We start from the raw sequence: 114227 nt of genomic DNA on the forward strand, positions 1-114227 counted from the left end.
GCGTCGCGGCGTTCCCGCTGTGTCGTCACCGAGGCTAGGGAGCGCCCCGGCCGGCAGCCGTCCTGCAATCGGTCGATGCGGGGGAGGCGGCCGTACCGACGGAGGCCGTACGGACCCGAGCGCACGGCGCGTGCGGTGGGGGTCGTCCTGCCGGAGGTCCGATCGCAGGACAGCTCCGGCCCCGCCGGGTTCCTAACGTGGTGGCTGTCGCTGGACGGCGCACCACCCCCGCGCCGGGCTCCGACTCCGCACGGAAGCCGCCGAAGGCGGCCCGCCGTGCCCACCGAGCAGGAAGAGCCGCAGCGTCCCGGAATCCGGACCTGCCTCACACGATCGGGAGTTTCCATGAACACCACCGTCACGACCACCACCCGCACGGTCCGCTCGTTCGGATTCGAGCAGCTGCCTGCGGCGGTCGAGGGCCCCGCAGCCGCGTGCCAGCAGTCGTGTGTCGACTGTCTGCAGGTCACCCAGGACAGCGGCGCGCCGACCCGGCGCACCGAGCACCCGGTCCGGTCCCACGGCTGACCTCGGTCCTCCGGAACACCACACCACCCACGACAGGAGCACCACGATGTCCCTCATGTCCCCCGCGCCCGCCCCGGCGCCCGCCTCCGGACCCGCCGCCGAACTGGGCTTCTCCGCGGTGCCCTGGGCCACCCGCCGGCACGCCGACCCGATGATGCGCTGCATCTCCTGCGCCGGTCCGCCGCCGCCCCCTCCGTCCTGCAGCAGCCTGGTCCGGCGCTGAAGGGCTGACGGTACGCGGGAGGCCGGGCCCCACCGGGCCCCGGCCTCCCGTTCTCCGCGCCCGCCTCCGGCCCGCACGCGACCGAACGTCCCGAGGAGCCCACCGTGACCACAGCCCCCTCGCCCCCTCGCCCGGCGCCGAGCAGCGTCTCGTCGGCACGGCCGGCGCCGCCGGGTCCAGCGGATCCGTCCCCTCCGTACGCCGTCGAGGCTCGCGGCCTGCGCAAGACCTACGGCGACGTCGAGGCCGTGCGCGGCGTGGACCTGAGCGTTCGGCCCGGGGAGATCTACGGATTCCTCGGCCCGAACGGGGCCGGGAAGTCGACGACCATCGGGATGCTGTGCACCCTCGTGGAACCGACCGGCGGGACCGCGACCGTGGCCGGGCGGGACGTGGTGCGCGAACGGGACGCCACCCGGCGCCAGATCGGCCTGGTCTTCCAGGAATCCACCCTGGACACGCAGCTGAGCGTGGAACGCAACCTTCGGTTCCACGCCCGGATGTACGGGATGCCGCGCTCCGCCGTCCCCCCTCGCGTCGACCACGTGCTGGACCTGGTGGGTCTGACGGAGCGGCGGCGCAGCAAGGTGAAGGAACTGTCGGGCGGCATGCGGCGGCGCGTGGAGATCGCGCGCGGCCTGCTGCACGCGCCCCGGGTGCTGTTCCTCGACGAACCCACCGTCGGACTCGACCCGCAGACGCGCCGTCATCTGTGGGACTGCATCCGCGAACTGCGTCGGACCGAGGGAGTCACCGTCTTCATGACCACGCACTACCTCGACGAGGCGGAGGTCTGCGACCGGATCGCCATCATGGACCAGGGGGTCGTCGTGGCCCTGGGCACTCCGGCCGAGCTGAAGGCCCGTACCGGAGCCGACGTGGTCCGGTTCACCACCCCGGACCCGGTCACCGCGGTGACGGCCCTGCACACCCGCTTCGGGCTGTCCGGGCACGCCGAGGGCCCCGCCGCCCGCGGCACGGTCCTGGTCCGAGTGCCGGACGGGGCGGCGTTCCTCCCGCGGCTGGCCCGCGAACTCGGCGTGCCGGTCCGGTCCATGGAGGTGTCCCGGCCGACGCTGGACGACGTGTTCCTCTCCTGGACCTCCCGTCCCGGTGGAGCCGTGGCCGACGAGGACGGACCCGGCCTCGGCGAACGGGCCGCGTGGGCGCGCAGGAGGGGAGCGCGGTGAGCACCGCCGGCCTGCGCGCGCTGCCGGCGGCGGGTTCCCCGGCCGCGTTCGGCCGCGCTCCGGTCACGGGAGCGCGGGCACAGCTGCGGGCCGTGTGCGTGGTGTGGCAGCGGGACCTGCTGCGGCTGATGGCCGAACCGGTCCGGGTGGCCACCGCCCTGCTCCAGCCGCTGCTGTTCCTGTTCGCGCTGGGCGGCGGCCTGGGCTCGCTGACCCGTTCCGCGTACGGGGTTCCGTACCAGACCTTCGTGTACGCGGGCGCGCTCGCCATGCCGGTGGTCTTCGCCTCCATCGGGTCCGCCTCGTCGATCGTGTGGGACCGGGAGTTCGGCTTCCTGCGGGAGATGCTGGTCGCGCCGGTGAGCCGGACGGCCGTGGTGGCGGGCAAATGCCTGGGCGGGATGACCACGGGCCTGTTCCAGGGCACGCTCGTGCTCGCTCTCGCGGGCGCGGTGGGCGTCCCGTACAGCCTCCCCCTGATGCTCACCCTGTTCGCGTACATGAGCCTGCTGGCGTTCGCCTTCTCCTGCTTCGGGGTGCTGGTGGCGGCCAGGATGCGTTCGGTGCAGTCCTTCATGGCACTGACCCAGATGGTCGTGCAACCGCTGTTCTTCCTCTCCGGGGCCCTGTTCCCGCTGTCCCGGCTTCCGGGCTGGCTGGCCGTCGCCACCCGCTTCGATCCGCTCACCTACGCGGTGGACCCGATCCGGCGCGCGGTCCTCGGCGCGGTCGGTGCGACGGCCGCCGCCCCCGGGGTGACGTGGGGCGGCTACCTGGTGCCGGTCTGGATGGAACTCCTGCTGGTCCTCACGGCCGGCACCTGCATGCTGTGGGCCGCCTCCCGGGCGTTCCGCCGCGGCTGACGGAACGCCCCGCGTCCTCCCGCGACAGCGCCCCGGCCTCCCCGGCCGGGGCGTTGTCGCGCGGGCGGAACTCTTCGGTGCGGTGCGGTGCGGTGCGGTGCGAATCGGATCGGATCGGCCGGACGGTCGGCTGCCCCGGCCCGGTCGCAGGCGTCCGTTCATCCGGCCCGCCCGCCGATCGGATGACCGGCCGGGCGGCGGCCCGTCCCTAGCGTGGAGGTACGGCGGCGAACCGCGCCGCCCTACGGAAGGACGTCCCATGCCCACCTCACATGTGGAACCGCCCCGTCTGCTCATGCCCGCTCACTCCGCCCCCGAAGTGAGCGCCGACCTCGCGGAGGAGCGCGACTGGATCCCGCCGCTCGTGGCCCCGGCAGCCGTAGCCCGGTGAAACGCCCGGGGCGGGCCGTCCGGCCCGCCCCGCGGCACTTCTGCCCCCCTCCGCCCCCGCCCTGCGAGGTGAATCGCATGCAGCGCACCTACACCGAGATCGACCGGATCCTCGGCACCGACCCCCGGTTCGGCTCCGCCGATGCCATCGCGGACCGCAACACCGCCCGGTTCCGCGTCGGTCTTCGGCTCCTCGGCCGCCACCACCCTTCCCACGCGGCCGGGTTCCGCCGCGTCGAGCGGCTCCCTGACGAGGCCCTGCGCCGCGTGCTCTTCGACCCGGTCCTCCGCAACGCCTTCGAACGCGACCTCAACCTGCTCTCCGTACGACCGGAGGATCCCAGCACACTGGCTCTGATGATGCGTCAGTCTGCTCTGAAAGAAGACAGCTTGGGGCCGTGCGAGGCGCTCATGGATCCGCACCACCAGCCCTGGGCCGACCTCGGGCCGGCCTGGACGTGGACCTCCACCCTCCCCGAAGAGGCCCATCCCCTGCTGACGGCCCTCGGGCGGCGCCGCGACGACGTGTTCGCCGAGATGGGCGCGGACCGCAGGGTGGTGCCCACCGAGGAGACCCTGACGGCACTGGCGCGGGGCGCCCGGCTGCTGGCCGAGCTGCTCCCGCACAGCGGAGCCGGGGCGCTGCGCCACGTCTCGCTCGTCGGCTTCGCCGAGGGCGAGGACGAGGACGGCAGCGTGCACTCGTTCGCCTGCGGCGACCGGCTGCCGTCCGCGCTGTTCCTCTCCCCGCAGGCGCTGAACGATCCGTGGAAGGTGGCCGAGCTGCTCTTCCACGAATCGCTGCACCTCAAGATGTTCGACATCATGCGCACCGGTGCACTGGTCGGTGACATCGGCCGGATGACCGGCATCCCGCCCTGGCGGGTCGTCGACTGGAACCTCCGCCGTGTGTACAGCTCGCTGCACGTCTACGGTCACATGGTGCTTTTCTTCGCGGCCGCCGCCGACGCCCCGGCCGACCTGCGCCGCCGCTACGGCGAGCCGCCCGCGCCGGATTCCGTCGGCATGGTGACGCCCGGCAGCGCGGCCGCCGCCGACGGCACGTACACCTCCAGCGAGGAACGCACCCGCTACCTGGCGCACCAGGCGCTGGAGGCCCACGCCGACGCGCTGACCCCCGACGGACGCGCCCTGGCCACCTGGATGCTGGACGCGCTGGAGCCGCTCCTCCCGGGTGCTTCGCGGTACCGGGCCCCCGACCCGGCGGAAGCGACGCCGTCGGCCGCGCGGGAGTCCACCCCCGACGCCGCCGGATACCGGCAGTGCCGGCCGGTGACGGCGCTCCCGCTCGCCGAGCAGGGCATGCTGCTGGCGGCCGCGCCGGGCACGAACCGAATGCACTGGCTCAACTCCCGTGCCTGGCTGGTCTACTCTCTCTGCGACGGCCGGGACCTGGCCGGGCTGGAGCGGGAGTACCACCAGGCCCTCCCCGGCGACCCGGACGGTCCTGCCGCGGCTCTCGCCGTCCTCCAGCAGGTCGGTCTGGTTGACGCCGTCCACGGCCGAACTGCCGAGGACGGGGAAGCGATCCCTGAAGGGGCACTGCGATGAACTGCCTGACCTGTCGTACCGAAGCCGGCCACGCCCACCCCGCCGAGGGCGTGTGCCGCTCGTGCGGGGCCGCCGTGTGCGGGGACCACCTGCGGGTCGTCCGGCAGGAGCGGACCGTTCCCATGGGGCTCGGCACGAGCCGCGTCCGTACGGTGACGGCCGTCCACTGCACCGGCTGCCCCCGCTGAACGATTCGCGGTTCCCGCAGCGACGTTCCTGCGGCAACGCGAAGGGCCCCGCGGTCTCTGTGGACCGCGGGGCCCTTCGCGTTGCCGCGGGAATCAGGGGCACGGGGAGCGCGGGCCGCCGGCCGTGGGGACGCGGGGCGTGCCCAGGCGGCGGACCTCCGCGGTCACCACGTCCACGATCCGTTCCGCCTGCCCGTCCGTGAGCACCAGCGGCGGGGTCAGCCGGACCAGGCCGAACACCGCCGGGATGAGGACGCCCGCTTCGGCGGCCCGGGCGGGGATCGTACGGGCGCGTTCGGCGACCGCCGGGCCGCCCGACAGTTCCACGGCGATCATCAGGCCGCGGCCCCGTACGGTCCGTACCCAGGGCAGTTCCTCCAGCGGGCGCAGCGCGGCCAGCATCCGGGCTCCGGTGTCGGCGGCGCGGCGGGCGAGCCCTTCCCGCTCGATGATGTCGAGATTGGCCAGGGCGACGGCGGCGGCCGTGGCGTGCCCGCTCGCGGTGAAGCCGTGCCGCAGCGGGAGGCCGTCGAGCATCTCCAGGACGCGGCGGCCGACGAGGACGGCGCCCATGGGGATGTAGCCGCTCGTCAGGGCCTTGGCCGTGATCACGATGTCCGGTTCGAGGCCGAGTCCGGGCGAGGCGAACCAGTCGCCGGTCCGCCCGTATCCGGTGGCCACCTCGTCGGCGATGAGCAGGATGCCGTGGGCGTCGAGGACCTGGCGCACGGCGGGCCAGTAGCCCGGCGGCGGCACCACGTTGCCCGCCACACCCATGACGGGTTCGCCGATGAACGCACCGATGCGGGAGGCTCCGACGCGGTGGATCGCGTCCTCCAGTTCGGTCATCAGGGACGGGACGGGGTCCGGGCCGAGCGCGGCCGGGTCGGGCCGGGTGAGCCTGACGGTGTACCGGGACGACGCGGCGCCCAGGCCCCGGTGGACCTCGTCGCGGGCGGTGACCGCGAGGGCGCCGGCGGTCGCGCCGTGGTAGGAGCCTTCGAGGGCGAGCACGTACGGCCGGTGCTGTCCACGGTGGTGGAAGTGCGCGAGCCGGGCCAGTTTGAGGGCCGTCTCGGTGCCCTCGCTGCCGGAGGAGGTGTAGCTGACCCGGCTGCCGGGGGCCGGTGAGAGGGCGGCGAGTCTGCGGGCCAGCAGGAGTGCGGGCTCGTTGACCGGTCCCGCGTGCAGGGGGTAGGCCATCAGCTCGCGCATCTGGGCCGCCGCGGCGTCGGCGAGTTCCTCGCGGCCGTAGCCGACCGCGCACTGTCCGAGCCCTGCGAGGGTGTCGACGAGCGCCCGGCCGGCGCTGTCCCACACCACCGCTCCGCGGCCCCGTACGAGGCACAGCCGGTCGGCCGGGGCCCGGCCGACCGGGGCGTTGGGGAGCAGGACGGGGTAGCCGGTGTCCCGGTGCTCCGCGGTGGCGGTCACGGCCGGTCCCCGTCGGTGGGGCCGGTCCGCGGGACCAGGCCGTGGCGCGGGGCCGGCGTGCGCTGCGGGACCGCGGCCGGGCAGTGCCGCGGCCGGGTGTACGGGGCGGAGTCCGCGGCCGGGTGGGAGCCGGCCGGCAGGGGGGTCTTCGGCAGCATGTGCGCCTCCTCGCGTCACGGGGTGCGGGACGCGTTCACGGTAGGCGCGGGACCCGGAGGGCCCCGTCATGCGTTCGAGCGAACACCAGGACGACGGGTGGCCCGTCCCCGTCATTCGAGCATGTGGGTCCGCATGGCCTTCGCGACGACCGCGCCCCGGTCGGAGACGCCGAGCTTCTCGTACAGCCGACGCAGGTGCGTCTTGACCGTGGTCGGCGCGAGGAAGAGTTCCCTGGCCATGTCGGGCACCGACAGACCTTGGGCGATCATCTCGAGGACCTGCCGTTCGCGGGCGCTGAGCAGCGGTTCCTCCGACCGGGCGCGCAGGCGCACCTCGGAGGCCAGCCCGGTGACCAGTTCGGGCGGCAGGACGCTCTCGCCCTTGGCGCAGGCGATGACGGCCGCGACGATGTCGTCCCGGTCCGAGCCCTTAGAGAGGTATCCGGCGGCGCCCTCCTGCACGGCCCGGTAGACGACGTCGCTCTCGGTCGTGGCGGACAGCAGCAGGACGCGGGTCGGCAGTTCGTCCCGGGCGACGGCGTGCGCGACTTCCAGGCCGTCGAACTCCGGCATGCGGTAGTCGAGCAGGGCCACCGCGGGCGCGTGCTCGCGGATCGCCTCCAGCGCGGCGCGTCCGTCTCCGACGGCGGCCACGACCTCGATGCGGCCGCTGCCGGTCAGCGCGGAGACGATGCCCTCGCGGTACACGGGGTGGTCGTCGCCGACGACCACGCGCACACGTTCCTTCTGTCCGTACGTCATGTCGCCCCTTCGCCGAGGTCGCCGTCGCGGTCCGGATCCTGGCCCTGGCCCTGGTCGCGGGTGCGGTCCACGGGCACGGTGACCCGGATCCACGTGCCCCGCTCGACGGGGAGCAGTTCCATGCGTCCTCCCAGGGCTTCGATGCGGGCGCGTTGCGAGGCCATTCCTATGTGGCCCTCGGCCAGCCGGTCGGCGATCACGTCCGCGTCCATGCCGACGCCGTCGTCCTGCACTTCCAGGATCACCGCACTTCCGGTGTCCCGCAGCCCCACCCGCACGTGGGTGGCCCGGGCGTGCCGCACCACGTTGCCCAGCAGCTCGCGGGCCGCCCCGAAGAGCATGAGGTCGGCCGGTGTCCGCGGCGGCCGCTCCAGCTCGCAGTCGAGCGTGACACCGGCCCGCTCCGCGGCCGTCTCCGCCAGGGTGCGCACCGCCGCGGCCAGGCCCGCCTCCTCCAGCACGGAGGGGTGCAGGGTGACGCTGACCTGGCGCAGTTCCCGTTCGACGTCGACGAGGAGGTCGAACGCCCGGTCCACGAAGGCGGGGCCGCCGTCGGCCGCCTTGCGTGCCTGGCCGAGGTCCTGGCGCACCGCGAGGACCGTCTGCAGGGGGCCGTCGTGCACGGACTCGGCGACGGCGCGGCGTTCCCGGCTCTCCGCCGACACCACGTCCTCCAGCAGCACGGAGCGGCTGACGGTCAGCGCGGCCACGCTCGCGAGGCGGCGTTCCTGGACGCGCGAGACGGCGATGGCGACGATGCACAGAAGGACCAGCATGGCGAGGATCGCGGCGCCCTGGCCCGTGCCGAGCTCCCTGCGGAAGGTGGGGTCCGACAGGACGGAACCGCCGCCCGCGATGGCCGCGAGTGACAGCAGGAGGGCCTTGCGGCCGGGGTGGGTGGCGGTGAAGAACGGCAGGAAGGCCAGCAGCCCGAGCGACAGGTAGCTGCCGATGGACAGGAACTGCAGGACGCACACGGCGGCGACGTCCACGATGGCCATCGGGGCGACGTCCCGTATGCGCCGGGCCCGGCCGGGACGGTGCCGCCACATCCACCAGGTGCCCGCCGCCAGCAGGCCGTAGGCCCCGACCAGTGCGAACTGGGCCAGCCACTGGTCGGACGGGGTGCCCGCCCACGCCACCAGGGCCATGACGGCCACCAGACCGAGCCGCAGGATGCTGCGCAGGCGCTGCGCCTGCTCGTCGAAGGCGAGGTGGATGGCGGCGACCGCGTCGGCGCCCGCCACCGCACCGGGCTGCGCCGGCGGCCGGCGCGGGACCGAGCGCCGTCCGGCCGCTTCGCCGCCGTCCTGGTGCACCGTCCCAGTCTAGGTCGCCCGGTACGGACGGCGCCGTCCGTACCGGCCCGGGGCGGGTCGGGGCGGGGCGGGGCGGGCAAGGCTCCTCCGAACGGTTGCGGGGCGGAGGAAGCGGCCCGGGCCGGGGGTCGGCCCGGCCGGGCGGTCCGCCGACCGGGGCCGGCTTCCTACGCTGGCGCCCCGCGAGAGAGCGGTCCCGAAAGGAGGGCGCCATGCGCGCCACACTGATCCAGCTCCGCGTGGACGACACCGAGGACGCGGCGGCCCGCCGCCGCCGGGCGGCGGAGCTCGTGCGCGCCCGGGCCGGGGACGATCTGGTCGTCCTGCCCGAAGGATGGGCGGCCGGCGCGTGGAACCACGCCACCTGGCCCCGCGACGCCGAGCCACTGGACGGGCCGACCGCCCGGGCCATGTCCGGGGCGGCCCGCGACGCGGGCGTCTGGCTGCACGCCGGAACCATCGTGGAACGGGACCCGGACGGCACCCTGTACAACACCGCCCTGCTGTTCGGCCCGGACGGAGTGCTCCGGGGCCACTACCGCAAGATCCACCGGTACGGCTTCGACACCGGGGAGGCGGCCCTGATGGGCGCCGGCCGGGAGATCGTGACCGTGCCGACCGGCTTCGGCACGGTCGGTCTCGCCACCTGCTACGACCTGCGGTTCCCGGAGCTGTTCCGCGCGCTCCTGGACGCCGGGGCGCGGTTCCTGCCGGTCCCGGCGGCCTGGCCCGCCGCGCGCCTCTCCCACCTGCGGCTGTTCGTCCGTACGCGGGCCGTCGAGGAGCAGTGCTTCGTACTGGCCTGCGTCGCCGCCGGCGAACACGGCGGGGTCCGGCAGGCCGGGCACAGCATGGTCGTCGACCCGTGGGGCGAGGTCCTCGCCGAGGCGGGCGGGGACGAGGAGGTCCTGACCGCCGTCATCGATCCGGCGGCCGTGGACCGTGTCCGGACCGAGCTGCCCGTCCTGCGCGACCGGGTCCTGGGCATCGCCGCCCCTGGTCCGGCCGCCGCGCCGTAGTGCGTTCGGAGGACGGTGCGGGTGACGGCGCACCGCTCTGCGGCCCGACCCGACGGACGACGCGGCGCAGCGTACCGCTCGCGCACAGTCGGAGGGCGGGAGCGGTACGCGGCGCTCCACCCACACCACCCGCTCTACCCACACCACCCGCACCACCCCACCCGCTCCACTACCTTCCGGGAGTCGCATCATGAACGACCGTGCCATCGCCGCCGAGTTCACCGGCACCGCCCTGCTCGTCTTCTTCGGTGTGGCGGCCGCCGCCATCGGAGGCCCGACGATCGGGGCGGTGGGCATCGCCCTCGTCTTCGGCCTGGTGCTGCTCGCCCTCGCCTACGCGCTGGGCCCGGTCTCGGGGGCGCACCTCAATCCCGCGGTGACCTTCGGCCTGCTGCTGGCCGGGCGGATCGGGCCGCGGACCGCCGTCCGGTACGCCGTGGCGCAGTGCGCGGGCGGTGTCGTCGGTGCGGGCGTGCTCTACGCGATCGTCAGTGCCATCCCCGGTTTCACCGTGCACGGCGCCTTCGGGTCCAACGGCTGGGGAGCCCGCTCCGCGGTCGGCGTCAACGGGGCCGGCGCCTTCCTCACCGAGGCCGTACTGACCATGCTCCTGGTCCTCGTGGTCCTCGGCGTCACCCGCCGCACCCCCGCTCCGGGCGCGGGCGGCGCGGCGATCGGCCTCACGCTCTGCGCGCTGGTGCTGGTCGGCCTGCCGCTGACGGGCACCGGGGTGAACCCGGCCCGCAGCCTGGGTCCGGCCGTGTTCGCCGGCGGTCCGGCCCTGTCCCAGCTGTGGCTGTTCATCGTCGCCCCGCTGGTCGGCGGCGCGCTGGCGGCCGGCATCGACCGGCTCGTCCACCCCGTGCCGCGCGCCGTCGCCGCGGTGCCCGGCCGGGACGCCGCGGTGGTGCGGGCCGCCTGAGGTACGGCCGCACACCTGAAGCCGCCGGCGGGCGGGGTCCCTTCCTCGGGATCCCGCCCGCCGGCTCACGTGCACCCTGCCCGCGGGCCCTCACGCAGGGCCGCGGGTGAGCCAGAGCCGCATGACCGCGGTCAGCGCCTGCGGCTGTTCGATCGGGGTGCAGTGGCCGGCGTCCTCGATCAGCGCGAGGGAGCCGCGGCGCAGGGACGATGCCAGCAGCGGGGCCTCGTCCGGGTGGACGACCCGGTCGTGGCGGCCCCGGACCACCAGGGTGTCCGCCTCGATGCGCGGGAGCAGGTCCACGGTCGCGTAGTCACGGGCGAGCGCGCCGAGCTGCCGTACGTAGCCGGCCACCGGCATCCGTCGTTGCCAGGAGCGCAGTCGGCGGCAGAACTCCCGGTCGGCGTACCGGCCGGGGGCCAGCAGCAGGCCGAAGTGCGCGTCCAGGGCGCCATCGCGGTCCCGCTCGAGGTGTCTGCGGTAGTCCTCGATTCGGGCGGCCGTGCCGGGGGTCGAGCGGGTCCAGGTGTCGCACAGGAACAGCTTTTCCACCCGGTCCGGTGCCATGGCAGCCACCTCCTGCGCGACCCATCCGCCCAGCGCATGGCCCGCGAGCGAGAACGTGCCGGTGACCCGGTCGAGCAGGTACTCGGCCATCTCGGCGCGGGTGTTCTGTGCGTCGAGGACGACCACTTCGGTGCGCACCAGGTCGGAGAGGTGGTTCAGCTGGTGGTGCCACAGCCAGGGGCCGCCGCCGGCACCGGGAACGAGGACGAGACGTCCGGTCATGGGATGCCGCCTTTCGTGGAAAGGGGTGTGGGGACTGGGGAGTTGCGTGTGGACTCCCACGGCAGCACGCGCCCCCGGGCTCGGGCGTACTCCGATCAGCCGATGGCGGTGGGGAATCCGGTGGCCGTTGTCGTCCCGGGACGGACCGTCCGGAGGACAGGGGCGGGCGTCGCCCGCTCCACCATCGAGGAAGGCGTCCGACCGGACCGCCCCTTCCCCTTACAGAGGAGCCCCTCATGTCTCCCGTCACCCCGACCGCGACCACCCCCGGCCCTCAGGTTGCGCTCTCCTGGGCACCCCTTGCCGGCAGCCGCCGCTCCACGGGCAGCAAGTGGTGCTGTTACACCCCCACCTGTGGCCAGGAGGTGGCGAACCGGGCCCCGGCACCGCGTCGCGCCGCCGCCTGAGTCGCCACGTCGTACGGCGCCGCCCCTGCCCTGGCACGGGCGGCGCCGTACGGCTTTCCCCCCTGCCCGTCCCCCGCGTGCTGACGAGAAGGAGACACCACCATGAGCCAGGAGCAGAGCCTGCTGCACCGCATCCTCGACCACGCCAGCCGGCCCGACCCGTACCCGCTGTACGCCGAACTGCGCCGGACTCCGGTCTGGCACGAGGGCGACGGTCCTTATGTCATCAGCGGGTTCACCGACATCCAGGGGCTGCTGCACGACCCCCGGATGAGTTCCGACGCCCGCAACCTGGCGACGAGCACCGGTGATCCGCTGGCAGAGGCGGTCGGGGACGGCGGGAACGGCGGCTCGGGCGCGGACGGCGGTTCGGGCGGCGACGGCTCCGGCATCCTCCCGCCCGGCTTCCTGCGCCTGGATCCGCCCGAGCACGACCGCCTGCGCCGGATGACCAACCGGCCCTTCGGCCCTCCGCACACCCCGCACAAGATCCACGACATGCGCGGCGAGCTCACCGCCGCCGTCGACGGCCTCATCGACCGGATCGCAGAAGGGGCGGACCCCGACGAGATCGACCTCGTCGGCTCCTTCGCCTACCCGTTCCCGGTCACCGTGATCTGCCGGCTGCTGGGCGTGCCACGTGAGGACGAACCGCGTTTCCACGTCTGGGCCGAAGCCGTCGCGGCCAGCCTGGACCCCGACCCGGACGCGCCGGACCCGACCGCGCGCCTGCGCGCCTCCCATGACGCGAGGCTCGCGCTGGGCGGGTACCTCGACCAGCTCATCGAGGAGCGCAGGCGCCACCCCGGCGACGACATGATCTCCCGGCTCGTGTCGGGCGACGGCCCGGACGGTCCGATGAGCACGATGGAGCTGCTCACCACGTCCGCGCTGCTCCTGGTCGCCGGGCACGAGACCACGGTCAATCTGATCGCGAACGGGATGCTCACCCTGCTGCGGCACCCCGAGGCCCTCGAACGGCTGCGCCGCGACCCCGACTTCGCCGTTCCGTTGGTGGAAGAGCTCCTGCGGTACGAACCGCCCGTCCAGCTGCTGCCGCAGCGCACGCCGCTCGCCCCCGTCGAGGTGCGCGGCACCGTCATCCCGCCGGGCGCCTCGGTGTGGCTGGTGCTCGCCGCCGGCAACCGGGACCCGGAGCGGTTCACGGACCCGGAGCGGTTCGACCCCGACCGGCGCGACCTCCAGCACCTGGGTCTGGGCAGCGGCATCCACAGCTGCTTCGGGGCGCCGCTGGCCCGGCTGGAGGCGCAGATCGCCCTGAGCCGGTTCGCGACCCGCCTGGAGCGGCCCCGGCTGCTGGCGGACCCGCCGCCCTACCGGCGCAACGCGGTGCTGCGCGGTCCCCGCAGCCTGCCCGTCGCCTGCGACGGCGTACGACGCCCCTGAGCGGTCGCCTTCGTACTCCGAAGGCCGTGCGGGCCCCTGAGCCCGCACGGCCTTCGGAGTACGACGGCGACCGGTGCCACGGCCGCGCGTGCCGTGTCACGCCCGCGCTTTCATGCGCTGCGGGCGGGCTCCGGTGCTTCCGGGGCGGGGGCCGCGGGCGCCTCCAGGGCCTCCCGTACGGCATGCTCCGCCGCGGCCCCGCTGCCCGGCTGCGCCGTCCACCTCCGGGCGATGTGCCCGTCGGGCCTGACCAGCACGGCTCCGTCGGCGCCGATGCCGTAGCGGGCCGGGAAGGCGCCGACCGGGTCGCGCAGCGAGCTGTGCGGCCCTCCGATCCGGTGCACGGCGAGGGGCACGCCCAGCGCGGCGGCCGCCCGCCCCCCGGCGGGCGGCCAGCCGCTCCCGTACGGGCCCGCGAGCAGGGTGAACCGGGGCCCGAACAGGTCTAGCACCGACAGCCTCCGGCCGTCGGCGTGGCACACCCACAGGTGCGGTGCGCGGGCACCCGGGCGGCCGGTGGGGTGGTACGGGTCCTCGCAGGGGCCGGGGTCCGGTCCCCCCGCGGGGTCGGGGTAGAGGTAGCCGAGCTGGAGGGTTTCCGGGTGCAGGGCCTGCGGCAGCCCGCGGGCGGTCGCGAGGACGTGCCACAGGGTGTGGGCCGCCACCCGGCTCCGCTCGGCGTGGTAGGTGTCGAGGAGCTGCCCGCCGGAGCTGCCGCGCAGTACGGCCGCGAGCTTCCACGCGAGGTTGTGGGCGTCCTGGATCCCGGTGTTTCCTCCCAACCCGCCGATCACGGGCATGGTGTGGGCGGCGTCGCCCAGCAGCAGGACCCGGCCCTCGCGGAACCGCCGGGCGATCACCGCGGAGGCCCCCCAGCGCAGCACGCTGCGCACGTCGGGCTCGAGTCCGGGCAGCCCGGTGACCTCGCGGATCCGGTCGCGGGCGAAGTGGCGGAGCACCTCTTCCCGGGCACCGGAGACGAAGGGGCTGTCGGGGATGCCGTACTCCCACAGGGGCGCGTCCGCGGTGCCGCGGGCGAACAGCACCTGTCTGCCGGGGAACACGACGGCGGTGGGGCGGCGGCCGTGCAGCACGGTGTCGAGGTCGGCTGCGAAGACGGTGCTGAGGAAGCGCGGTGCGCCGCGGTGGCCGTCCAGCTCGATGCCGAGGCTTTCCCGTACGGGGCTGCGGGTGCCGTCGGCGGCGAGGAGGTAGGCGCAGCGGACGGTGCGGGTGCGGCCGGTGGCACGGTCGAGGATCAGGGCGGTGACACCGTCCGGGTCCTGGTCGAAGGCGGTCAGTTCGTGGCCGTACAGGACCCGCGCGCCCCGGGCCCGGGCTTCGGCCAGCAGGATCGGTTCGACGAGGTTCTGGTCGCAGAGCCTGCTGCCGGAGGGGCTGATCGGCCGGGTCGGGTCCCCCGCGGGGCCGAGCCTGGTCCAGGCGGCGTCCGCGAGGGTGTCGGCCTGGAACCAGCCGCTCGGGCGGCGGCTCACGGCGTCGACTGCGGGCTCCAGGCCCACGGAGCGGAGCACTTCGCCGGAGCGTGCCGTGAGGACGCGTGACCGGGGATGGGTGCCGATGCCGGAACGGCGTTCGACGACCAGGCAGTGCACTCCGTGGTGGGCGAGCAGCACCGCGGCGCAGAGGCCGCTGAGGCTGCCGCCGGCGACGAGGACCGGCACGTGTTCGGGGCCGCCGGGAGGCGTGGCAGCGGCGGCGTGCGCGGCGGGGCGGGATTGCGTCGCGATGTTCATGCGACCGTCGGCGCAGCGGCCGGGGGGCGCCACCGGGAGGGCCCGCGCCGTGTGCTGTGCGGAGACCCGGTGGGCCAACCTGCCGGGGATCCGGGGCGCGTGCGGGACGTGACAGACGCAGGGGCACGGCCGGCCGTCGGCGCGCGGCCCAGTGCCGCTCGGGAGCCCGTCGGTGTCAGCCGGTCGCGGTCGGTCCCGGCGGGACCGGTCCCGGTGGTGCCACGGCCGTGCTGCGGGGTGCTCGCGTTCATGACGTGTGCGTTCCTCTCCTGTGGCCGGCGCTCACCGGCACGGGCCCGGACGGGGCATGCAGGGCGTCCGGGGCACCGGGCCGGGTGGCGCGGGGGGCCGCGCCGCCCCTCCAGTGCAGCCCGCGGGCCGGCGCGGCGTTGTCGTCCGACCGGGCGAAGCACGGGACGAGCGCCGCGAGGGACGGGACGGCACTCGGCTCGGGCGCTCCCCCGGGTCGTCCGGCCGATGGACCGACCGGAGGACGGGACCGGCGCACCTGCGTCCCTACGGTGACGTCAGGAGGCCGCACGCACATCGGCCCGCACCGTGAGAGGACCCCCCATGACCACCGCACCTTCGGGCTCCGCCCCGGTCGCCACCCCTGCTCCCGCCACCGCGGTACCGGTGACCGGCCTGCCGTACCTCGGCTCGGGGATCGGATACCGCACCGAGATCAAGGACGCGATCGGTTCCCCGGCGAGCCGCGTCGACTGGCTCGAAGTGATCACCGAGCACTACCTGTTCGCGCCGCCGGACGTCCGCGAGGTCCTGCACCGGCTGCGCCGCCGGTTCCGCATCGTGCCGCACGGGCTGGAACTGTCGATCGGTGCGCCCCGCGAGCCCTCGCCCCGCTATCTGGACGCGCTGGCGCAGCTCGTCGACGAGATCGACGCGCCCTGGTTCAGCGACCACCTGTGCTTCACCCGGGCCGCGGGCGTGGCCCTGGGCACCCTCACCCCGCTGCCCCGGACCCGGGACATCGCCCGTGAGGTCGGCCGTCGCGCGCAGCGCGTCCAGGCCGCCGTCGGCAGGCCCCTGATCCTGGAGAACGTCACCTACTACATCAACCTGGACTCGCCGCTGTCCGAGGCCCAGTTCATCGCCGAGGTGATGGAGAACTGCGAGTGCGGGCTGCTGCTCGACCTGACCAACCTCGACATCAACGCGCGCAACCACGGTTACTCGGCGGCGGAGTTCCTGGACACGATCCCGGTGGAGCGCGTCGTTCAGGTGCACTTGGCGGGCGGGACCCCCGGAGAGGACGAACGGATGGACCTGGACACGCACAGCGATCCGGTGCCGCCCGCGGTCTGGGACCTGCTCTCCGAACTGGTGGACCGGGCGCCGGTGCGCGCCACGCTCCTGGAGCGCGACCAGAACTTCCCCGACGACTTCGGGCAGCTCCAGGCGGAGCTCGACCATGCCCGCCGCATCCTCGACGGTGCCCGCGCTACCCGGCCGACGGAGGTGTGGTGATGGGCCTGCGCGAGGCCTTCGCCTCGGTCATCGCCTCCCCGGACAGGCTGGTGCCGGTGCTCCGCGACGATCCCGGCCAGGTCCAGGCGCGGTTCGGGCTGTCCGACACGGAGCTGGCCGTACTGGCCGGCGTCGACGCCGACAGCTATGCGTTCATGGCCGAGGAGAGCGGTGCCAAACGCAGGATCCACCTTGCGGTCGGCGTTCCCCGGACGGTGGAGGAGCTGACCGAACACCATCCCCAGGTCCTCGACGCGTTCCTGACGACGACCGTCCTCGCCGAGGATCCCGACGACCCGATGGGGGTCGTACGGGCCTGCGAGCAGCTGCTGGCCTTCGACGGAATGCCGCCCGCCACGGCCGCCTTCGGCCGCTTCGAGCTCGACCAGTACCTGCTGCTGAACGACCCGGTGGCCGCCGAGACCTGTCGCCCCGGCCCCTTCACCCGGCTCCCGGACACCACGGGGATCCCGCTGGCCCTGTCCCCGGCGGCCCGCGTGGCGACGTACGGGCACGACGTGACCGATCCCGGGGCGCCCGTCTCGCTCCCCCGCGAGGAGGTGACCGTCCTGCTCCAGCGCATCTGGGACGCACCGCTGCAGGCGTACCGGATCGGTGCCGGGACGGGGCTCCTGCTGGCCCGCTGCGACGGCACCCGGACGGGTCCGGAGGCGGCCCGTGCGGCCGGTCTGCCGGAGTCCCAGGCCCTGGAGCTGCTGGACCAGCTGGTGGGCGCCGGCATCGTGCTCCCCGTGGCCCCGATCGCCCACCAGGTGCGTCCGGCCGCATGACGTCCCCTCCAGGCGCCGCCCGGTGTCCTGGAAGGCGACCCGTCCCACCCGATTCGACGAGGAAGGACATCCTCATGAACAGCACCTCACCGTCCGAACGGACCGAACCGCGCGTCGGCGCCCCCGGCCCGGCCCTCTCCCTCACGCCGCTGGCCGATGTCGTGGCCACCCGCCGGTCGGGGCCGGGGGACTTCAACTGCATGTGCGTCTTCTGCACCCGGTCGGCCGACCCGTCCAGGACCGGCGCGCCGCGCACCGCGGACCGCCGGTCCCGCTGACCCGCCCGCGCACCCCCGCCCTCGGCCCCCGTCGCCCCGGACACCTCCGGAGCGGCGGGGGCCGAATTGCGCCGGAGCCGTGAAGGGCTTCCCTGGAGGGAGGGGATGCGACGCGTCCGGAACCGGAAGGAGCGGAGCCATGGAGACGATGCTGGCCGCACGGCTGTCCGTCGAGGGTGGCGGCCTGGCCGTCGAGGAGGTGCCCGTGCCCGCCCCCGGTCCGGGGCAGGTGCTGGTGGAGGTGCGGGCGGCCGGCGTGTGCCTGTCGGACGTCCACCTCATCCAGGGCATGCTCAAGGCCCGGCCCCTCGTGGGCGACAAGGTGACGCTGGGGCACGAGACCGCGGGGGTGGTCCGCGCCCTCGGCGAGGCCGTGACCGGGCTCGGGGTCGGCGACCACGTCGTCCTCCAGGCCGGCGAGCTGCGCGACGGGGTCCGCTGCACCCGCGGGGTGAACTGCGACGGGGGCTGGGCCCAGTACGCCCTCGCCGCCGCGGACGCGGTCGTGCCCCTCCCGCCGGAGATCCCCTTCGAGCAGGCCTGCGTCATCCCCGACGCGGTCTCCACCCCATGGGCGGCGATCACCGCTCGGGCCGCCGTACGGGCCGCGGAGGCGGTGGGCGTATGGGGCGTCGGGGGCCTCGGGGCCCATGCGGTCCAACTGCTGCGGCTGGTCGGGGCCTGTCCGATCATCGCGGTGGACCCGCTCGCCGAGGCACGTGACCGCGCCCTGCGACTCGGAGCGGACGCCGCGCTCGACCCGACCGACCCGGAGTTCGGCGCCGCCCTGCGGGCCGTCACCGGCCCGCAGGGCATCACCGCGGCCTTCGACTTCGCAGGCGTCCCGGCGGCCCGGGACCAGGCCCTGGGCAGTCTCGCGGACCAGGGAAGGCTCGTGCTGGTGGGGCTCACCGACCAGCCGCTCACGGTCAACGACAGCACCTGGTTCTGCCGCTTCGGACAGCAGGTGATCGGCCACTACGGGTCACGGCCCGAGGACCTCTCCGAACTCGTCGGCCTCGTGAGCAGGGGGCGCCTGGATCTCTCCGCCTCGGTCAGCGGCGTCTTCCCCCTGGCCGAGGCGGCGCGGGCCGTCGAGGCGCTGGTGAGCAAGGAGGGGAGCCCGATCCGGCTGGTCCTCAAGCCCTGACCGGCGGGGCGTTCACCCCGGGTGTCGACCGATGGGACGACCTGCGGACGGCGGGCCCGTCCCTAGCGTGGTGGCAACGGCGCACGGCTCCACCGGAACCCGGAGCCGTGCCCCGTGGCCCGTATCCCCGCATCCCCGTCAACCGGAATGAGGAGTCATGACCCGGAACACGCGAACCACCGACCTCTCCGACCTCGCCTTCCGCCCCGTCCCCGTGGCCGCCACGCAGCGGCCCGCGCTGCTGTGCCAACCCTGTTCGCGGGTCTCCTCCGTCCGCCGGGCCCCCGGCACGACGGAGGCGAAGGCGAGCGGCCGGTCCTGACCGCGCCCGGCTCGGCGCGCGGCGCCTTGCGACGTGATGGGTGGGGCGGCCGGCCGGCCGCCCCACCCATCAGGTCACTTGGCGTGGCCGGAATGGCCGCCGTGGCCCCTCTGGCCGGAGTGACCGCCATGACCGGAGTGGCCGCCGGAACCGAGGGGCAGGCCCGCCGGGACGCCCTTGGGGAGGATGTCCAGTACGGCCATCATCCCCGCGTTCTCGTGGTTCAGGATGTGGCAGTGCAGGACCGTCCGGCCGGTGTAGTCGAGGAACCTGGTGCGGACCACGACCTTGCCCCTGACGGGCACGGTCACCGTGTCGTACCAGCTGTGGGACGGGTCGGCCGGGACGCCGTTGGTGCTCATCAGCTGGAACTGGTTGGTGTGGACGTGGAAGGAGTGCTGCTCGTCGGTGTTGTTCTCCACGGTCCATTCCTCGACCGTGTTCAGGTGCGAGGCGAAGTCGATCCGGTCCGGGTCGTAGGTCTTGCCGTTGATGTAGAAGACGGTGCCGTCCGTGTTCTCGGTGTAGGTGATCGTCTTCCGGTCGGAGAGCTTCGCGCGGGACAGGTCCTCGTACGGTCCGAACGTGGTCGGGATCTCGGCGCGCTCCATGCGCTTGCCCTCGGTCACCACGGTGGCGAGGTCTGCCTGCGGGAACTGGTTGCCGGCCGAGCCGGTGTTGTACGGGAGGGTCTCCAGCTGGGCCGTTCCCGGGCGTCCCGGGGCCTGTACGAGGACGTCGTAGCGGGCGCCGGCGGCCAGGACGAGGCTGTCCGCCGCGTAGACCTTGTGCACGGGGTGGCCGTCCTGGGCGATGACGTGGAACTTGTATCCCGCCAGGTGGAGCTTGTAGTAGATGTTGGCGCCGATGTTGGCCAGGCGCCACAGCTGGGTCTCGCCCGGGCGGATCGCGATCACCGGGTTCTGCTGGCCGTTGACGGTCCGGTTGGTCGGCGCCCCCATGCTCAGCGGCGACGTCTTGATCGCGTCACCGTCGACCTGGTCGTCCTTCAGGGCGATGGTGTGCTCGGTGATGTGCCGCAGGTCCGGGGGCAGGTACTCCTTCAGGCCGTCGACGACGAGGATTCCGGATTCCCCTCCCGCGACCTGCGCGGCCGAGAAGCCGTGGGCGTGGGAGTGGTACCAGTACGTGCCCGGCGCCAGGCTCTTGGGCAGCGCGTACGTGTAGTCGTACGTCTCGCCGTACGCGATGGCGATGAAGATGTCGTCGGCCGGGGGCCTGGGCGACACGTGGATCCCGTGGAGGTGGAGGTTGGTCTCCTGGTCCACCTTGTTCGTCATCTTGAGCTGGACGACGTCACCGGGCCGTACCCGCAGCGTGGGCGGCATGTACCGGCCGTTGTAGGTGAGTGCGTACAGCATCTGATTGCCGACCCTCACCTTCTTCCGCTCGACCGTGATGGACGCGCGGAGCACGCCGTCGCGGCTCACGTACTCGGGAGGATCCTCCAGGCGCGGGCCGAGGGGTGAGGCGGGATTCGAGGCCGCCTGGAATCCGGCGCTGACGAGCGATGCGTCGGCAGGGTGTGCCTGCGTCGCGGCGAAGGCGGCGGCAAGGGCGACCGTCCCCCAGAGCACTTTCAGTCGAGGCCGCATGATGGTGACTCCTCAGCAGGTCGGTTCCATGGTGCAGACCTACCTCTGGTATCACCCCGCAAGGGGACGGCTGCGGGACACGGACCGCGGCTGCCGGCAATTCGCCCGCACAGCCCCCCGACGCGCCGACGGCACACGGCAGTGCACCGGCGCCCCGGAGATCCGGGGCGCCGGTGCGCGGTCGATGCGGGGCTCGCCCCGCCGCCGCTACGGGTGGAAGCGGTCCCGGTCGCTCTGCGCGAAGGCCAGGGACCGTTCCTGGCCGGCCGCTGCGGGCTTCTTCGGCCCGGTCTGAGCGGCCGCCGACCGGATCTCGGGCCCGCCAGGCCCGGCACTGGCCGACCGGATCTCGGGCCCGCCAGGCCCGGCACTGGCCGACCGGATCTCGGGCCCGCCGGACCCGGCACTGGCCGACCGGATCTCGGGCCCGCCGGACCCGGCACTGCTCGGCGACTGGGTGGACGCGGTGGTCACGCCGGAGGGGGTGTGGGGGGCCGCCGAGGCGATCGTGGCGCCGCCGGCGATGCCGAGGGCTGCGAGCGTGAGGCCGGCGGTGGTGAGCGTACGGGTGAGGCGCATGGATCAGGTCCTCCAAGACGAGGGGGTGGGGGGTCTTCGTCCGTGCTGCACTGACACCTCCAGAAGACCCCGGGGCGTGTCCCGACCGCGTCGTCCGATCGGTCCCCCTGCCGGAGGAACACGGCAGGATCCACGCGCGGCACCGGTCGCCCGCGGGGTGGGACGGCGCTCGGCTCGCAGGTGCGTCCGCGCCGACCGACCGGTCTCGGACACCCCCGCCTCCACCTCCACCTCGACGAGGCCGAGGATCAACTTGACTTTCCAGCAAGTGAGTTGGCGACAGGTTCAGTGGGCGAACCGGTCGCTGCAGCCCCCTTGCCGCCCCACCGCGACTCGCCAATGATGCTGCGGGCGCGCACCGGCAGACCCCGTCGGTGCTCGCCTCCCCCGCGCCCCCACGACCCCTCAGGAGCCCTCGTATGCGGACGAGTCATCGCATCCGGCAATCGGCTGCCGTCGTCGCAGCCGCTCTCGCCTTGGTCGTCGCCGTCCCGCAGGCCGCCTTCGCGGCTCCGCCCCCGGGCCTGCCCGGCAACGCCTCCGCCCTGGAATCGACGTTCCAGCCGGCCTACGACTACGACACGGACGGCTGCTACCCGACGCCCGCCATCGGCTCGAGCGGCGAGCTGAACGGCGGACTGAAGCCGACCGGCGCGCTCGACGGGAACTGCCGTGACGCCTCGGACCTGGCCAACACCAACGGCTATTCCCGTGCCAAGTGCAACAACGGCTGGTGCGCGGTCGTGTACGCGCTCTACTTCGAGAAGGACCAGGCCCTCCCGGGCATCAGCCTCGGCGGCCACCGCCACGACTGGGAGCACGTCGTGGTCTGGAGCCAGGGCGGCGAGGCACGGTACGTGTCGACTTCGGCGCACGGCGATTTCGTCGTCCACGCACGTGACCAGATCCGCTGGGACGGCACCCACCCGAAGATCGTCTATCACAAGGACGGCATCGGCACCCACTGCTTCCGGGCGGCGAACACGAACGACGAACCCCCGGAGAACCACCGCCGGGCCTGGCAGTTCCCCACGCTCGTCGGCTGGGACGGCTATCCCGCGGGCCTCCGGGACAAGCTCAGTGGGGCCGACTTCGGCAGCGCGCACTTCGGCCTGCGCGACGACTCCTTCGCTTCCCACCTGGCGGAGGCCAAGCCGGCCGGGATCCCCTTCGACCCGAACGCCTGACGGATTTCCACCCCCGCTTCGGCTACTGCGCCCGCCCTGCTTCGTTGCGCAGGACGGTGTAGGCCACCATGGCCGAGTCCAGGTAGGCCCGCACCTCCACGATGGTGTCGCCGTCGAAGCGGCACACCCAGCAGTAGCGGTTGGCGAACGGGGCGCCCTCGTTCGTGGTCGACGTCGAGTACAGCTCGGCGACCGTGATGTCGCCGTCGACGTGTACGTGCTCGACCGCCAGCTCGGCCCCGCCCTTCAGGACTCCGGCCAGGCGCCGGAACGTCGCGTCGAGGAACTGCTGCTTGCCGCGGTAGCGCCCAGCCAGGGGGTGGGTGCCCTGGACCGTCCAGTCCACGTCGTCGGAGACCCGCTCCCAGAACTTCGGCTGGGTGCCGGAGTCCTGAAGGAAGCCGAAGAGCCGGACTCGGTCGGCGCGTACGTCTGTCATCGGATCTCTCCCTGGGTGACCGGCCTTCGCGGCTTCCGGCGCCACGGAGGCAGGACCGTGGCGGACGGCCCATTCTGCTCCCGCCTCGGGCGATCGGGCGGAGGCCCGCCGGAGAGGTCGCGGTGTGCAGCACCCGACCGATGCAAAGGGAAGGAGCAGGGGGTGCCGGGTCGAGTCCGCCGGTAGCGTGGCGGCAGCCGTGACGAGGAGGAAGCATGACCCGACGCAAGAGTGCGGCCGAGGTGTTCGACGCTCTGGGTGAGCGGTACGAGGACCTGTTCGGTTCCGTGCCCGAGCAGGTGGAGGCCCTGGAGTGGCTCGTGGGTCGGCTGCCCGCCGGAGCCCGGGTACTGGACGTGGGCAGCGGCACCGGCAGGCCCACGGCGGAGGCCCTCGTCCGGGCCGGGCACGCCGTGACCGGGATCGACGTTTCGGCGGCCATGGTCGAGACGGCCCGGTCCCGTGTTCCGGGGGCGCGTTTCGAGCAGGCCGACGTCCGCACGTACGTGCCGTCGACGGCCGGCTTCGACGCCGTGTGCTCCTTCTTTCCGCTCCTGGTCATGGACCAGCCGGACGTCGCGGCGGCCCTCGACAGGATGGCGTCCTGGGTAGCCCCGGGCGGGTACCTCGTGCTGGCCACGGTCCCGGGGGACATCCGGGCGCTGGACATCGAGTGGATGGGCCATCCGGTGACGGTCAGCAGCCTGTCCGCGGACGAGCACCTGCGGCGGTTGACGGCAGCCGGACTGGAGGTGCTCCACCACCACACCTCATCCTTCGTACCCGCGGACTCCCTCGCGGGGCCCGAGGAGCACTTCTTCTGCTACGCGACGCGGCCCGCTCCGGCGACGTGACGACGCCGCGAGGGAACCCCGGTCATTCGGTCCAGGTTTCCCAGCGGCGGTCCGGAGGGTCGCACTGGCCCGCGTCGATGGCCCGCTGATGGGCGCGTTCCGGTGACTCGTCAGGTGGTCCGAAAGCGAAGAACACGCAGTCGGGGTAGACCGGCTGCATCGCGTACCAGCCGGTCGATATCAGCACGGTGAGTGCCAGGGAGGCGAACAGGTGCCTCCGCTTCGGAGGGCCTGAGACGGGGCTGATCACGCCGGAGAACATCCGGCGAGCATAAGGCCGGCCGGGCACGGTGGTGGGGGCCGGGGTCTCACGTCGGCATCAGGCCGGTCTGGTAGGAGATGGCCACCGCTTGTGCCCGGTCACGGGCGTCGAGCTTGGCCAGGATCCGCTTGACGTGGGTCTTGACGGTGGACTCGGCGAGGGAGAGCAGCTCGGCGATCTCCGTGTTGGACAGGCCGTGCGCGACCTGCCGCAGCACCTCGCGCTCCCGGGCGGTGAGTTTCTCCAGGCGGGCGTCGGACGGCGGTTGGGTCCCGGGGGCGGGCTGGGCGGCGAGGCGGGTGAACACGTCGCGGGTGACGGCCGGGTCCAGCACGGCCTGGCCTGCCGCGACGGTCCGTACGGCGTCGATGAGGCGTTCGGGCGAGGCGCGTTTGAGGAGGAAGCCGCTCGCCCCGGCCCGGATCGCGCTCCCCACGTATGCGTCGTGGTGGAACGTGGTCAGGACCAGCACCCGGGTCGGCAGGCCGGCGGCCACGATCCGCCGCGTTGCCTCGACCCCGTCGATGCCGGGCATGCGTACGTCCATCAGGACCACGTCGGGCGCGAGTTCGTGACAGAGGCGGACGGCGTGAAGGCCGTCCGTCGCCTGCCCGACGACCTCCAGGTCGTCGTCGGTCCCGAGGATCAGGGCGAGGCCCGCCTGCAGCAGGGTGTCGTCGTCGGCGATGACGATCGTGATCCGGCGCCGGCGGGAGGCCCGGGCCGGGTCCGGGGATGCCGCCGGTCCGACGGCTGGCCCCGTCATCGGACCGGGAGCCGGACGCGCAGGCGGAACCCGCCGTGCTCGCCCTGCCCGTGTTCGAGCCGGCCGCCGAGGATCGAGACCCGTTCGGCGATGCCGAGCAGCCCGCGTCCGGGCGCATAGCCGTTCCCGGCGCCGTGGCCGTCGTCGCTGACCTCGATGTCGAGGAGGTCGCCGACGCGACGGACCGTCACATCGGCGGACTCGGCGCGGGCGTGCTTGACGGTGTTGGTGAGCGCCTCCTGCACGATCCGGTACGCGGACACGTCGATGCTGCCGGGAAGCTCGGCCACGCCCGGCTCCACCCGCGCCGCCACGGTGATCCCGGCCCGTTCCATGCGTGACGTGAGCCGGCCCAGGTCGTCGAGGCCGGGCTGCACGGACGGGGAGGCGGAGGTGTGGCGCAGCAGGCCGAGGACCCGGTCGAGTTCCTCCAGTGCCTCGCGGCCGGAGTCCTCCAGCTGTGCGAGCACCTCGCGGGCCCGCTCCGGGTCACGGCCGAGCAGCCGCCTGGTGGCACCGGCCTGCACCAGCATCACGTTGACGGTGTGACCGATGAGGTCGTGCAACTCCCGCGCCATGCGCGCACGTTCGCCCGCGATCACCTCCGACCGCAGTCGCAGCTGGGTGGCGTCGCGCTCCTCCAGCCGCCGGGCGGAGCCGAAGCCGATCGCCCACACGAGCAGCCACAGGAAGAGCACCCCGGCAGGCACCGCGGACCACACGTGGCGCTGCTCCTGCCCGGCGAAGTAGGCGATCATGCCCAGGAATGCCGCGAACGGACCGCACCAGGCGCGGTTCCGGCTCGCGTGCAGGCCGAGGGAGTACAGCCCGATCAGGTTCGCGTACGGGGAGACCGCGTTCTCCAGACCCCACAGGGCCTCGGCCGACAGGGCTGCGGTGCCCACCAGGTAGGAGGCCAGCGGAGCCGTCCTGCGGGAGGCCAGCGGTCCGGCGACCGCAGCGCAGATCAGGACCGCCCGCGTGGTCGTCCCGCTGTCCGGACGTCCGTCCGGACCCAGCTGTTCGACGAGCATGACGGCGAAGAAGACCGAGGCGAGGACGGCGTCCGTGACCGCGGCGCGCCTGAACGGGGGCCGGTCCGCCCGCAGCGGCCGGGCGCGGGACGGCCACCAGGTGGCCGGGTGGGGCACGTGTCGGAGCATCGGAGCCGAGGTCCTTCCAGCAGGGGGCGGGCGGGCACGGGACGCCGACGGCCCCGTCGCCGCACGCTAGCCGGGGACCGCGGGGTGCGCATCGTCCCAGTGGGGTACTTCGCCCCGGTCGGGCACCCCTCCGGGGGTCCCGCGGATGCCTCCGGCAGGGGACGCAGCCGAGGTGCCGCCCTTCCTAGCCTGGCGGCCACCAGCCAGCGTCTGCCCTCGGAGGACCTGTGAACCACGCACCGGCACGACCACACACCTGGCATCGCCCACTGATGCTCAACTCCGCCCTGATGTTCGCCCTTGCGCTGGCCGCCGCCGTCGGAGTCCTCGTGGACGACCGCCAACTCATGGGCGAGTCGGTCTGGTTCAAGCCGATGAAGTTCGGATTCGCCTTCTGCGTGTACGGAGTCACGCTGGCCTGGCTGTTGAGCCGACTGACCAAGGGCAGGCGGCTGGGCTGGTGGACCGGCAGCGTCATCGCGGCGGCAGGGGTGATCGACGTCTGCGCGGTCGCCTACGCCGCGGCCCACGGCACGTACAGCCACTTCAACGAGAACACGGACGCCGTGGCCCGCACCGTCTCCACCGCGTTCTCCTTCGGCGTGATGCCGCTCCTCGCGGCCACCCTCGTCATCGCGGCACTGGTCCTGTTCCAGCCGGCCGAGGACCGCGCACTGCGCATCGCCCTCGGCGCGGGACTCGCACTGGCCGCGGCCGGCATGGCCGTGGCGGCCTGGCTCAACACCTTTGCCAGTGAGCCGCGCACGGTTGCGGACGCGGCCGGGAACCCGGTCGTCCTGAGCGGCGGCCACGGCATCGGCGATCCCGACGGGCACGGCATGCCGCTCACCGGCTGGAGCACGACCGGCGGCGACCTCCGCGTACCGCACCTCGTCGGCATGCACGCCATCCACGTCCTGCTGCTGCTCGTCGTCCTGATGCACCTGTCCGGCACCCGCCTCGGCCGACCGGTCGGCCACCGCGTCCGGACGCGGCTCGTCGGCGGCTTCGCCCTCTGGTACACGGGGCTGTTCGCGGTACTCACCTGGCAGGCGCGGCGCGGCCAGTCCGTGGTCCACCCGGACCGGCACACCCTGGCCGCCCTCGCGGCGGTGACCCTGGGCGCCCTTGTCCTCACCTCGCTCGGCCTCGCCGCCGCCCGGCGTCCGAAACGGCCCCGAGCCGCCGGCTGACGGGCTCCCCCGGCGACCCGGCCCTCACCGTTCCCGGTGCCAGGCAGCCTCGCACAGCGAGGTCTCGGCCGCCTCGGTGTACCGGGCCGCGGCCAGCCAGGTGCGGGCGAAATCGGTCGGGTCGGCGGGGAGCAGGCGGCCGAAGGGGTCGCGGGCGCGCCGGGTGGCGGTGCGCTGCAGTTCGGCCAGGAGATCGGCGGCGGTGCGCAGGGCCGAGCGGCGCAGCTCCGCGGCGTCGGCCGGCAGGGTTCCCGGGACGGCCAGGAAGGGGCGTCCGGCGGCAACGGCCTGTTCCAGGCGGCGGCGCAGGAGGTGGAGGGGCGCCTGGTCCGCCTCCCGGTCGGCGGGAACCTGCACGACGGGCGGCTGAGGGGCCGGGGGGAGGTCGGCCCGTTGCAGCCGGTCCAGGCCCAGGTCGACGCGGCGTACGGGATCCGCCGGGTGGGCGGCCGCCAGGAGCTGGACGCTGGGCCGGGAGTCCGGGAGGAGACGGCCGACGACGCGCAGGCGCGTACCGGGCAGGGCTGCGAGCATCCTGAGGTTGTCGCGGTAGGCCAGCGCGGGATGGTCGTGGGCCGCGGTGAGGCGGAGTGCCAGGTCCCCGCACGTGGCGAGGAGGCAGTCCCCGCCGGCCTCGCGGGCGGGGCCCAGGATCGTCACGTCGAGGAAGAGCAGGTCGGCGCCCGGTGCCTGGGAGTGCAGGGCGCGCGCGACCTGTTCGGCGGCGGGCGGTGCCCACAGGGCGGCGAGCGGTTCGTCGGTCCAGGCCGCGCCCGCCGCCTGGACCGCCCTGACCCCGGCGCCCGCGCCGAGGCGGCCGGTGGGCGAGACGGTGGCCCCCGACAGGGCGAGCCCCGCGTGGGACAACTGGCGGTGGGTGAGCGCGGTGTCGCCCAGCCGTACGGTGCGCCCGGCGGCCGCCGTGGCCCGGCCGGGGCCGCCCGGGGCGACGTCCGAGACGGTGTAGAGGCGGCCGTCGGCGGCGGCGGTCCAGGTGATGGCGCCCGCGTAGCCGCCCGCGGTGATCAGGGGCTCGGTGAACAGGCCGTACAGGCGCAGGGATCCGTCCGGTACGTAGGTCTGCCGGGCGGTGCCGCGCAGGGCGGCCAGTTCGGGCCCGTCGGCGTCGGGCAGCCGGTGGGCGGTGCCGAGCAGTTCCAGGACGGCTGCCGTGAGGTCGGCGAGCCGGTAGGCGGGGTCTGCGGACCGGGCGGAGCGCAGTGTGGTGACGACGGAGACGGCGGCCGCGGCCGGGCGGGGCAGGCCGGCGAGCTTGGCGGTGTGGGCCGCCCGCAGCAGTTCGGCCTGCAGGACGGCTCCGGCGCCTTCGATGCCCGTGTCGAGCAGGGCGGCGCCCGCTGTCCACAGGTGGCCGGCCGCGGCCCGCTGCTCGGGGGTGGGCGCGCTCTCTTCGGGCTTCGGTGGCTGAGGGGGGCTGGGGGCGTCGCCGGGGGACGGTTGGGCCGTGTCCGGATCGGACGGGGTGGACGGGTCGGACGGGTCGGACTGGTTCGACGGGCCGGACGTGTCCGATGTGTCCGACGGGTCGGCCAAGGGGTCGGCCACCGGTGCGGCGGACGCGATCGCTGCCCGGTGCAGGCAGCCCGGGGCGAGCAGGCAGCCGCAGCGGATGGCGTCCGCCGTGTTCACCACCCCGGCGGGGGCGTGGAGTTCCAGGGCGGTCTCGTCGTCGACCGTGATCCGCACGGTGTCGCCGTCGCGGACGACGGGCCGGTCGGCGATCTTGGTGATGGCGCCGTCGAGCCGCTTGCGCAGCCTGGGCGAGAGCGCGCCGACGATCTCGGCGGTCACGGCGGGCGCGACAGCGGGCAGGTGCTGGCTGTCCTGGCTCATGCGATCTTCTCCCCTACCCAGCGGGCGAGTTCGAGCGGGCTGAGGGCGGCGACGGGCATCCCGGCGGCGACGGGCATCCCGGCGACGCCGGTCGAGTACCGGGGGCGGCCGGTGTCGTCCAGGCTCGCGCAGCCGAGTACGTGGCAGCCGGCTCCGACGAGGGTGCGTACCTCGGAGAGGAGCCCGCCGACCGGATGGCCTTCCTCGAAGTCGCTGATCACGACGATCAGGGTGCGGGACGGCACGGTCACCAGGGTGCGGGCGTGGCGCAGCCCGGCGGCGATGTGGGTGCCGCCGCCGACCCGTACCTCCAGCAGGAGGGAGAGCGGGTCGTGCACGTGGTCGGTGAGGTCGAGGACCTCGGTGGAGAAGGCGAGGAAGTGCGTGGAGATGGTGGGCACCCCCGCCAGGACGGCTGCGGTGAGGGCCGACCAGATGGTGGAGGCCTCCATGGATCCGGAGACGTCGGTGACCAGGATCAGCCGCCAGTCGGCGGCGCGGCGGGCGCGGGAGCGGAACACCGGATGCTCGGGAACGACCTGGACGCTGCCGTCGGGGGCCCGGCGTGCGGTGGCGAGGTTGGCGTGCAGGGTGCGGGCCAGGTCGAGCCGGCCGCCGGGGCGCCGGCTCGGGCGGGGCAGTGCCAGGCCGGTCAGGGCGGGGCGCAGCCGGGTGGCGAGCTGCCGGGTGAGTTCGTCGACGAGCCGGCGGACCAGGGGGCGGAGTGCGCCGAGCCGGGCCTCGGGGAGGCCGCCCGCGTGCTGGAGGACCGTACGCAGCAGGTCGACGGAGGGGCGGACGCTGTCGGGGTCGAGTTCGCCCAGGACGTCGCGGCGGCCGGACGCGGCGGCCGCCGCGAGGACCTCCTCGCGGATGCCCGGGCCGAACAGGGCGGACAGTTGCTCGGACCATTCGCGGACGCCGGGGTAGGGCGCCTCGCGGCCGCCGCGGTTGCCCGCGCCGAGATCGCCGCGGGAGCCCTCGCCGCGGCCGGTGCCGTACAGCTCGTCCAGCGCGGTGGCCAGCGGCGCTGCCGAGGGGGGCAGTTGGTCGGTGCGGCGTCCGAGGACCAGCCGCCAGCGGTCCGCCGGGGCCAGGACCCGGTCCGGCACGGGCGCGGCCTCCCCGGCCGCTCCCCCGGATGCGGCGGGCGCTGGCGATTTCCCGGTGCGGTCATCGGGGTCATCGCGGTCGTCCGGGGACGCGGCGGGCGGCAGGTGGGGGTCGGGAGTCGTCTGGGGGGCGGGGGGCAGCAGGCCCAGTCGGGCCAGGGTCGCGCGGGCGGCGAGGTCGGCGCGGGTCCACCTGGCCAGCGCGGACGGGTCGATGCCGTCCGTGTCGCCGACCCGGCCCGCGGCGTCGCCGAGCCGGTCCTCCACCGCCGTGAGCAGACGGTCGCGGGAGGCGGGGCTGAGGGTGTCGAAGCCTCCGCGCAGTGCGGGCAGGCGGTCCAGGAAGGCGGCGTCGCCGAGGTCGGTGACGCGCTCCAGTACCGGGTCGAGGACGGGCGCCATGGTTTCCAGGAGTGGGCCGGCCGCGGTGAGCAGGCCGGTGAGGCGGGCGGTCAGCGCGGTCCGGGTGGCGGTGTCCGTCGCCGCGTCCACCCAGGACGCGGTGCGGGTCCCGAAGGCGTGGGCGTCCTCGTGGCCGAGCAGGACGCGGACGGCTCCGGCCGCGGCGGACATCAGCGGCGAGCCGTCGGCGGCCAGTCGGGTGAGGGCGTCGGTGAGCCGGATTCCGCCGAAGACGTCCGCGCGGTGGGCGAGTTCGACCAGTGCTCGGGCGTCGTCGGGGTCGTCGGAGCCGGTGAGGCCGTCGACCTGGCGGACGGCGGTCGAGGTGAGCAGTTCACCGACGGCCGCCGATCGCGCGGCACGGTCCGGGTCCGGGCCGAGTCCGGCGATGTGGCCACCCCGGATGCGGTCCAGCAGGGCGAGGGCGGAGAGGAGTTGGGGCAGCGTGCCGGTGGCCGGGACGGTGTCGCCCAGTTCCGCGAGGCGTTCGTCGGCCAGGGCGGGCAGTCCGCAGGCGGCGGCCTGGGCGAGGCCGTCGATGCTCTGGGCGGCGGTGGGACCGCCGTCGTCCTGTTCGGCGCGGCGCCGTTCGCGCAGCAGGCCCTCGGCGGCCTGGGCCGGGGTGACGCCGCGTACTCCAGCGGCGGTGAGCACGGCGGCGGTGGCCGGTGTCCACCGCACTTCCCACCGGGTGGTCACGGCCTCGCCGGCGCCCGCACCCGTCACGGGTGTCGACGTGGCATAGGGGACGCCGCAGACCGTCAGGCGGCGCAGCAGGAGTTCGCGGCGGCGGTCGAGGTCCGAGCGCAGGGGGTCGAGCCGCAGGTCGCGGGCGGCGGGGCCGGTGTCGGTGGGGCCGGGCAGGCCGAGGGACGCGACCTCCTCCTCCACGGCCGGTGCCAGCCCGCTGCGCGGCGCGGCGGGTGCGGGCCGGCCGGACCGGGTGCCGACCAGGACCCGTTCCAGCGAGCGGGCGACGGCGCGCCCGCGGCCGAGCGGTTCGCCCTGGGCCAGTACGGTCTGGACGGCCTCGATCAGTTCGCCGCGGCCGGGCGCGGGCAGGCTGCGCAGCCGGGCGAGGTCGCCCGCCAGCCGGACGATCTCTCGGGCGTCGGCGGGACCGGAGGGGTGGTCCTGCGCGCGCAGTTCGCCACAGATCCGCACGGCCGTGGTGAGCAGTGCCTCGTTGATGGCGGCCGGACGGCCGGCCGCTTCCAGGATCAGGTGCTGCCATTCGGGGTCGCGGATACCGGCCGGGTAGCCGGACCGCTCGTCCAGCAGCGGATAGGTGTACGGGATGAGGGAAACGGTCCAGGCAGGCCCGCCGGGGAGCGGGTCCGCGGGCGGCACCGGGGCGGTCCCGGGGCCCAGCAGCGCCGGGGTGTGGAACGCGCCCACCACCACGGCCGCCCGGCGCCCGGCGGCCGTGGCCTCGTGGATCCGGGCGCGCATCCAGCGCTCGCGGGCCAGGTCCGACGAGGCCACCGCCCCGGCCCGTTCGGCGTCGTGCCGCAGCGCCCAGCCCGTGAGCAGGGCGGCGCGGCGCAGCGCCTCGGGCGGGGAGCCGGGGGCGGCGGTCTCCACGAGGCGGTCCCACAGGTCCTCGCCGGGACGGCCGGTGAGTCGGGCGGTGAGCGCCTCGCGCAGTCCCGGGCCGTCGTGGCCCGCCGCGGCCGGGTGCCGGGGTTCGTGCGGATGCGCGTCCCGGGGCTCGAGCCGGGCCTGGTCGGACAGCGGCAGGTCGCAGGCGATCACGGGGATGCCGTGGCGGGCGGCCCAGCGCAGGGCGACGAGTTCGGGGGAGAAATCGGCGAACGGGTAGAAGGCCGGCCCGCGCCCGTCCCCGCCGGCGCCGGCGGGGACGGCGGCCAGGGCGACGGGGGCCCGGGTGTCGGCGTGGGCGAGCCAGGGCAGCCACTCCTGCAGATCCGCGGGCAGCTCCACGAGCAGCACCTCCGGCTCGGCCGCCTCCAGGAGTTCGGGCATGACGGCGGCGAGCGACGGCGCGTGGTGGCGGACGCCGATGAGGTACGGGGCGGTGGGGTCGGTCAGGGCCTCCACCGCCTCGTCCGGGGTCATGGCCGGGGTGGTGGACTCGGGCGGGACGGTGGAGGGTTCCGCCGTGGTGGCGGGGGCCGGAGGTGCAGCGGTCATGGTGTCAGCCCTCCAGGGCCGGGCGCAGGTCCCACAGGGTGCGCCAGGTGGCCGAACCCTGCTCGGCCCGGCGGCGCACCGCGCCGTCCCAGTAGCCCAGCAGCCTCGCGGCGTCGGCCGGGTCGTCCTTGCGGACCACGCCCAGCAGGTGGCCGGGGAGCAGGGACAGCACGTCCCGGTCCCCGGGGAAGTAGGCGGCGGCCAGGGCCAGGGAACCGGCTACGGACACCGCCTCGGCGGTGCTCATCACCGTCGACGGGCGCTCGACCTCCCAGCCTTCGGCCGACCGCCCGTCGCGCAGGTCGCGGAAGGCCGTCACGAGGGCTTCGAGGATCGCGTCGTCCACCTGGAAGGGGGCACCGGCCCGGGTGACGGCCGCGTGGGCCTGGCGGCGTACCAGGGCGGTCTCGGCGTCCAGGTCACCGATGGGGCCGACGGTCTCGAAGTTGAAGCGGCGCTTGAGGGCCGCGGACATCTCGGAGACGCCCTTGTCGCGGAGGTTGGCGGTCGCGATGAGGGTGAAGCCGGGGGCGGCATGGGCGAGGGCGTCGGCGCTGCCGGCCAGCTCCGGGACGGCGATGCGCCGTTCGGACAGGAGGGAGACCAGGGCGTCCTGCACCTCGGGCAGGCAGCGGGTGATCTCCTCGACCCGGGCCACCGCGCCGCGGGTCATGGCGGTGAGGACCGGGGAGGGCACCAGGGCCTGCCGGGTGGGGCCCTGGGCCAGGAGCAGTGCGTAGTTCCATCCGTACTTGAGCTGGTCCTCGGTGGTGCCCGCGGTGCCCTGTACCACCAGGCCGCTGGTGCCGCACACGGCGGCGGACAGCAGTTCGGAGAGCATCGACTTGGCGGTGCCGGGCTCGCCGACGAGCAGCAGTCCGCGTTCCCCGGCGAGGGTGACGACGCAGCGTTCCACCAGGGCGCGGTCGCCGACGAACTTCTGCTCGACGACCAGCTTGCGCGGGACGCCGTCGGGTGCCGCGGCGCCCTCGGGCAGGCGCAGGACCTCGCCCGCGCTGCCCATCACGAAGGTGACGACGGCGCGCGGGGTCAGCAGCCAGGCGGGCGGGCGGGGGCCGTCGTCGTAGGCGGCCAGGAAGGCCAGTTCGGTGGCGTGCCGGTCCTCCGGCGGGGTGACCTGCCGGGCGGCCGGAGCTTCGGATGGGGGTGCGGAAACAGTGGTGTCGGTGGTCATCGGCGGCGGCCCTTCCGGGTGGCACGGGTGGTGAGTTCTTCGAAGGCGGGGGCGTCGCCGTCCTTGACGCGGCCCCATGTGCGGGCGAACAGGGCGGGCACCGGCTGGTGCGGCACGGCCCGGGTGCGGTCGCGGAGCGGGTAGAGGGGCTCCTTCCAGGTCTCCACCGGCAGGGCGGGGGCCTTGAACTCGTGCCAGCCGCAGGGCAGGAACAGGGTCCGGCCCGCGCGGGACCGCTTGGCTTCCAGGACCAGGCCGCTGGCGGCCAGTTCGGTCCTGGCCTTCTTCGATCGGCCCGGCGTCCACCCGGTCCAGCGGGTCCGGTCGCGGTCGGTCGGGTCGGGCAGTGCGAGCAGTTGCAGGTAGAGCACGGCCGCGTCCTCGCCCAGGCCGTGGGTCTCGGCGACCTCGGCCACCAGCTCCGGGACGGAGCGGGCGGGGTCCTGGGCGTAGCCGGTGAAGCCGCCGGGAGCCGAACCGGCCAGGACGGCCTGTTCGAGGTCGTCGCCGAGCAGGGTCCGCACCGCCGCGAGACTGTGCGCGCGGCCCGTACCGACCAGCCCTTCGAGCAGCCCGAAGACGGGGTCGTCCGCGCCGGTGAGCCCGGCCGTACGCACCAGCGTCATCTCTGTGTCGCCGTACCAGGGGCGCAGCACGAGGGCGTCCCCGAGGCGGGTGAGGCCGTCGGCTCCCGCCCCTCCGGTCGCGGGCACGCCGTACGCGGTGCGCAGCGGGAGCGCGGTCGCGGTGCCCTTCTCCGTCCACTCCACGTCCAGGTCGAGGATGAGGCCGGGGTCGGCCAGGCGCCGGCGCAGCGCGGCCAGTCCGGCCGGCAGGTGGGCGCGCAGCGGATGGCCGTACGGCAGCCCGTACGCGAGCCCGCTCAGCGCGGCCACCGCGCCCGCGAGGTGGTGGCGGCCGGGGACGGCGGCCGGGTCCTCCGCGACGAGGTCGCCGTCCTTGTCGAGCCGCATGGGGGTGGTGCGGCTGAGCCACGGGGTGCGGTCGGGGTTGAGGACGGCTTCCGCCGACGCGACGGTGACGCCGGCCAGGACGTCTCCCAGGTCCTCCGGGAGCCGGACCAGCGATCCCAGGCGCTGCGCCCAGGTCTTGGCGGCCGCCGCGGTGTCGGGGCCGGTCTCCCACAGGTCGGCGGGGTCGGCGGGCAGGAGCGCGTCCAGCAGTGCCAGCCGGTGGGTGGCGCCGAGCCCGCTGAGCCGTTCGTGGGCCCGTTCCGCCTGCCGGGCCTTGAGGCCCGTCAGGGCCAGTGCGGCCACGTGGGGTTCTCCGGTGCCCGCCGCGACCAGCAGGGTCGCCTGTGCGGGCCCGATGCCCGTGGCGGCGTCGAGGGTGGCGGGCGCCTCGGGCCGCCACGGTGCGGCGCCGCGCTCGCGGACGAGGCGGATCAGCCCGAGCAGGCGCTCGTGCGGGAGGGCGGGGGCGTACCCCTGGTCCTCGTGGTGGGTGAAGTCGGCGATCTGGCCGAACACCCCTTCCGGGTCGTGGTCGAGGGCGAGCCAGTGGACGCGGCCGTCGCGGCGGGAGTACTCCCGGCTGAGTATCACCACCGTGCGGTCGCCGCGGCGCAGCACCTGGCCGATCCGCTGCTTCTTGTTCTTGTCGGCCCGGTCCTCGCCCTCCTCCTCGCACAGCCGGACCTGGCGCAGGGCGCCGACGGGGTGGGCGAGCGGGCCGGTGGCGACCGCTTCCAGGAGGAGGAGCAGCGCCTCCCGGTGCTCGTCGGTGGTGGTGGGGGCAGCGGCCCGGTAGGCGAGGGGGCCGAGGGCGTCCAGGAACGGCAGCCAGGCCAGGTCCATGCCGGGGACGGTGCGGGGCTCGCTCGTCCAGCCGTCGCCGAGGGCCGGCAGCGCGGTCGGGTCGGGCAGCGGCGTGCCGTCGGCGGGCTTGCCGGACAGGACCTGGTTGACGGAGAGGATCTGCTGGAGGCCGCTCCACTTCTCGTCCCGTCCCCAGTAGCGGTATCCGCCCGATGCGGCGATCCCGGCGACGGCTGCGGTGAGGGTGCCGTCGTCGCCGTGGACGGGCCGGTGGTCGGCGTACATCCCGTCTCCGTACGGCTTCCCGCTGCTCTGCGCGTCCTGCGGGGGTGTGGCGTACGCGGCGGTGGCGGCGCGGTGGTGGACGGCCGTCCGGACCAGGGCGCTCACGCCGGTGAGCAGCCGGGCGTCGGTCAGTGCGGGGAGCGCCGCGGCGACGGCGGCCTCGGTCAGCTCGCCCGCGGTGGGGCCGTCGTGGGCCGGGTCGGCCGCGACCGCGGCCTTCCGCGCGGCCAGTGCGGTGGCGACGGCGTCGAGGAGGGCCGCGATCTGTGCGTCGGTGACCGTGCGCAGGGCGACGGAGCCCTGCTCGTCGCGCGGGCGCAGGGCGTGCCAGAAAGCGGTCGGCGGGACGTACCGGGTGCCGGCGGCGTACTCGCCGCCGCGGTCGCCGAGGGGGACCGATCCCAGCGCGTCGGTGGTGACGGCGCCCTCCGGGTACAGCACGACGCTGCCGCCGACGAGGGCGGCGAGGGGCGCGGCTCCGCCCGGCAGCCGCAGGGCGCCCAGCGGTACGGGGTCCCGGCGGACCGGCTCGGCGGGCAGGGTGACGGTCCTGCCGTCGGGGGTACCGGAGGTGATGCGGCGGTCGGGGCCCTGTCCCTCGGTGCGCACCCAGCGGCCCAGGACGGTGCCGTCGGTGCCGAACGGCGTACTCTCCAGGCCCGGGAGGAGCGGCAGGACCTCGCACTCCTCGGTCACGAGGCGGGCGCCGTCGCGGATTCCCGACTGCAGGAACGCGGGCAGCGAAGCACGGCCGTGGGTGCCGCCCGCCGGGTCGTACTCGACCCAGCAGTGGTCGCGGCCCTGCTTGCCCTGGCGCCAGTGTCCGGTGCCGTCGCCGAGGACGGGCCGGGTGGACGGCAGGGTGGTGTCGCCCGCGTGCAGGGTGCGGCCGCCGGTGGCGCGGCCGCCGGCGGGCAGGGGCAGCGACGGGAAGTCGACGTCCTGCCCGTTCCACCACTGCGGCAGTTGTTCGCCGCCGAGGACGAAGGGGTCGGCGGGGCGGGTCGACCAGTAGGCGCGCTGCTTGCCGTCCTGCGTCCAGATGACGAGGAGTTCCCCGTCGGTGTAGCGGAAGCGGGGGCGCTGCCAGTGGTCCAGGTCGGCCGGCAGGCGCAGTTCGTGTTCGAGGAGCACCCCTTCGGGGCCGACCACGACGGCCGTGTGGCGGTTGGCGATGACCAGGGCGGGCCAGGCCTCGCAGACCACCATCCAGTGGTCCTTGTCGGCCTGGTCGCTGTCGAGGCGCCGGTAGGTCTCCTCCAGGGCAGGCCAGCCCAGTTCGTCCAGGACGCCGGCGCGCAGGGTGGCGCCGAGGACCGGCGCCAGGTCGTACGCGGCGATGTCGGCGACGGCCTGCGGGTTGACCTGGCCGGCGACCGCGCGGAAGGACGACAGGCGCCGCAGCGCGGCGCGCGAGCCGGGCAGTCCTGCCGCACCGGTGAGTTCCGCGGTGCGATCGCGCAGCCAGTCGTGGAGCACGGCGCCGAGCACCGGGTGGGCGGCGATCGCGGTGAGTACGGAGTCCCCCGTGCGATGGCCGTTCAGGCCGTTCAGCGCGTCGTACAGCAGTCCGCGGAAGCGGGGGCGGCCGACGACGGCCGTCAGGTCGCGGCGGCCCGGGGTGTCGTCGCCGATCCAGCGCTCCAGCGGGAGGTGGACGTTGGCGCCCGGCGCCGGTTCGGTGACCGGAACGCCCCAGGCGACGCAGGCGTCGAGCAGGTCCAGGTCGGCGCCCGCGTGCCAGCGTCCCTGGAAGAGGTCGGCGGGACGGCCGTCGGAGCGCAGCCGGGGGGCCATGCGCTCGACGAGGGCCAGGGTGCGTGCGCACCGCTGCGAGCTGGACGAGCCGTGCTTGCGGTGCAGGGCCCAGCGGCTGAGCCAGTCCGCCGGGTCGACGCCGTCCGTGCTGCGCTCGTCGGTGAGCAGGGCGTCCGCGCCCGTCTCGGCGAGCAGCGACAGCCAGGCCTCGTCGGCCTTCCGGTCGCCGCCGAGGCCGGCCGGCATGATCTCCAGCAGCCGGATGCGGATCTCCGGACGTGCGGCGGCGAGCGCCACCAGGGTCGGCCGGTAGGCGGTCCAGAAGGACGCGGGGGCCCGCACGATGCTCGGCGAGGCGATCAGGTCGCCGACGAAGGCGCTCTCGGCCGTCTCCCGGTCCAGGCCCGCGGCCTTGATGAGCGCGCGGGCGTCCTGCGGCAGGGTGGCGTACGGTGCCATGCCCGCACCGCAGCGTTCGACGGCGAGCTGCCGGAACTGCGCCCAGGCCTCGGCCGGGGCGAGCCGGCGGGAGAGGTCCTGCGCGTGGTCCTTGAGCGCCTTGACGGTCAGGGCTCCGGCGAAGGCGAACTCCAGGAAGACCGCCCGCTGCCGCTCCTCGTCGACCGGCAGGCCGTGGACGCGCTCGGCGGCGCGCGCCTTGCCGAAGAGCGTCGCGGCGTAGGTGCTGTTGTCGTGCTGGAGGAAGACGCGCGCGGCCTGCTCGTAGAACGTCGGCAGGAAGTGCGGTACGGCGCGGCCGAGTCGGGTGGCGAGTGCCTCGAAGCCGTCCTTGGCGGCGCCGGCCCGGGACTTGGCCTGGCGGGTCAGCCGTTCCATGTCCTTGACCAGGGCCAGCGCGTGGTGGCCGTTGGCCGGGTCGTTGACCAGGGCCCAGGCGGGGAAGCCCAGTGTCTCCCGGCGCACCTGCCCCACCTCGGGGGCTTCGGGCTCGCGGGCGAGTCCGAGGAAGTCCAGGGCCAGGTCCTCGGCCTCGCCCAGGGTGCCCGCCACCAGGCGCACCACGCGCCGGTCGTCCAGGGCCGGGTGGGTGTAGGTCCGGGCGGTGAGGGTGTCGGCGTCGTCGCGGGCGACGGAACCGGCGCGCAGGATCGCCCCGGCGTCCAGCAGGGCGGCGGCCCGGGTGACGTCGTCGGGGTGCGCGCCGGTGTTCGTGTCGACGTTCGTCTCAGTGCTCACGCCGGTGTTCGTGTCGGTGCTCGTGTCGGTGTTCATGCCGCCTGCTCCTCGTCCTCGATGTCGCGTCCCGCGTACAGGGCGGCCGCCATGCGCATGCCTTCCGACCAGGCGACCGGGCCGACCTGTCCTGCGGTCAGGGCCCGGCCGGCAACATCGGTCCAGGTCAGTGAGCCGGTCTCGGTCCGCTCGTAGCTGTCGTAGTCGCCGATCCAGATGCGCGCCTCGACCGCCCGGCCGTCCTCGACGACCGGGCAGACCGCCTGGCCGCCGCGGGCCCGGTAGCCGAGCTGGGTGGTCCGCCCGTGCAGGAACCGCAGTTCCTTGAAGGCGCCGCCCGCGTAGTCGTCGACCGAGGCGGTCTCGGGGTCCAGGTCGGCCGGGCGGTGCCAGACCTCGCGGAAGAGCTGCTGCACCTGCTGGTCCACGGTGAGCTCGACCGCGAACTCGCGGAGTTCCTCCAGGTCCGCCAGCAGCACCGGGTGCGGGATGCGGACCAGTTCGGGGCTGATGCGCACCGTGTCGCCGTCGAGGTCGACCAGGCCGAGGCCCCGTACGGGGTCGGCGTCGCGCAGGAATCCGGCGACCTCGCCGTCCTCACCCGTGACGACGAGGTCGCGCAGTGCGGAGCGCCAGGCCGTGTCCTGCCACACCTGGGCAATGACCGCGACGGGCACGGGCAGCGAGCGCACCATCCAGCGCTCGACGTCGGCGACGCACTGGCGTTCGTGCCGGTCCAGCCACTCCACCAGCTGGCGCAGTCCGATCACGGCCGGGTCGTCCACGAGTTTTGCCGGGACCGTCTTCAGCCGGCGCCCCGCCGCGTTGCGGCAGACCACTTTCCCGTCGTCGAGGGCGACTTCGTAGTCGCCGGCCGGAACCCACCCCATGTGCTGTCTCCTCGGTAAGACGGCCTGGTCCGGGGCATGGCACGGCACGGCACACCCCCGGTCGCAGCGCCGCCGCGATCACGTTGGGGTGACTCTAGGGGCAGGCTCGGACAATGCCTCCGGCAGCACCGCCGGGAGGGCGGATCGCGCGTGGGCGGTCCGCGGTGTCCGAAACTGAACTGCTCTCCCTCCTGGGTGAGTTCGGGCATTCCGAGCGACTGCAGCGGCCGCTTCACCACGACCCCACACACGAGCTGCCGCCGTCCCGGTGTGGCACGGCGGCAGCTCGTGGTGCTGGGGCACGGCGGGGTGCGCCACAGGTTTTGCGGGTCAGTCGACCATGCGCCCGCGCAGCTTGATCAGGGTGGGGATGTCGAGGCCGAGGCCGTTGGTCAGGAAGGTGCCGAAGCTGCCGTAGTCGGCGACGGCCTGGTCGCGGAACGCGGCGAGGTACGGGCTGCGGACCTCCTGGAGCGGGATGAGCAGGTCGGGGTTCTGCATGTACCCGCCGGCCTTCACCTGGTCCCGAAGTGCCTTGTCGGAGGCGGCGCGCAGCTGGTTGGAGAGCAGGTAGTCCTGTTCGGAGACGGTGGCCGGGACGCCGACCGCGCGCAGGATCGTGTCTGCGAGGACGCCGGTGCGGTCCTTGCCCGCGGAGCAGTGGAACGCGATCGGCTTGGTGGAGTTCGCGACCGCACGGATCGCGGCGCCGAGCGCGGAACGGTTCGCCGGGTTGGTGACGAAGCCCCTGTACAGCGCGGTCATCCGGGCTTCCGCCGCGCCGTTGCCGAGTTGGGCCTGCTGGTAGGCGGGGTCCTTGCTGCGGACGATCTGCCCGATGAACGCGAACAGGTTGGTGTCGTCCACGGGCTTGGGGTTGGAGGTGACGCCGGCCGGGAGGCGGTCGAGGCCGTCGGCCTGGACCTCGGGGCCGGTGCGCAGGTCGATGACGCTGCCGAGCCCGAGCCGGCCGAGCTCGGTGACGCCCTCCGGCGGGAGCTTCGACAGGGTTTCCGAGCGGTACAGCACCCCCCACCGGGTTCTCTCGCCGTCGTACGTGATGTACCCGCCGGTGTCACGGAAGTTGACCGTGCCCGGTACGGCGAGGACACGGCTGGGGGTGCTGGAGCCGTGGACGGCTCGTACGGCGGCCCGGGGCGCGGCGTGCGCGGCCACGGGGGCCAGCGGGGCGGCGAGGACCAGGGCGACGGTGGACGCACCGAGGGCGCGGAAGAGTGATCGCACGACGAGGGTTCCTTCCTTACGGAGGGACGGAACGTAACGCTCTGGTCGTGGGATCTGAAGCCTTCGTCCAGACCGCCTGGGCATCGACCCATGCCGCGAACCACTCGGGATTTCGTTCGGCCCTCGGCGTTACCGCTGCCGACACCGTGTAATAACGTTGCCCCGTCGCCTTCTGAGTGAATTCCTGGTCCGGGGTGGGGGAAATCGGTGAGTGCACGCATTCTGGTCGCCGAGGACGACGAAAAGCAGTCACGGCTCGTCCGGATCTATCTGGAGCGGGAGGGAAACGCGGTCCAGGTCGTGGCCGACGGACGGAGTGCGCTGGAATACGCGCGGGCCAACCGGCCGGATCTCATCGTTCTGGACGTGATGCTGCCGTACGTCGACGGGCTCGACGTGTGCCGCATCCTGCGGGCCGAGGGCTCCGAGGTCCCCATCCTGCTGCTCACCGCCCGGAGCACCGAGGAGGACCTGCTCCTCGGCCTCGATCTCGGCGCCGACGACTACCTGACCAAGCCCTACAGCCCGCGTGAGCTCACCGCCCGGGTCCGGGCGCTGCTCCGCCGGTCCCACACCGGCGGCGCGGGCGCCGCCAGGCCGGGCCCGTTGCGGGTCGGCGCCCTCGAACTGGACCCCGCACGCTTCGAGGTGCACGTGGCCGGGCGGCCGGTGGTGCTCACCGCCAAGGAGTTCGCCCTCCTGGAGGTCCTCGCCCGCGAACCGGGGCGGGTCTTCACCCGGGCCCAGCTCATCGACCACGTCTTCAGCCTGGACCGGGGCGTCCTGGAACGGACGGTCGACGCCCATGTGATGAACCTGCGGCGGAAGCTGGAGACGGATCCCGGGCGGCCGCGGCTGCTCGAGACGGTGTACGGGCGGGGGTACCGGCTCGCCGACGGCGCGGGGGCGGGCGCGTGAGCTTCCGGGTCCGGGTGTTCGCGCTCTTCCTCCTCGTCGTGGTCGCCGCCACGGCGGCGACCGCGTGGCTGACGCTCGCGCAGGTCACCCGGCAGGTGCGGGAGTCGGCCGCAGCCGATCGGCAGGTCGTCGCGGGGATCACCGAGGCGCTGAGGCAGTACGCGCTGGAGCACGGGACCTGGGACGGTGTCGGCGGGACCGTACGGGAACTCGCGCGGGACACCGGGCAGCGGATCCGGATCACCGACGCGACCGGCACCCAGCTCGCCGACTCCGACGTGCTGCTCGGCCGCGAGCCGAGGGGCCGCGGCACCGCAGCCCCGCTGTTCGTCGATCCGCGCCCCCAACCGGTCTTCCCCGGCGGCGGATTCGTCCCCTCACAGCCCAAGATGACGGCTTCGGCCATCGACCAGTACGCGCGGAGCGTCACGTACGCGGGCTGTCTGACCCGGGCCGGCCGGGCCGTCACCATGACTGTCGGCGCCCTCGGCGTACCCGAGTACGCGGACGCGGGCACGGGCCCGGCCGAGACCAGCGGGACCTGCGCCCCGCCGGCTGCCGTCGGCGACCCCGCCGAGCTGCGCGAGAGCGGCGCCGCCATCGATGCCGCCTGCGGCCGCCAGGAGGGGGCCGCGCGCACGGACTGCCTGCGGCGGCTGTTCGCCGAGCGGACCGCGAAGGTCGCCCCACAGCCGCTCACCGTCAGGCTCGGCGCACTCGACGGCACCGGGCGCTCGCTGGCCGTCGGCCCCACTGTCGCCGTAGCCGTAGCCGTAGCCGCCGCGGCCGCCTTGGGGGCGCTGCTGCTGAGCCGGACCGTGCTCCGCCCGGTCCGGGCGCTGACCGCCGCCTCCCGCGGCCTCGGCGAGGGGGACCTGGCCCGCCGGGTACCGGAGGCCGGAAAGGACGAGATCGCCGAGCTCGGGCGCTCCTTCAATCGCATGGCTCACTCGCTCCAGGCCAGCGAGGAGCGGCAGCGGCGCATGGTCGGGGACATCGCGCACGAACTCCGCACGCCGCTGGCCAATCTCCGCGGCTATCTGGAGGCGCTGCGCGACGAGGTCCTGACGGCCGACCCCGAACTGCTCGACTCGCTCCACGAGGAGGTGCTGCTCCAGCAGCGGATCGTGGACGACCTGCAGGACTTGGCACTCGCGGAGGCCGGCGTCCTCACGTACCACCGTGCGAGCCTCGACGCGCGGGTGCTGGCCGAGGCGTGCCGTACGGCGCACGGCGCACTCGCCGCGGCGGCCGGGGTCGAGCTCTCGACGGCCGTCCCCATGGTGCCGGTACGGCTGTACGGGGATCCGGGACGGTTGCGGCAGGCGCTCAGCAACCTGGTGGGCAACGCGGTGCGGCATACGGCTCCGGGAGGCAGCGTACGGATCGAGGTGACCGAACGGGACGGGCTGGCGCACCTCGCGGTACGGGACACCGGCAGCGGAATCCCGGCGACCGATCTGCCCCGGCTCTTCGACCGGTTCTGGCGGGCGGACGCGGCGCGCGGCCGGACGACCGGGGGCAGCGGGCTCGGGCTCTCGATCGCCCGTCAGATCGTGGCGGACCACCAGGGCGGGATCGAGGTCGAGAGCGAGGTGGGGGTGGGAACGGTCTTCACGGTCGCGCTGCCCGTGCGGGGCGGCGCTGCCCCGTGACCCGATCGGGCCCCCGGTCGCCCGGACGCCCGATCCCCCGGTCACGTGACGGACCACGTGGCCAGGAGACCGGGTCACGTGGTCCGTGGACCGGTCAGCGGTGGTCCGGAGACCCGGTTCAGCAGTGGACGCTGGCCCCGTTGCCGGTCAGCAGGCTGTCCTTGATCCAGCCCTGGTACCCGGTCGCGTAGTCGTAGATGTGCGACCAGGTGCCGTTCTCACCGCTCACGTAGCAGTCGTAGCGCAGGGCGTGGCCGATCTGGGCCTGGCCGAGGGCGGTACAGCCGGTGGACGAACCGGAGCGGATGTTCACCGCGTTGGAGGTGGTGTTGCCGGTCTTCCCGTCCTTGACGCTCCAGCCGGGGGAGCTGCACGCGGCCGCGCCGGAGGGCGCGGCGACGGCCGTGGCGGGCAGGACCAGGCCGCCGGTGGCCGCGAAGACACCGATGGCCGCCGCGGCGACCTTCGTCCGAAGATTCATTTGGTCTCCCTGAACTCGTGGATTTCCCGCCGAGCTGTTGCGCCGGGCGGGTCAGTTCGTTCGGGTACAGGGAGAAGCCTTGCCGTGGGGCGCGCTTTGTTCAATGCCGTACGCCGGGCCCGGTCGCTTTTCAGAAATTGCCGGTTTATCTCATTCCGGAGTCTTTCGCATGAGTCCGGCCAGGGTGGCCAATTCCCTGCCGAATTCCGGTTGGAACGATTCCCGGCACCCCGCGCGGAGACCGGAACGATCCGCTTCACGGGACCCGTCCGTTCCGGGCGGCCGGGGGACGAATCGGGACGGCAGGCGGTTCCCGGGGCAGGTTGGCCGCATCCGGACCGAGGTGGGGCGGGTTCCGCACGCGGGCCGGGTCGGTCCCGTGGGCCGGGCGGGCGGCCCGGGGCAGGGGCAGCGGTCAGGTGCCGGACAGCGCCTCGGTCGGGGCGAGCCGGCTGGCCCGTACCGCCGGATAGAGCCCCGCGATCATCCCGATCACCAGCGTCGCGGCGACGCCCGTGGCCGTCGCCCACACCGGCACCACCGTGGGCCAGCCCCGCGAGAGCGCGTACGCGGCCGTGATCAGCGTGCCGAGGACGGTGCCGCCGAGGCCGCCGAGGAGCGAGAGCAGCAGTGACTCGGTCACGAACTGGACCCGGATCTGACCCTTGGTCGCGCCGAGCGCCCGCCGCAGGCCGATCTCGGGACGGCGCTCCAGGACGGAGATGACCATGGTGTTGCCGACCCCGACCCCGCCGACGAGGAGCGCCACCCCGCCGAGGCCGAGCAGCAGTCCGGTCAGCGCGGACTCGGTGGCCTCGCGGGCCGCGAGCGCGTCGGAGGGGCGGGAGACCTGTACCTCGCCCGGGGCCGCGGGGTTGGCGGTGGCCGCGAGCACCGACCGTACGGCCGCGACCTGCCGGTCCTCGGCCCGTACGTACACGGTGGACGGGTGGCCGTCGAAGCGCAGGTACGTACGGGCGGCCGGCCAGCCGACGAGTGCGGCCCCGTCGAGCTCGGGGGCCAGCGGGACCGGGTCGAGGACGCCGACCAGCGAGAACCAGTGGCCGCCCAGCCACACCCGGGTACCCGGGGTGTGCACGTCGAGGCGCTGGGCGGCGGTCGCGCCGAGGACCACGGCCGGGTACTGCTCGGTCGTGGCATCCAGCCAGCGGCCCCGGCCGAGCCGCCCGCCGACCACGGGGAGCAGCTCGCGTCCGGCGGCGAGCACGGTGAGCGAGCCGGTCCGCCCGACGGCGATCCGCTCGTTGCGGTAGACGTGGGCATCGGTCGCGCCGGTGGCGGCGACACTCTGCACCGGCGGGATCCGCCCCGTCATGGCGGTCGCCTCCTGCGGCAGCCGCGTCGTGCCGCCGCCGAGCCGGCTTCCCGGGGTGACCCGCAGGAGATTGGTCCCGAGCGCGTCGAGCCGCCGGTCCACCTCGGCCTGCCCGGACCCCGAGATCCCGACGACGGCGATCATGGCGGCGACCCCGATCGCGATTCCGAGCGCGGACAGGAACACCCGCAGCGGGCGGGTCCGCAGCCCGGTGCTGCCGAGCCGCACGACGTCGGCGGGGTGGAGGCGGGCGGCCCGCAGCTGCGCGCCGCCGCGCCGGGCCGGAGGGCGGAGGAGCGTCATGGGGTCGCCTCGGGGCTGAGGGGCGCGCGCGGCCCGGAGGGCGCGGGCGCCGGTGAGGGCGTGTGGGGGTCTGAAAGCGGGTCGGTACGGGGGCCTGAAAGGGAGTCGGCGTCCACGGCGGGAGTGGTGGCCGCGTGGGCGCGCCCCGAGTCCGCGACCACGCGGCCGTCGCGCATCTCGATGCGGCGCGGGAGCGCGGCGGCGATCTCACGGTCATGGGTGATGATCACGACGGTCGTGCCGGCCGTGTGCAGTTCGCGCAGCAGGGCGAGTACGGCGGCGCCGGAGGCCGAGTCGAGGTTTCCGGTCGGTTCGTCGGCGAGCAGGACCGCGGGTTCGCCGACCACCGCCCGCGCCACGGCCACCCGCTGGCGTTCGCCGCCGGACAACTGGTGAGGAAGGTGGTGGACTCGGTGGCCGAGGCCCACCCGGTCGAGGGCCGCCGCCGCGATCACCCTGCGGCGGCGCGCCGGGACGCCCGTGTACAGCAGGCCGTCGGCCACCGCTTCCAGGACGGGCACGCCGATCGCCAGGTGGAACTGCTGGAAGACGAAGCCGATCCGGGTGGCCCGCAGCGCCGAGACCTCGCGGTCGGACAGGGCCGCGACGTCGTGGCCGTCGACCAGCACCCGGCCGGCGGTGGGCCGGTCCAGGCTGCCCATCAGGTTGAGCAGGCTGGACTTGCCGGAGCCCGACGGGCCGACGATCGCGAGGAACTCGCCGCGTCCGATGGTCAGGCTGACGTCCCGAACCGCCGCCACCCCGCCGGGGTACGTCTTGGACACCGCGTCGAAGCGCACCACCTCGGGGGCCTCCGCGCTCACTCGGGGACCCGCACCTTCAGGCCCTCGCGCACGGCTGGCCCGGAGACCTCCACCTTGCCGTCGGCGAACAGACCCGTCTGCACCGCCACGAACGTGCCGTCGGCGGTCTCCAGACCGTGGCCCCCCTCCGCGAGCGCAACGAGCGCGGCGACCGGGACGGAGAGGACACCCCGGCGCTCCTTCCCCACGTACGAGACGCCGACCGGGCCGCTCTCCAGGCGGCCCAGGGCCTCTTGGTCGGCGATGACGACGGTCACCGGAACGGTCGCGCGCGCCGCATCGGAGCCGCCCTGTCCCCCACCCTCCTCCCCTCCCCCGCCACCGGCGTTGTCGGAACCCGCGGTCGCGTTGGTGCCCACGGACGCCACCTCGCCGGGGGCTTCGCGCCCGTCGGGCAGCGTGACCGTGACCGCGGCGCCGCGGACCGCCCAGGACGCCTCCTGCGCCGAGGCGTTGACCACGACCTTCCGGGCCGTTCCGGTGTGGGTGAGCGCGTTCTCGCCGACCGCGGAGCCGAGCCGGACGGCGGCGTGGCCGATGCGGACCTGGCCGGTGGAGTAGATCACCTCACCTATGCCGACCCGGCCGGTCTGGGGCAGGCCCAGGGACTTCTGCCAGCGCTTGACCGCCGTGGCGGTGCCGGTGGTGAACTCCTCGTCCACGGTGAAGCCGGTGTAGCCGAGCGCGGCGAGGTTCCGCTCGAACTGCATGACGTCCATCCCGCGCAGGGGGCGGGTGGCGGAGGCGGTACCGGCGGCCGTGCCCGTACCTGTGCCCGTACTCGCGCCCGTACCCGTACCCGTGCCTCCGCCCTTGCCCGTGCTTCCGCTCGCTGCCGCACTGCCTCCCGGACCGTCCCCTCCGCGACCGCTCCCCGGCGTCGCCGTCGGTGTCGGCGCGGGCGGCGTCGTCTCCTGGACCAGGCCCAGTTCGCGGAACATCGGCAGCGCGCCGTACAGCAGCACCACGGGGCGGTCGTCCACGCGGATCAGCTCACCGCCGCGCTCGACGGTCGTGCCTGGCTCGGGGAGCCAGGTGACCGTTCCGGTCGCCTTGACCGGCAGCGGGATCTCGGCTCCGTAGCCCAACTGGCCTTCCACCTTGGTCCGTTCGACCAGGTTCTCCTTGGTCACCTGGACGGTGGAGCCCGACCGGGCCGGGGTGCCGGGGTCATCGGCCCCGCCGCCGAGGCCGAGGGCGCCGACGACCGCGACCGCCGCGACGAGTGCGACTGCGCCCGCCACGAGGACGGTGCGGCCGCGGCCGGCGCCCGCAGCCGGGGCGGCGCTCCCCTCCGCCACCGCCCCGGCCACGTGTTCCGGCTCTCCCGGCTCCGGCTCCGTCCGCTCCAGATCCGTCATGTCCGAAGTCCTGTCCGAAGTCCTGTCCATGCTCCGCCCCGCACTCCGCCCCGCCCCACTCCCGGCCCCGAACCCCACCCCTGCCCGAGCCCTGGGATCACCCCTTGCCCGGGCCGGTGCCGACCGGGTCGCCGATGATCGAGGCGCAGGCGCGGGTGGCCTGCTTGGCGCCGGCCGCGTTCTGGTCCCACATCGCCTTGCCCGAGTTGTCGTCCTCGGCATAGCCGTCCGGGCCCGGGTCGGGGAAGTCGGGGGCGCCGTTCTTCTGCATGCAGTCGGCGTAGTCGCGCTGGGTCTTGACCTGTTCGGGCGTGAGCTTGGGACGCAGCAGCTTCTCCACCGCCTTGGGCACGGTCACCCTGAGGTCGGCGCACTTCTCGGAAGCGGTCTGGAACTTCGGGTCCTTCTTCAGCGCGCCGACGTCGCCCGTCTCGACCTGGCCCTTGGCGTCGGGGTCCGGCAGGTCGACGCCGTTCTGGCGCATGCACCCGACCCACTTGCGCTGGGCGTCCACGTACGCGGCGACCTCCCCCTGCGCGCCCCCCTGCCCGCCGGCCTGCGACGCGGCGGGCGACGAGGTGCCGTCGCCGGCCGTCGGGATCTCCTTCGTGTCGTTCCCACTTCCGCAGCCGGCCAGCGCGAACGCCAGGAGCGGCGCCGCGAGCGTCGCCATCAGCAACCGGTTCGTCCTCATGGGTTCTTCCACTCCTCACCTCGGGTCGGGCACGACCGTAGGGCGGGGTGATGAAGAACCTTTGAAGAACCTGTCAGGCGATCATGGGGTCATCGCGGTGACCGAAGCGCAGGTACGCGACTGCCTGGCCTACGTCGTGCCGACGGTGGAGTGGGCGTCCTGCTGTCCGTATCGGCTCAGTTCGTGGAAGAAGCCGTCGATGACGTTCAGTTGCCCGGAACGGGCCGCCTCGTCGTAGACGTGCTTGCCGACGGCGAGGTCGAGGACGCCCAGGCCGAAAGGTGAGAACACCACCGGGCGGTCCTGTGGCAGTACCGCCCGGCCGGTCGCGACCTCGTGCAGGGTGCCGGTGAGGAAGTCCCGGTTTCCGGTGAGCTGTTCGGCCAAGTGGGGCGAGGTATCGGCTTTCAGGCAGTGCTCGACGTCGTCGACGACATTGGCCGAGGCGAGCAGGATCTCGGGGGCGAGGTCGCGCAGGGACACGTGCAGGACCAGGGGGTTGTGCTCGAACCATGCCGGGTCGGTGATGTGTGGCCGGCCGGCGACGGTGGCGAAGACGAGCAGGTCGCTGGAGCGGATCAGCTGCTCCGGGCTGTCGTGGACGGTGACGCGGGTGTCCCCGGAGGCGTCCTGCAGGTAGCTGTGGAAGCCGGCTGCGCTGTCCGCGGAGACGTCGTACACGCCGGTCTCGTCGAAGGACCAGCCGGTTGCGGTCAGGAAGGTGTGGATGTAGCGGGCGATGAGGCCCGTTCCGAAGAATCCGACGCGGGCCGGTCGTGTCCGCCGGGCTCTGCTGAGGCTGCCGGCCGCTGATGCGGCCATCGCGGCCGTTCGGGTGGCGCTGATGATGGAGCTCTCCAGGCAGGCGAACGGGTAGCCGGTGTCGTGGTCGTTGAGGATCAGCACCGCCGATGCCCTGGGGATGCCTGCCTGCACGTTGTCGGGGAAGCTGGAGATCCACTTGATGCCGTCCACCCGCGCCCGTCCGCCGATCGATGCGGGCAGCGCGATGATGCGCGCGGTCGGGCGGTCGGGGAAGCGCAGGAAGTACGACGGCGGGTTCACCGAGTCCCCGACGGCGTGGAGTTCGTACGTGGCCTCGATCAGCTCCATGATCTGCTGTTCCTGGCCCTGGAGGGTCTGTTGGACCTGGGCTCCGGAGATGACGGCGAACGGGGGCACCGAGATCGGGGACCGGGCAGGGGTGGGACGGGGCGCGGTCATCGGGTGCTCCCTTCCGAGGCCGGGGCCGGGTGGTGTGGGGCGGCCATGGCCACGAGGACCTCGCGCGGCGGCTCGAAGGGCTCCCTGCTGTGCGCGGTGCGGATGTTGTCGATGAGCATCAGGTCTCCGGGCTGCCAGGGCTCGCGGACGGTGTGGTCCGCGTAGACCGTGTTGATCAGGTCGACCACGTCCTCGCCGATCGGGTCGCCGTCACCGAAGCTGGTGTTGAACGGCAGGGCTTCACGGCCGTAGACGTCGATGAGGTACTCCCGTACCTCGGGCGCCAGCGTCCACTCGTTGAGGAACGCGATCTGGTTGAACCAGCAGCGCCTGCCGGTGACCGGATGCCGCACCACGGCGGGGCGGTGCTGGCGGGTGCGCAGGCTGCCGTCGGCCTGCCAGGCGAACTCGACGGCGTTGGCGCGGCAGTAGCTTTCGACGGCCGCCGGGTCGTCGGTGCCGAACGCCTCGGTCCAGGAGGCGCCGATCTCGTCGTTGTAGGTGCGGGTGAGCAGCCAGCCGTGCTGTTCGAACCGCTGGACGAGGTCCGCCGGCAGTGCGTCCAGGACGGTGGCGGAATCCGCGAGGGCGGTGGCTCCGCCCGTGGTGGGCGCCGTCAGGCAGGCGAGCAGCAGCAGACCGGGGGGCCTGTGGGTGTAGCTGAGCTCGTGGTGCATGCACATGGGCTGGCTGGCCGGCCAGGCCGTGGAGGAGTACACGCCGGGGGCGTACGTCTGCCGGGGCGCGAAGGCTTCCGTGTCGTTCATCAGGGTGGGGGCCAGTCGGCCGAAGACGGAGGCCACCTGCCCTGTGTCGCGCAGGCCGAGCCCGCGGACGAGTACGGCACCGTGCTCGGTGACGAGGCCGTCCAGGGTGTGGCGGTGTTCTGCGGCCCAGGCCGGTGGATCGGCCTGGGCCGGGGTCGGAGCATGCAGTATCGGGGGCTTGCCCGGGTGCAGGTCTGCTCGGGGCGCGGACTCGGCGGACGCGGAGGTGAGCACGGGGCCGGGGCTCGTCGGGGCGGAGCTGGTGAACGACATGGTCTTCGTCCTTTCGGTGGTGGTGGTGAGAAGGAGGGGGATGACCCCGGTCAGGGGGAGGCCGGTTGGGGGACGGGGCGCTCGTGGGATGCGGTGTCCAGGAACCCGGCCAGATCGGTGAGTACGGGGTGGCGCATGACGTCCGCCGGGGTCACGGCGCGGTCCAGGGTGATGGCCAGTTTCACGGCAGACAGGGAGGTGCCGCCCCGGTCGAAGAAGTTGTCGCGCCGGTCGATCCGGCCTTGCGGAACGCCGAGCACGCTCGCCCACGCGGCCGCCAGCCGCTGTTCGGTGGGCGTACGGGGCGCCTGGACCTCGTCGTCGGTGGTGTGCAGCCGCGCGGCCAGGGCCGTCAAGGCCTTCCGGTCGATCTTGCTGTTGGGGGTCAGCGGGAGGCTCTCCTGCCAGTGGATGGCCGAGGGGACCATGTACCCGGGCAGTGACGCACCCAGCCGGTCCAGCAGGATGCCGGCTTCGAGCGGGTGCGGGGCGCTGTAGAACGCCACCAGGTGGGTGCTGTGGTCGGGCCGTTCGGTGACCACCACGGCGCTGTCGCGGACCCCGGGGGCCCGGAGCAGGGTGCTTTCGATCTCGCCGGTTTCTATGCGGAAGCCGCGGATCTTGACCTGGTTGTCGCGGCGGCCGAGGAACTCCAGCTTGCCGTCGTTCCTCCAGCGGCCGACGTCGCCGCTGAGGTACAGGCGTTCGCCCGCACGGTGTGGATCGCCGCGGTACGTCGGCGCACTGCGCTCGGGGTCGTTGACGTAGCCGCGGCCGACGCAGACCCCGGAGAAGGCGATCAGGCCTGGCGCGCCGAGGGGCACCGGGTGGAGGTGCTCATCGACGACGTAGAGGTTGACATTGCGGACGGGCCGGCCCAGCGGGACCCGGTCGGAGTCGGGTGCACGGTCCATGACCTCGTGGTTGGTGTCGTCGCTGGTCTCGGTCAGTCCGTAGGCGTTGACGAGCTTGATCCGGGGCTGGGCGGCGAACCAGCGCCGGGCGAGTTCCTTCTTCAGCGCCTCACCCGTGACCGACACGTACCGCAGGTGCGGCAGCGTCCGGGGGTGCTGCTCCAGATGGGACACGACGACGTCGAGGTAGGAGGGGACGACCTGCAGCACGGTGACCCGGCCCCGGGCAACGGTGTCGACGAACCGTGCGGCGTCGAGGATCGTCTCCTGCTCGATCAGCAGGGTCCGTCCGCCGGCCAGCAGGGGGGCGAGCAGTTGCCACAGCGAGATGTCGAAGCACTGGGGTGCGGTCTGGGCGACCACCTGGCCTTCACCGATCTCCAGGTCGTCGATCTTGGCGTAGAGGTGGTTGAGCATGCCCTGCTGTTCGCACATCGCCCCCTTGGGCTCACCCGTCGAGCCGGAGGTGAAGTAGATGTAGGCCAGCTGGTCGGGTGAGACCTCGATGCCGAGGTCGGTCGATGCGTGCTCCTGGCCGTAGGCGGTGTCGACGAACAGCACCCGCACTGCGGGCTGGGAGGCCACGGCCGACCGGAGGGTGGTGGCGGCCGCTTCTGTGATCACGAGCCCGCATCCGGCCCGGGCCAGCATGGCTTGGATGCGTTCGGCCGGCAGGTGCGGCTCTACGGGCAGGTAGGCGCCGCCGGCTTTGAAGACGGCCAGGACGGCGGCCAGCCACTCCAGGTTCCGCTCCGTCGCCACCGCAACCACCCCTTCCCGGTGGAGGCCTTGGGCCCGCAGGGCCCGGGCCAGCCGGTTGGCGCGGGCGTTGAGCTCCTGGTAGGTCCACGTCCGATGGCCGTGCTGGGCCGCGACGGCGTTCGGGTGCTGGCGTACACGCTGTTCGAACAGCTCGTGCACGCGGTGCTCGGGCAGGTCCCGTCGCGGCCCGGCAAGTCCATGGATCTGGAAACGGAGCTCTTCGTCCGAGATCAGGCTCTGGCCCGTGTGCTCGGCATCCGGGTCGGCGGCGATCGAGGCGAGCGCAGTGAGGTGGTACCCGGCGATCCGGGCGGCGCAGGCCGCGTCGAGAACGTCGGTGCGGTAGCGCAGCCGCACCGTCAGGCGTCCGTCGTCGTGCTGGGTGATGCCCGTCCACAGCGCCGTTCCGGCGGGCAGGGTGCTGCTGTCCGGGGCCGGGGTGGCGTCAGCCTCTGCGGCAGGCAGGTCTCCGGCGATGCCGGTGGGGTCGAGTACGGTCTCGAAGGGCGCTTCGGTCAGGCCCAGTTCGCGCCTGAGGTCATCGACGGGGAAGTCCTGGTGGGCCAGGAGGTCCGCCATGGCGTGGTGGGTGTGCCGCACCAGGCCCCGCCAGGAGCCGGAGCCGGGGCCGGAGCCGGGGCCGTGTCCCGGTGCGGTCGTCAGCCTGCACGGCAGGGGGCGGCCCCCGGAAGCAGCGACGTAACCCGTGCTGATCTCCTGTTCGCCGCTCAGCGCGGCCAGCACCTTGGCGTGGGCGGTCAGCAGTACGCAGTTCAGCGACACCCCCAGGTCGTCTGCCAGGCGGCGCAATGCCGCCCCCTGGCCTGCGGGGACCTGCGTCTCGTACCCGGCCACGCCCGCGACCGGATCCCGGGTCCAGCGCGGAAGGGGCGCGAAACCGCTGCCGGCGGCCAGGACGCCGTGCCAGAACTCTCTACTGGGGGATGCGTTGAGCTCCATGAGGGATCTCTCCTGTCTCATACCGATGTGGGTGGGGTGTGGTCCGGCAGCTGTCGGGCCGGGTTTCCCGCCCACCGGGCCCCTTGGGAGACCTGCTCGCCCTTCATGAGGAAGGAGTCGCAGGCGAGCTGGACACGGTCTGCCAGCGTCACGCCGTAGTGGACGAACGCGCCGACACCGAGGGTGCAGCCGTCGCCGATCGTGGTGCGGTCGGACTTGAAGGCGCCGTCCTCCTGCGAGTGGCACTGGATCACCGTGCCCGCGTTCAGCGTGCAGTCGTCCCCGATGGTGACGAGGGTCCGTTCCGGGAAGAAGCAGCCGTCGTCGAAGACCCGCTTGCCGATCCGCGCACCCAGCAGGCGCCAGACGACGTTCTTGAACGGAGTCCCGTTGAGGAACTGCGCGTGGTCGACCGACGCCATCTTCCAGAAGCGCTCGTGCCGCCAGAACGAGGGTTCGTAGATCGAGCAGTACAGCGGCTGCTGCATCGTGAACCCGGTGGCGGCCCGTTCGACCAGCGCGAAGTAGACGACGCTGACCAGCAGCGTGACGACACCGGCCAGCGCGAACGCCGACGCTCCCAGCGACGGGTGGAGGGTTGCGGCGCCCAGGCCGATCAGGGTCATTCCGAAGACGTGGATCCACCGCGCCGCCAGGTACAGCCCCGCCGTGACGGCGTTGTGCCGGTTCTTGGCGGCCAGGCGCCGGCGCAGCTCGCTGCCGCTCTCCAGGTCCTGGAACCGGGTGTCCCGCATCACCGTGCGCGGAATGGAGAAGGCGGGCGAGCCCAGCAGTCCCACGTTCTCGCGCACCTCCCCGTCGACCGGGACCATCACCTTCGTGGCCAGCAGGCAGTTGTCACCGGTCCTGGCCTGCGCGGGGTAGGCGATCTGGTTGCCGAGGAAGCTGTGGGCTCCGATCGAGACCCGGGACAGCCTGAAGGACGTGTTGGAGAACTCCGCGTTGATGACCGACAGGCCGTCGGCCACCATCGTCCTGCTGCCGACCGAGGTCAGGAACGGGTTGTCGTGCTTGACCTCGCTGCCGAAGTTCGAACCGGTCTGTACGACATGGAACAGGTCGTAGCCGAGATAGCGCAGGTAGTGGACGATCGCCGAGCTGTCCCCGAACAGCGTCGTGAAGTACTTCATGTTCGTCAGACGGGTGACGGCCCGCTGCAGCCCGTAGTGGAGGCCGTAGAGCGGATAGACCGTGTCCGGCTTGAGCGCCAGGTTGAGCAGGCGCGGCACCACGCCCTGGATGACCAGCGCGGCCAGAGCTGCTCCGAAGAACAGCACGAAGGATGCGGCCAGCACACCCAGGTAGAACGTCCCGCTGGTGAACGTCCGGGCCCCGGTCTCGGGCGTTGCGGCCAGCCGCGACAGGGGTGCCAGGAGGACCGTGACGCAGCCGGCGGCCAGCGGCAGGTACACCAGCACCAGGGCGAGCAGCTGGCCCACGGTGTAGCGGAGCTTCCTGGCCGTGGAGCCTTCGACGGCACCGACCGTACGGAAGTCCGTGCCCGTGGGCTCGGCCGGCGACCCGTGCCAGCGCTCGCCCGCGGGGACGGTCTGGCCGGCGTGCAGGCTCGATGCGTGCCCGAGCTGGGCCTGGTCGCCCATCGAGGTGTCGATGTCGAGGACGGTCTGTTCGCTGACGTGGACGTTGCTGCCGAGGGTGACGGGACCGGTCTGGATGAGGCCGTCGTGTGCCCGATAGCAGGAGAAGAGCACGTCCTTGCGGACCACCGTTCCGTCACCGATCGTGAGCAGATCGGTGCAGACGGGCACGTGCGTGGAGAAGATCGCGACATCGCGCCCGATCTTCGCGCCCAGCGCCCTGAGGTACGCCGCGTACAACGGCGACCCGATGAACAAGCGGACGGGACTGGTGCGGATCAAGGTCTTGACCAGCCACCAGCGTACGTAGCCGAGGCTCCAGACGGGGAACTCGCGGCTCGTGAAACGACCGATGAGGGTCCACTTCGCCGCGATCGGCACCACGCACAGGCCGGCGAAGCCCGCACTGCCCGCCAGTACGGATCGCAGGTAGACATCGAGCACACCCGAGCCGGAGCCGACCCACTCGAAGCCGCGGACCGCGGCCAGGGCGGCGAGGTAGGAATAGCCGAGGAACGCCAGGAACTGCAGCATTCCGCACAGCACGTACCGGCCCGTCCCCGCCCGCGCCGCCGCCCTGCGCGCCGGCGCGGCCTCCGAAGGAGACGGCTGGGCAGGCACGGGCGCCGGCGCTGCGGGCTCCGTCGGGGCGGAGGCCGCGGGCTCGGCGTGGGCGAGTGCGGAGGCCAGGTCGTCGGCCGTGGGATGCCGGTAGACGTCCTTCATCGATACGGTCGGCAGGTCGGCCCGCTTCCTCACCCGGGCGCAGAACCCCGCCATCACCAGCGAATCGGCACCCAGGTCATCGAAGAAGTTGCTGTCGCCCGGCACGTGCTCGACACCCACGACATCGGCGAGCACCTCCGCGAGGAGCCGCGCGGTCTCGGCCGCCGGGCTGCCTGATGTACAGGTCGTCCTGGTCTCGGTGGATTCTTCGAGCATGTGCACTCCTCGACGAGGTTCCGTCAGCAAAGGGGCATGCGCTCCTTCCGTCCGCGAAAGGCCTCGGGCCCTCGGGAACAGCCTCGCGATGCCGCCTCTCCAGTAGGACGCGAGAGGGGGAGGTCCGTCATGCCGCTGAATGTCGTGGCTTGACGCCGCACGCCTGCGGCGGTAGGCGCCGCGCGTGACGGCCTTCGGGCCCTGCCTCGACCCGCGTGCCGGGCGCATTCAGCCCGCGCGTTACCCCTGGTCCCAGCCGATGTCAAGCCACGACTTCCGGTGGCATGACAGGGCCCCGGTCAGCCCGCGTACTGGAGGAGCGGCGTCCCGAAGACGTGGCACCGGGCGACACCTTCCCCGAGCCGCCCCCCACCCGGGCCGGCGGCACCCGACGGCGCCGTGAGCGCATGCGAGGAGGTAACCATGCCGGTCATATCCACTCCCCAGGAATTCAACCAGGACGACCTCTACGTCGACCTCGAGAAGATCACCGGGCACCGGCTGTTCCTCAAATGCGAGGGGTTCAACTTCGCGGGATCCGTCAAGCTCAAGGCCGCCACCGCGATGGTCGAGGCCGCCGAACGCGACGGCCTGCTCACTCCCGGATCCATTCTGGTCGAATCCTCCTCCGGCAACCTCGGCGTGGCGCTGGGCATGATCGCCGCCAGCAAGGGCTACCGGTTCGTGTGCGTGACCGACTCCCGCTGCAACCTGGCGACCCGGCTGCTCCTGGAAGCCCTCGGCAGCCAGGTCCAGATCGTCACGGAGCCCTCCCCCACCGGCGGACTGCTCGGCGCCCGCATCGACCGCGTCCGTGCCCTGTGCGCCTCCGACGACCGCTACGTGTGGCTCAACCAGTACACCAACCCCAACAACCACAGCTCTCACTACCGGACCACCGCACCGGCCATCGCCCGCGCCTTCCCCGACCTCGATGTGCTCTTCATCGGTGCCGGGACCACCGGGACCCTCATGGGGTGCGCCCGCTACTTCCGGACCTGGCACCGCCCGGTGCGCATCGTCGCGATCGATCCGGAGGGCTCCGCCACGTTCGGGCACACCCACGGCCGCCGGATGATCCCCGGCCTCGGCACCAGCATCCGCCCTCCGCTCCTCGACACCTCCTACGTCGACGAGGTGGTGCACGTCAACGAAGCCGAGACGATTCGCGCCTGCCACCAACTGGCCCGCCACGGATTCGTCTTCGGCGGCTCGACCGGCACCGTCGTCAAGGGCGCCACCCAATGGCTCGCCCGGCAGGAGCGGCAGGTGACCGCGGTCGCCATCGCGCCCGACCTCGGCGAGCGCTACCTCGACACCGTCTACCAGACCGGCTGGGTGCAAGACCTCTACGGCGAGGACGTACTGCACCCCCAGACCGTCACCTCGGCCGGTTAGTCTCCACGCATGCGGATTTCCGTCTCCTCGGACATGGACGAACCCGTGGCGCGCGCCCTTCTCGCGCAACTGCGCGACCGCGGGCACGACGTGGTGGCGTACGGGGCGCTGAGCCCCGGCGACGATCCCCAGTGGGCGGTCTGCTCCGAGGCGGCGGCCCGCGAGGTCGCCGCCGGGAGGGCCGACCAGGCCGTCGTCTGCTGCTGGACCGGTACGGGCGCCTCGATCGCCGCGAACAAGGTTCCCGGCGTACGCGCGGCCCTGTGCACGGACGCCTACACGGCGGACGGTGCGCGCCGCTGGAACGACGCCAATGTGCTGGCGCTCAGCCTGCGCCTGACCTCGGAACCGCTCCTCGGGGAGATCCTGGACGCCTGGTTCTCGGCCGAAGCGAGCACGGACACCGAGGACCGGGACAACGTCGCGCGCGTCGCACTGCTCGACCGGACCAGAACCACACCCTGACTCCGGCGGGGCACCGACGGCCTACCGCGACAGCCGGCTGCGGGTGGCCGGAACTCGCCCAAGGGTGGGCAAGGGGTGCATACCAACTGGTAACTTGCGCGAGTTGATCATGCTCGCAGCCCTGGCCGGCCTCACTCCCGGCCCGAGCCGAGCCGTCCCGCACCTCGGTCAAGGAACCACATTGGCACGCACCGCCCGGACGACGTCCCTCGTCCTCACATCCGCCCTCGCCGTCGCCCTTCCCCTCTCCGCCGCCACCCCCGCGTCCGCCGCCGACGCGCCCACGCCGCACCTGGACGCGGTCGAGCAGACCTTGCGCCAGGTCTCGCCGGGTCTGGAGGGCTCGGTCTGGGAGCGTACGTCCGGCAACCGGCTCGGCTCGTCCGTGCCCGGGGCTGCCGACTGGCTGCTCCAGACCCCCGGCTGCTGGGGCGACGCCACGTGCGCCGACCGGCCCGGATCGCGCCGCCTCCTGGAGAAGATGCGCCAGGACATCGCCGGCGCCCGGCAGACGGTCGACATATCGACACTGGCGCCCTTCCCCAACGGGGGTTACCAGGAGGCGATCGTCGCCGGCCTCAAGGAGTCGGTGCAGAAGGGCAACCGGCTGAAGGTGCGCATCCTGGTCGGCGCCGCACCCCTCTACCACTCCACGGTGATCCCGTCGTCCTACCGGGACGAGCTGCTCGCGCGGCTGGGCCCTGCCGCCGCGGCCGGCATCACCCTCAACGTGGCCTCGATGACCACCTCGAAGACGGCCTTCTCCTGGAACCACTCCAAGCTCGTGGTGGTGGACGGCAGTTCGGTCATCACGGGCGGCATCAACAGCTGGAAGGACGACTACCTGGACACCACGCACCCGGTGAACGACGTCGACCTCGCGCTGGAGGGACCCGCGGCGGGCTCGGCCGGCCGCTATCTCGACTCCCTGTGGGACTGGACCTGTCGCAACAAGGCGAGTTGGAGCACGGTCTGGTTCGCCGCGTCACCCGGAGCGGACTGCATGCCCGCCCTGCCCCGGCCCGCCTCGCCGCAGGGCGGGGGCGACGTGCCCGCGCTCGCCGTCGGCGGACTCGGCGTGGGCATCCGCCAGAGCGACCCCGCGTCCTCGTTCCGCCCGGTCCTGCCGACCGCGGGCGACACCAAGTGCGGGATCGGCCTGCACGACTACACCAACGCCGACCGGGACTACGACACCGTCAACCCGGAGGAGAGCGCCCTGCGCGCCCTGGTCTCCAGCGCGAACTCGCACATAGAGATCTCCCAGCAGGACGTGCACGCCTCCTGCCCGCCGCTCCCCCGCTACGACGTACGCCTCTACGACGCCCTCGCCGCGAAGCTCGTCTCCGGCGTCAAGGTCCGCATCGTCGTGAGCGATCCGGCGAACCGCGGCACGATCGGCAGCGGCGGCTACTCGCAGATCAAGTCGCTCTCCGAGGTGAGCGACGCCCTGCGCGGCCGGGTGACGGCGCTGACCGGAGACGGCGCCCGGGCACGGACAGCCCTGTGTGAGAACCTCCAGTTGGCCACGTTCCGGGCTTCGGACCGGCCGACCTGGGCCGACGGGAAGCCGTACGCCCAGCACCACAAGCTCGTCTCGGTCGACGGCGCGGCCTTCTACATCGGCTCCAAGAACCTGTACCCCTCCTGGCTGCAGGACTTCGGCTACGTCGTCGAGAGCCCGGCCGCGGCCGCACAGCTGAAGAGCGAGCTGCTGGACCCGCAGTGGCGCTACTCCCGGGCCACCGCGACGTACGACCACACCCGCGGCCTCTGCCAGGGCTGAGGTCCCGTCCCCCGGCGGGTCCGCGCCGCCGCCCAGCGCGCCCCTTCACGCCCCCGGACTGACCAACCCCGACTCGTAGGCCACGATGACCAGTTGCGCCCTGTCCCGTGCCTCCAGCTTGCCCATGATGCGGCTGACGTGGGTCTTGGCGGTCAGGGGGCTGAGGCCGAGGGCCTCACCGATCTCGGTGTTGTTGAGGCCGCACGCGACGAGGGTGAGCACCTCGCGCTCGCGGTCGGTGAGGCATTCGGGGCCGGTCCCGGGCGGCGGCGCCGCGGGGCTGCGCAGGAAGCGGGCGATGAGCCGGGAGGTCGGGCCGGGCGAGAGGAGGGCCTCCCCGCCGGCCACCGTGCGGATCGCCTCCAGGAGTTCGGCCGGGCGCGTGTCCTTGACCAGGAATCCGGAGGCCCCGGCGCGCAGGGCCTCGACGATGTTCTCGTCCGTGTCGTAGGTGGTGAGCACGAGCACCTTCACCCCGGCCAGATCCTCGTCCGCGGCGATCAGCCGGGTGGCCTCGATGCCGTCGAGGTCGGGCATGCGGACGTCCATCACCACCAGGTCCGCGCGTTCCGTCCGGGCCAGCTCGACGGCCTCCCGGCCGGTGCAGGCCTGTCCGACGACCGTCATGTCCTGGGACGACTCGAGGAGCATCGCGAACGCGGCCCGTACGAGTGCCTGGTCGTCGGCGAGCAGAACGCGGATGGTCACGGGTTGCCTCCCAGCGGCAGTACGGCACTGACCTCGAAACCCTTGCCTGGAAGCGGCCCCGCGTCCAGTGTTCCCCCCACACTGCGTGCCCGTTCGCGCATGCCGACGAGCCCGAACCCGGGCGTGCCGCCGCCCGCGCCGGTCCCGTCGTCGGTGACGGTGACCCACAGGGAGCCCTCCCCGGCGCGCACGCCGACCCGGATGCCGACGTCCTGCCTGCCTCCGTGGCGCACGGCGTTGGTGAGGGCCTCCTGCACGATCCGGTAGGCGGCCGCGCCGACGGCGGCGGGCGGCGCCTCCTCGGTGCTGACCGTCAGGTCCACCTCTGCCCCGGAGACCCGGGCGGCCTCCACGAGGCCTCCCAGTCCGTGCAGGTCGGGCAAGGGGTCGCGGGCGTCGGGGGCGTCGTGCTCGCGCAGCACCTCCAGGGTGGTGCGCAGTTCGCTGCGGGCGGTACGGCAGGTCTCGGCGATGTCGTCGAGGGACTTCGCGACGGCCTTGCGGTCCAGGCGTCCCGGGTCGGCGTTCAGGACGTGCGCGGCGACGGAGGTCTGTACGCCGATCAGGGTGATGCTGTGCGCGAGCAGGTCGTGCAGGTCCCGGGCTATGCGCAGCCGTTCCTCGGCGACCCGGCGGCGGACCTCCTGCTCACGTGTGCGTTCGGCGCGTTCGGCGCGTTCGACGGCGGCGGCGACGTACTGCCGGTGGAAGTGCAGGGCGATGCCGATGAAGACCACAGCGAACACCCAGCCGGAGATCCGCAGGGCCTCGGCGGCCTGCTTCCTGTTGATGACCATCATGACGCTCAGCGCACCGGTCATGGCCGTGCTGGTGGAGAGCAGGGTGTAGAGGGGCCGGCAGGTGGCGGCGAGGGTGTAGAGCACGACGGCCGAGACCGGGAAGGGGGCCGCGTGGTTGTTGTCGAGGGCGTGGTACGGCAGGAGCAGTGCCGCCATCGCGGCCAGTGCCATCAGCGGGTGGCGCCGTCGCCACATGACCGGCAGCTGCGCGGCGATCAGGAGGAGCCAACCCAGCGCGTCGGGTCGCCGGGCCGCTTGGGTGGTGAGGGCGAGGACCACGGCCAGGGCGGTGACGCCGAGGGTGAGCAGCACGTCCTTGCGGGTGGCGTGCTGGGCGGTGCGCGGATCGCGGTTGATCACCGTCATGATCCGGTCGCCTGCATGGGGTTTGCGTTCTGCTTCGGGCACGGGCTCATCTTCCGTCACATGGGCGCCCCTCCCGCAAGGAAGGGGCGCCCATGGGGATCGCACGGGGTCGGGAAGGGTCAGACGCGCTCGGGCTCCCGGAGCCGGACCTCGGGCGCCGGCGCCTTCGACAGGGGGCCCGGCCACCACACCGTGCGGCCGAGGGCGACGCTGGCGCTGGTGACGAGGTACGTGCGGACGAGGAAGGTGTCGAGGAGCACGCCGACCGCGATGACGAAGCCGAGCTGGACCAGTGAGACGAGGCCCATGTTCATCAGCACCCCGAAGGTGGCCGCGAGGACGAGGCCCGCGGAGGCGATGACACCGCCGGTGGTGCGCAGGGCGGTGAGCGCGGCCGCGGCCGGTTCGGCACCGTTCAGGGATTCCTCCCGCATACGGTGCATCAGGAAGATGCCGTAGTCGACGCCGAGGGCCACCAGGAACACGAAGGACAGCAGGCCGAGGGCGGGGTCGGTGCCCTGGAAGCCGAACAGCGGCTCGAAGACGAGCCCGCCGATGCCGAGGGAGGCGCCCCAGACCGCCACCACGGCGGCGACCAGCATCAGCGGGCCGACCAGGGAGCGCAGCAGGACGATCAGGATGAGCAGGACCGAGAGGAGGACGATCGGGACGACGACCTTCTGGTCACGGGCATTGGTGTTCTCCAGATCGATCTGCTGGGCGCTGGGACCGCCCACGAGGGAGCCGTCCAGCCCGTCGCGCAGGCTCTGGATGGTGCGGGTCTCGGCGTCCGACTGCGGCGGTGCGGAGGCGGTCACGTTCACCTCGGTCCAGCCGTCTCCCGTCCGGCCGATACTGGCGGAGGCGACGCCCTCGGTGGCGGTGGCCGTCGCGAGCGTGGCTTCGGCGCGGTCGGCCGGAGTCATGATGGTGATGGGCTGGCTGGAGCTGTCGTGGTAGGCGTCGCCCAGGGTCAGCATGGCCGAGACGGACTCCGGCCTGGTGACGAAGGCGTCCTCCTGCTTGAGGTCGCCGGGCAGGTTCAGGGCGCCGAGGGCGAGCGCTCCCAGCGCGAGGGCGCCGGTGACGAGGACGGTCAGCGGGCGGCGTCCGGCGGAGCTGCCCATCGCCGAGAACAGCGAGCGGCGCTCCTTGGGGGTGCTGCCGAAGGCCGGGACGAGCGGCCAGAACACGCGGCGGCCGACCAGGACCAGGATCGCGGGCAGCAGGGTGAGCATGGCGATCAGTGCGCACAGCACGCCGAGGGTACCGAGGGGGCCCATGGCGCGGTTGGAGTTGAGGTCGGCGGCGAGCAGGCACAGGAGGCCGACGGCGACGGTGCCGGAGGAGGCGATCACGGCGGGCCCGCAGCCGCGCAGGGCGGCCGCCATGGCCTCGTACGGGCGCTCGATGCGGCGGAGTTCCTCGCGGTAGCGGGAGACGATGAGCAGGGCGTAGTCCGTGCCGGCGCCGAAGACGAGGATGGTCATGATGCTGGTGCTCGCGCCCGAGATGGAGGTGCCGAAGGCCTGGTGGAGGCCGTAGGCGACGCCCATGGACAGGTAGTCGGCGAGGCCGGCGACGATCAGCGGGATCAGCCACAGCACGGGGCTGCGGTAGATGATGATCAGCAGGATGGCGACGACGGCGACCGTGGTGTAGAGCAGGGGGCCGCCGAGGGAGTCGTACACCTTCTTGGCGTCGCGGGTCATCGCGCCGGGGCCGCCGACCTGCACGGTGAGGCCGTCGGCGGAGCGGGCGGTCTCCCTGACGTCGTCGACGAACTTGTTGCGCAGTTCGTCGTCGGCACCGGGTTCGTTGCTGGTGACCGGGTACATGAGCGTCGTGCCGTCCTGGGAGGGCACGCCCTTGGGGGTGTCGGTCAGCTTGTGCTCGGAGGCGATCTGCCCGATCTGCCGCTCGGCGGTCGCGCGGTCGGCGGCGGTGAGTGCCCCGTCGCGCTGGTAGACGAGGACGAGCTGGGTGCTCTCGCCGCCGGGCAGCTTCTCCTGGAGCTTGGCCACCTGGGTGGAATCGGCGTTCGCGGGCAGGTAGTCGGTGACGCCGTCGCGCTGGACGTCGGCGAGTTTCCCGGCGAACGGCGCGGCGACCGCGAGCACGGCGACCCACAGCGCGAGCACCAGCCAGGGCCATGCTCGTCGCCGACTCTGTGTAAGTCCGGCCCCCATGTTCGGGCCTCCCTCCGGTCCGGATGTCTTGGTGGTTCCAAGACTCCCGGCGGGCACAGGGCGGATCGTCGCGCTGGAGGCCGAGTTCGCGGGTACTTCCGGGGGTGGCCCGGGCGGGCGAATTACTCCCGCGGGAGTAGTGCGGCCGGCCTGCCGTTCAGTGCTTCGACCGTCTCACCCCGGCGCGGCGCAGGTCCTCAGCACGTCGGCGCAGGTGGGTGGCGAGGTGGTCTGCCGTGTCCCGGGGTGGTCCGCACGGAGTGCCGCGGTGGCCCGCGACGGCTGTGGTGGTGAGGCCGGCCATGACCTGTTCGGCGTGGGCGAGGTGGTCCCGCCATGTCTCCAGCGCGTCGTGGTGGCGCGGATCGGTGTGCAGGCGCGTGAGTTCGGACTGTACGGCGGCCAGGTCTCCGTGGATGCGGCGGCGCAGGGTGTGCAGGGCCCCGGCGTCGCCGGAGGCGGTGCGGGTGTGGTCGGCGTACTCGGCCATGGCCTCGTAGGCGCGGGCCAGCCGGTCGGGGACCCGGGCGCGGGTGTCCTCCGGCCAGAGCAGGTAGCCGCAGACGAGGGCGACGGCGCAGCCGGCCAGGGTGTCGAGCAGGCGGGCCGCGGGTACGGCCGGGCCCGCCAGGCCCAGAGGATCGGCGAGCAGCAGCATGACCGGGGTCAGGAAGAGGGTCTGCAGGGCGTAGTTGCGGCGGGCGTACGCCTGGAGGAGGCCGGTCAGGACCACCACGGCGCCGATGCGCCACCAGCCGGGGGGCAGGACCGTGGTGGCGGCGAGTCCGATCAGGACCCCGGCCGTGGTGCCGAGGGCACGGGTCAGCAGCCGGGCGGGCACGGTGCCCAGGGCGGGCCGGACGACGAGGGCGACGGTCAGCACCAGCCAGCCGGAGCGCGGCAGGCCGCTGAACGAGGCGACGGTCTGGGCGACCGTCAGGCACAGGGTCAGGCGGAGGGCGTAGCGGCGGGCCGCCGGGTCGCGGAACCTGCCGGCCACGGCTCCGGCGAGCCGGCGCACGGGGGCGGGGTGCGTCGGCAGCAGGCGGGGCCTGCCGTCCGCGTGCTCCTCTGCGGGCGTGGCGAGTGCGGCGACGGCGGCGCGCAGGGCGCGTCCGGCCCGGTCCGGCGGGGTGGGTGGCAGGGTGATCGGCCCGGGGGTCCGCGTCTCGACGGCGTCGGCGACGCGGCGTACCGCGTCGGCGTACGCGGCGGCCGACTCGCGGGCCGGTGCGGTGCGGACGGCGGGAGCGGCGGCGATCACTTCGATCAGCCGGTCGAGGTGGGCGGCCAGCTGGGCGGAGGTGCTGCCCCGACGGGGTGGGGAGAGCCGGCGGACGACGACGGTGTCGTAGGCGGCGTCCATGGCTCCGGTCGCCCGGTGGCGGCGCTCGGTCCAGGTGGACTCGTCGGCGTCGAGGAGGTCGGCGACGGCACGCAGGGCCCCTGCGACGGCCTGTCGTTCGGCGCGTCCGGGGTGGCGCAGGGCATCGGTCAGGGAGAGCAGCATCAGGGGGATGCCGCCGATCAGGAACAGCAGCGGTACCTGCCACCAGGGCGGGCCGGTGGGCAGTCCGAGGCCCATGGCGGTGGCGAGCAGCAGGACCAGGGCGGCCATGTCGCTGATCCGGCCGATCGTCGACAGCAGCCCCGAGACCAGGGCGACGACCGCGACCAGCAGGATCTGCGCCCACGCCTGGCCGCCGGTGATCCGGCCCAGGGCGAGTCCGATCGCGCCGCCCAGTTGCGGCAGGAGGAGGGTGAGGGCGCGGGTGCGCCAGGGTGCGGCGGTGTCGTCGACGGCCGCACCGTAGGCGCCGAGGCCGGCCGCGGCGCCCAGGTCGGGCCGCCCGGCCAGCTGGCCGACGGCGAGCGGGACGAGCATGCCCAGGGCACCGCGCGTGACGAGGGCGCGGTCGACGGGGACGGCGCGGATCTCGGCGGCGTGCCGCAACCACGCGGTGCCGGGCATCAGTACGCCATGCCCATGGCGGCCCGGACCTCGGCGAGGGTGGTCTCGGCCACCGCGTTCGCGCGCTCGTTGCCGCGCCGCAGGACGTCCCGTACGTGCCCCCGGTCGCCCGCGAGCTCCGTACGGCGTGCCCTCAGGGGGGCGAAGTGTTCGTTGACGGCCTCGGTGACGACCTTCTTCAGTTGGGCCGCGCCGCCGTCGCCGATCTCCTCGGCGACCGTCTGCGGGTCGCGGCCCTGGCACAGCGCGGCGAGCAGCACGAGGCTGGAGACCTCGGGGCGGGCGGCCGGGTCGTAGGTGATGCGGCGGACCGCGTCGGTCTTGGCGCCCTTGAGGAGCCGGGCGGTCTCGTCGGCGGTGGCCGACAGGGAGATGGCGTTGCCGCGGGACTTGCTCATCTTGGTGCCGTCGGTGCCGAGCAGCAGCGGGGCGGCGGAGAGCAGGGCGTCGGGCTCGGGGAAGACCGGCCCGTTCGTCCCGTAGCGCTCGTTGAAGCGGCGGGCGATGGTGCGGGTGACCTCCAGGTGCGGGAGCTGGTCCTGCCCCACGGGCACCACCCCGGCCTTGCAGAAGAGGATGTCGGCGGCCTGGTGTACCGGATAGGTGAACATCAGCCCGCTGACCGAGGCCTGCCGGGAGTGGGCGATCTCGTCCTTGACGGTGGGGTTGCGGCGCAGTTCCGCGATCGAGACGAGGGAGAGGAAGGGCAGCAGGAGCTGGTTGAGGGCGGGCAGCGCGCTGTGCGCGAAGATGGTGGACCGTTCGGGGTCGATGCCGGCCGCGAGGTAGTCGAGGACGAGTTCCTCGACGTGCTCGGCCAGGTGTTCGGCGACGTCCCGGTCGGTGAGGACTTGGTAGTCGGCCACGATCACGAAGGTGTCCACGCCCAGGTCCTGGAGCCGTACCCGGCCCTGCAGGGTCCCGAAGTAGTGCCCCAGGTGCAGCCGTCCGGTCGGACGGTCGCCGGTCAGCACCCGGAACCGGCCCGGATCGGCGGCGATCAGGCCTTTCAGTTCGGCGCTGCGCCGCCGGGCCACCGAGAGGTCGGGGGCCGGGGGCGTCACCGGGTCGGGCGTGCTCATGAACTTCTCCTGCTTCTTCGTCGTGGCGGGCGGTCGGGCCCCGGACGTCTGCGTCGGGGCGGGTCGGACGGCTCAGGCGTACGCCCGGAACGTCATGATCTCTGGTGACATCGCATGAACGGCGCTGAACTGCGCGGGGTTGCCGATCCGCAGTACACGGACGCGTCGGCGGCCGGTGTGGTGACGGGGCTTCGTCCGCCGGTCGGCCCGGACGGGCTGCGTACGGATCCCCACGGCTCGGAGTCGGCAGCGGGCGAGCCGGGCGCGGGAGCGTGTCCGCGTGGGGTTCGGCGAGGGGTGGCGGGGGGGGACGGGAGGGGAGACTCCCTCAGGCGTCCCGCGCGGTGCGCTCAGCGCACAGCCATCGCATGCCGTTGACCTGGCCCCGCTCGGAGCCGATCGCGTACCGCACCCGGCGGCCGTGCACACGCCGCGCGGGCGCCCGGCAGCCGCGAGGGCGGCAACCGGGCGCGAGGCGGGCGTGAAGGGGCATATCCGCAGCCTAAGCCCGCCGCACGACGCACGGCGGCGGACCAATGACCCGAATCCTCAGCCACAGGACCCGGGCGGCCGACTTCGAGTTCCGATGTCGGCGTCTGCCGACAGGTCAGCCTGTGGCGGCGGCGGTCATGGTCCAGGCCGAGTCGTGGCGCTCGAACCCGATGTGCGGGTAGTAGTCGACGGCCGCGGGGGCCGCGAGCAGGATCACCTTGGCCCGCGGTGCGGCCTCGCGGGTGGCACGGATGAGGTCGCGGCCGACGCCCTTGCCCTGCCAGGCGACGTCGACGGCGAGGTCGCTGAGGTAGGTGGAGTACGCGCCGTCCGTGAGGGAGCGTGCGATGCCGATCAGGCGGCCCTCGCCGTCCCGGGCGGTGACGACCAGGTTGGCGCCGGCCAGCATGCTCGTGAAACGGCCGGTGTCCTCGACCGGGCGGCGCTCGGCAAGGGTGGAGGCCCGGTAGAGGGCGGCGACCTCGGCGACGTCGAGGCCGGCTCCGATGACCAGTTCACATGTCCACATGGCGGTGGTGCTCCTTCTTGAGGGTGTCGAGTCGGGACTTCAGGTGGTCGCGGTTGCCGAGGAAGCGGCGGGGGTCGAACCACGCGTCGGGGGCCTCCACACCACGGGCCGAGAGCGCCTCGGCCAGGGAGGACCCGGACGTGTGCGCGTCGGCGGCGGCGGCCTGGACGAGGCGGTAGGCGCTCTCGCGGTCGGTGCCTTCGGCGGTGAGGCCGAGGAAGACCTCGGAGGAGTGGACGAGGCCGCGGGTGGCCTGCAGGTTGCGGGCCATCCGTTCGCCGTCGATCGTGAGGCCGGCAAGGAGCTCGGAGGCGGAGACCAGCTGGTAGTGGGCGACGGTGAGGCTGTCGGGGAGGACGACGCGCTCGACCGAGGAGTGCGCGAGGTCGCGCTCGTGCCACAGCGCGATGTTCTCGTACGCGGCTCCGGCGTTCGCGCGCAGGATGCGGGCGAGGCCGCACAGCCGTTCGCTGGTGGTCGGGTTCCGCTTGTGCGGCATCGCACTGGAGCCCTGGTAGGCGCCGCTTCGGGGTTCCTCGACCTCCCCGACCTCGGTGCGCTGCAGGAGCCGCATTTCCAGGGCGAACTGCTCCACCACGGCGCCGGTGATCGCGAGCGCGCCGAGCAGCTCGGCGTGCCGGTCACGGGCGACGACCTGGGTGGGGAGGGGCTCGATGCCCAGGCCGAGCTCGCCGCAGACGTACGTCTCGACCTGCGGGGAGATGTGCGCGTACGTCCCGACGGCTCCGGAGAGGGTTCCCACGGCGACGGCCCGGCGGGCGGCGGTGAGCCGGGCCGTGCAGCGGTGCAGCGCGTGGGCGTGGACGGCGAGCTTGTGGCCGAAGGTGGTCGGCTCGGCGTGGACGCCGTGGGTGCGGGCCACGCAGACCGTGTCCCAGTGCTCGAGGGCACGGTCGATCAGCAGTCCGGTCAGCGTGTGGGCCGCGTCCAGCACGAGGTCGACGGCTCGGGCCAGCAGCACGCCCTGGGCGGTGTCGACCAGGTCGTAGCTGGTCATCCCGTGGTGGACCCAGCGCGCCGATTCGGCCGGCATGGTCTCGGTCCAGGCGGCGAGGAAGGCGAGGATCTCGTGGTCCCGCTCGGCCTCCAGCTCCCGGATCCTCGTGACGGCCGGCGCCGGAGCCCGCCGGATGTCGGCCAGGGCCTCCTCGGGCACCAGCCCGAGGGATGCCTGCGCGGTGCTCGCCAGCACCTCGACGCGCACCCAGGTCGCGTACTTCGTCTCCTCGCTCCACAGCGCCGCCATCTCGGGGCGCGTGTACCGCTCGATCACGACACACCTCTCCTTCGGACGTCCGCGGGCCCGTTCCGTCCGGACCGGGGCGAAGCGCCGAAGGCAGCATACGGTAATGGCCACAGGGTCAATTGACCTATTACAAACGAGCTCGGCGCGGGCCGCCACCGTGATGTGGCGGCCCGCGCCGTCTGCGTATCGTCTGCCGGGCCGGGTGTTATCGGCGGAGGTAGTCCTGCCGCAGGGCCTCCAGGATGTCGGCGGCCTCGGGGAGGCCGGCATGGCGGCAGCGGGCTGCGGCGTCGGTGAGCCGGGCCGTCGCCTTCTGGAAGAGGCCGAGGCCCTTCCCCTCGATCAGGGCGGCCATCCGGACCGCTTCGGCGCGCGGCACCTCCCCGTGCTCCCCGCCCTCCTCGTGCGCCGCGACGGCGGCCTCCGCCTCGGGCAGGGCCTCCTCGAAACGCTCGGTCTCCGCCAGGACGCAGGCCCGGCGGTAGTGCACGGCGCCGCGCTCGTACCAGTGGGCGAAGTCCTCGGCGTCCTGAGGCACTTGGGCACGGACGGCGTCCGCGCGCGCGAGGTGCTCCAGCGCCGCTTCCAGGCCTTCAGCTGCCCGCGCCTGGACCGTGAGGCGCGCGAACTGGCACATCATGGTGATGACCAGCGACGGGTTCGGCGCCTCGGCGTGCGCGGCGACGGCCCGCTCGTAGGCGGTGTCCGCCGCGTCCCACCGGTCGGCCATGGCCAGGGTCATGGCGGCCTCCGCCGCCACCAGGGTCTGGACCGGGCGGTCGTCCTCCCACGCGGCGACGGTGTCCGCCAGGCGCAGGAACTCCTCCGCCGCCGGCAGGTGTTCGCCGAGCTCCCGCAGCCCGCGGGCCAGGGACAGGCGGGCCTGGGCGAAGGCGCGTTCGTTGTCCGGGGCCTGTGCCTCGTCCGCCAGGAGGGATTCCAGGACGGCGACCGCGTCCTCCGGCCGGCCACCGCGCCCCAGCACGTCGGCGAGCTGGAGGCGTACGTCCACGGCTTCGGCCTGCTCCCCGTCCTGGTCGAAGAGCGCGGCAGCCTCGGAGAAGTGGCGTACGGCGCCGCCCAGGTCCCCGAGGTGCGAGAGCGCGTGCCCGAGCAGGGAGTACGTGGGGGCCAGCGCGAAGTCCGTGTCGTCGTACCGGGCCGCGTCGGCGAGCGCCCGGTGCAGGAGCTCCGCCGCTTCGTCGGGCTCGCCCTTGGCGAGCAGGAACTGCGCGAGCAGTGCACGCGGGCGCGTACCGCGCCAGGGCCGCTCCGAGGCGTCCGCGGCGTCGAGGGCAGCGCGCAGCAGTTCCTCGGCCGCTCCCGTGTCTCCTCCGCGGCCGGCCAGGTCCGCGGTGAGCTGCAGCGCGTTGGCCACGTGGTGGGGTACGGACAGCCGCTCCGCCTCGGCGCGCAGGGTGCGGGCCTGGGCGTGGAACCGCTCCGCTGCGGGCCCTTCGGTCTCCGGCAGGTCCCGCATCGCGTCCTGGTAGGCGGCGAAGGCGGCGGCGTACCGGAGGGTGAGGTAGTCCAGTGCGGTCTCGGCCGTCAGGGGAGCCTGGGCCCGGAGGTGCTCAGCCTCGGCCAGGATCGTGTCGAGGCCCGTGCGGATCGCCTCGCGGTCCGTGTCCTCGTCCTCGGAGCCGGTCCGCCAGGCCAGGGCGCGGGAGCGTGCGTTGAGCGCGCGCCAGGGCATCTCCAGGCCCTCGTACAGCTCGGCCGCCCGCTTCAGTTCGGTGGCGCCCTCCTCGTCCCGACCCTTCTTGGTGTGCTTGTAGGCCCGCTGTTCGGCGAGCTCTGCCGTCAGCAGGTCCTGCGGGCCGAGCTCCTCGTCGTGGGCGAAGTCCCCTTCGGCCAGGCGTTCTTCGATGCGGTCCCAGAGCCGGCTGTCCCCCGGGTGGCCTGCGGCGGCCAGTCGGCGTGCTTCGCGGACCAGGGAGGCCACGTCCTGCGAGAGGTCCGCGCCGGCCACGGGTGTCACGGCGGCCGGCGCGGCCACGGACGCGGCGGGCCGGGTGGCCTGGGTGCGCAGACCGAGCGGCAACGGCTCGTCGAGGAGCGGGCGCTGCACGAGGCGGGTGCGGAGGCGGTCCCCGACGGTGCCGGTGCCGTTGCGGGCGTCGAAGGCGGCCGCGAGGCGGTCGGCTTCGGAGCGGACGTGGTCGAGGAGCGTGCCGGCGGTCCAGTCGCGCCCGGGCGGTCCGGCGACGGCGGTGTCGGCGTGCCCGTCCTCCACGAGGCGGGTGAGCAGCACCCCGGCTCCGGTGAGGAAGCCGAGGTGCGCCAGGGGGGCGCCGGTCGCCTCGAACAGCGGGCGGTTCTCGGCGAGGATCTCCAGGCCCCGGCCCTCGTTGCGGGACAGGGCGCAGAACTCCAGGTGGAGGCCCACGGCGTCCTGCGTGCCGGTGTTCCCCCGGACCTGGCGGTAGCCGCTGAGGTGGTGGGAGCGGGCCTCGTCGGCGCGGCCGGCGCGCAGCAGCGGCAGGAGCGAGCGCGACCGGCTCAGCTGCGGTTCCTCGGTGCACCCGGTCTCGCCCTGGAGGACGGGACCCCAGATCTCCAGGGCGCCTTCGTCCTCACCCGACTCCACCTGGTGTTCGGCGAGGTGGCGGATCTCGCACGCCTCGCAGTCGCTCAGCTCGGTACGCGCTCGGGTGGCCCAGAGGTCGTAGGCGTCGGCGAGGCCGGTACCCGTGTGGTTCGCGACGTGGTAGCGCATCGCCGCGACCGGCTGCATGCCGTGGTCGGCCGCTGCGTAGCGGCCGCGCATCGTGTCGATCCAGCCGTGGATCGCGGTCAGCGGTACTTCGGGTACCTGGAGCAGCGAGGTGGTGACCCACTTGAAGCGCCAGAAGACCTGACGGGCCTCCCACGGGCTGAAGGTGTCGGGGACGGTGTCCCACAGCTTGAGCAGCCGGGCGAAGACGACGGGCGACTTGCGGTGCTCGCCGGTGAACTCGTACGAGGCCATCAGCTCCAGCAGCGCCGTGACGAGGGTGTCGGGCTCGTCGAGGAGCTCGGCCGCATCGACGATCTCCTCGGCGGTGACGGTGCGGTGCAGGCCGTGCGGACGGTCGTGGTTCTCGCGGAGCGCCTCGACCACGGCCTCGGGGGTGTCCAGCATCTACAGTTCCTTCCGGGGCTCGGAGCCGGGTGCGGCGGTACCGCTGTGGTGCATGGCGTGGGTGAGCAGGCCGATGAAGGCCCTGTTCAGCAGGGCGCTCTCGCTGGCCCGGAGCGGGCGGCGGCTGAGCAGCAGCGCCTGGCCGTAGAGGGCTTCCGCCGTCGTGACGGCCAGCCCGCGCTCGGCGATGGTGATCGCCTGGCGCACCAGCGGGTTGAGGTGGTTCAGGACGAGCTGGGCCCGCGGGGTCTCGTTGCGCAGGGACCCGAGGATGTCGGCCCACACGCCGTCGCTGTCGGCTGCCAGGCTCGACCTGGTCCGCTCGTGCCGGGCCTCCCGGTTGTCGAGGAGCAGCGCGGAAGCCGTGACCGGCTGGAAGTCGCGCAGGACGACGTCGCAGTCGTGAACGCCGACGGTCTCCCGGGCGACCGCGAGGAAGGCCGCCGCGCGGAGCTCGGCGGACGGGTCCACGGCGTCGAGATGGGCGGTGACCGTGGCCGGGTCCAGGTCGGTGACGGAGGTCCCCGGCCGGATCTCGGGCAGCCTGAGCACGAGGTCCCGGTCGTAGGTGTAGCCGCCGTTGACGACGCCGAGACCGGCCGCCGAGGCGATGGGCGCGACCTGGCGGAACTCCTCGACGCTGCGCGTGATCAGGAGGGCCGGGTGGGTCCGCGCGAACTCCTCCAGCGTGACGTTGCCGTCGGTGGTCTCGAACGGCAGCCACGGCAGCACGATGCGCAGCAGCTCGTCGTCGTAGCGGGCCAGGGCCTTCACGGCGAGGTGGTGCGTTTCGATGAAACGGTGCAGCAGGGAGGGGCTGCTGGCGGCGAGGCCGGTGAGCCAGTCGCGGATCCGGTCGCCCAGGGCGTCCCGTACGGCGGACAGGGTGCCGTCCTCGTACAGGGCTTCCCGCGAGGCGGTCGGCCGCAGGCTCGTGGTGTCGACGACACAGCGGACGAAGAAGGCCCATTCCGGGAGCAGTTCGGGTGCCTGGTCCGTGAGGAGCATGCCCTTGAGGTGGACGCGGTGGCCGGCCCGCTGTGCCGGGCTCATGGCCGTGGGCAGGACGTAGGCGACCCCGCGCAGCCCGGCGGCCGGCAGGTCGAGCTCGATGGTGTCGAGGGGCGTGAAGCCGAACTGGCTCCGGCAGTACGCGGTCAGTGCCTCGCGGCGGGCCAGCGGAGAGCGGTGGGTCTGCTCCCAGGGGGCCGTCTCGTTGATCTTGTCGATCTCGCCGCGCGGGCCTTCGACCGTGACCTCGTGCCGCAGGAGGCCGCCGTAGTGCCGGGCCAGTTCGACGACCTTCTGCGGACTGGTCCACTCGGCGTTGTCGGCGCGCGGGGTGAGGCGCACGGTGGTGCCCGGCTCCGGCACGGCCGAGGCGGGGAGGGTGCGGATGGTGTAGCGGCCGTCGGAGTGGCCGCGCCATTCGACGGCGGGCGCCGAGGGGTCGGCCGCCGAGCGGCTGAGCACGGTGATCTCGTCGGCGACCACGAAGCAGGCCAGCAGCCCGATGCCGAACTGGCCGATGAAGTCCCCGCGGGCGGCGTCGAGCCCGGCGCCCTCCAGGGTCCGCTTGGAGCTGCGCCCGATGGTCGCGAGGAACCGGTGGACGTCGGCCTCGGTCAGCCCGACGCCGGTGTCCGTCACTGTGAGGGTAGGGCCGGTGCGCACCGTGATGGAGGCCGGGGAGCCGGGCGCGAGGGTCTGGCGTGCGGTGATGGCGTCCACGGCGTTCTGCAGCAGCTCGCGCAGGTAGACGCGGGGGCTGGAGTAGAGGTGGTGGGAGAGCAGGTCGACCAGGCCGCGCAGGTCGACCTGGAAGGTGTGGGACGTCTCGGAATCGGGCACCTGGCGGCATCTTTCGGTGGGTCCGCCGACGCCGTGGGCGGCGCGGGCGGAGGCGGAAGGGAGGAGCTCGTGGGGGTGTGGCGCGAGGGTGTGGCGGGGGTGCGACCCGAGGGGTGCGGCACGAGCAGAGCGCCGTGCCGCACCGGTCGCCCGGCCGGGTGGAGCCCTTGGGAACGATCCGTCGGCAGCCGGTACGCGGCCGCGGAGGCGGGAGCGGCCGGACCGGGCTCGGGGCCGGCGGCGACCGCGACGGCTGCTGCTCGTGGTGGGCCGGGCGGCCGCCGGGTCAGCGCGTCAGCCGGTCAGCGTCCGGTCGACGCGCGCTGCTTGCGGTAGGCCGCAGCGGGGTCGGAGCCGTTGACGTAGTACCAGGGGAACTCGGTGACACGGCCCTGGGTGGCGTCGAAACACTCCCGTGCCGCCTCGCGGTCCCCCGCGAGGGAGAACGCCATGGCGAAGGTGTTGAGGACCTGGGTCCATCCGGCCCGGCGCTCGAAGTCCGGGTGCCGGAAGGAGTGGTCGGCCGCCGCCCGCAGGGACTCCGCGACCTCGGGTCTGCGCATGTACGCATCGTCCGGACCGGAGTCGGGGGAAAGCCACTGCTCGATGTGGGCGATGGCCACGAGCTGGCCCAGCTGCGTGCCGGCGGGGGCGCCGAAGGCGGAGTCCCGGGCGAAGGCGTGCGCCTCCTCGTGCGAGCCGCCCCACTTCTCGCAGACCTGCTGCAACTGCTGCTGGTGCGCTCCCAGGTGGTGCGGATCGCGGCGCACGGTCGCCTCGAAGCGGCGGCGTGCGGTGGGCGCCCCGACCTGGAGTCCGCGGCCGGTGAGCTGGAGGCCGTACCAGGGCGAGGTCCACAGCGGCTCGCGCTCAGCCGCCTCGTAGAGCCACTCCTCGGCGCTGCGCAGTCGCGCGTGGAACACCTCGAACTGCTCGCGCGAGACCTCCGACGCCCTGGCGCCGGTCCGGGCATCCCAGCCCCAGCTGATGTGGCGGACGCCCGCCACGAGCCGGGCCAGCGACGCGTCGGGGTCTGCTTCGAGGACCGGGACGATCCACCGTTCCACCCCGGCGGTGTCACCGACCGCCCAGAGCAGTTCGGTCCGGTCGTCGCTCTCGGGACGTGTTTCGAGCACCTCGCGCACACCGGTCCAGTCCGCGGCCGCGGCGGCCTCGCGCACCCGTCGCACGTCCGGATCGCCGGAGTCCTCCTGGACCCGTGCGAGGGGCCTGCCGCCCCATTTCCCCAGCGCAAGCCCCCATTGACGGAGCACCGCCATCTCCCCACCCCTTGCTGTGTCCTCACGGGAAGGCATGGAGCGCCACCCGTGAGACATGTGACTATCACGCACGAGCGACCATCGCACGTTTGTTTTCGCGAAGACCCCGAGACCTGGCGGGCGTCGGAGGCCGTGGTCGCACGAACCGACGTCTAACGCGCCATCCCGTAGCCCTGTGCCGCGGGGGTGGGGCGTGCCCGGGACAGTTTCACGGCCCTTCCGCGAGCCGCCTCGAACGCCATGACCGGGTTCCCCGCCTTGCGCCAGGGTTCGGCTCCGCACCACGGCCCGATCCGGCGGAACTGCTCCAGGGCGGGACCGTACATCATCGACTGGAGCATGTAGTGCGCCAGCAGGTGGCGTAGGACCGGCAGGCGCTCGTCGTCCGCGGCGACCTGGTCGAAGGAAGCGGCGGTCCGCTTCAGCAGGCTCCTGGTCCAGGGAGTAACCGGCAGGGAGGCGGCGGAGGACCGGTCGGCGAGCTCGCTCAGCGCGTGCAGGTAGATCCCGGCGAGCGGGCTGCCCGCCGGTGCCTTGCGGACCGCCTGGCGTGCGAACCGCATCATCCGCCGGTTGCTGCCGTACCACTTGGCGCACCAGTACTGGAGGGCCTGCCAATGCCCCTCGTAGTGGTGGGGTGCGCGGGCAATGAGCCCCTCCCACAGCGGCTTGAACTGTGCGTGGCCGTACTGGGCTCCGCGCGCCGCGGTGACCATGACCACCCAGGGGCCCGGGTTCGCGGGGTCGAGCAGTGCGGCCGCGCGGGCCTCCTCGATCGCGGCCGGGAGCATGGCGCGGAAGCGCCTCATGTCCGAGTCCAGGACCTCGTGGGCGAAGCCGCTGCCCCGGATCTCCCAGGCCCGGTGGACCATGAGGCGTGCGTGGACGGTGGCCGCGTCGCAGTCGGCCGGCTCGGCGGTGCGCCAGGCGTCGAGCCAGGCGCCGTCCTCCCGGGCGACGTGCTGCAGGAGCTCAAGCCGGTCCCAGCGCGCGTCCCAGTCGTCCCCCGCCGCCCGGACGTACCGCGCGGCGGTCTTCCAGTCCCCCTGCCATGCGGCGTCGGCGACGTCCTGCCTCTCCTGTGCCCGGTGGGCCGCAGGCGGAGGACCGGCGCGCCGGTTGTCGAGCGCCTCGCGGGGCGGAAGACCGTAGGCGGACGCCACGAAGTGCTTTTCGGTCCAGCGGTCGGCACGGCCGGGGATGCCGGAACGGAGGAGTCCGACGAGAAGCACGCCGAGTGCAACGGCGAGGAAGAGGGTCACGGCGGGAGATCATTCCCGAACCGATCGCTCTCCGCAATAGTCCAGGCCAACGATAAGCCGAGGTCAGAGCGGGCGAACGGACGGACGCCCCGGCGTTTCAGCCGGTTTCCAAGGCCTTCTTGAGGTTGCGCAGGGTCGTGGCGATGTTCCTGCGCTGGAAATCGGCGAAGACGCTGCCGCCCGTGGCCACCCGGTCGAAGGTGTTCGCCACGAAGTCCGGCCACGACCGGCGGTCGTCGGTCCACGTCTCGGTGACCAGGGTCCCTTCCGAGACGGGCTCGAAGCGGTACTCCCAGGTGGCGATGGGACCTGGGAGCCGGGGCCGCGTGATGCCGATGGCATGCACCCGGAACCGGAACAGCTTGTCCGGCTCGAGCGCCGTCACGGTGCACCGGGTGGTCCAGCGGAAGGCGCCGCGCTTGTTCCGGCCGTCGAAGACCATGCCGACGCTTGGCTCCCGGGCACCCCCGCGCACGGTGGCGCCGAGGTTCTCCGGGCTCCAGTCCCCCATCCGCGCGGGATCGGATATGCGCCGGTAGACCTCTGCGGGACGGACATTGACGACGATGCTGTCGGACACGGTCAGCGTACGAGACATGCTTCTCCCCTCGAGAAGCCCGACGGTACCGCGCGGCCCACCTCGTGGCTACCCCTCGGTAACTTCAGGAGTGAGGAGGTCGGCGACGAGGGCGGCGAATTCCTCGGGGTCGAGGATGCGGATGCCCAGTTCCTCGGCCTTGGTGCGCTTGGATCCGGCCTTCTCGCCCGCCACGAGGAGCGTGGTGCGCTTGGAAACCGACGATGACGCCTTGCCGCCCGCCCGCTCGATCAACTCGTTCATCTCGTTGCGGGACAGCACCTCGAGGGGGCCCGTCATGGAGCCGGTCACCACGACGGCCTGGCCGGCCAGCGGGCCGCCGGCCGGCTCCTCGCCGTCGGGCGCGTCGGCTGCGGCCCCCTGCGGCTCGGAGACCTGTGTGCCGACCTGTTGGGCCTGGAGCTTGTCGAGGAGCGGGGCGAGGTCGACGAGTTCGGCCGCGACGACGCGGGCCTTCTCGGTGCCGATGCCGGCGACCCCGGCCAGCAGGTCCGCGTCGGCGGCCCGGATCGCGGCCATCGAGCCGAAGTGTGCGGCGATCCGCCGGGACATGGTGCGCCCGGTGCCGCGGACACCGAGGGCGCAGAACACGCGGCTCAATGCCGCCCCGCGGGCGGTCTCGATCGCGGCCAGGAGGTTGGTGGCGCTGGTCTCGCCCATGCGCTCCAGACCGAGGAGCGCCTCGCGGGTCAGTGTGAACAGGTCGGCGATGTCATGCACCAGGCCGGCCTCCACGAGCTGGATCGCGCGCGTGCCGCCGAGGCCTTCGATGTCGAGCTGGTCGCGGCCGGCCGCGTAGATCACCGAGGCCACGGCCTGGCAGTTGCGGCCCCGCACGCACCGCCAGCGCTGCTCGGAGGTGTCGATGGCGTCGCCGCAGCGGGGGCAGGCCTCGGGGAAGACGATCGGGCTCTCGGCGCCGGTGCGCTGGTCGGCCAGCGGTGCCTCGACCCGGGGGATCACGTCGCCGGCCCGGTAGACGAACACCTGGTCGCCGATCATGAGTCCGCGACGGGTGATGTCGGACGGATTGTGGAGCGTGGCGTAGGTGACCGTCACCCCGTCGATGACCACGGGCTCCAGGACCGCGCGCGGGGCGATGATCCCGGTCCGGCCGACGTTCCACTCCACCGCCAGCAGCCGCGTCACCTTGTGCTCGGCCGCCAGTTTCCGGGCCACCGCCCACCTCGGGGCGCGCGAGCCGTTGCCGACCTGCCGCTGGTCCTCGGCGGTGTCGGCCTTGACGACGACACCGTCGATCCCGAAGGGCAGGTCCGCGCGCAGGCCGGCGATCGCGTCGATGCGTTCCTGCACCTGCTCCACGGTCTCGCACCGCAGCGGGGCGACGGCCGTGTCGGCGGCCGTGTTCGCGCCGAGCGCGGCCAGGTTCTCCAGCAGGGCGGCGTGGCCGAGGTCGTCCAGGCCGATCGCGCCGTAGGCGAAGAAGGTCAACTCGATCCGGTAGGGGCGGTCCTTGGCCCGCAGGGTGCCGGCCGCTCCGCTGCGGGGGTGCGCGAACGGCGTGGCCTCGTGGGCGAGCCGGATCCGGTTGGCCTCCTCGAACTGCGCGGTCGTCAGCAGGACCTCGCCGCGCAGCTCGACGTCGATCGGCTCGGTGAGGACCGGGGGCAGACCGAGGACGGCGTCGGCGGCATGGGTGATGTCCTCGCCGGACTGGCCGTCGCCGCGGGTGAGGACCTGAACGAGCCGGCCGCCCCGGTACCGGGCGGCGACCGCGAGGCCGTCGAGCTTCGGCTCCACGCACCATCCGGCCACGGGTCGTCCGAGACGCCGTTCCAGCCCTGCGGCCCACTCGGCGAGCTCGTCGGCGTCGAAGACGTTGTCGAGGGAGAGCATCGGCACCGAGTGCGGCACGTCGCCCTGGACGGCCCCGCCCGCGACCTTCCCGGTCGGCGACTCGGCCAGCACCTCCTCCGGGTGCGCCTCCTCGTAGGCCGCGATGGCGCGGAGCAGCCCGTCGTATTCGTCGTCACCGAGCGGGGTGGTCCCGTCGCCGTAGTACGCGGCCGACGCCGCCAGGGCGACGGTCACGGCCTCGGTGTAGGCGGCAGGGGAAAGCAGGGAGCTGTTTTCGGTCATGCAGGTCATCTTCCTGCCCCCCACTGACAATGCCGCCGGAGCTCGCCCGGCCACGGCGCGCGTCCGATCCGCTCGGCGGCACGGGAGGAGCAACGGCACCGTCGGTGGGCTAACCTGCCCGCATGCGCAGACAGTTCACCGGCTGGCCTGAGCAGGCCATGGACGTCCTGTGGGAGCTCCGGGGCGAGCCGGCCCACGCGACGCGCGAGCGCTGTCGTGCGGACCGCGAACGCCTGGTTCGGCAGCCGATGATCGGCCTGCTCAACGAGGTCGCGGACGCGGACCCCCGGTACGAGGACTTCTCCGTCTGGCACTACCGCACCGACTCCTGGTGGTGGCAGAACCAGAGCGCCGTGATCCGCATCGGCCGCAAGGTCGAGATCGGTCTCCGCTTCTCCCTGGACGGCCTGCGGATCCAGGGCGCCTGGTGGTACCCCGATCCCGGCCAGGTGGACAGGTTCCGCAAGGCCGTGGCCTCCGAGGGGAGCGGACGCGAACTGTCCGCCATCGTCGAGGACGTACGGAGGAAGGGCTACGAGATCTCCGGCGACGTGATGAAGCGTCCCCCGCGCGGCTATCCGGCGGACCATTCCCGTACGGACCTGCTGCGCCACCGCTCGCTGATCGCCGCCCGCCCCCTCGGCTGCGAGGAGTGGCTGCACACCCCCGAGGCCGTCGACCGGGTCCTCTCGGCCGCCGCCGACCTGGACGCCCTGCTGACGTGGCTGGCCCGCCACGTGCAGAACACGGGCTGACGCCACGCCATCACGCCACCGGCGGGACGCAGTCCCAGCGAAAGTCCTCCTGGTCCGTCGCACGCTCTGCACGGGTGGTCTGCGTGGCGGTGACGGCGCCGAGCGTGGCGGCCTTGAGACGGCTGGACATGACCGGATTCCCCCGAGTGGTACGGCGTTGGGCTGACGTGATCAAGGTTGCCGCAGGAGAGGGAGGGTGCTCCAGGGTTCTCCCGTGTCCGGGACGGGCCATGTCCTCCACAGGACAGAGTCCGCTCGGGCGCGTCCTGGGCCACATCCCCCTGCCCTGTCGGCCTGGGTCCGCCGCGCTGCGGGGACGCGACCGGGGACGTGGGGTACGTAGGGCGGGTCCCCCTCCGGATCGGAGACCCCGATGTCCCGTCGTGCAGGCGTCTTCGTGACCCGCCGTCCCCCACCAGGCGCTCGACGATGTCTCGAACCACGGGGGGACGTCCACTGCCAGTAGCAGCCGACAATCGGAGGTCCGGCGTGGCCGTCCTGCCTCAGGCAGCTTGACGACAGGAGCTCATCCTTACAGCCCGGCCTGAGCGAGCAAGGACTCTGCCTGTTGCCGCGTGAGATTAGGCGGGGTCGATGCGGCTGGGGGACACGTGTGGGTGCCGCGACGGAACGACAGCATCCACTCAGCAAGAAGGCTGTCGGGCTCCAGGGTGGCCATAACCTGTTCACGCAGCGCCGGCGGGATATCCGACCGGGCCGCGATCTCGTTCCTGACGAAGATGTCCTGGTCACCTGCCAGCAGGTCGCGCAGACCGGGAGGCAGGTGCGGATGTGCGGCGACGGCCTCACGGACCTCGGAATCGGGGTCGGACGCCAGTTCGGGAGTTGGCACGGCATGGGCGACCGCAGCAGCGCGCGTCGCCGGATCTGCCAGCAGTCCGGGCAGGAGGTCCGCGGGAGGGACGAATGCCCGAACACTGCCACTGCGAATGCCTGGGTCGGCATCCGTCAGCAACATCCTGCGGACGTCGTCCGGAGCATCGCGCCAGCGCTGGATGACCGACGATCGCACACTGGCCTCCGAGTCCGCGGCCAGGAGGGCCAGCAACTCCGCCGGCAGATGCTCGTTCATCGCAAGGAACGACCGCACGGAAGGGTCCGGATCGGCCGCCAGACGGGCGAGCAGCCCCAGAGGCTCATCCCTGACGCTCGCCGCGACCGCACACCGAACGGACGGCTCCGGATGCTCCGCAAGGCGAGCCCTGATCCGAGAGGGCACGGAGGAGTTCGCGGCGAGAGTCCGTACGGAGCCGAGCTCGATGATCTCCGCTATCAGTTCGTCAGTAAGGTCCCGACGCAGCAACGCCACCGCGCGCCGAGCCCCCGGGTGCTGGAGCAGGCGCCACACCAGGTCAGCGGGTAGGTCATCTTGGGCTGCTAGAGCACTGAGTTCAGCATCCAGGTCCATGGAACGCAGGGTAAGCCTCGGGCCTGAACGAGGACGCCCCAAGCCGATCTACCGTCGCAGCCGGACAACCCAGCTCGTCATGGGCGACTCAGACATCGGTACTTGGGTGCCACTGTTACAGCTGGGGGACGTACGGGGCGAGGCCGACGATGAGGATCGACCGGCCGCCCGGTCCCGGTTCGGGGCCCCTGCGCACCGGGCCGACGTAGTGGCTGACCCTGTGGTCGTGGACGGCGTAGCCCTCCAGCGGTTCGGTGAGGGTGAAGCTGGCGTGGACGTCCGCCCACGGGTCCTCGGGCTGGAGGCCCGCACTGCCCGGCGTGGCGATGACGTTCTCGCCACCCGTGACGTTGGTACGGCCGATCAGGTGGGCGAACGTGAACGTGCTTGCGGAACCCCCGTCCTGGTGAAGGCAGTTCGGGGAGGAGACGGCATCCTGGCCGGGGAGGTCGACGCCGAGCCGGATCAGGTGGACCCCGGCCCACAGCGGCCGTCTCGTCAGATCCCTCAGGGACAGGACCTGCTCGATGTCCCACCTCAGGAGCCGCAGCAGCAGGGCGTTGCCGCGCAGGTCCTCGGGGATGCCGGGGAGCACGCGGAGCGTTCGCGGACGCTCGGGGTCGTCCTCGCCCTGGGAGAAATTGGTGACCGTACCGTGTACGGGGTCGGGGATGCCGGGGATCCAGGACAGTTCGTCCTTCCACGGCAGGTACACGGCGTGGGAGTAGCGGCGGAACCGGTTCGTTCCCGGTGCGTACGGGTCGGCCGGCAGGGCCGCGAAGCCCTCCTGGAGCCGGGCCAGATCCCTCGCCGTGGAGCCGCCGGGAACGACGCCGAGCTGCTCGGCACCGTAGCGGGCGAACCCGTGCGCGCGCAGACCCTCCACCCCTGCCGCGCCAGGACCCCCCGCGCAAGAGTGCGACCGCGGCCGCGGCTCGGCATTTCCCACAGGTTCCTCCACCAGGTCGGCACCACGGCGGATGCGCCGGCGGCCGTGCCGACCTTACGCACACCTCGCCCTCTTCCCGGCACGCGCTGCATTCGGCCGTCCGCCACACCTCCCTCTACCAAAAGTGCAGATTTCATGAAGAATGGGGTCAATGATGACCGTTCTGGTGACGGGTGTGGCGGACGGTGCCGAGCTGGAAGCCCTCCGTGCGTGCATCCACACGGGCCCGCACTTCCGCATCGTGGCCCACGCGCACGATGCCGACGTCGCCCTGGCACAAGCCCGCGTGCTGCTTCCGGACATCGCCGTGGTCACCCTCCACCGACCCGACGCTCAGGGAGAACAGGACCGTCGGACCCTCGTTCGCGCCCTGCGGTCCTTCGACCCTCCCACGGGGATCATCCTGCGTCGCGACCCGCACGAGGTGTACGAGGCGATCAGCCCGGGACTCGAGGCGGTCCACGGGGCCATCCATGACGTCCGGCGCGGCGACCTCGACGCCCTGCACCACGCGCTGGTCACCATCGGCCGCCGCCGGGCCAGCTGCAACATCGACCCCGCGGCGCACTGACCGTCCGGCGCCTACGGGCCCGGGTATGCGGAAACGCCCGGCCGGTGGGATTACCGGTCGGGCGTCGCGTGGTCGTGTTCCACCAGCGGTTTAGTACCAGTGGTGGGTCTGCCAGAAGTTCCAGGCACCCTCGGGGCTGCCGTAACGGGAGTTCATGTAGTCCAGGCCCCACTTGATCTGGGTCGCCGGGTTGGTCTTCCAGTCCGAGCCCGCCGAAGCCATCTTCGAGGCCGGCAGCGCCTGGACCAGACCGTAAGCACCCGAGGAAGCGTTCGTCGCGGTGTGGTTCCAGCCGCTCTCACGGGACACGATGTTGTTGAACGCCGCGAACTGCGCCGGGTCCTTGATCATCTGCTGGGCGATCGCCTTCGCACCCATCGGAGCAGCCTGCGCCGGAACAGCGGCCAGCATGGAACCGGCAACACCCAGAGCCAGGACGGTACCCGCGAAGGTCTTCTTCGAAGCGGCGATACGGCGGATGACGGCGTTGGACACGGAGCAACCTTTCGACGGGAACAAGGACGGTCGCAGACACGCCAAAGACGTGCGTGAGCCACTCACGCGAAGGAGAGGGGATCGGTGGCGGGAGCGGGAGAACCAGGTGTGTACCCGGGGGAACTCCGTCCGCCCTGCGACTCATCCAGTTCTACGGGGGTAGCACCCGCCTGGCAACAACCCCTCTTACTAGTGGCCCTCGCAGCCCAGGCGCAACGACCCCCCACCCACCGGCCACACATCACCCCAGGTCAAAGCCCATGCGAGAGGGCAGGTAAGGGACGTTTAAGGACTACGATCCCGCCTCGTACATGACCAAGGTCCTGTGGGGCGGGTCACCACCCAGAGCCCCGAATCTCACCCTGCGTTCCCAGTCGTGCACACGGCCCAGTGGTGGCGGCGGCGCCGGGTGGTCCCTACGGCGTGTCCTTCGGCCGCGGCCGGAGGGGGGCGGGACCGCTGCCTAGCGTGGACCCATGAGCACCCGTACGACACCGACACCGCCCATCGCCGGGTACGGCATCCGGTTCGCCCGGCCCTCCGAGTCCGGGGCGGTCGCCGCCCTGCTGGCCCGCGCCTTCTCCGATGACCCGGTGATGGCGTGGATGGTCCCCGCCTCGGCCGACCGCGAGCGCCGGATCGCCCGCTACTTCGAGCTCGCCCAGCGCCAGCAGCGCCCTCGTGCGGGCGGCGTCCGGGTCGCCGCGACCGGTGACGGGCGGCTGCTGGCGGCCGCTCTGTGGTCGGGGCCCGGGCGCTGGAAGGGCTCTGCGGTACGAGAGCTGCTGGCGCTCCCCGCCTACGTGCGCGTCTTCGGTCTCCGGGGCATGTCGCGGGCCGGTGAGGTCCAGAACCTGATGCACGCCTCCCATCCGGACGTTCCGCACTGGTACCTGCCGTCCGTGGGGACGGACCCGGGACTCCAGGGGACGGGGGTCGGGTCGGCACTGTTGCGCCAGCAGCTGGCCGACTGCGACAGGCTGGGGCAACCCGCCTACCTGGAGTCGAGCAAGGCGGCCAACGTTCCCTTCTACGAACGGCTGGGCTTCCGCGTCGTCTCCGAGCTCCGTCTCCCGCAGGACGGCCCCACCCTCTGGCCCATGTGGCGCGAGCCCTCCACCACCCCGCCCCCCACTGCGTGAAGCCGGCACCGGCGTCAGGCCGGGGAGACCAGCCGGTTCTCGTGGGCGAAGACCACGGCCTGGATCCGGTCGCGGAGCTCCAGCTTGAGCAGGATCCGTCCCAGATGGGATTTCACGGTCGCCTCCGCGAGGTGCAGGGCGGCCGCGATCTCGGTGTTGGACAGGCCGCGGCCGACCTCGACGAGTACCTCGCGCTCCCGGGCGCTGAGCCGGTCCAGGCATTCGTCGCGGACGGCGGCGCTGCCGTCGGCCAGGTGCGGGCGGAAGTCCTCCAGCAGGCGCCGGGTGATCCGCGGGGAGAGCACCGCGTCGCCCGCAGCGACGTTCCGGATCGCGGTGAGCAGTTCCTCGGGCCGGGTGTTCTTCAGCAGGAAGCCCGAGGCGCCTGCGCCGAGCGCGGCGAAGGCGTACGCGTCCAGGTCGAACGTGGTGAGGATCAGCACCCTGCTCCCCGGGGAGACCTCGACGACCTGCCGGGTCGCCTCGATCCCGTCCGTCCCGGGCATCCGGACGTCCATCAGGACGACGTCGGGCCGCAGCTCCCGGGCGAGGCGGACGGCCTGGGCACCGTCCGCGGCCTCGCCGACCGGCGCCATGTCGGGCTGGGCCTCCAGGACCGTGCCGAAGGCCATCCGGAGCAGGGCCTCGTCGTCGGCGATCACGATGCGGATCGTCATGCGGCGACCGTCCCGCCGCTGCCCAGCAGGAGCCGGGTCCGCACACCCCAGCCGCCGCCCGGCAGCGGCCCGGCCCGCAGCGTCCCCCCGTAGGCGGCTGCGCGCTCGCGCATACCGGGGATGCCGTGGCCGGGCGGCTCGGCGGCGGGTCGCGCCGGCCGGGGGCCGCTGTCGGTGACCTCCACGCCGACGCTGCCGGCCGAGCACTCGACCAGGACCGTCGCGCGCGTGCCGGCGGGGGTGTGCTTGAGGGTGTTGGTCAAGGCTTCCTGCACAAGTCGGTAGACGGTGAGCTGTGCGGTGGCCGGCACATGGGAGTGGCCGCCGCGGACCTCCAGGCCGGTCGGCAGTCCGGCGGCGGCCATCTGCGCGGCAAGCGAGTCCAGTTGGTCGATGCCGGGCAGTGGGTGGCGCTCGGCGTCCGGTTCGTCGGCCCGCAGGACGCCCAGCGAGCGCCGCATGTCGGTGAGGGCCTGTCGGCCCGTCTCGGAGATCTGCAGCATCGCGGCGGTGGCCCGGTCCGGAGACCTGTGCTGCGCGTAGACGGCCGCGTCGGTGAGCGCGACCATGACCGACAGGTTGTGGGTGACGATGTCGTGCATCTCGCGGGTGATCCGGGCCCGCTCCTCCGCGACGGCCAGCAGCGCCTGCTGCTCCTGGTGCAGGGCCAGCCGTTCGGCCCTCTCCTGCACGGCGGCGAGGTAGGCCCGGCCGGTCCGCACGTTCACCCCGAGGACGGCGGCGGCGACCACGGTCGCGGAGAGCGCGATGAACGGGGTCAGGAGCGCGCCGTTCGTCGACCAGCGCAGGCAGGCCAGCGCGGCCCCGCCTTCCACGACGGCGGCGGCGAGCAGCGTGCCGCGGCGGCTCGTGTGTGCGGCCACCGTGTACAGGGCCACCAGCAGGGCGATGGCGGCAGGCAGTTGGAGGTCCGCCAGCCACTGGACGGAGGCCGCGGCCGCCACGGCGGCGAACACCGCGCGCGGGGCCCGGCGCCGCCAGAGGAGGGGCAGGGCCAGGGCGGCGGTGAGTGCCGCCGCCACCGGCAGCTCCCGGGCCGGGTAGGCGGTCACGACGTGGAGCAGGAGCAGCAGCGGCAGTACCGCGTCCCGCACCAGGGGCGGTACCCGGTCCCGGTGGCGCACCGTCACACCTCTCCGCATCGGTCGTCGTGGCGGCCCGGCCGGGGCCGCCACCGCGTACAGCCCGCAGCCTAGGCCGCGGGTGCGCGCCGCACATGAGCCCGGCGTCGGAACGCGAGGGGCCGGGGTACGACCACAGGAGGAGGCCCGCCACCTCCCGCAGTCGCAGTCCGGGCGCCGGTCCGGGGTCCCCGCTTGCCACCCCGGTCGCACCGGGCCCGCCCCCGGTTGCCATCCCGGTCGCATGCGGTGGCGACCGGGGGCCGATGCGGCGGCGGGGGCCGGGCGCCGAGCCTGGCCGGGTGACCGAAACCATCCCGGGACTGTTCCTGTCCCTTCCGGAAGTCCTCGTCCTGCTGGGCGCCGTCGTGCTGCTGTCGGCGCGCTGGCTCCCCCCGGCCGCCCGTCGCCCCGTCGCCTTCGTGGCGGGGGCCTTCCTCGTACCGTCGGCGATCGTGCTGGGCGTCGTGGGGATCCGCTGGCAGATGCTGCCGGTCCTGGCAGGCGCCGCCTTCGCCTCCGCTTTCGCCCTCCCGCCCCTGCTGCGGCGCGGTACCGGCCGACCCGCGTGGCGGGCCCGCTGGTGGCTGGCCCTGCCGGGATCGCTGGCCTGCGCGGGCCTGATGGCCACCGGCCCGGTGGCCGCCTGGGCCTTCCCCGTGCCCGTCTTCCCGGAGCCGACGGGCGCCTTCGCGGTCGGCACGCGGGTGGTGCAGTGGACCGACCCGCTGCGCCCCGAGAGCTTCACCGCCGACCCGGAGGACCGGCGCACGGTCGTGGTCCAGCTCTGGTACCCGGCGGAGCAGAGCCCTGCGGGCGTCCCCCGGGCGCAATACCTGGGGCGTACGGAGGACGAGGCGCGGACCGTCTCCGCGGCCCTCGCCGGCGGGGTCGGCCTGCCCGGTTTCCTGGTCGCCGGGGTCGCGCAGGCCCACAGCCGCGCGGTCGTCGACGCCCCGGTGGCTGTCGGGGGCGGGAGGTTCCCGGTGGTCCTCTTCTCGCCGGGGTCGGGCGGGGTGCGGTCCCAGAACACCGCCTGGGCGGAGGAGCTGGCCAGCCACGGCTACCTGGTCGCCGCCCTCGACCATCCGTACGACTCCGCCGTCGTCGTCCTCGCCGACGGCCATACGATCCGTGCCACCACCGTCTCCTCCGGGGACCGCGACAAGGACGACGAACTGGCCGCCGGCTGGACCGCCGTCCGGGCCGCCGACCTCGGTTTCGTCCTCACCCGGCTGGAGCGCCTGAACGAGGGTGAGGGCTCCGACCCGCTGACCGGACGCCTGGACACCGGACGTACCGCGGCGGCCGGCCATTCCCTGGGCGGAGCCGCCGCCCTGCAGGCGGCCCGGCAGGACCGCCGGTTCGACGCCGTCGTCGACCTGGACGGCTACCCCCACGGCCCCACCGCCCCCGCCCTCGAACAGCCGGTGCTCGCGCTGACCCAGGAGATCACCTCCGGAACCGACCCGCGCTACCTGCCCCGGCTCACCGAAGCCCTGGCACACAACACCGCGACGAGCTACCGGCTCACCGTCCCCGGCGCCGGGCACCTCACCTTCATGGACGGCCCCCTCTACCTCCCGCCCGTGCCCGCGATCGTCGGCACCCTGGGCCGCACCGACAGCCCGCGCGTCGTCGCCGCGGCCACCCTCGCCTTCCTGGACGCCACACTGCGGGGCCGCCCCGGCGACCCGGCCGACGACCTCCGGGCCTACGGCACGGTCTCGGCATCAGGGGCTCGGGGACGTACGACGCCAACCCCGTGAACGCAGTGGCGCGTTGGGTCGGCCGGTCCGCGCATGGGTCCACCGAGGTCGGGTAGCCGCGCCCGGAGAGCCGTCCTGACGGACGACCGCACCCGCGGGTGCGGGCTGCTGACGACACGGAAGGGATGCGCATGTCGCACGTCGAGGAACACGTCGAGGTCAACGTCCCCGTACGCACGGCCTACGACCAGTGGACGCAGTTCGAGGACTTCCCCGTCTTCATGGAAGGGGTCGAACGCATCGTCCAGCGCACGGACACGCTCACCCACTGGGTGACGAACGTGAACGGGGTACAGCGCGAGTTCGACGCGCAGATCACCGAGCAGCTCCGGGACCGGCGCGTCGCGTGGATCACGGTCGGCGGGGAGCCCCGCCAGGCCGGGCTCGTCACCTTCCAGCCGGTCGACGCGACCACCACGGAGGTCGTCCTGCACATGAACTGGGTCCCCGACGGCCTGGCCGAGACGGCCGCCGACAGGCTCGGCTTCGTCAAGCGGCAGGTCGCGGGTGACCTGAAGCGGTTCAAGCTGTTCATCGAAGGGCGCGCGGTCGCGACCGGCGGCCGGCGCGGCGAGGTCTGACCGCGATGGTCCGGGAGGCGGGTCGGATCAGAGGGGTTCCAGGTCGAGGAAGGCCGCGGGGGACGCTTCGCCGGCGCCCGGAGCGCCGGGGAGGGCCTGTTCCGCCCAGATGACCTTGCCCTCGGGCGTGTAGCGGGTGCCCCACTGCTCGCTGAGCTGCGCCACCAGGAACAGGCCGCGGCCTCCCTCGTCCGTGGTGGCGGCGTAGCGCGGGTGCGGGGCCGAACTGCTGCCGTCCCACACTTCGCAGGTCAGGGTGCGGGCGTACAGCAGCCGTACCCGCACCGGCGCGCTGCCGTACCGCAGGGCGTTCGTGGCCAGCTCGCTGAGGATCAGCTCGGTGGCGAAGCCGATCTCCGACAGGCCCCATGCGTCGAGCTGCTTCACCGCGAAGCTCCGCACGGTGGCGACCGCATCCGGCTGGAACGCCATGTCCCACTCCGCGACCCGGTCCGGACCGAGGGTCCGCGTCCGTGCGATGAGCAGCGCCACGTCGTCGGCCGGACGGGCCGGCAGGAGGTGATCGAGTACGGCCCGGCAGCTCTCCGCCGGGCCGCGGTCCGGCCGGCTCAGCGCCGCGCGGAGCAGTTCCAGCCCCTCGCTGATGTCCCGGGCCCGCTCCTCGATCAGTCCGTCCGTGTACAGGACGAGCTGGCTGCCTTCCGCCAGGTGCAGCTCCGCGGTTTCGAACGGCATGCCGCCCAGCCCCAGCGGAGGCCCGGCCGGCAGGTCCACGATGTCCGTCGTGCCGTCGGGAGCGACCACGAGGGGTGGCAGGTGCCCTGCCCGCGCCATGGTGCAGCGCTGGGACACCGGGTCGTAGACGGCGTACAGGCAGGTCGCGCCCAGTACGCCGCCGTCCAGGTCGTCGGCCGCCCCGTCGCGGTCGATGCGCTGTACGAGGTCGTCCAGGCGGGCGAGGATCTCGTCGGGCGGCAGGTCGAGGGTGGAGAAGTTGTGCACCGCCGTGCGGAGCCGCCCCATGGTGGCCGCGGCGTGCAGTCCGTGCCCGACGACGTCTCCGACCACCAGCGCGACCCGGCTGCCCGGCAGGGGGATCACGTCGAACCAGTCGCCGCCCACCCCGGACTGGGCGGGCAGGTAGAAGTGCGCCACGTCCACGGCGCTCTGCTCGGGCAGGGCGCGCGGCAGCAGGCTGCGCTGGAGGGTCTCGGCGAGGGCGTGTTCACGGGTGTAGCGGCGGGCGTTGTCCATGCTGACCGCCGCCCGGGCGACGAGTTCCTCGGCCAGGGACAGCTCGTCCTCGTCGAAGGGCTCCGGCTTCTGCGACCGCCAGAAGTTGACCACGCCGAGTACGACGCCCCGGGCCCTGAGCGGGGCCACGATGAGCGAGTGGATTCCGTAGTCGACGATGGCCCGGGCCCGCTCCGGGTCCTGGGCGTGCCAGCCCGGCGCATCGGCCAGGTCGGGGACGAGCTCCGCTTCGCCGGTGCCGTAGCCGCGCGCCTGAGGGGTGGAGGGAAGGAAGGCGATCAGCCACCCGCGGGGGTAGAGGGGGTGGTCGGAGCGGACGCCGCTGACCGCCGTGCGCCGCATGTCGGCGTCGGCACCGGGTTCGTCGCCGTCGAGCACCGAGTCGGCCAGGTCGACCGTGACGTAGTCCGCGAACCGGGACACGGCGACGTCGGCGAGTTCCTCGGCCGTCCGCACCACGTCGAGGCTCGTTCCGACGACGCCTCCCGCGTCGTACAGCAGCTTGAGCCGCCTGCGGGCCGTCTCGGCCCGGCTCGTCAGGACCTGCATCTCGGTGGAGTCCCGGATGGTGACCACGGCCCCCTCCCGGCGGCCTCCGGGGTGGGTGGGCCGCTGGTTGACCACGAGGAGCCGGTCGCCCGTTTCGAGCACCTCGTCGGTGGCCACGCGACCCGACAGCAGGAGGTCCGACATCCGGCGGTCCAGGCCGGGCACGGCGCCGACGCTGCGTCCCTCGGCGTCCTCCGGCAGGTCGAGCAGCCGCTTGGCCTCGTCGTTGGCCAGCCGTAGCCGCCCGTCGCCGTCCGTGATCAGCACCCCCTCGCGGACGGCGTGGAGCACCGCGTCGTGGTGCTCGTACATGCGGGTCATCTCCTCCGTGCCGAGCCCGTGGGTCTGCCGGCGCAGCCGTCGGCTGATCAGCGCCGAGCCGCCGGTGGCCAGGGCCAGGCCGGTCGCGATGGCCAGGAGGATGACGGGGAGCTGACGGTCGACGACACCGGTCACGTTCTTCACCGTCAGGCCGGCCGAGACCAGTCCGACGACCCGGCCGTCGGCCGCGGTGACCGGCACCACGGCCTGGATCTCCTTGCCGAGGGGACCCTGCACGCTCTCGGTGTGGACCTGTCCGGCGAGGGAGGGCTCGATCGTGCCCACGAACCGTTTCCCGATGCGGTCCGGCTGGGGATGGCTGTACCGGATGCCGTTGGTGTCCATCACCACGACGAAATCCACGCCGGAGGCCTTGCGCGTGGTCTCGGCGAGGGGTTGCAGGACGGCGGCCGGGTCCGACGACTTCAGCGCGGCCTGCAGGCCCAGGGAGTGGGCGACGGTCTCCGCGACGGCGACCGACCGGTTGCGTGCTTCCCGGTCGATGTCGTGCCGCGACTGGAGCAGCAGGGACAGCAGTGCGCCGGCGGCGAGCAACACCACGATCGCCACCTGAAGGACGAACACCTGTCCGGCGACGCTTCTCAGTCTGTTGCCTAGGAGTGACCGCACCGACACACCAGGCACGGGTGGCAAGGAAGGGTCACGCACCCAGTTGTAGCACCTCTGGGCGTCCGCGGCGCCCCGGCATGCGGCACGACGTTCCGGAGCGCGCGATCAAGCCATGATTCCGTCACCCGGCCGGTCCAACAGGTCCTAGAGTGTGCGCGTGACCGAGCAGAATTCCGAACTCATCGCCGGCCGGTACCACCTGGTCGAATGCATCGGCCAGGGGGGTATGGGGCGGGTCTGGCGCGGCGTCGACCAGCAGCTCTTCGGACGCGAGGTCGCCGTCAAGGAGATCATCTTCCCGGCAGGGCTGGACGACGGCGACCGCGCGACGCTGCTCAGGCGTTTCACCGGCGAGGCCCGCGCGGCGGTCACTCTCAGCCACCCCGGGATCATCACCATCCACGACGTCGTCGAGCACGACGGCGCCCCCGTCATCGTCATGGAGTTCGTCCGCGGGCAGTCCCTGGCCGCCGCCATCCGCGAACAGGGCCGGCTGCCCGTGCAGCGCGTGGCGGAGATAGGGGCCGCCTTGCTCGGCGCGCTCACCGCCGCGCACGACGCACGGATCGTCCACCGCGACATCAAGCCGGACAACGTGCTCCTGACCAAGGACCGCGTCGTCCTGACCGACTTCGGCATCGCCCACCTGGCGGACGCCACCACCAAGCTCAGCCGGAGCGGGACCGTCATCGGCACCCCGCACTACATGCCACCGGAGCAGCTGGAAGGCAAGCGCCCGACCCCGGCCAACGACCTGTGGGCGCTCGGCGCCACCCTCTACCACGCCGTCGAGGGACGCCCGCCCTTCGAGGCCGACGGACTCCACGCCCTTGCCGTGGCCGTCTTCACCCGCCCGTACCGGCCGCCGACGCACGCCGGCCTGCTGGCCCCCGTACTGGACGCCCTCCTGACCAAGGATCCGGCGCAGCGCGTCGGCGCCGCGGAGGCGGCCGGGCTGCTGGCGGCGGCGCTGCGGTCCTCCGGGTCCCGGACGGACGCGAGCGCGGGGAGGAACTCGGAGACGAGCGCGGAGACCGACCCGCGCGTGTCCGTACCGGCGCACGTGCCCGGTACCCTCCCCCTGCCCCTGCCGGATCGGCCGACCACCCCGCCCGTTGCCGTTCCCCCGGCCGAGGATCTGATCTCGCTCGGCCGGCCGGACCAGCGGGGGCGGGGCGAGGACGAGGCGTCCGCCCGCCGGCGCGCCCTCAGGCGGCGCTCCGCCGTGCTGGGAGTCGCCATGGTCACGCTCGCGGCAGGCTCCGTTCTGACCTGGAAGCTGACCCGTGACGACCCGCCCGGCGGCGCGACGCCCGGCAGCGGTTCCGCGGCCTCCCGCGTCACGGTGGTCATCGGGGTGGACGCACCGCTCAGCGGCAACCTCGCTGCCATGGGTGCGGGCATGAAGAACTCCGCCGACCTGGCGGCCAGGACGTCCAACCGCACCGGGCACGTACCCGGCGTGAACTTCGAGATCAAGGCTCTGGACGACGAGGCCTCTCCCGCCAAGGGCGGGCCGAACGCCGCGCGGTTCGTCGACGACGCGAAGGTGCTCGGCCTGGTCGGGCCGCTCACCTCCGGGGTCGCCAAGACCATGGCGGAACCGCTCGGGCGGGCGCGCCTCGTCAACGTGTCACCGTCCAACACCGACCCCGTGCTGACCTTGGGCCCCCATTGGGCCAAGGGTTCGAAGTCCCGCCCGTACACGACCTACTTCCGCACCGTCGCCACGGACGTCGACCAGGGGCCGTTCGCCGCCCGGTACCTCCACGACGAGGCCGGAAAGCGGAAGCTCTACCTGATCGACGACAACAGCGCCTACGGCACCGGCCTCACTGCCGGGTTCAGTGCCGCGTTCACGAAGCTCGGCGGAACCGTCGTGGGTACGGACCGGATCGATCCCGCGCAGGAGGACTTCTCCTACCTGGCCGCCCAGATCCGGGCCTCCGGCGCCGAGGCCGTCTACTTCGGCGGCTACTACGACACCGCCGGGCCGCTCTCCGAGCAGCTCAAGCGGGCGGGGCTGACCATCCCCCTGATGGGCGGGGACGGCATCTTCGACCAGCAGTTCCTCACGAAGAACACGAAGGCCGAGGGGGACCTCGCCACCGGCATCGGCGTTCCCGCCGAGGAGCTGGCCGGGGGAAGGGACTTCCTCAAGAAGTACCAGGAGGCGGGTTACCCGGAGGCGGCCGGTTCGTACGGCCCCTACGCGTACGACGCGGCCTGGGCCGTCATCGAGGCGGTGAAGGCAGTGGTGGAGGCCCACGGCGGAACCCTCCCCTCGGACGCCCGGGCGAAGATGCCGCAGGCCGTGTCGGCGCTCGCGTTCGACGGGGTCACCGGTCGCGTGGCCTTCGACGAGTACGGCGACACGGTCAACCGCCGGCTGACGGTGTACGCGGTGAAGGGCGGCAGCTGGACGACCGTGAAGAGCGGCCCCGGTACCCCCTGATCGGCGATCCCGTGATCAGGGGATGCCGTGATCCGGCGATCCGGTGCTCCGGCCGGAGGCGCCGTGGCTCCCCCCTTGGCAGCCACGGCGCCTCCTGTCCTCGTGGGCGGCCTACAGCCGCTGCCAGAGCGCCGGGACCACGGGCGGCTCCCAGCCCGTCTGGGCCTGGTGGCCCTGGATGCAGCGGTAGCTCGCGCCGCCGTAGGTGACGGTGGCGCCCGCCGCGTAGACGGAGCCGGCCTTCCAGGTGCCGCCGGGCTCGGGGTCGCCCGGGCCGGGGCCCGGGCCCGGGTCGGTTCCGGTGACCTTGAGGGTCAGTCCGTAGGCGGACAGGATCGGGTTCAGCGGCTGGAAGAAGGTGGTTCCCCCGCTGGAGCAGTTGCCGGAGCCGCCCGAGGTGACGCCCTGGGCCTGGCTGCCGGAGATGTAGGAGCCGCCGGAGTCACCGGGCTCGGCGCAGACCGTCGTACGGGTGACACCGGAGATGGTGCCCTCGGGGTACGTGACGCTGGTGTTGTGCTGCTGGACGGTCCCGCAGTGCCAGCCGGTGGTCGATCCGGAGCGGCACACCGAGGCCCCGACGGGTTGCAGCACCGAGCCGGTGACCTGCACGTTCGCCCCGCCGCTGCCCTTGACGTAGGGGGTCGAGGACCAGTTGGCGTTCGCCGCCACCCAGGCCATGTCGTTGCCGGGGAAGACCGAGGCCTGGAAGGAGCCCTGGGCGACCTGGTTGAAGCCGCTGGTGGTGGTCCCGGCCCGCCCGCAGTGCCCGGCGGTGGCGAATCCGTTCACGGTTCCCTTGGTGATCGGGAAGCCGACCGAGCAGCGGCCGCTGCCGTTCATGTAGTACGCGTCCCCGCCGCGCAGGTCGTACAGCGGGCGCGGTGCCTCGGCGGTACGGACCACCGTGACCAGGGCCGCGTCGGTCCCGGTGGCCGCCAGCAGGGCGTGCGCGGCCCCGGGCCGGGTCTCCTCGACGACCAGGGTGTTGCCGCGCGGGTCGACGTAGCGGACCGGGGTCCCGGCGGTGGCGGCCCGGTCCAGGGAGGCCTTCACCGTGTCCAGCTCGGCCAGCGAGCGGCCGACGAGCTTCGCCCGGGCCCCGGCTGCCCGTATCGATGCCGCGTCGGAGGCCCGGGTGGTGGCCACGGTCAGGGTCCCCGCGTCGGCACCGTCCAGCCAGGCTCCGGCGAAGGCGGCGCCGAGCCGGGCCTGGAGCCGGGCGGCGGTGGCTCCCGCTTCGGCCTCGTGGGCCAGGCGGGCCTTGGCCTGTGTGGGGGTCAGGCCGAGGTCCCGCTGCATGGCGGCGAGCAGTTCGGGAGGGGCGTCGGCGGTGCGCAGGGTGGCGGAGGCCGACTTCTGCGGGCGGGCGGTGTCGGCGGAGTCCGCGGGGGCCGCGGTGGCAACGGCGCCGGTGGCGGCCAGCAGCAGCCCGGCGGCGGCCAGGGCGGTACACGCCGCGCGGGCGTGTCGCTTGAGCATGGGGGATCTCCTCGGTTCGGTGGGGGGTAAGCGACACCGTAGGAATCCGAACGCCTCTGCGGGAGATGCCGGTCGGCCCCTCCCCCGGTGTCATGGCCGGGCGGCGGGCACGTGCGCGGGGGCGGCCGCGTCCGCGGCCGCGGACGATCGGGCCAGCGCCTCCGTGTGCGCGTCCCGGGCGTGCTGCAGCACGGCCGCCGAGCGGCCGGCGGACCGTGCCGCCGGATGCCAGCCGAGCAGGTGCCGCCACACGAGCGGGCTCCCGGCGAGCGGCCGGGTCACCAGCCCGGGGGTCGCGGGGAAGGTCGCCCGGCACAGTCCCACGGCCCGCCCGACCTGGACGAGGTGCACGCACGACGCCGTGTCCGTCTCGTACACGCACGCCGGGGTGAACCCGGCGCGCACGCATTCGGCCGCGAAGCAGTCCCCGAAGCACCCGTCGCCCGGTACGTCGGTCCAGGCCTCGGCGGCCAGTTCCGCCAGCTCGATCCACGGCCGCTGCGCCAGCGGGTGGTCCTCGGCCAGCATCACGTGCACCGGGTCCCGCGCCACCTCCCTCCACGCGAGCCGCCCCGGTCCCGGCGGGGCGCTCTCGCCGCACACCCCGACCAGGGCGAAGTCCAGCCTGCCGGCGGCGACGCCCGCGGCGACCTCCCCTTCCGACCACGAGGTGTACGTGGTCACGGACACACCGGGCTCCTGCCGGACGATCCGGTCCACGAGCCCGCCCAGCAGCGGCCCGTGCGTCCCCCCGAGCCGGTAGCCGGCCGTGCCCTGCCGGGCGAAGCGCACCGCCTCCTCCTGGAGCTCGCACACGGCCGGCAGCACCACGCGGGCCCGTTCCAGCACCAGTTCCCCGAGCGCGGTGGCCCGTACGCCTTCCCGCCCCCGGACGAAGAGCGGACCGTCGAGCGCTCGCTCGATCCGCTTGAGCTGGGTGCTCAGGGCGGACTGGGTGAGCCCCAGCTCGGTGGCCGCGCGGGTCAGGCTGCCGGCGTCGGCGACGGCTCTGACGATCTTGAGGTGCCTCAACTCCAGATCCATGCAACGAGCTTGGTCCAGACCTGCTGACCTGCGCTACGGGTCTGCCGCATCCGGATTCAAGACGTGCCGGCCGCGTACCCGTCGAGGAACGATTGGAAGCGCTCTCAGCCACCCGCCCGTCCCGGCGCTAGGCTGTAGCCGATCCGGCGACGGCACAGGTCGGCCCCCACCCTGCGCCTCGCCGCCCCGTCGACGAGGAGCGACCGCCTTGCCCGAGCAGTCCCCCGGGTACCGACCCACCCTGGAAGCCGTCGCGGCGCGAGCGGGGGTCTCCCGGGCCACCGCTTCACGGGTCGTCAACGGGGGCGACGGGGTCCGCAAACCGCTGGTCGACAAGGTGCTCCGGGCGGTCGAAGAGCTCGGCTACGTCCCCAACCACGCGGCCCGGACGCTGGTGACGCGGCGCACCGGCGCGGTGGCCGTCGTCATCGCGGAGCCGGAGGTGCGGATCTTCTCCGACCCCTTCTTCTCCCATCAGATCCGGGGCATCAGCAAGGAGCTGACCGCGCACGACACCCAGCTGGTACTGCTGTTGGTGGAAGGGCCGGGGGACTTCGACCGGATCACCCGGTACCTGTCCGGCGGGCACGTGGACGGCGCGCTCGCCTTCTCCCTGCACACGGACGACCCGCTGCCCGCGATCACGCGCCGCGCGGGGATTCCGACCGTGTTCGGGGGCCGGCCCTGCTGGACCACGGACCCGGGCCAACGGGCCGTTCCGTACGTCGACGCCGACAACCGGGGCGGTGCCCGGGTCGCCGTCCAGTACCTGCGGGACCTCGGGCGGGAGCGGATCGCGCACATCGGCGGGCCGCCCGACCAGACCTCGGCGATGGACCGCCTGGACGGCTACCGGGACGTGCTGCTGGACGTGGACCCGACGCTCGTCGCCGAGGGCGCCTTCACCGTGGAGAGCGGGGCGCGGGCGATGGCGGAGCTGCTGGACCGGTGCCCCGACCTGGACGCCGTGTTCGTCGCGAACGACCTGATGGCCTCGGGGGCGCTACGGGTCCTGCGGGAGCGCGGGATCACGGTGCCCGGGCAGGTGGCGGTCGTCGGGTTCGACGACATGGACCCGGTGGCCAGGGAGACCGACCCTCCGCTGACCACCGTCAGCCAGGACATCGAGGGCCAGGGGCGGCTGATGGCGAAGCTGCTGCTGCGCAGCCTCGACCGTACGGGGAACGGCGCGGCACCGGACTCGGTGATCACCCCGACCATGCTGGTCCGGCGGTGCTCGGCCTGAACCCCCGGCGTACGCGCACGGCGGGTCCCCGCCCCCGAGGAGCCGGAAACCCGCCGCACCGTTCGCGCCCGTAGGCCCGGTTGATCCGCGTGTGGGACTACGCGTAGGGGATCTTCAGGACCGCCGCGTCCGTGCCCGTCTGCACCCGCGACGTGCTGCTGCCCAGGGCGTTCCAGATCTCCAGGCGGACGGTGCCGTTCCTGAGTTCGCCCAGGCTGCCGGTGACGGCCTGCGCGCCGACCGCCTGCGTGTACTCCTCCCAGCCCGCGACCGGGTCGGTCGCGAAGTAGCGGAAGGTTTCGGTGCGGTCGAAGGTGCCGTCACCGGTCAGGTCGTAGCTGACCCGGACCTGCGGGGCGAGCCCGACCGTGGTGCCCGCGTCCACCCGGAGGCGGAACGTGGTGGCGGCTCCGGCGGCGAGCTTGCCGTTGACCTGCTTCGCCTCGTAGACGTTCGGCCGGTACGGGGTGCCGTCCCGGTTGACGCCGTCGGCCGAGGCCAGGGTGTCCGCGCCGGCCGGGTCGGTGGTGGCCGTGGTGAGGACGCCGCCGCTCTTGAGGCGGAAGGTGTTGCCGGTGGACGGGCCCGGTTCCTCCGGGTCCGGGTTTCCGGCGCCGGTGCCGGTGGCCGTGGAACGGGCCGGCACGGACAGGGTCTTGCCGTCGGCGAAGGTCACCGTGCGGGGGGTGGAGCCGTGGTTGTGCGCGGTGTAGGTGCGGGTTCCGTTCCTGGTGAAGACGGCGGAGGTGGGCAGGTCCCCGCTGACCGTCATGTCCGGTGCGCCCAGGGTGGCGAGGGTGGTGATCCAGTGGTAGGCGTGCGCCTTGGAATCACCCTGCTCGGGGGTGTAGTTGCCGTTCGCACCATCCCATTTGGCCTTGGCGGAAGCCGGATCGGCCAGCGCCTCGAACTCCCAGAGCAGGTCGCGCCATTCCTGGCGCCGTTCTCGCGCTCCATCTCGGCGATGTTCCGTGTGATGGCCGCCTTCTCGCGGGCCAGGTGGAGCGAACCTCCGGTCACGGGAAGGACGTTGATGCCGTGGATCTCCTCCGGGTTGGCCGTCCACCAGGTGGAGTACGCGGCGCCGCTGCCCCAGACCATGCCGACCGTGCCGTACTTGTAGGAGGCCGGGAAGACCTGCTCGCTCGCGTCGAACCAGTACTGGGTGATCGCCTCGGACTCCGTCGTCAGCAGGTAGCTGCCGAGGTCGCGGAGCGAGGTGTCGCCCGTCGCAGCGCCCAGAAGCACCAGGCCGGCGCTGAGGTTGACGGACTCCGAGGAGGACTCCTGGTTGTTGCCCGCCGCGAAGCCCTGGTGGCCGGAGGCCCAGCTGTGGCCCGCATACACGTCGAAGCCGCGCAGGAAGGGGTAGGCCGAGTCGGTGCGGCTCGGGTTGGCCGTGTCGCGGATCAGGTGCTTGACCATCGTGCCCCAGGCCGAGTCGGCCGCCCAGGCCGGGTCGTACTGGGCGATGATCGCCGCCGCGTAGACGTAGTAGCCGTAGTGGAAGTGATGGTCGTTCAGTTCGGTGTCGCTGCCGTAGGAGGCCGGGTATCCGGTGAGGGTCTTCCAGTCCTTGTCGTAGCTGAACCCGCTCGCCCCGCCCGCCGTGAACCACTCCTGGAGCCGGCCCTTCATCAGGCCGAGGAGCTTGTCGCGCGTCGCGGTCTGGCCGATCTGGTCGGCCACGGGCACCAGTTGGGCGAGCCGGCCGAGCGCCTTGCCGGTCCAGTAGGTGTCGACGGCCCCGGAGAAGGGGTCGGCCGCGCCCGCGACCTCGTCGAGATAGCCGGTCAGCCGGGCCCGGTCGACGCCGCTGGAGGCGGGCAGGGCGGGCAGTACGCCGTTGTTCTTCTGGCTGGTGGTGAAGGAGGCGGACTCGCGCACCTTCATGGTGCCGCGCGGTGAGACGTACGTGTACGGGGTCAGCGCGTCGGTGGTGTGCAGCCACTGGTGGCGGTAGAGGGCCTGGAGCGTGCCGCGTTCGGTGCCCTCCTTGGCCTCCGTGGTCAGGGTGTAGGTCGCCCGGACGTCGCCGCCCGTGTTCTGCCAGGCCACCTGGGAGCCGGTGACGAAGCTGAAGGCGTACCTGCGGTAGGTCGCGAGCGCGTCCGTGGAGGGCAGGACGGCGAGCGAGAAGTAGTCCTTGCCCGCGAGTCCGGCGGTGATCGTGGTGCCGGACACGTTCCAGTCGGCGCCGGTCGGGGCGAAGAGGGCGTAGTGGTGGCCGGCGACCGTGATGCCGAGGACGTTCCCGTTGTCCGCGAAGACCGTGGGAGCGGAGGCGGTCGTGATGCGGGCGTCGCCGCCGGAGCCCTTGGCGTACACGAACGGCATGCCGTGCCCGATGGTGGCCCGGAAGGTGCGGGAGCCGTCGGCCCAGTACGGGGTGACGGTCCAGTCGGACCAGGCGTCGGCCTTGGTGTCGGGCGAGTTCAGGCCCGTGAGGCCGACGGTGAGGTCGGCCTTGTGGGCGTACTCGTACTGGCGGCCGTCACCGACGATCGCGGGCGTGGTCGGGTAGCCGACCTCCAGGCCGGAGGCCTTGGCCTGGTAGGTGAGGGGGTGGCCGTACATGGGGGTGGAGTACGGGTTGTCGCCGTAGCGCTGGTAGGCGAGCGAGGTCCACCAGTCGTTGGTCGGGACCGGCTTGTCCCGGGCGGCGGCGGTGAGTTTGGGGGTGACGGGGGCGCCGGTGTTCGTCGTGGGTCCGGACGTGCCGGCGGGTCGGGTGTCGGTGTAACTGCCCGAACCCGCGGGGATGGTGGCGGCGGCCGCGGGGGAAGCGGCGGGGCCGAGGCCGACGGCGGCCAGGGCGATGGCCAGGAGCGTCGCCGCGGTGGGTCTGGAGAGTGAGGTTCGCACGAAACAGCACCTCGATCACGTGGGGGGGGGAAGAGCGCGTTCGAGAGCGCTCTCAAGTGCCATGGAACGTAAATCTCCTGAAACCTAAGTGTCAAGAGAGCCAGTCCAGCGGGCAGTTGGGGGTAACGCCAAGCTGTTATGCGTTCGAGTATTGACGGGGAGCAAGCGGTGGGGGACGCTCCAGACGCACAGACTGAGAGCGCTCTCAAAGCGCTCGGTTCATCCCGAAGTCAAGGGAGGCTTCCCATGCCCATCGCCCGAGCCGCCAAGAGAGCCACAGCCCGCCTCGGCGCGGTCGTCCTCGCCGGGGCCCTCCTCGCCGCCTGCGGATCCGGCGCCTCGCCGGACGCCTCCGACGGCGCGGGCGGGAAGGTCACCCTCACGGTCGACCTCTTCGGATCGTTCGGCTTCAAGGAGGCCGGTCTCTACGAGGAGTACCAGCAGCTCCACCCCAACGTGACGATCAAGCAGAGCGACACCCAGGACGAGGCGGACTACTGGAAGTCGCTCCAGACCCGGCTCGCGGGCGGCGGCGGTCTCGCGGACGTGCAGGGCGTCGAGGTGGGCCGGATCGCCTCGGTCACCCAGCAGCAGTCAGACAAGTTCCACGACCTGAAGGCGTTCGGGGCCGACAAGCTCAAGAACCAGTTCGCCGAGGCCAAGTGGTCGGCGGCCACCACGAAGGACGGCAAGATCCTGGGCCTCGGCACGGACGTGGGCCCCGAGGCCATGTGCTACCGCACCGACCTGTTCCGGCAGGCCGGCCTCCCCACCGATCGCGAGGAGCTCGCGAAGAAGTGGTCCACGTGGGACGGCTACCTGGAGCTGGGCAAGGAGTACAAGAAGAAGGCACCCGCCCAGAGCGCCTGGCTGGACAGCATCGGATCCCTCTACGGGATCATGATCGGCCAGGAGAAGGAGCGGTACTACAACGCCGCCGGCGAGATGATCTACGAGAAGAACCCGGCGGTCAGAACGGCCTGGGACACCTCCGTGAAGGCGGCCGAGGCCGGCCTGAGCGCCAAGCTCGACCAGTGGTCACCGCAGTGGAACCAGGCCTTCGCCGCCGGTTCGTTCGCCACCATCCCGTGCCCGGCCTGGATGCTCGGCTACGTCAAGGCCCAGGCCGGTGCCGCGGGCCAGGGCAAGTGGGACATCGCCAAGCTCCCCGGCGGCGCGGGCAACTGGGGCGGCTCGTACCTCTCGATCCCGCGTGCCGCCAAGCACAAGGAGGAGGCGTACAAACTGATCGAGTGGCTCACCGCACCCGAGCAGCAGGCGAAGGTGTTCCAGAAGCAGGGCAACTTCCCCTCCTCGACGGGCGCCATCGCGAAGATCGCGGACGCCAAGGACCCGTACTTCTCGGACGCCCCGATCGGCCAGATCTTCGGTGACGCGGCCAAGGAGTCCCCGGTCCAGGTGCTGGGCGTGCACGACCAGAACGTGATGCAGCAGCTGACGAACGCGCTGGGCGAGGTCGAACGCAAGGGGGTCTCGTCCGACACGGCGTGGGAGACGGCGAAGAAGGGCGTGGCGAACGTGACCGGCTGACACCGGTCGCGGGGCGCCCACTGACGGTGGCGGCCGTGGACCGGCCGCACCCGCATCCCCGGCGCCCTCCTTCCCCGCTGTCGCCCTCCCGCTTCCACCCCCACTCCCGCCGCTGCTCGCGCTCCCGGCATCCCTCCCGTCACGATCCCGAAGGGCCGCATCGTGTCCCCCACCTCCACCGCGAAGGCCGGTCCCCGCCCGGCCGGCCCCAGAACCGGAACCAGAACCGGACCCGGGACCGACCCGGACGACGGCCCGGCGGCCGCTCTCCGGCGCAGCTGGCGCAAGGCCTCCCCGTACGCCTACGTCGCCCCCTTCTTCACCCTGTTCCTCGCATTCGGCCTCTTCCCGCTCCTCTACACGGCGTTCGTCTCGCTCTACCGCGTCGAGCTCCAGACGAGCGGCGAGATGGAATGGCGGGGCATCGCCAACTACACCGCGCTCTTCGCCGACGAGTACTTCTGGACCTCGCTGCGCAACACCTTCACCATCGGTGTCCTGTCCACCGTGCCGCAGCTCGCCATGGCACTGGGCCTGGCCCACCTGCTCAACTACAAGCTGCGCGGGCGGACCTTCATCAGGACCGCGGTCCTGCTCCCCTACGCGACGTCCGTCGCCGCCGCCACGCTCGTCTTCGCGCAGCTCTTCGGCCGCGACTTCGGGCTGATCAACTACGTGATCGGGCTCGTCGGCATCGATCCGGTGGACTGGCAGACGGGCACGGTCGCCTCGCAGATCGCCGTGTCGTCGATCGTGATCTGGCGCTGGACCGGCTACAACGCGCTGATCTACCTGGCGGGCATGCAGTCGATCCCGCACGAGCTGTACGAGGCCGCGGAGATCGACGGGGCGTCCCGCTGGCGGCAGTTCCTCCACGTGACCCTTCCCGGGCTGCGGCCGACCATCGTCTTCACGGTGATCGTTTCCACGATCGGTGCGACCCAGCTCTTCGGTGAGCCGCTCCTCTTCGAGGGGTCGATGTCCGGCGGCATCTCACACCAGTACCAGACCCTCGGCCTGTACATGTACGAGCAGGGCTGGGGCTTCTTCCACCTGGGGCGGGCCGCGGCCATCGCCTGGGTGATGTTCGTCCTGATCGTGGTGCTGGTCGGGGTCAACGCCCTGATCGCGCGCCGCCGAGCACGCAAGGAGGCCGGCCGATGACCGCGCTCGCCCCACCGCCGAACGCGCCCGAGAAGCGCCGCCCGCCACGGGAGCAGCCCGGCAGGCACCCCCGGCTCCGCAAGGGCGGCGGGGCCGGGAGGACGATGTCGGGCGGCTGGATCAGCTACCTCGTCCTCGGAATCGCGCTGCTGGTCTCGGCGTTCCCCTTCTACTGGACGATCGTCGCCGCCAGCCGGTCCAACGCGGACCTGGCGCGGGTGCCGCCGAGCCTGCTGCCCGGCCCGAACCTGATCAGGAACTTCGAGGCCGTCCTCGAAGAGGCCGACATCGGCAAGGCGCTCCTGAACTCGCTGATCGTCTCCGGCTCGATCACCGTGGGCACGGTGCTCTCCTGCACGCTGGCCGGCTTCGCCTTCGCCAAGCTGAGGTTCCGGGGCCGCGGCGCCCTGCTCGCCCTGACGATCGGGACGATGATGATCCCGCCGCAGCTCGGCGTGATTCCGCTGTTCATGCTGATCGCCAAACTCCAGTGGGTGAACCAGCTCCAGGCGGTGATCCTGCCGGGTCTGGTGTCGGCGTTCGGGGTGTTCTTCATGCGCCAGTACCTGATCCAGTCGCTGCCGGACGAGCTGATCGAAGCGGCCCGCGTGGACGGGGCCTCCACGGCCCGCATCTTCTGGTCGATCGTGATCCCGATCGCGCGGCCGGGGATGGCGGTGCTCGGGATGCTCACGTTCATGACCGCCTGGAACGACTTCTTCTGGCCGGTCGTCGCGCTGTCCTCACAGGAGCCGACCGTGCAGGTCGCGCTGCGGCAGCTCGGCGGCGGGTACGTCAACGACCAGTCGGTGATCATGGCCGGCACGCTGCTCGGCACCCTGCCGGTCCTGCTCGTCTTCGGCCTGCTGGGCCGGCAGATCGTCGGCGGCATCATGCAGGGCGCGGTGAAGGGCTGAGGCCTTCCCTCCTCAGGAGCTCGGCCCCACCGGCCCCACTCGATCCCCCTCCTCCTCCCTCCCACTTCCTGGAGTGTGTCCGTCTCATGACCGCTGTCGATGCACGCCCGGCGACCTCCACGGGCACCCGCCCCGAGACCGGGACGGGGCTCCGTTTCCCCACCGGATTCCGTTGGGGCACGGCCACCGCCGCCTACCAGATCGAGGGGGCGGCCACCGAGAACGGCCGGACGCCGTCCATCTGGGACACCTTCAGCCGCACGCCCGGCAAGGTCCGCAACGGTGACACCGGTGACATCGCCGCCGACCACCTGCACCGGATGCCGGACGACGTGAAGCTGATGAAGGAGCTCGGCGTCACGGACTACCGTTTCTCCGTCTCCTGGCCCCGGGTCCAGCCGACGGGGCGGGGCCCGGCCGTGGAGCGCGGGCTGGACTTCTACCGCCGCCTGGTCGACGAGCTGCTGGCGAACGGCATCAGGCCGGTCGCAACCCTCTACCACTGGGACCTTCCGCAGGAACTGGAGGACGCGGGCGGCTGGCCGGAACGGGACACCGCGCACCGGTTCGCGGAGTACGCGGGCCTGGTGGCCCGGGCGCTCGGCGACCGGGTGCCCACCTGGACGACCCTGAACGAGCCCTGGTGCGGGGCGTTCCTCGGGTACGGGAACGGGGTCCACGCCCCCGGCCGCACCAGTGACCTCGCCGCGCTGCGTGCGGCCCACCACTTCAACCTGGCGCACGGCGCCGCGGCCCGCGTCCTGCGCGACCGCCTCCCGGCCTCCGCCGAGATCTCCCTGACCCTGAACCTCCACGCCCTGCGCCCGCTGACGGACACGGCGGCGGACCGGGAGGCGGTGCGCCGGATCGACGCGGTGGCGAACCGGATCTTCCTGGACCCGGTCTTCCACGGGCGGTTGCCGCAGGACCTGGTGGCGGACACGGCGGGGGTGACGGACTGGTCGTTCGTCCGGGACGGCGACCTGCAGATCACGTCCGCCCCGATCGACTCGCTGGGCATCAACTACTACTCCCCCAGCGTGGTTTCGGCAGGCTCCTCCCCCTCGCCGGCCCCCTGGGCGGGCGCCGAGAAGCACGTGGCGTTCACCCCTGCGGAGGGCCCGCGCACGGCGATGGACTGGCCGGTGGACGCGAGCGGCCTGTACGAGCTGCTGACCCGGCTGCGCGACGAACTCCCGCACCTGCCGCTCCTGGTGACGGAGAACGGTGCGGCGTACGACGACTACGCGGACCCGGAGGGCCGGGTCCACGACCCGGAGCGGGTGGCGTACCTCGACGCACACCTGACGGCCGTGCACCGGGCGATCGCGGACGGCGTGGACGTGCGCGGCTACTTCCTGTGGAGCCTGCTGGACAACTTCGAGTGGGCGTACGGCTACAGCAAGCGCTTCGGCATCGTCCACGTGGACTTCGCGTCCCAGCGCCGGACGGTGAAGGACAGCGCCCGCTGGTACGCGGAGGTGATCGCCCGGGGCGGACTGGAGCGAAGCTGAGGGGGGTCCCTCCCGACCGGCGGCCCCGCGAACGTCCCGGGGCCGCCGGGCAGGGCCACCGGACAGAGCCCTCGAACAGACCTCTACGACGGCTGTCCGCGTCGTACGCTCGGGCGGTGCACGAGAACGAGATCAAACTCAAGGCCATCGCCGCACTCACCGCCCTGCGCTCGGACGTCGGCGAAGACCTGGCCTCCGACCTGCTCGCCGAAGTGACCCCCACTCACTTCCTGGTGCCGGCGGACGCGGACCCCGAGGAAGTCGGCGGCGCCGTGCTCGATCAGCTCTCCGGGCCGCTGAGCGCGCTGGTCAACGGGTTCATCGCCGCCTTCGCGGCCGTCGCCTACGCGTACGACGAAACCGGCGCGGAGCCCGGAACCGACTCGATCCTCCAGGAACTCGCCCTCCGCCTCGCCCGCGAGGACGGCCGGCCGGCGCCCTGACACCGCCGACTTCTCTGCCTGCATACCGCGTTTCGGCTCGCACACCGGCATCCGGTGGGCGACGGTGGACCTGCCCTGCTGCATTCGTGTTCCGAGGAGAACCGTCATGAACTGGACGCTCGAAGTGGTGCTGGTCCCCGTCACCGACATGGACCGGTCGAAGGAGTTCTACGCCGACAAGGTCGGCTTCACCCTCGACCTCGACACCGAGGTCGCACCCGGTATCCGCATCATCCAGCTGACCCCGCCCGGCTCGCGCTGTTCGATCGCGCTGGAGCACGGGATGCCCCCGGCACCCGGAACGCGCCAGATGGCACCGGGGACGCTGCAGGGCGTGCAGCTGTGCGTCACCGACATCGAGGCCGCGCGGAAGGAGCTGGCGGAGCGCGGTGTGGAGGTGTCGCCGGTGCGGCACGTCGGCGAGAAGGGCTGGGAGGACGGAAAGGGCGACACCTGGAACTCCTTCCTGACCTTCACGGACCCCGACGGCAACGGCTGGGTGGTCCAGGAGGCACCCTCGGAGCTGTCGGAACGCTGACGGCAGGCCGTCTCTTTCGGATCTTGTCGGCCGAGCCCGCGGTGTCCGGTGCCGTGCCTGGGCGTGCTGCCGGGGCGCTCGCGTACTGGGCGTACGTGGTCGCCCCGGCAGTGCGGCCAGGCACGGCACCAGACGCCGCGGGCCCGGCAAGATCCGAAAGAGACGGCCTAGGCGCCGGCGTTCCCCTCCAGGTGGGCGAGCGCCGCGCCGGGCTCCTCGGCGAAGAACACGAGGTCGGTCAGGGGCAGGGGGAGGAAGCCCTCTTCCTCCATGCGCCGGAACTGCTCCTTGAGGCCGTCGTAGAACCCCGCCGTGTTCAGGATCACCACCGGCTTCGTGGTCTTCCCGTGCTTCTTGAGCTCGAGGATCTCGGTCGCCTCGTCCAGCGTCCCGGTCCCGCCGACCAGGATGGCGACCGCGTCGGCCTTGGCCAGGAGCAGCGCCTTGCGTTCGGCGAGGTCTGCCGCGATCACCATGTCGTCGGCGTTCTTACGGGCCTTCGCCGCGAGGAAGTCGACGGAGACGCCGACGAGCCGCCCGCCCGCCTCCTGGACGCCGTCCGCGACCACCTTCATCAGGCCGCTCTCGGAGCCGCCCCACACCAGCGTGTGACCGCCCCTGCCGAGGAGCTCGGCGAACTCCCGGGCCGGGAGCGTGTAGCGCTCGTCGAGTTCGGCGGCCGAGAGGAAGACGCAAATGTTCATGCCCCGACAGTACGAGGCGAGGCACCGGCGGTGGTGCGCGGGCCGGTGAACGGCGACCGGGACCTGCGCGTGGACTGCGCCGCACACCAGTCGTCCTTCGGCGTGCGACCGGTCGGCCTCACGGGCGGCGGCAGACGTCGGACAGGATGACGGAGAGCTCGTGCACGACCTCCTCGACGGCCACGACCTGCGCGCGGACCGGTGCGGGCAGGCGCGCGCGCTCCCACAGCGCCACCGGCTGATCCGCGGGGCGGGCCGCCCACAGCTTCTCGAGGTCGACCGCCATGGACTCCGTCGTCCGCACGGCCTCGGTCGCCACGGAGCCGACAGCGCTGCCCAGCGGGTCTCCGGTGTCGCCCAGGGGGCCGTACGCCGTGAACTCGGGCAGCTCGGTGACGGCGAGGTAGGTGGAGCCGATGTGGGGCATCCGCAGCACCCGCTGCACCCAGGCCGGCCCGGCAGACCCCTCGGGCAGGCTCGGAAAGTCCGGCTCGGCGGCCAACGTGCCGTGCAGGATCTCCGCGAACCTCCGGTGTCCGCCGGTGGGAGCCCAGAGCCCGCCGCGCAGGGCCACTTCGAGCCGCTCGACCCGGGCCCGGGCCCGGGACACGGGGCCCGCCCAGTCCGGCTCGAGGTCCGGGATCCCGGCGGCCCGCACGGCGCGGGCCCGGTCTCCGATCGTCAGCGGGGGCGGCTCGGTACCGTCGCCGGTGTCCCCCGGCTCCCCTTCGCAGGCCATGTGCGACGCGATATGGTCGGCGAGGACCTGGCCGGCCAGGCGCTGGCGCCTCTCGTCCCCGACGAGCTCGAGCCAGCCCGCTTCCGTTCGCTCCCCCGCCTCCCCGGTCTCCAGCGGGCCCCGGTGGAGGCGCGCGGTGTGGGCGCCGTCGACCCAGCCGATCAGGGCGGGCAGTTCGACGTCGTCGACCAGGACGTCCGCCTCGCGGGCGGCGCGGCTCGCCGCGAGCGCCAGCAGCGCGACGACGCGCATCCACACGGAGTTGAACTCCGCCGCGCCGGGCGCGTCCGGCCGGCCCGGACGCGGTCCCCTCGGGCCAGGCTCCGCCCGGTTGTCGTAACCGGTCGACCACACCACCAACGCGCCGCAGGTCAGCACGGCCCGCCGCCACGCCACCATCCCGTACGCGTGCGCGTTGCGCCGCTCCCAGTCCTGCCCGTCGGCCACGATCCACCCCTCCCCGGGGGTCGGCCTCCTGCCGATCCCGGGGGAGGCTAACCGCCGTTTCCGTAAAGCGCCCAAGATCCTACCGACCGTGCCGACCCCGACTCGGTCGCTCCGGGAATCCGCGGCTCCGCGACTCCGTCACGAAGATCCAGGTGCGCCCGCCCGGACGGGGTCCTCGGATTCCGGGTCACCCGGACCGTCCGCCTCGGCGGCGGCGAGCAGTGCCGCCTCGACCCGGCGGTTGCTGGTCATGGTCGCCGTGACGGCGGTCATGGCGAGGAGGAGGCCGGAGGCGGCGTAGAGCGGGGTGCGCACGTCGTACGCGGTGGCCAGCCAGCCGCCGAAGAACGCGCCGAACGGGGCGGCGCACATGGCAAGCATGCGGGACGTGGAGGCGACCCGGCCCATCAGGTGGGCCGGGACGATCGCCTGCCGCAGGGAGGGTGCGAGCACCATCGTGGCGCCCATGCCGGCCCCGCAGACCGCGAGCGCGAAACCGGCCACGTACGGGTTCTGGGCCGTGGCCAGCCCCAGAACGGCCAGTCCCTCGACCGCGGCAGTGCAGGTCAGTGCGGTGCCGGTGCCGAGTCGCCGGCCGAGGAAGGAGGCGATGGCTGCGCCGAGCAGGCCGCCGGTGGCCTCCGCCGTCAGGAGCAGGCCGAAGCCGAAGGTGTCGATGCCGAGGCGGTCGTGCGCGAAGAGGGCGAGCACGGTTTCGACGGCGACGAAGGCGATGTTCCCGACCGCCGGGCGGAGCGCGAGCCCGAGCAGCAACCGGTCCCGGAAGACGTACGAGGCTCCGGCCCGCGCCTGCCGGAGCAGCGACTCGCGGTCCTTCGCCGGTACGGGCCGGGGCCCGGCGGGCAGCGATCGTACGAGCAGCGCGGAGAGGGCGAAGGACACCGAGTCGGCGAGCAGCGGAACCGCCCTCCCCAGCGCGAGCATCGCGCTGCCCGCGGGCGGCCCGGCGAAGCCGGACGCGGCGGTCTGGGCCCCGCGCAGGCGGGAGTTGGCGCGCTCGAGGAGTACGGGGTCACGGCCGAGGAGGTCCGGCAGATAGGCCGTGGCGGCCGTGTCGAAGAAGAGTCCGCCGACGCCGAGCAGGAAGGCGACGGCCGCGAGCAGCGGAATGCTCAGTACGTCGAACACGGCCGCTGCCGCCGGTATCGCGAGCAGCACCGCACGCGCCGCGTCCGCGACCCACATCGTGCGCCGGCGGTCCCAGCGGTCCACCAGCGCCCCGCCGAGGATTCCGAAGAGCAGCCACGGCAGCGTCCCGGCGGCCGTGACGACGGCGAGCGCCATCGGATCCCGCGTCAAGGTCAGCGCGAGCAGCGGCAGCGCGGCGTGCGTGACCCCGTCGCCGAGCGAGGACACGGTCTGCGCGGTCCACAGCCGCCCGAAGCCGGTCGGCAACTTCTTCACGTCCGAGGTCACTTGGCCTCCCCTTCCGCTTGCACCTGCGATGCCGGCCGGAACAGTGCGAAGACGAACGACACGTCCGGCAGCTCCGGATCGGACAGCTCCCGGTACTCGCCGACCAGAGCCTCCAGGCGTGCTCCCAGCTCCGCGAACCGCTCCTCGGTGAGCCTCAGGTGCGCCATCCCGACGTGCCGCTCGCCTTCTCGGGGCGCCGCCTCGAGGTCCGCGACCGCGTGCCGCATCAGAAGGTCCGGCCCTCCCTCGCCGGGGTCCGGGAGCACGATCGACCGCGCGGCCATCGCGTAGTACCGCTCGGTGACCCCCCGGACCTTCCGCGTCCGCACCACCTTGACCAGGCCGGCCCGCTCCAGCAGCCGCACGTGATAGCTGGAACTCCCCTTGGCCAGGCCCACCCGCGTGGCGATCTGCGTGATGGTCGCCGGCTCGAAGCGGAGCACGGACATGATCCGGTGGCGCGCCAGGTTGGAGACGGCGCGCAGCTGTTCGTCGGTGGTGACGTGAAACGTCTCGGGAACCTCTTCGGCTGGCATGCCCTCAATGGTCAAGGAGTCTTGACCATTGAGCAAGAGCACCCGCGCGACACTGCCGAAAATCGCCTGCGGCCTTTCCTTGGTTGTGCTGGGATCAATGACCATGAACGATCATTTCTTGGATGAAGCCGACTTGGCGGACAGGATGGAGCAGAACCTGGCGGAACACGCCTGTCATCTGCACCGAAGGATGTCCGGCGCGATCGTCACTGCGCCTGGTGACGTCCTGGTCGCGGACAGCGGCCTGGACGACGACACGTTCAACATCGTGGCCGCGGCCCGCTTCACCGACGCCGACGCCACGGCCCGCATCACCGGGACCCTCGGAGCGCTGGCCGGTACCGGCCGCAGCTTCTCCTGGTGGGTGGGGCCCGCCTCGGCGCCGGCCGACCTCACGGCACGCCTGACGGCAGCCGGCCTGCCGGTGTCCGAACGGGAGACGGCGATGTGGGCCGAACTGGACGATGCGCTGCCGCCCGCCGACGCGCCGGGCCTGGACATCCGGGTGGTGACCACGCCCGAACAGCTCGCCGACTACGCGACGGTCCTGGCCGCGAACTGGAACCCACCCGCCGAAACCGTCCGGCGTTTCTTCGCCCGAGCCGCTCCGCAGGCGCTGGACGCGACCTGCCCGGCCCGCTACCTGGTGGGCTACGTGGAGAACCGTCCGGTCTGCTCCGCCGAGGTGTTCCACCACGCGGAGGTCGCCGGCATCTACAACATCTCCACCCTGGCCGCCCACCGCCGACGCGGCTACGGCGGGGCCATCACGCTCGCGGCACTTCACGCAGCCCGCGAGCGGGGCCACCGCATCGCGGTCCTACAGGCGTCGCCCGACGGAGAACCGGTCTACCGCCGCCTGGGGTTCCGCTCCTGCGGTCAGTTCGTCGAACATGCCGTCACCCCCTAGGACACTCGTCTTGCGAAAGTCCTGAGCCTCGAGGGCAGCCGCATGCGCGACACCCCGGTCAGTGTGTGACCGGGGTGTCCGGAGCCTTAGCGGCGGCGCTGGTGGGCGTCGCTCGCTGTGGGCGGCGCGCTGTGTATGACCATGGCGTTGAAGGAGGCGCGGTCCTGTGCCGCTTGCATGCGTGCCTGCTCCTCCATGCGGAGTCCCTCAGCCGTCTCCGTCGGCTTCCCGTTCCGACGCAGAAGCGTGACGATCAGCAGCAGAGCAAGGCCCCCCATTGCGCCGAACAGCACTATGAATGCCATGGTTGCCTCCCCGTATTGACGTGATCCAAGTATGGGTGCGGTCGCGGAGACTGACCATGGCTTGTCCGGCCGGTCGTGCGACTGCGTTCCTGCCGGTCGGCAACGGGCCGTGCCGCGAGTACCTAGGCGGACCTGCGGCGCATGAGCATGCGTACGACGAGGACGATCGCGAGCACCACGACGACGAGGAGCAGGATGATGATGAGGGTCTTGAAGAATCCACCCTTCTTCTTGCTCTTCTTTTTCTTCTTCTTGCCGGTGGTGGCCTGAACCCGCGAGGACTCCGGTGCGCGCAGCACGGTCACCGCGCCGGCGCCGGCGGCCAGGGGGCTCTGCTGGAGCGCCGCGGCCGCGGGAGCCTGGCGGGCCGCCGGTGCGGCCGCCGTGGCGGTCGCCGCCGGGCCCAGCAGCAGCCCGGCGAGCACGAGGAGCGGTACCAGTGTGGACATCGCCGCACGGGAACGCCTCTTCGGAGTGCGATGGATCGTCACTTCTTCCCCCTGTTGTTCGATGACCCGTCAAGGGCCCGGCAGAACGCGGGCTGACGGGGCCTTGCAGCATCGTCGGGGAGGGCGGCCGCCCCGGCAAGGGGTCTGCCGGCAGGGACACCGCGCGTCGTCTCCCCACGGGGAGCGGTGACGAGCAAGCTGGTGGGGTGGATACGTCGTCGGGTCGGCCGATGCCGGCGGAGGGAAGGGTTGCCGTGGAGCGTACGACCTGCTGTGTGGTGGGCGGCGGGCCCGCCGGGATGGTGCTCGCCCTGTTGCTCGCCCGGGCCGGGGTGGAGGTCACCGTGTTGGAGAAGCACGGCGACTTCCTGCGCGATTTCCGCGGAGACACCGTGCATCCGTCCACCCTCTCCCTGCTGGACGACATCGGCCTCGCCGAGCGGTTCGCCCGGCTGCCGCAGCGGCGGGTGACCGCGGTGCAGCTGCCCGTCGGGCCCGACCGCTCCCTCGTCACGGTCGGGAACATCGGGGCGCTGCCCGGGAAGTACAACTACATCGCGATGGTTCCGCAGTGGGACCTGCTCGATCTGCTCGCCGACGAGGCGCGCAAGGAACCCTCCTTCCGGCTGCGGATGGACACCGAGGCGACCTCCTTCCTGATGGAGCAAGGGCGGGTCGCCGGCGTGCGGTACCGCACGGCGGACGGCGCCACCGGTGAGCTCAGGGCCACGCTGACCGTGGCCTGCGACGGCCGCGGCTCCTTCGCCAGGGAGCTGCCCGAGCTCGGCCTGGAGGGTTTCCCCTGCCCGATGGACGCCTGGTGGTTCCGGCTGCCGCGCCACGAGAGCGATCCCAGCGGGCTCGTGGGAGGCCTGGGCGAGCGGTTCTTCAGCGCGCTCATCGACCGCGGCGACTACTGGCAGTGCGCCGGGCTCATCCCCAAGGGAACCGACGCCGAGCGCCGCGCGGAGGGCCTGGACCGGTTCATGGCCCAGTTCACGCAGGCCGTCCCCTGGCTGGCCGACCGGGCGCACTCCGTCACCTCCTGGGACGAGGTCAAGCTGCTCGACGTACGGCTGGAGCGGCTGCGCCGCTGGCACCGGCCGGGGCTGCTGTGCATCGGCGACGCCGCGCATGCGATGTCGCCGGTCTTCGGCATCGGCATCAACCTCGCCGTACAGGACGCGGTGGCGGCGGCCCGCCACCTCGTGGGACCACTGCGTGCGGGGACGGTGGGGCTGCACGACGTACGGCGCGTACAACGGCGCCGCATGCCCACGACGGTGACGACCCAGGGGCTGCAACGCCTGGCCCACGCCCGGGTCATCGAACCCCTGCTGGCCGGGCGGACGGCCTTCGGCCACCCGCAGGTGGCGAAGCGGCTGACGGAGCTCGTCACCGACTCGCGATGGCTGAACCGGGTCCCGGCCTACTTCATCGCTTACGGGGCGCTGCGGGAGCGGCCGCCCGTGGAATCGCTGCGCGGCGCCGGCTCCTCGGGGCGGCCGGCGCGATGAGCCGCGCGGGTCCGTGTGCGGGGCTACGCTCCACAGGATGGAACGCACTGAGGTCCTCAAGCGAGTGATCGGCATCCTCACCGAAGCCCAGGACATCCGCCGGGCCGTCGAGTCCGAACGGGACACGAACGGACACGGCGGAGACGGGGACGAGGGCGGGGACGGTCACGGTGACATGAGCGGGGCAACGGCCAAAGTGGCCTCGACCCTCCTGAACGAGATGCTGCCGTCGATCAGCGTGCCGGCCGACGCCACTCCGCAGCAGGTCGCCACGGCGGTGGCCGAGGCACTCGGTCCGGCGCTGCACACGATGGTCTCCGGATTCAGCCTGGCATTCACGAGCCTCGCGATCGCTCACGACAGCGGGCGTACGGACGTGTCCGCGGTCGAGGTCCTCCAGGAACTCGCCCTCGAGATCGAGGCGGGGACCTACGACGAAGGGCCGTAGGCACGGTACGTCTCCCCGGCTGGAGGGGCGCCACCGACAAAGCTTCTACAGAATGTTGACGCACCTCTATCGGAAAGACCTCGGCCCGATGGACGATTCACGTACC

The 114227-nt window shown here is 73.0% G+C and carries 94 protein-coding genes and 1 pseudogene; 39 read left to right on the forward strand and 56 right to left on the reverse strand.

Going from position 1 to position 114227, the window contains the following annotated elements; translation table 11 throughout:
• The first annotated feature begins 345 nt into the window (after positions 1-345).
• The 7 genes from ACZ60J_RS01065 to ACZ60J_RS01095 all read left to right on the forward strand — a co-directional run bounded on the left by ACZ60J_RS01065 (position 346) and on the right by ACZ60J_RS01095 (position 4954).
• Positions 346-528 (forward strand): hypothetical protein, encoded by a 183-nt coding sequence (locus ACZ60J_RS01065; protein WP_469677821.1) that lies wholly within the window; start codon positions 346-348, stop codon positions 526-528.
• A gap of 46 nt (positions 529-574) precedes the next feature.
• Entirely contained in the window at positions 575-751 is a 177-nt protein-coding gene (locus tag ACZ60J_RS01070; RefSeq protein WP_469677823.1) for a hypothetical protein, read from the forward strand.
• 104 nt (positions 752-855) lie between these two features.
• Positions 856-1941, forward strand: coding sequence for an ABC transporter ATP-binding protein (locus ACZ60J_RS01075; protein ID WP_469677825.1), 1086 nt, complete (start codon positions 856-858; stop codon positions 1939-1941).
• Positions 1938-2804: an ABC transporter permease gene (locus ACZ60J_RS01080; protein ID WP_469677827.1), complete on the forward strand. Its 867-nt coding sequence runs from the start codon at positions 1938-1940 to the stop codon at positions 2802-2804. The genes ACZ60J_RS01075 and ACZ60J_RS01080 overlap by 4 nt, the downstream gene beginning before the upstream one ends.
• A gap of 259 nt (positions 2805-3063) precedes the next feature.
• Positions 3064-3195, forward strand: a complete 132-nt coding sequence (locus ACZ60J_RS01085) for a hypothetical protein (protein WP_469677829.1) — start codon at positions 3064-3066, stop codon at positions 3193-3195.
• 77 nt (positions 3196-3272) lie between these two features.
• Positions 3273-4766 carry an aKG-HExxH-type peptide beta-hydroxylase gene (locus ACZ60J_RS01090; RefSeq protein WP_469677831.1) on the forward strand — a complete coding sequence of 498 codons (1494 nt, stop codon included), beginning with the start codon at positions 3273-3275 and terminating at the stop codon, positions 4764-4766.
• On the forward strand, positions 4763-4954 hold the full coding sequence (locus ACZ60J_RS01095; RefSeq protein WP_469677833.1) for a hypothetical protein: 192 nt from the start codon (positions 4763-4765) through the stop codon (positions 4952-4954). The genes ACZ60J_RS01090 and ACZ60J_RS01095 overlap by 4 nt, the downstream gene beginning before the upstream one ends.
• A gap of 93 nt (positions 4955-5047) precedes the next feature.
• Here the strand turns inward: ACZ60J_RS01095 and ACZ60J_RS01100 are convergent, their stop codons facing one another.
• The 4 genes from ACZ60J_RS01100 to ACZ60J_RS01115 form a co-directional block, all read right to left on the reverse strand.
• On the reverse strand, positions 5048-6388 hold the full coding sequence (locus ACZ60J_RS01100) for an aminotransferase family protein (protein ID WP_469677835.1): 1341 nt from the start codon (positions 6386-6388) through the stop codon (positions 5048-5050).
• The gene (locus ACZ60J_RS01105; protein ID WP_469677837.1) at positions 6385-6546 is read right to left on the reverse strand and encodes a hypothetical protein; all 162 of its coding nucleotides are present in this window, start codon (positions 6544-6546) and stop codon (positions 6385-6387) included. Before ACZ60J_RS01105 ends, ACZ60J_RS01100 begins: the two co-directional genes overlap by 4 nt.
• Before the next feature lie 111 nt (positions 6547-6657).
• Complete coding sequence (locus ACZ60J_RS01110; RefSeq protein ID WP_469677839.1) at positions 6658-7308, reverse strand: response regulator; 651 nt, start codon at positions 7306-7308, stop codon at positions 6658-6660.
• Complete coding sequence (locus ACZ60J_RS01115; protein ID WP_469677841.1) at positions 7305-8627, reverse strand: sensor histidine kinase; 1323 nt, start codon at positions 8625-8627, stop codon at positions 7305-7307. The genes ACZ60J_RS01110 and ACZ60J_RS01115 overlap by 4 nt, the downstream gene beginning before the upstream one ends.
• Before the next feature lie 212 nt (positions 8628-8839).
• Between ACZ60J_RS01115 and ACZ60J_RS01120 the strand changes: the two genes are divergently transcribed.
• Positions 8840-9646, forward strand: a complete 807-nt coding sequence (locus ACZ60J_RS01120; RefSeq protein ID WP_469677843.1) for a nitrilase-related carbon-nitrogen hydrolase — start codon at positions 8840-8842, stop codon at positions 9644-9646.
• 190 nt (positions 9647-9836) lie between these two features.
• Entirely contained in the window at positions 9837-10568 is a 732-nt protein-coding gene (locus ACZ60J_RS01125; protein WP_469677845.1) for an aquaporin, read from the forward strand.
• Positions 10569-10658: 90 nt separating this feature from the next.
• On the opposite strand, the gene ACZ60J_RS01130 is transcribed toward ACZ60J_RS01125, so the two are convergent.
• Entirely contained in the window at positions 10659-11357 is a 699-nt protein-coding gene (locus tag ACZ60J_RS01130) for an alpha/beta fold hydrolase (RefSeq protein WP_469677847.1), read from the reverse strand.
• 509 nt (positions 11358-11866) lie between these two features.
• On the opposite strand from ACZ60J_RS01130, the gene ACZ60J_RS01135 reads away from it, so the two are divergent.
• A complete protein-coding gene (locus tag ACZ60J_RS01135) occupies positions 11867-13171 on the forward strand; it encodes a cytochrome P450 (protein WP_469677849.1) in 1305 nt (434 codons plus the stop codon).
• 110 nt (positions 13172-13281) lie between these two features.
• Here ACZ60J_RS01135 and ACZ60J_RS01140 read toward each other — a convergent pair whose 3' ends face one another.
• Entirely contained in the window at positions 13282-14928 is a 1647-nt protein-coding gene (locus ACZ60J_RS01140; RefSeq protein WP_469677851.1) for an FAD-dependent monooxygenase, read from the reverse strand.
• A 573-nt stretch (positions 14929-15501) separates the two neighbouring features.
• Between ACZ60J_RS01140 and ACZ60J_RS01145 the strand changes: the two genes are divergently transcribed.
• From ACZ60J_RS01145 to ACZ60J_RS01165, 5 genes are all read left to right on the forward strand, one after another.
• Entirely contained in the window at positions 15502-16416 is a 915-nt protein-coding gene (locus ACZ60J_RS01145; RefSeq protein ID WP_469677853.1) for an MbnB/TglH/ChrH family RiPP precursor modification enzyme, read from the forward strand.
• Entirely contained in the window at positions 16416-17207 is a 792-nt protein-coding gene (locus tag ACZ60J_RS01150) for a hypothetical protein (protein ID WP_469677855.1), read from the forward strand. The genes ACZ60J_RS01145 and ACZ60J_RS01150 overlap by 1 nt, the downstream gene beginning before the upstream one ends.
• Before the next feature lie 74 nt (positions 17208-17281).
• Positions 17282-17485, forward strand: a complete 204-nt coding sequence (locus ACZ60J_RS01155; protein WP_469677857.1) for a hypothetical protein — start codon at positions 17282-17284, stop codon at positions 17483-17485.
• Between the two features lie 139 nt (positions 17486-17624).
• Positions 17625-18635 (forward strand): zinc-binding dehydrogenase, encoded by a 1011-nt coding sequence (locus tag ACZ60J_RS01160; protein ID WP_469677859.1) that lies wholly within the window; start codon positions 17625-17627, stop codon positions 18633-18635.
• Positions 18636-18792: 157 nt separating this feature from the next.
• Complete coding sequence (locus ACZ60J_RS01165) at positions 18793-18957, forward strand: hypothetical protein (RefSeq protein ID WP_469677861.1); 165 nt, start codon at positions 18793-18795, stop codon at positions 18955-18957.
• Positions 18958-19031: 74 nt separating this feature from the next.
• Here the strand turns inward: ACZ60J_RS01165 and ACZ60J_RS01170 are convergent, their stop codons facing one another.
• Together ACZ60J_RS01170 and ACZ60J_RS01175 are read right to left on the reverse strand one after the other, a co-directional pair.
• The gene (locus tag ACZ60J_RS01170; RefSeq protein ID WP_469677863.1) at positions 19032-20573 is read right to left on the reverse strand and encodes a multicopper oxidase family protein; all 1542 of its coding nucleotides are present in this window, start codon (positions 20571-20573) and stop codon (positions 19032-19034) included.
• A gap of 207 nt (positions 20574-20780) precedes the next feature.
• Positions 20781-21152, reverse strand: coding sequence for a hypothetical protein (locus tag ACZ60J_RS01175; protein ID WP_469677865.1), 372 nt, complete (start codon positions 21150-21152; stop codon positions 20781-20783).
• Between the two features lie 419 nt (positions 21153-21571).
• On the opposite strand from ACZ60J_RS01175, the gene ACZ60J_RS01180 reads away from it, so the two are divergent.
• Positions 21572-22339 (forward strand): NPP1 family protein, encoded by a 768-nt coding sequence (locus ACZ60J_RS01180; protein WP_469677866.1) that lies wholly within the window; start codon positions 21572-21574, stop codon positions 22337-22339.
• Positions 22340-22361: 22 nt separating this feature from the next.
• Here ACZ60J_RS01180 and ACZ60J_RS01185 read toward each other — a convergent pair whose 3' ends face one another.
• Positions 22362-22778, reverse strand: a complete 417-nt coding sequence (locus ACZ60J_RS01185) for a nuclear transport factor 2 family protein (RefSeq protein ID WP_469677868.1) — start codon at positions 22776-22778, stop codon at positions 22362-22364.
• A gap of 215 nt (positions 22779-22993) precedes the next feature.
• Between ACZ60J_RS01185 and ACZ60J_RS01190 the strand changes: the two genes are divergently transcribed.
• Positions 22994-23632 carry a class I SAM-dependent methyltransferase gene (locus ACZ60J_RS01190; protein WP_469677870.1) on the forward strand — a complete coding sequence of 213 codons (639 nt, stop codon included), beginning with the start codon at positions 22994-22996 and terminating at the stop codon, positions 23630-23632.
• A 22-nt stretch (positions 23633-23654) separates the two neighbouring features.
• Here ACZ60J_RS01190 and ACZ60J_RS01195 read toward each other — a convergent pair whose 3' ends face one another.
• From ACZ60J_RS01195 to ACZ60J_RS01205, 3 genes are read right to left on the reverse strand one after another with little or no spacing between them, the layout of a single operon-like run.
• Entirely contained in the window at positions 23655-23894 is a 240-nt protein-coding gene (locus tag ACZ60J_RS01195) for a hypothetical protein (protein WP_469677872.1), read from the reverse strand.
• Positions 23895-23940: 46 nt separating this feature from the next.
• A complete protein-coding gene (locus ACZ60J_RS01200; protein WP_469677874.1) occupies positions 23941-24660 on the reverse strand; it encodes a response regulator in 720 nt (239 codons plus the stop codon).
• Positions 24657-25823, reverse strand: coding sequence for a sensor histidine kinase (locus ACZ60J_RS01205; RefSeq protein ID WP_469677876.1), 1167 nt, complete (start codon positions 25821-25823; stop codon positions 24657-24659). Before ACZ60J_RS01205 ends, ACZ60J_RS01200 begins: the two co-directional genes overlap by 4 nt.
• 272 nt (positions 25824-26095) lie before the next feature.
• On the opposite strand from ACZ60J_RS01205, the gene ACZ60J_RS01210 reads away from it, so the two are divergent.
• Entirely contained in the window at positions 26096-27016 is a 921-nt protein-coding gene (locus tag ACZ60J_RS01210) for a hypothetical protein (RefSeq protein ID WP_469677878.1), read from the forward strand.
• A 24-nt stretch (positions 27017-27040) separates the two neighbouring features.
• Here the strand turns inward: ACZ60J_RS01210 and ACZ60J_RS01215 are convergent, their stop codons facing one another.
• From ACZ60J_RS01215 to ACZ60J_RS01240, 6 genes are all read right to left on the reverse strand, one after another.
• Complete coding sequence (locus ACZ60J_RS01215) at positions 27041-28870, reverse strand: hypothetical protein (protein ID WP_469677880.1); 1830 nt, start codon at positions 28868-28870, stop codon at positions 27041-27043.
• Positions 28867-32538: a vWA domain-containing protein gene (locus tag ACZ60J_RS01220; protein ID WP_469677882.1), complete on the reverse strand. Its 3672-nt coding sequence runs from the start codon at positions 32536-32538 to the stop codon at positions 28867-28869. The genes ACZ60J_RS01215 and ACZ60J_RS01220 overlap by 4 nt, the downstream gene beginning before the upstream one ends.
• 4 nt (positions 32539-32542) lie before the next feature.
• Positions 32543-33733, reverse strand: a complete 1191-nt coding sequence (locus tag ACZ60J_RS01225) for an ATP-binding protein (protein ID WP_469677884.1) — start codon at positions 33731-33733, stop codon at positions 32543-32545.
• Positions 33730-38787 (reverse strand): hypothetical protein, encoded by a 5058-nt coding sequence (locus tag ACZ60J_RS01230; protein ID WP_469677886.1) that lies wholly within the window; start codon positions 38785-38787, stop codon positions 33730-33732. The genes ACZ60J_RS01225 and ACZ60J_RS01230 overlap by 4 nt, the downstream gene beginning before the upstream one ends.
• Complete coding sequence (locus tag ACZ60J_RS01235) at positions 38784-39638, reverse strand: DUF4132 domain-containing protein (RefSeq protein ID WP_469677888.1); 855 nt, start codon at positions 39636-39638, stop codon at positions 38784-38786. The genes ACZ60J_RS01230 and ACZ60J_RS01235 overlap by 4 nt, the downstream gene beginning before the upstream one ends.
• A gap of 330 nt (positions 39639-39968) precedes the next feature.
• Positions 39969-40883, reverse strand: coding sequence for a tyrosine-protein phosphatase (locus tag ACZ60J_RS01240; RefSeq protein ID WP_469677890.1), 915 nt, complete (start codon positions 40881-40883; stop codon positions 39969-39971).
• A 207-nt stretch (positions 40884-41090) separates the two neighbouring features.
• Here ACZ60J_RS01240 and ACZ60J_RS01245 point away from each other — a divergent pair, with 207 nt between their 5' ends.
• Together ACZ60J_RS01245 and ACZ60J_RS01250 are read left to right on the forward strand one after the other, a co-directional pair.
• Entirely contained in the window at positions 41091-41801 is a 711-nt protein-coding gene (locus tag ACZ60J_RS01245; RefSeq protein WP_469677892.1) for a response regulator transcription factor, read from the forward strand.
• Positions 41798-43456: a sensor histidine kinase gene (locus ACZ60J_RS01250; RefSeq protein ID WP_469677894.1), complete on the forward strand. Its 1659-nt coding sequence runs from the start codon at positions 41798-41800 to the stop codon at positions 43454-43456. The genes ACZ60J_RS01245 and ACZ60J_RS01250 overlap by 4 nt, the downstream gene beginning before the upstream one ends.
• 118 nt (positions 43457-43574) lie before the next feature.
• Here ACZ60J_RS01250 and ACZ60J_RS01255 read toward each other — a convergent pair whose 3' ends face one another.
• The 9 genes from ACZ60J_RS01255 to ACZ60J_RS01295 form a co-directional block, all read right to left on the reverse strand.
• The gene (locus tag ACZ60J_RS01255) at positions 43575-43937 is read right to left on the reverse strand and encodes an SH3 domain-containing protein (protein WP_469677896.1); all 363 of its coding nucleotides are present in this window, start codon (positions 43935-43937) and stop codon (positions 43575-43577) included.
• Positions 43938-44352: 415 nt separating this feature from the next.
• Positions 44353-45576, reverse strand: a complete 1224-nt coding sequence (locus ACZ60J_RS01260) for an ABC transporter permease (RefSeq protein WP_469677897.1) — start codon at positions 45574-45576, stop codon at positions 44353-44355.
• Entirely contained in the window at positions 45573-46400 is an 828-nt protein-coding gene (locus ACZ60J_RS01265; RefSeq protein ID WP_469677899.1) for an ABC transporter ATP-binding protein, read from the reverse strand. Before ACZ60J_RS01265 ends, ACZ60J_RS01260 begins: the two co-directional genes overlap by 4 nt.
• Positions 46397-47761, reverse strand: coding sequence for a peptidoglycan-binding protein (locus ACZ60J_RS01270; protein WP_469677901.1), 1365 nt, complete (start codon positions 47759-47761; stop codon positions 46397-46399). The genes ACZ60J_RS01265 and ACZ60J_RS01270 overlap by 4 nt, the downstream gene beginning before the upstream one ends.
• Before the next feature lie 97 nt (positions 47762-47858).
• A complete protein-coding gene (locus ACZ60J_RS01275) occupies positions 47859-48455 on the reverse strand; it encodes a hypothetical protein (protein ID WP_469677903.1) in 597 nt (198 codons plus the stop codon).
• Between the two features lie 129 nt (positions 48456-48584).
• Complete coding sequence (sbnB, locus tag ACZ60J_RS01280) at positions 48585-49679, reverse strand: 2,3-diaminopropionate biosynthesis protein SbnB (protein WP_469677905.1); 1095 nt, start codon at positions 49677-49679, stop codon at positions 48585-48587.
• Positions 49676-50719, reverse strand: a complete 1044-nt coding sequence (locus tag ACZ60J_RS01285; protein WP_469677907.1) for a TauD/TfdA family dioxygenase — start codon at positions 50717-50719, stop codon at positions 49676-49678. Before ACZ60J_RS01285 ends, sbnB begins: the two co-directional genes overlap by 4 nt.
• Before the next feature lie 50 nt (positions 50720-50769).
• Positions 50770-53355 (reverse strand): non-ribosomal peptide synthetase, encoded by a 2586-nt coding sequence (locus ACZ60J_RS01290; protein ID WP_469677909.1) that lies wholly within the window; start codon positions 53353-53355, stop codon positions 50770-50772.
• Positions 53356-53372: 17 nt separating this feature from the next.
• Complete coding sequence (locus ACZ60J_RS01295; RefSeq protein ID WP_469677911.1) at positions 53373-55916, reverse strand: Pls/PosA family non-ribosomal peptide synthetase; 2544 nt, start codon at positions 55914-55916, stop codon at positions 53373-53375.
• Positions 55917-56339: 423 nt separating this feature from the next.
• On the opposite strand from ACZ60J_RS01295, the gene sbnA reads away from it, so the two are divergent.
• The 3 genes from sbnA to ACZ60J_RS01310 all read left to right on the forward strand — a co-directional run bounded on the left by sbnA (position 56340) and on the right by ACZ60J_RS01310 (position 59565).
• Entirely contained in the window at positions 56340-57314 is a 975-nt protein-coding gene (sbnA, locus tag ACZ60J_RS01300) for a 2,3-diaminopropionate biosynthesis protein SbnA (RefSeq protein WP_469677913.1), read from the forward strand.
• A 9-nt stretch (positions 57315-57323) separates the two neighbouring features.
• Positions 57324-57779 (forward strand): RpiB/LacA/LacB family sugar-phosphate isomerase, encoded by a 456-nt coding sequence (locus ACZ60J_RS01305; protein WP_469677915.1) that lies wholly within the window; start codon positions 57324-57326, stop codon positions 57777-57779.
• Positions 57780-57960: 181 nt separating this feature from the next.
• Positions 57961-59565, forward strand: a complete 1605-nt coding sequence (locus tag ACZ60J_RS01310; protein WP_469677917.1) for a phospholipase D-like domain-containing protein — start codon at positions 57961-57963, stop codon at positions 59563-59565.
• Positions 59566-59610: 45 nt separating this feature from the next.
• Here ACZ60J_RS01310 and ACZ60J_RS01315 read toward each other — a convergent pair whose 3' ends face one another.
• From ACZ60J_RS01315 to ligA, 14 genes are all read right to left on the reverse strand, one after another.
• Positions 59611-60273 carry a response regulator transcription factor gene (locus ACZ60J_RS01315; protein WP_469677919.1) on the reverse strand — a complete coding sequence of 221 codons (663 nt, stop codon included), beginning with the start codon at positions 60271-60273 and terminating at the stop codon, positions 59611-59613.
• A complete protein-coding gene (locus ACZ60J_RS01320; RefSeq protein WP_469679078.1) occupies positions 60270-61439 on the reverse strand; it encodes a sensor histidine kinase in 1170 nt (389 codons plus the stop codon). The genes ACZ60J_RS01315 and ACZ60J_RS01320 overlap by 4 nt, the downstream gene beginning before the upstream one ends.
• A 119-nt stretch (positions 61440-61558) precedes the next feature.
• Complete coding sequence (locus tag ACZ60J_RS01325) at positions 61559-63628, reverse strand: MMPL family transporter (protein WP_469677921.1); 2070 nt, start codon at positions 63626-63628, stop codon at positions 61559-61561.
• A gap of 157 nt (positions 63629-63785) precedes the next feature.
• Complete coding sequence (locus ACZ60J_RS01330) at positions 63786-65600, reverse strand: FUSC family protein (RefSeq protein WP_469677923.1); 1815 nt, start codon at positions 65598-65600, stop codon at positions 63786-63788.
• Positions 65600-66682: a tryptophan--tRNA ligase gene (gene trpS, locus ACZ60J_RS01335; protein ID WP_469677925.1), complete on the reverse strand. Its 1083-nt coding sequence runs from the start codon at positions 66680-66682 to the stop codon at positions 65600-65602. Before trpS ends, ACZ60J_RS01330 begins: the two co-directional genes overlap by 1 nt.
• Positions 66683-67010: 328 nt before the next feature.
• Positions 67011-67175, reverse strand: a complete 165-nt coding sequence (trpM, locus tag ACZ60J_RS01340; RefSeq protein WP_469677927.1) for a tryptophan biosynthesis modulator TrpM — start codon at positions 67173-67175, stop codon at positions 67011-67013.
• Positions 67176-67289: 114 nt separating this feature from the next.
• On the reverse strand, positions 67290-67703 hold the full coding sequence (locus ACZ60J_RS01345; RefSeq protein WP_469677929.1) for a GNAT family N-acetyltransferase: 414 nt from the start codon (positions 67701-67703) through the stop codon (positions 67290-67292).
• Complete coding sequence (gene purB, locus ACZ60J_RS01350; RefSeq protein ID WP_469677931.1) at positions 67690-68997, reverse strand: adenylosuccinate lyase; 1308 nt, start codon at positions 68995-68997, stop codon at positions 67690-67692. Before purB ends, ACZ60J_RS01345 begins: the two co-directional genes overlap by 14 nt.
• A gap of 178 nt (positions 68998-69175) precedes the next feature.
• A complete protein-coding gene (locus tag ACZ60J_RS01355; RefSeq protein ID WP_469677933.1) occupies positions 69176-72094 on the reverse strand; it encodes a hypothetical protein in 2919 nt (972 codons plus the stop codon).
• Complete coding sequence (locus tag ACZ60J_RS01360; protein WP_469677935.1) at positions 72095-73945, reverse strand: HSP90 family protein; 1851 nt, start codon at positions 73943-73945, stop codon at positions 72095-72097.
• Between the two features lie 302 nt (positions 73946-74247).
• Positions 74248-75225, reverse strand: a complete 978-nt coding sequence (locus tag ACZ60J_RS01365; protein WP_469677937.1) for a hypothetical protein — start codon at positions 75223-75225, stop codon at positions 74248-74250.
• A gap of 152 nt (positions 75226-75377) precedes the next feature.
• On the reverse strand, positions 75378-76487 hold the full coding sequence (locus ACZ60J_RS01370; RefSeq protein ID WP_469677939.1) for a hypothetical protein: 1110 nt from the start codon (positions 76485-76487) through the stop codon (positions 75378-75380).
• 97 nt (positions 76488-76584) lie between these two features.
• On the reverse strand, positions 76585-77085 hold the full coding sequence (locus tag ACZ60J_RS01375; protein ID WP_469677941.1) for an SRPBCC family protein: 501 nt from the start codon (positions 77083-77085) through the stop codon (positions 76585-76587).
• Between the two features lie 48 nt (positions 77086-77133).
• Positions 77134-79194: an NAD-dependent DNA ligase LigA gene (ligA, locus tag ACZ60J_RS01380; RefSeq protein ID WP_469677942.1), complete on the reverse strand. Its 2061-nt coding sequence runs from the start codon at positions 79192-79194 to the stop codon at positions 77134-77136.
• Between the two features lie 113 nt (positions 79195-79307).
• Here ligA and ACZ60J_RS01385 point away from each other — a divergent pair, with 113 nt between their 5' ends.
• Positions 79308-79940 (forward strand): DUF2461 family protein, encoded by a 633-nt coding sequence (locus ACZ60J_RS01385; RefSeq protein WP_469677944.1) that lies wholly within the window; start codon positions 79308-79310, stop codon positions 79938-79940.
• A 532-nt stretch (positions 79941-80472) separates the two neighbouring features.
• Here the strand turns inward: ACZ60J_RS01385 and ACZ60J_RS01390 are convergent.
• Both ACZ60J_RS01390 and ACZ60J_RS01395 read right to left on the reverse strand, forming a co-directional pair.
• Positions 80473-81369, reverse strand: a complete 897-nt coding sequence (locus ACZ60J_RS01390; RefSeq protein WP_469677946.1) for a hypothetical protein — start codon at positions 81367-81369, stop codon at positions 80473-80475.
• 115 nt (positions 81370-81484) lie between these two features.
• Positions 81485-82255 carry a 2OG-Fe dioxygenase family protein gene (locus ACZ60J_RS01395; protein WP_469677948.1) on the reverse strand — a complete coding sequence of 257 codons (771 nt, stop codon included), beginning with the start codon at positions 82253-82255 and terminating at the stop codon, positions 81485-81487.
• Positions 82256-82469: 214 nt separating this feature from the next.
• On the opposite strand from ACZ60J_RS01395, the gene ACZ60J_RS01400 reads away from it, so the two are divergent.
• Positions 82470-82889, forward strand: a complete 420-nt coding sequence (locus ACZ60J_RS01400; protein WP_469677950.1) for a response regulator — start codon at positions 82470-82472, stop codon at positions 82887-82889.
• Positions 82890-82979: 90 nt separating this feature from the next.
• On the opposite strand, the gene ACZ60J_RS01405 is transcribed toward ACZ60J_RS01400, so the two are convergent.
• Complete coding sequence (locus ACZ60J_RS01405; protein ID WP_469677952.1) at positions 82980-83384, reverse strand: aggregation-promoting factor C-terminal-like domain-containing protein; 405 nt, start codon at positions 83382-83384, stop codon at positions 82980-82982.
• Positions 83385-83860: 476 nt separating this feature from the next.
• Between ACZ60J_RS01405 and ACZ60J_RS01410 the strand changes: the two genes are divergently transcribed.
• Positions 83861-84526 (forward strand): GNAT family N-acetyltransferase, encoded by a 666-nt coding sequence (locus ACZ60J_RS01410; protein WP_469677954.1) that lies wholly within the window; start codon positions 83861-83863, stop codon positions 84524-84526.
• A gap of 14 nt (positions 84527-84540) precedes the next feature.
• On the opposite strand, the gene ACZ60J_RS01415 is transcribed toward ACZ60J_RS01410, so the two are convergent.
• Together ACZ60J_RS01415 and ACZ60J_RS01420 are read right to left on the reverse strand one after the other, a co-directional pair.
• Positions 84541-85203 (reverse strand): response regulator, encoded by a 663-nt coding sequence (locus tag ACZ60J_RS01415; protein WP_469677956.1) that lies wholly within the window; start codon positions 85201-85203, stop codon positions 84541-84543.
• Positions 85200-86348, reverse strand: a complete 1149-nt coding sequence (locus ACZ60J_RS01420) for a sensor histidine kinase (protein WP_469677958.1) — start codon at positions 86346-86348, stop codon at positions 85200-85202. Before ACZ60J_RS01420 ends, ACZ60J_RS01415 begins: the two co-directional genes overlap by 4 nt.
• A 263-nt stretch (positions 86349-86611) precedes the next feature.
• Here ACZ60J_RS01420 and ACZ60J_RS01425 point away from each other — a divergent pair, with 263 nt between their 5' ends.
• Complete coding sequence (locus ACZ60J_RS01425; RefSeq protein ID WP_469677960.1) at positions 86612-88114, forward strand: alpha/beta hydrolase family protein; 1503 nt, start codon at positions 86612-86614, stop codon at positions 88112-88114.
• Positions 88115-88245: 131 nt separating this feature from the next.
• Positions 88246-88695 (forward strand): SRPBCC family protein, encoded by a 450-nt coding sequence (locus ACZ60J_RS01430; protein ID WP_469677962.1) that lies wholly within the window; start codon positions 88246-88248, stop codon positions 88693-88695.
• Between the two features lie 27 nt (positions 88696-88722).
• Here ACZ60J_RS01430 and ACZ60J_RS01435 read toward each other — a convergent pair whose 3' ends face one another.
• The gene (locus ACZ60J_RS01435; protein ID WP_469677964.1) at positions 88723-91365 is read right to left on the reverse strand and encodes a SpoIIE family protein phosphatase; all 2643 of its coding nucleotides are present in this window, start codon (positions 91363-91365) and stop codon (positions 88723-88725) included.
• A 202-nt stretch (positions 91366-91567) separates the two neighbouring features.
• Between ACZ60J_RS01435 and ACZ60J_RS01440 the strand changes: the two genes are divergently transcribed.
• Entirely contained in the window at positions 91568-93865 is a 2298-nt protein-coding gene (locus ACZ60J_RS01440; RefSeq protein WP_469677966.1) for a bifunctional serine/threonine-protein kinase/ABC transporter substrate-binding protein, read from the forward strand.
• 111 nt (positions 93866-93976) lie between these two features.
• Here the strand turns inward: ACZ60J_RS01440 and ACZ60J_RS01445 are convergent, their stop codons facing one another.
• Both ACZ60J_RS01445 and ACZ60J_RS01450 read right to left on the reverse strand, forming a co-directional pair.
• Complete coding sequence (locus ACZ60J_RS01445; protein WP_469677968.1) at positions 93977-95347, reverse strand: carbohydrate-binding protein; 1371 nt, start codon at positions 95345-95347, stop codon at positions 93977-93979.
• A gap of 90 nt (positions 95348-95437) precedes the next feature.
• Positions 95438-96391: a LysR family transcriptional regulator gene (locus ACZ60J_RS01450; protein ID WP_469677970.1), complete on the reverse strand. Its 954-nt coding sequence runs from the start codon at positions 96389-96391 to the stop codon at positions 95438-95440.
• Positions 96392-96599: 208 nt separating this feature from the next.
• Between ACZ60J_RS01450 and ACZ60J_RS01455 the strand changes: the two genes are divergently transcribed.
• Entirely contained in the window at positions 96600-97637 is a 1038-nt protein-coding gene (locus ACZ60J_RS01455; protein WP_469677972.1) for a LacI family DNA-binding transcriptional regulator, read from the forward strand.
• 97 nt (positions 97638-97734) lie between these two features.
• On the opposite strand, the pseudogene ACZ60J_RS01460 reads toward ACZ60J_RS01455, so the two are convergent.
• Positions 97735-100502 (reverse strand): annotated as a pseudogene (locus ACZ60J_RS01460) (glycosyl hydrolase).
• A 246-nt stretch (positions 100503-100748) separates the two neighbouring features.
• Between ACZ60J_RS01460 and ACZ60J_RS01465 the strand changes: the two are divergent.
• From ACZ60J_RS01465 to ACZ60J_RS01490, 6 genes are all read left to right on the forward strand, one after another.
• Positions 100749-102053, forward strand: coding sequence for an ABC transporter substrate-binding protein (locus tag ACZ60J_RS01465; protein WP_469677974.1), 1305 nt, complete (start codon positions 100749-100751; stop codon positions 102051-102053).
• Between the two features lie 162 nt (positions 102054-102215).
• The gene (locus ACZ60J_RS01470; RefSeq protein WP_469677976.1) at positions 102216-103217 is read left to right on the forward strand and encodes a carbohydrate ABC transporter permease; all 1002 of its coding nucleotides are present in this window, start codon (positions 102216-102218) and stop codon (positions 103215-103217) included.
• Positions 103214-104134: a carbohydrate ABC transporter permease gene (locus ACZ60J_RS01475; protein ID WP_469677978.1), complete on the forward strand. Its 921-nt coding sequence runs from the start codon at positions 103214-103216 to the stop codon at positions 104132-104134. Before ACZ60J_RS01470 ends, ACZ60J_RS01475 begins: the two co-directional genes overlap by 4 nt.
• A gap of 86 nt (positions 104135-104220) precedes the next feature.
• Complete coding sequence (locus tag ACZ60J_RS01480) at positions 104221-105648, forward strand: GH1 family beta-glucosidase (RefSeq protein WP_469677980.1); 1428 nt, start codon at positions 104221-104223, stop codon at positions 105646-105648.
• Between the two features lie 116 nt (positions 105649-105764).
• On the forward strand, positions 105765-106091 hold the full coding sequence (locus ACZ60J_RS01485) for a hypothetical protein (RefSeq protein ID WP_469677982.1): 327 nt from the start codon (positions 105765-105767) through the stop codon (positions 106089-106091).
• 106 nt (positions 106092-106197) lie between these two features.
• The gene (locus tag ACZ60J_RS01490) at positions 106198-106629 is read left to right on the forward strand and encodes a VOC family protein (protein WP_469677984.1); all 432 of its coding nucleotides are present in this window, start codon (positions 106198-106200) and stop codon (positions 106627-106629) included.
• Between the two features lie 167 nt (positions 106630-106796).
• Here the strand turns inward: ACZ60J_RS01490 and ACZ60J_RS01495 are convergent, their stop codons facing one another.
• From ACZ60J_RS01495 to ACZ60J_RS01510, 4 genes are all read right to left on the reverse strand, one after another.
• Complete coding sequence (locus ACZ60J_RS01495) at positions 106797-107333, reverse strand: LOG family protein (RefSeq protein WP_469677986.1); 537 nt, start codon at positions 107331-107333, stop codon at positions 106797-106799.
• Between the two features lie 118 nt (positions 107334-107451).
• Positions 107452-108519 carry a hypothetical protein gene (locus tag ACZ60J_RS01500; RefSeq protein ID WP_469677988.1) on the reverse strand — a complete coding sequence of 356 codons (1068 nt, stop codon included), beginning with the start codon at positions 108517-108519 and terminating at the stop codon, positions 107452-107454.
• 138 nt (positions 108520-108657) lie between these two features.
• Entirely contained in the window at positions 108658-109956 is a 1299-nt protein-coding gene (locus ACZ60J_RS01505) for an MFS transporter (RefSeq protein ID WP_469677990.1), read from the reverse strand.
• Entirely contained in the window at positions 109953-110492 is a 540-nt protein-coding gene (locus tag ACZ60J_RS01510) for an ArsR/SmtB family transcription factor (RefSeq protein WP_469677992.1), read from the reverse strand. The genes ACZ60J_RS01505 and ACZ60J_RS01510 overlap by 4 nt, the downstream gene beginning before the upstream one ends.
• Positions 110493-110637: 145 nt before the next feature.
• Here ACZ60J_RS01510 and ACZ60J_RS01515 point away from each other — a divergent pair, with 145 nt between their 5' ends.
• The gene (locus ACZ60J_RS01515; protein ID WP_469679079.1) at positions 110638-111402 is read left to right on the forward strand and encodes a GNAT family N-acetyltransferase; all 765 of its coding nucleotides are present in this window, start codon (positions 110638-110640) and stop codon (positions 111400-111402) included.
• Between the two features lie 86 nt (positions 111403-111488).
• On the opposite strand, the gene ACZ60J_RS01520 is transcribed toward ACZ60J_RS01515, so the two are convergent.
• Complete coding sequence (locus ACZ60J_RS01520) at positions 111489-111707, reverse strand: hypothetical protein (RefSeq protein ID WP_469677994.1); 219 nt, start codon at positions 111705-111707, stop codon at positions 111489-111491.
• A 122-nt stretch (positions 111708-111829) separates the two neighbouring features.
• Positions 111830-112156 carry a hypothetical protein gene (locus ACZ60J_RS01525; protein ID WP_469677996.1) on the reverse strand — a complete coding sequence of 109 codons (327 nt, stop codon included), beginning with the start codon at positions 112154-112156 and terminating at the stop codon, positions 111830-111832.
• Positions 112157-112410: 254 nt separating this feature from the next.
• Here ACZ60J_RS01525 and ACZ60J_RS01530 point away from each other — a divergent pair, with 254 nt between their 5' ends.
• Entirely contained in the window at positions 112411-113673 is a 1263-nt protein-coding gene (locus ACZ60J_RS01530; RefSeq protein ID WP_469677998.1) for an FAD-dependent oxidoreductase, read from the forward strand.
• 37 nt (positions 113674-113710) lie between these two features.
• Positions 113711-114121 carry a hypothetical protein gene (locus ACZ60J_RS01535; protein WP_469678000.1) on the forward strand — a complete coding sequence of 137 codons (411 nt, stop codon included), beginning with the start codon at positions 113711-113713 and terminating at the stop codon, positions 114119-114121.
• Positions 114122-114227 lie beyond the last annotated feature (106 nt).

The sequence above is a fragment of the Streptomyces sp. NPDC104226 genome (genome assembly GCF_055584085.1).

Excerpts from the sequence above, each read along its gene's own strand:
- sbnA (WP_469677913.1), top strand. The coding sequence starts at position 56,340 with ATGCCGGTCATATCCACTCCCCAGGAATTCAACCAGGACGACCTCTAC.
- ACZ60J_RS01295 (WP_469677911.1), bottom strand. The coding sequence starts at position 55,916 with ATGCTCGAAGAATCCACCGAGACCAGGACGACCTGTACATCAGGCAGC.
- ACZ60J_RS01195 (WP_469677872.1), bottom strand. The coding sequence starts at position 23,894 with ATGTTCTCCGGCGTGATCAGCCCCGTCTCAGGCCCTCCGAAGCGGAGG.
- ligA (WP_469677942.1), bottom strand. The coding sequence starts at position 79,194 with ATGACCTGCATGACCGAAAACAGCTCCCTGCTTTCCCCTGCCGCCTAC.
- ACZ60J_RS01095 (WP_469677833.1), top strand. The coding sequence starts at position 4,763 with ATGAACTGCCTGACCTGTCGTACCGAAGCCGGCCACGCCCACCCCGCC.
- ACZ60J_RS01085 (WP_469677829.1), top strand. The coding sequence starts at position 3,064 with ATGCCCACCTCACATGTGGAACCGCCCCGTCTGCTCATGCCCGCTCAC.
- ACZ60J_RS01170 (WP_469677863.1), bottom strand. The coding sequence starts at position 20,573 with ATGCGGCCTCGACTGAAAGTGCTCTGGGGGACGGTCGCCCTTGCCGCC.
- ACZ60J_RS01400 (WP_469677950.1), top strand. The coding sequence starts at position 82,470 with ATGATGACCGTTCTGGTGACGGGTGTGGCGGACGGTGCCGAGCTGGAA.
- ACZ60J_RS01130 (WP_469677847.1), bottom strand. The coding sequence starts at position 11,357 with ATGACCGGACGTCTCGTCCTCGTTCCCGGTGCCGGCGGCGGCCCCTGG.
- ACZ60J_RS01110 (WP_469677839.1), bottom strand. The coding sequence starts at position 7,308 with ATGACGTACGGACAGAAGGAACGTGTGCGCGTGGTCGTCGGCGACGAC.
- ACZ60J_RS01495 (WP_469677986.1), bottom strand. The coding sequence starts at position 107,333 with ATGAACATTTGCGTCTTCCTCTCGGCCGCCGAACTCGACGAGCGCTAC.
- trpS (WP_469677925.1), bottom strand. The coding sequence starts at position 66,682 with ATGAGCACGCCCGACCCGGTGACGCCCCCGGCCCCCGACCTCTCGGTG.
- ACZ60J_RS01135 (WP_469677849.1), top strand. The coding sequence starts at position 11,867 with ATGAGCCAGGAGCAGAGCCTGCTGCACCGCATCCTCGACCACGCCAGC.
- ACZ60J_RS01235 (WP_469677888.1), bottom strand. The coding sequence starts at position 39,638 with ATGGGGTGGGTTCCGGCCGGCGACTACGAAGTCGCCCTCGACGACGGG.
- ACZ60J_RS01120 (WP_469677843.1), top strand. The coding sequence starts at position 8,840 with ATGCGCGCCACACTGATCCAGCTCCGCGTGGACGACACCGAGGACGCG.
- ACZ60J_RS01490 (WP_469677984.1), top strand. The coding sequence starts at position 106,198 with ATGAACTGGACGCTCGAAGTGGTGCTGGTCCCCGTCACCGACATGGAC.
- ACZ60J_RS01320 (WP_469679078.1), bottom strand. The coding sequence starts at position 61,439 with ATGACGGTGATCAACCGCGATCCGCGCACCGCCCAGCACGCCACCCGC.
- ACZ60J_RS01230 (WP_469677886.1), bottom strand. The coding sequence starts at position 38,787 with ATGAACACCGACACGAGCACCGACACGAACACCGGCGTGAGCACTGAG.
- ACZ60J_RS01465 (WP_469677974.1), top strand. The coding sequence starts at position 100,749 with ATGCCCATCGCCCGAGCCGCCAAGAGAGCCACAGCCCGCCTCGGCGCG.
- ACZ60J_RS01325 (WP_469677921.1), bottom strand. The coding sequence starts at position 63,628 with ATGGGGGCCGGACTTACACAGAGTCGGCGACGAGCATGGCCCTGGCTG.
- ACZ60J_RS01535 (WP_469678000.1), top strand. The coding sequence starts at position 113,711 with ATGGAACGCACTGAGGTCCTCAAGCGAGTGATCGGCATCCTCACCGAA.
- ACZ60J_RS01270 (WP_469677901.1), bottom strand. The coding sequence starts at position 47,761 with ATGACGGATCTGGAGCGGACGGAGCCGGAGCCGGGAGAGCCGGAACAC.
- ACZ60J_RS01410 (WP_469677954.1), top strand. The coding sequence starts at position 83,861 with ATGAGCACCCGTACGACACCGACACCGCCCATCGCCGGGTACGGCATC.
- ACZ60J_RS01450 (WP_469677970.1), bottom strand. The coding sequence starts at position 96,391 with ATGGATCTGGAGTTGAGGCACCTCAAGATCGTCAGAGCCGTCGCCGAC.
- ACZ60J_RS01290 (WP_469677909.1), bottom strand. The coding sequence starts at position 53,355 with ATGGAGCTCAACGCATCCCCCAGTAGAGAGTTCTGGCACGGCGTCCTG.
- ACZ60J_RS01520 (WP_469677994.1), bottom strand. The coding sequence starts at position 111,707 with ATGGCATTCATAGTGCTGTTCGGCGCAATGGGGGGCCTTGCTCTGCTG.
- ACZ60J_RS01180 (WP_469677866.1), top strand. The coding sequence starts at position 21,572 with ATGCGGACGAGTCATCGCATCCGGCAATCGGCTGCCGTCGTCGCAGCC.
- ACZ60J_RS01175 (WP_469677865.1), bottom strand. The coding sequence starts at position 21,152 with ATGCGCCTCACCCGTACGCTCACCACCGCCGGCCTCACGCTCGCAGCC.
- ACZ60J_RS01375 (WP_469677941.1), bottom strand. The coding sequence starts at position 77,085 with ATGTCTCGTACGCTGACCGTGTCCGACAGCATCGTCGTCAATGTCCGT.
- ACZ60J_RS01125 (WP_469677845.1), top strand. The coding sequence starts at position 9,837 with ATGAACGACCGTGCCATCGCCGCCGAGTTCACCGGCACCGCCCTGCTC.
- ACZ60J_RS01430 (WP_469677962.1), top strand. The coding sequence starts at position 88,246 with ATGTCGCACGTCGAGGAACACGTCGAGGTCAACGTCCCCGTACGCACG.
- ACZ60J_RS01210 (WP_469677878.1), top strand. The coding sequence starts at position 26,096 with ATGCTCAACTCCGCCCTGATGTTCGCCCTTGCGCTGGCCGCCGCCGTC.
- ACZ60J_RS01260 (WP_469677897.1), bottom strand. The coding sequence starts at position 45,576 with ATGACGCTCCTCCGCCCTCCGGCCCGGCGCGGCGGCGCGCAGCTGCGG.
- ACZ60J_RS01255 (WP_469677896.1), bottom strand. The coding sequence starts at position 43,937 with ATGAATCTTCGGACGAAGGTCGCCGCGGCGGCCATCGGTGTCTTCGCG.
- ACZ60J_RS01220 (WP_469677882.1), bottom strand. The coding sequence starts at position 32,538 with ATGACCGCTGCACCTCCGGCCCCCGCCACCACGGCGGAACCCTCCACC.
- ACZ60J_RS01090 (WP_469677831.1), top strand. The coding sequence starts at position 3,273 with ATGCAGCGCACCTACACCGAGATCGACCGGATCCTCGGCACCGACCCC.
- ACZ60J_RS01215 (WP_469677880.1), bottom strand. The coding sequence starts at position 28,870 with ATGAGCCAGGACAGCCAGCACCTGCCCGCTGTCGCGCCCGCCGTGACC.
- ACZ60J_RS01070 (WP_469677823.1), top strand. The coding sequence starts at position 575 with ATGTCCCTCATGTCCCCCGCGCCCGCCCCGGCGCCCGCCTCCGGACCC.
- ACZ60J_RS01150 (WP_469677855.1), top strand. The coding sequence starts at position 16,416 with ATGGGCCTGCGCGAGGCCTTCGCCTCGGTCATCGCCTCCCCGGACAGG.
- ACZ60J_RS01185 (WP_469677868.1), bottom strand. The coding sequence starts at position 22,778 with ATGACAGACGTACGCGCCGACCGAGTCCGGCTCTTCGGCTTCCTTCAG.
- ACZ60J_RS01355 (WP_469677933.1), bottom strand. The coding sequence starts at position 72,094 with ATGCTGGACACCCCCGAGGCCGTGGTCGAGGCGCTCCGCGAGAACCAC.
- ACZ60J_RS01475 (WP_469677978.1), top strand. The coding sequence starts at position 103,214 with ATGACCGCGCTCGCCCCACCGCCGAACGCGCCCGAGAAGCGCCGCCCG.
- ACZ60J_RS01510 (WP_469677992.1), bottom strand. The coding sequence starts at position 110,492 with ATGCCAGCCGAAGAGGTTCCCGAGACGTTTCACGTCACCACCGACGAA.
- ACZ60J_RS01305 (WP_469677915.1), top strand. The coding sequence starts at position 57,324 with ATGCGGATTTCCGTCTCCTCGGACATGGACGAACCCGTGGCGCGCGCC.
- ACZ60J_RS01165 (WP_469677861.1), top strand. The coding sequence starts at position 18,793 with ATGACCCGGAACACGCGAACCACCGACCTCTCCGACCTCGCCTTCCGC.
- ACZ60J_RS01345 (WP_469677929.1), bottom strand. The coding sequence starts at position 67,703 with ATGTGGACATGTGAACTGGTCATCGGAGCCGGCCTCGACGTCGCCGAG.
- ACZ60J_RS01275 (WP_469677903.1), bottom strand. The coding sequence starts at position 48,455 with ATGAGGACGAACCGGTTGCTGATGGCGACGCTCGCGGCGCCGCTCCTG.
- ACZ60J_RS01330 (WP_469677923.1), bottom strand. The coding sequence starts at position 65,600 with ATGCCCGGCACCGCGTGGTTGCGGCACGCCGCCGAGATCCGCGCCGTC.
- ACZ60J_RS01285 (WP_469677907.1), bottom strand. The coding sequence starts at position 50,719 with ATGTCGTTCACCAGCTCCGCCCCGACGAGCCCCGGCCCCGTGCTCACC.
- sbnB (WP_469677905.1), bottom strand. The coding sequence starts at position 49,679 with ATGACCGCGCCCCGTCCCACCCCTGCCCGGTCCCCGATCTCGGTGCCC.
- ACZ60J_RS01140 (WP_469677851.1), bottom strand. The coding sequence starts at position 14,928 with ATGAACATCGCGACGCAATCCCGCCCCGCCGCGCACGCCGCCGCTGCC.
- ACZ60J_RS01105 (WP_469677837.1), bottom strand. The coding sequence starts at position 6,546 with ATGCTGCCGAAGACCCCCCTGCCGGCCGGCTCCCACCCGGCCGCGGAC.
- ACZ60J_RS01445 (WP_469677968.1), bottom strand. The coding sequence starts at position 95,347 with ATGCTCAAGCGACACGCCCGCGCGGCGTGTACCGCCCTGGCCGCCGCC.
- ACZ60J_RS01200 (WP_469677874.1), bottom strand. The coding sequence starts at position 24,660 with ATGACGGGGCCAGCCGTCGGACCGGCGGCATCCCCGGACCCGGCCCGG.
- ACZ60J_RS01225 (WP_469677884.1), bottom strand. The coding sequence starts at position 33,733 with ATGACCACCGACACCACTGTTTCCGCACCCCCATCCGAAGCTCCGGCC.
- ACZ60J_RS01385 (WP_469677944.1), top strand. The coding sequence starts at position 79,308 with ATGCGCAGACAGTTCACCGGCTGGCCTGAGCAGGCCATGGACGTCCTG.
- ACZ60J_RS01205 (WP_469677876.1), bottom strand. The coding sequence starts at position 25,823 with ATGCTCCGACACGTGCCCCACCCGGCCACCTGGTGGCCGTCCCGCGCC.
- ACZ60J_RS01390 (WP_469677946.1), bottom strand. The coding sequence starts at position 81,369 with ATGGACCTGGATGCTGAACTCAGTGCTCTAGCAGCCCAAGATGACCTA.
- ACZ60J_RS01365 (WP_469677937.1), bottom strand. The coding sequence starts at position 75,225 with ATGGCGGTGCTCCGTCAATGGGGGCTTGCGCTGGGGAAATGGGGCGGC.
- ACZ60J_RS01065 (WP_469677821.1), top strand. The coding sequence starts at position 346 with ATGAACACCACCGTCACGACCACCACCCGCACGGTCCGCTCGTTCGGA.
- ACZ60J_RS01515 (WP_469679079.1), top strand. The coding sequence starts at position 110,638 with ATGGAGCAGAACCTGGCGGAACACGCCTGTCATCTGCACCGAAGGATG.
- ACZ60J_RS01415 (WP_469677956.1), bottom strand. The coding sequence starts at position 85,203 with ATGACGATCCGCATCGTGATCGCCGACGACGAGGCCCTGCTCCGGATG.
- ACZ60J_RS01425 (WP_469677960.1), top strand. The coding sequence starts at position 86,612 with ATGCGGCGGCGGGGGCCGGGCGCCGAGCCTGGCCGGGTGACCGAAACC.
- ACZ60J_RS01155 (WP_469677857.1), top strand. The coding sequence starts at position 17,282 with ATGAACAGCACCTCACCGTCCGAACGGACCGAACCGCGCGTCGGCGCC.
- ACZ60J_RS01190 (WP_469677870.1), top strand. The coding sequence starts at position 22,994 with ATGACCCGACGCAAGAGTGCGGCCGAGGTGTTCGACGCTCTGGGTGAG.
- ACZ60J_RS01160 (WP_469677859.1), top strand. The coding sequence starts at position 17,625 with ATGGAGACGATGCTGGCCGCACGGCTGTCCGTCGAGGGTGGCGGCCTG.
- trpM (WP_469677927.1), bottom strand. The coding sequence starts at position 67,175 with ATGCCCCTTCACGCCCGCCTCGCGCCCGGTTGCCGCCCTCGCGGCTGC.
- ACZ60J_RS01480 (WP_469677980.1), top strand. The coding sequence starts at position 104,221 with ATGACCGCTGTCGATGCACGCCCGGCGACCTCCACGGGCACCCGCCCC.
- ACZ60J_RS01145 (WP_469677853.1), top strand. The coding sequence starts at position 15,502 with ATGACCACCGCACCTTCGGGCTCCGCCCCGGTCGCCACCCCTGCTCCC.
- ACZ60J_RS01525 (WP_469677996.1), bottom strand. The coding sequence starts at position 112,156 with ATGTCCACACTGGTACCGCTCCTCGTGCTCGCCGGGCTGCTGCTGGGC.